General features: G+C 62.5%; 92 protein-coding genes, 1 tRNA gene and 1 pseudogene. 33 read left to right on the top strand and 61 right to left on the bottom strand.

Annotation, left to right across the window (positions count from 1 at the left end; translation table 11 throughout):
- Nucleotides 1-250 precede the first annotated feature (250 nt).
- Nucleotides 251-664, top strand: coding sequence for a hypothetical protein (locus ACHAC9_RS20660; protein WP_435762906.1), 414 nt, complete (start codon nt 251-253; stop codon nt 662-664).
- A 280-nt stretch (nt 665-944) separates the two neighbouring features.
- Here ACHAC9_RS20660 and ACHAC9_RS20655 read toward each other — a convergent pair.
- Nucleotides 945-1,875: pseudogene (locus ACHAC9_RS20655) on the bottom strand (IS5 family transposase).
- A 298-nt stretch (nt 1,876-2,173) separates the two neighbouring features.
- Between ACHAC9_RS20655 and ACHAC9_RS20650 the strand changes: the two are divergent.
- The 6 genes from ACHAC9_RS20650 to ACHAC9_RS20625 all read left to right on the top strand — a co-directional run bounded on the left by ACHAC9_RS20650 (nt 2,174) and on the right by ACHAC9_RS20625 (nt 6,215).
- Nucleotides 2,174-2,593 (top strand): hypothetical protein, encoded by a 420-nt coding sequence (locus ACHAC9_RS20650; RefSeq protein WP_435762903.1) that lies wholly within the window; start codon nt 2,174-2,176, stop codon nt 2,591-2,593.
- 41 nt (nt 2,594-2,634) lie between these two features.
- Nucleotides 2,635-3,198: a C39 family peptidase gene (locus ACHAC9_RS20645; RefSeq protein WP_435762901.1), complete on the top strand. Its 564-nt coding sequence runs from the start codon at nt 2,635-2,637 to the stop codon at nt 3,196-3,198.
- A gap of 2 nt (nt 3,199-3,200) precedes the next feature.
- Nucleotides 3,201-3,782, top strand: coding sequence for a hypothetical protein (locus tag ACHAC9_RS20640; RefSeq protein WP_435762899.1), 582 nt, complete (start codon nt 3,201-3,203; stop codon nt 3,780-3,782).
- A gap of 42 nt (nt 3,783-3,824) precedes the next feature.
- The gene (locus tag ACHAC9_RS20635) at nt 3,825-5,108 is read left to right on the top strand and encodes a hypothetical protein (RefSeq protein WP_435762898.1); all 1,284 of its coding nucleotides are present in this window, start codon (nt 3,825-3,827) and stop codon (nt 5,106-5,108) included.
- A gap of 106 nt (nt 5,109-5,214) precedes the next feature.
- On the top strand, nt 5,215-5,682 hold the full coding sequence (locus tag ACHAC9_RS20630) for a helix-turn-helix domain-containing protein (protein ID WP_435762896.1): 468 nt from the start codon (nt 5,215-5,217) through the stop codon (nt 5,680-5,682).
- Entirely contained in the window at nt 5,679-6,215 is a 537-nt protein-coding gene (locus ACHAC9_RS20625; RefSeq protein ID WP_435762894.1) for an IS630 family transposase, read from the top strand. Before ACHAC9_RS20630 ends, ACHAC9_RS20625 begins: the two co-directional genes overlap by 4 nt.
- Before the next feature lie 352 nt (nt 6,216-6,567).
- Here ACHAC9_RS20625 and ACHAC9_RS20620 read toward each other — a convergent pair whose 3' ends face one another.
- A complete protein-coding gene (locus tag ACHAC9_RS20620; protein WP_435762892.1) occupies nt 6,568-6,972 on the bottom strand; it encodes a DUF1249 domain-containing protein in 405 nt (134 codons plus the stop codon).
- A gap of 1,151 nt (nt 6,973-8,123) precedes the next feature.
- Here ACHAC9_RS20620 and ACHAC9_RS20615 point away from each other — a divergent pair.
- A complete protein-coding gene (locus ACHAC9_RS20615; RefSeq protein ID WP_435762889.1) occupies nt 8,124-9,761 on the top strand; it encodes a peroxidase family protein in 1,638 nt (545 codons plus the stop codon).
- Nucleotides 9,762-10,298: 537 nt separating this feature from the next.
- The gene (locus tag ACHAC9_RS20610; protein ID WP_435762887.1) at nt 10,299-11,393 is read left to right on the top strand and encodes an FRG domain-containing protein; all 1,095 of its coding nucleotides are present in this window, start codon (nt 10,299-10,301) and stop codon (nt 11,391-11,393) included.
- A 292-nt stretch (nt 11,394-11,685) separates the two neighbouring features.
- Here the strand turns inward: ACHAC9_RS20610 and ACHAC9_RS20605 are convergent, their stop codons facing one another.
- On the bottom strand, nt 11,686-12,621 hold the full coding sequence (locus tag ACHAC9_RS20605; RefSeq protein WP_435762885.1) for a nuclease-related domain-containing protein: 936 nt from the start codon (nt 12,619-12,621) through the stop codon (nt 11,686-11,688).
- Between the two features lie 476 nt (nt 12,622-13,097).
- Between ACHAC9_RS20605 and xdp1 the strand changes: the two genes are divergently transcribed.
- Nucleotides 13,098-13,877 carry an exosortase-dependent surface protein XDP1 gene (xdp1, locus tag ACHAC9_RS20600; protein WP_435762883.1) on the top strand — a complete coding sequence of 260 codons (780 nt, stop codon included), beginning with the start codon at nt 13,098-13,100 and terminating at the stop codon, nt 13,875-13,877.
- A gap of 40 nt (nt 13,878-13,917) precedes the next feature.
- Here the strand turns inward: xdp1 and ACHAC9_RS20595 are convergent, their stop codons facing one another.
- Together ACHAC9_RS20595 and ACHAC9_RS20590 are read right to left on the bottom strand one after the other, a co-directional pair.
- Entirely contained in the window at nt 13,918-14,946 is a 1,029-nt protein-coding gene (locus tag ACHAC9_RS20595) for a TraB/GumN family protein (RefSeq protein ID WP_435762881.1), read from the bottom strand.
- Nucleotides 14,947-15,072: 126 nt separating this feature from the next.
- Nucleotides 15,073-16,107, bottom strand: a complete 1,035-nt coding sequence (locus tag ACHAC9_RS20590; protein WP_435762879.1) for a TraB/GumN family protein — start codon at nt 16,105-16,107, stop codon at nt 15,073-15,075.
- Nucleotides 16,108-16,335: 228 nt separating this feature from the next.
- On the opposite strand from ACHAC9_RS20590, the gene ACHAC9_RS20585 reads away from it, so the two are divergent.
- Together ACHAC9_RS20585 and ACHAC9_RS20580 are read left to right on the top strand one after the other, a co-directional pair.
- Nucleotides 16,336-16,872, top strand: a complete 537-nt coding sequence (locus ACHAC9_RS20585) for an LPP20 family lipoprotein (protein WP_435762877.1) — start codon at nt 16,336-16,338, stop codon at nt 16,870-16,872.
- The gene (locus ACHAC9_RS20580) at nt 16,862-18,049 is read left to right on the top strand and encodes a flagella assembly protein FlgT middle domain-containing protein (RefSeq protein ID WP_435762874.1); all 1,188 of its coding nucleotides are present in this window, start codon (nt 16,862-16,864) and stop codon (nt 18,047-18,049) included. Before ACHAC9_RS20585 ends, ACHAC9_RS20580 begins: the two co-directional genes overlap by 11 nt.
- A 13-nt stretch (nt 18,050-18,062) precedes the next feature.
- Here the strand turns inward: ACHAC9_RS20580 and ACHAC9_RS20575 are convergent, their stop codons facing one another.
- From ACHAC9_RS20575 to ACHAC9_RS20495, 17 genes are all read right to left on the bottom strand, one after another.
- Complete coding sequence (locus tag ACHAC9_RS20575) at nt 18,063-19,550, bottom strand: UdgX family uracil-DNA binding protein (RefSeq protein ID WP_435762932.1); 1,488 nt, start codon at nt 19,548-19,550, stop codon at nt 18,063-18,065.
- Nucleotides 19,547-20,779, bottom strand: coding sequence for a putative DNA modification/repair radical SAM protein (locus ACHAC9_RS20570; protein WP_435762871.1), 1,233 nt, complete (start codon nt 20,777-20,779; stop codon nt 19,547-19,549). The genes ACHAC9_RS20575 and ACHAC9_RS20570 overlap by 4 nt, the downstream gene beginning before the upstream one ends.
- A gap of 138 nt (nt 20,780-20,917) precedes the next feature.
- Nucleotides 20,918-23,692, bottom strand: coding sequence for a M16 family metallopeptidase (locus ACHAC9_RS20565; RefSeq protein WP_435762868.1), 2,775 nt, complete (start codon nt 23,690-23,692; stop codon nt 20,918-20,920).
- Nucleotides 23,693-23,771: 79 nt separating this feature from the next.
- A complete protein-coding gene (locus ACHAC9_RS20560; RefSeq protein WP_435762866.1) occupies nt 23,772-25,331 on the bottom strand; it encodes a tetratricopeptide repeat protein in 1,560 nt (519 codons plus the stop codon).
- A 39-nt stretch (nt 25,332-25,370) separates the two neighbouring features.
- Nucleotides 25,371-27,626 carry a putative bifunctional diguanylate cyclase/phosphodiesterase gene (locus ACHAC9_RS20555; RefSeq protein ID WP_435762864.1) on the bottom strand — a complete coding sequence of 752 codons (2,256 nt, stop codon included), beginning with the start codon at nt 27,624-27,626 and terminating at the stop codon, nt 25,371-25,373.
- 4 nt (nt 27,627-27,630) lie between these two features.
- Nucleotides 27,631-29,784 carry an HDOD domain-containing protein gene (locus ACHAC9_RS20550; RefSeq protein ID WP_435762862.1) on the bottom strand — a complete coding sequence of 718 codons (2,154 nt, stop codon included), beginning with the start codon at nt 29,782-29,784 and terminating at the stop codon, nt 27,631-27,633.
- A gap of 260 nt (nt 29,785-30,044) precedes the next feature.
- The gene (locus ACHAC9_RS20545) at nt 30,045-31,325 is read right to left on the bottom strand and encodes a multidrug effflux MFS transporter (RefSeq protein WP_435762859.1); all 1,281 of its coding nucleotides are present in this window, start codon (nt 31,323-31,325) and stop codon (nt 30,045-30,047) included.
- 3 nt (nt 31,326-31,328) lie between these two features.
- Nucleotides 31,329-32,558: a THUMP domain-containing class I SAM-dependent RNA methyltransferase gene (locus tag ACHAC9_RS20540; protein ID WP_435762856.1), complete on the bottom strand. Its 1,230-nt coding sequence runs from the start codon at nt 32,556-32,558 to the stop codon at nt 31,329-31,331.
- Nucleotides 32,559-32,644: 86 nt separating this feature from the next.
- The gene (locus tag ACHAC9_RS20535; protein WP_435762854.1) at nt 32,645-33,058 is read right to left on the bottom strand and encodes a CopD family protein; all 414 of its coding nucleotides are present in this window, start codon (nt 33,056-33,058) and stop codon (nt 32,645-32,647) included.
- 14 nt (nt 33,059-33,072) lie between these two features.
- Entirely contained in the window at nt 33,073-34,338 is a 1,266-nt protein-coding gene (locus ACHAC9_RS20530; RefSeq protein ID WP_435762852.1) for a glutamate-5-semialdehyde dehydrogenase, read from the bottom strand.
- A gap of 94 nt (nt 34,339-34,432) precedes the next feature.
- Nucleotides 34,433-35,446: a DNA polymerase III subunit delta gene (gene holA, locus ACHAC9_RS20525; RefSeq protein WP_435762850.1), complete on the bottom strand. Its 1,014-nt coding sequence runs from the start codon at nt 35,444-35,446 to the stop codon at nt 34,433-34,435.
- 7 nt (nt 35,447-35,453) lie between these two features.
- Nucleotides 35,454-35,996, bottom strand: a complete 543-nt coding sequence (lptE, locus tag ACHAC9_RS20520) for an LPS assembly lipoprotein LptE (RefSeq protein WP_435762848.1) — start codon at nt 35,994-35,996, stop codon at nt 35,454-35,456.
- 3 nt (nt 35,997-35,999) lie between these two features.
- On the bottom strand, nt 36,000-38,642 hold the full coding sequence (leuS, locus tag ACHAC9_RS20515) for a leucine--tRNA ligase (RefSeq protein WP_435762846.1): 2,643 nt from the start codon (nt 38,640-38,642) through the stop codon (nt 36,000-36,002).
- 50 nt (nt 38,643-38,692) lie between these two features.
- On the bottom strand, nt 38,693-39,370 hold the full coding sequence (locus tag ACHAC9_RS20510) for a YdcF family protein (RefSeq protein ID WP_435762844.1): 678 nt from the start codon (nt 39,368-39,370) through the stop codon (nt 38,693-38,695).
- Between the two features lie 110 nt (nt 39,371-39,480).
- Nucleotides 39,481-39,807 carry a barstar family protein gene (locus ACHAC9_RS20505; RefSeq protein WP_435762842.1) on the bottom strand — a complete coding sequence of 109 codons (327 nt, stop codon included), beginning with the start codon at nt 39,805-39,807 and terminating at the stop codon, nt 39,481-39,483.
- A 4-nt stretch (nt 39,808-39,811) separates the two neighbouring features.
- Nucleotides 39,812-40,621, bottom strand: a complete 810-nt coding sequence (dapB, locus tag ACHAC9_RS20500) for a 4-hydroxy-tetrahydrodipicolinate reductase (protein WP_435762840.1) — start codon at nt 40,619-40,621, stop codon at nt 39,812-39,814.
- Nucleotides 40,622-40,628: 7 nt separating this feature from the next.
- Nucleotides 40,629-41,264, bottom strand: a complete 636-nt coding sequence (locus tag ACHAC9_RS20495) for an outer membrane protein assembly factor BamE (RefSeq protein ID WP_435762837.1) — start codon at nt 41,262-41,264, stop codon at nt 40,629-40,631.
- Between the two features lie 79 nt (nt 41,265-41,343).
- On the opposite strand from ACHAC9_RS20495, the gene fur reads away from it, so the two are divergent.
- Nucleotides 41,344-41,778, top strand: a complete 435-nt coding sequence (fur, locus tag ACHAC9_RS20490; RefSeq protein ID WP_435762834.1) for a ferric iron uptake transcriptional regulator — start codon at nt 41,344-41,346, stop codon at nt 41,776-41,778.
- A 72-nt stretch (nt 41,779-41,850) separates the two neighbouring features.
- Here fur and hrcA read toward each other — a convergent pair whose 3' ends face one another.
- Entirely contained in the window at nt 41,851-42,873 is a 1,023-nt protein-coding gene (gene hrcA, locus ACHAC9_RS20485) for a heat-inducible transcriptional repressor HrcA (protein WP_435762832.1), read from the bottom strand.
- 64 nt (nt 42,874-42,937) lie between these two features.
- Nucleotides 42,938-43,654 (bottom strand): HAD family hydrolase, encoded by a 717-nt coding sequence (locus ACHAC9_RS20480; protein WP_435762829.1) that lies wholly within the window; start codon nt 43,652-43,654, stop codon nt 42,938-42,940.
- A 222-nt stretch (nt 43,655-43,876) separates the two neighbouring features.
- Here ACHAC9_RS20480 and ACHAC9_RS20475 point away from each other — a divergent pair, with 222 nt between their 5' ends.
- Complete coding sequence (locus ACHAC9_RS20475) at nt 43,877-44,473, top strand: hypothetical protein (protein ID WP_435762827.1); 597 nt, start codon at nt 43,877-43,879, stop codon at nt 44,471-44,473.
- A gap of 16 nt (nt 44,474-44,489) precedes the next feature.
- On the top strand, nt 44,490-45,167 hold the full coding sequence (locus ACHAC9_RS20470; protein ID WP_435762825.1) for a hypothetical protein: 678 nt from the start codon (nt 44,490-44,492) through the stop codon (nt 45,165-45,167).
- 276 nt (nt 45,168-45,443) lie between these two features.
- On the opposite strand, the gene ACHAC9_RS20465 is transcribed toward ACHAC9_RS20470, so the two are convergent.
- The 5 genes from ACHAC9_RS20465 to ACHAC9_RS20445 form a co-directional block, all read right to left on the bottom strand.
- Nucleotides 45,444-45,635 carry a hypothetical protein gene (locus ACHAC9_RS20465; RefSeq protein WP_435762823.1) on the bottom strand — a complete coding sequence of 64 codons (192 nt, stop codon included), beginning with the start codon at nt 45,633-45,635 and terminating at the stop codon, nt 45,444-45,446.
- A 230-nt stretch (nt 45,636-45,865) separates the two neighbouring features.
- Entirely contained in the window at nt 45,866-46,642 is a 777-nt protein-coding gene (rsmA, locus tag ACHAC9_RS20460; protein ID WP_435762821.1) for a 16S rRNA (adenine(1518)-N(6)/adenine(1519)-N(6))-dimethyltransferase RsmA, read from the bottom strand.
- A gap of 17 nt (nt 46,643-46,659) precedes the next feature.
- The gene (gene pdxA / locus ACHAC9_RS20455; RefSeq protein ID WP_435762819.1) at nt 46,660-47,715 is read right to left on the bottom strand and encodes a 4-hydroxythreonine-4-phosphate dehydrogenase PdxA; all 1,056 of its coding nucleotides are present in this window, start codon (nt 47,713-47,715) and stop codon (nt 46,660-46,662) included.
- Between the two features lie 4 nt (nt 47,716-47,719).
- Nucleotides 47,720-49,153 carry a peptidylprolyl isomerase gene (locus tag ACHAC9_RS20450; protein WP_435762816.1) on the bottom strand — a complete coding sequence of 478 codons (1,434 nt, stop codon included), beginning with the start codon at nt 49,151-49,153 and terminating at the stop codon, nt 47,720-47,722.
- 74 nt (nt 49,154-49,227) lie between these two features.
- Complete coding sequence (locus ACHAC9_RS20445; RefSeq protein WP_435762814.1) at nt 49,228-51,450, bottom strand: LPS-assembly protein LptD; 2,223 nt, start codon at nt 51,448-51,450, stop codon at nt 49,228-49,230.
- Between the two features lie 95 nt (nt 51,451-51,545).
- Between ACHAC9_RS20445 and ACHAC9_RS20440 the strand changes: the two genes are divergently transcribed.
- The 4 genes from ACHAC9_RS20440 to ACHAC9_RS20425 are packed head-to-tail and all read left to right on the top strand — an operon-like array spanning nt 51,546 to nt 55,864.
- Nucleotides 51,546-52,604: an aminoglycoside phosphotransferase family protein gene (locus ACHAC9_RS20440; protein WP_435762811.1), complete on the top strand. Its 1,059-nt coding sequence runs from the start codon at nt 51,546-51,548 to the stop codon at nt 52,602-52,604.
- Between the two features lie 19 nt (nt 52,605-52,623).
- Nucleotides 52,624-53,343 (top strand): N-acetylmuramate alpha-1-phosphate uridylyltransferase MurU, encoded by a 720-nt coding sequence (gene murU / locus ACHAC9_RS20435; RefSeq protein WP_435762809.1) that lies wholly within the window; start codon nt 52,624-52,626, stop codon nt 53,341-53,343.
- On the top strand, nt 53,340-54,671 hold the full coding sequence (locus ACHAC9_RS20430) for an aminopeptidase P N-terminal domain-containing protein (RefSeq protein ID WP_435762806.1): 1,332 nt from the start codon (nt 53,340-53,342) through the stop codon (nt 54,669-54,671). Before murU ends, ACHAC9_RS20430 begins: the two co-directional genes overlap by 4 nt.
- Entirely contained in the window at nt 54,668-55,864 is a 1,197-nt protein-coding gene (locus ACHAC9_RS20425) for an FAD-dependent monooxygenase (protein ID WP_435762803.1), read from the top strand. The genes ACHAC9_RS20430 and ACHAC9_RS20425 overlap by 4 nt, the downstream gene beginning before the upstream one ends.
- Nucleotides 55,865-55,901: 37 nt before the next feature.
- Here ACHAC9_RS20425 and ACHAC9_RS20420 read toward each other — a convergent pair whose 3' ends face one another.
- Genes ACHAC9_RS20420 through ACHAC9_RS20410 form a run of 3 tightly spaced genes read right to left on the bottom strand, consistent with a single transcriptional unit; the run spans nt 55,902 to nt 58,841 of the window.
- Nucleotides 55,902-57,377, bottom strand: coding sequence for an NAD(P)(+) transhydrogenase (Re/Si-specific) subunit beta (locus ACHAC9_RS20420; protein WP_435762801.1), 1,476 nt, complete (start codon nt 57,375-57,377; stop codon nt 55,902-55,904).
- Nucleotides 57,374-57,718, bottom strand: a complete 345-nt coding sequence (locus tag ACHAC9_RS20415; protein WP_435762799.1) for an NAD(P) transhydrogenase subunit alpha — start codon at nt 57,716-57,718, stop codon at nt 57,374-57,376. The genes ACHAC9_RS20420 and ACHAC9_RS20415 overlap by 4 nt, the downstream gene beginning before the upstream one ends.
- Before the next feature lie 10 nt (nt 57,719-57,728).
- A complete protein-coding gene (locus tag ACHAC9_RS20410; RefSeq protein ID WP_435762797.1) occupies nt 57,729-58,841 on the bottom strand; it encodes a Re/Si-specific NAD(P)(+) transhydrogenase subunit alpha in 1,113 nt (370 codons plus the stop codon).
- A 245-nt stretch (nt 58,842-59,086) separates the two neighbouring features.
- On the opposite strand from ACHAC9_RS20410, the gene ACHAC9_RS20405 reads away from it, so the two are divergent.
- The 3 genes from ACHAC9_RS20405 (at nt 59,087) to ACHAC9_RS20395 (ending at nt 62,628) form a co-directional block, all read left to right on the top strand.
- The gene (locus ACHAC9_RS20405; protein ID WP_435762794.1) at nt 59,087-59,584 is read left to right on the top strand and encodes an NUDIX hydrolase; all 498 of its coding nucleotides are present in this window, start codon (nt 59,087-59,089) and stop codon (nt 59,582-59,584) included.
- A gap of 1 nt (nt 59,585) precedes the next feature.
- Entirely contained in the window at nt 59,586-60,698 is a 1,113-nt protein-coding gene (gene mnmA / locus ACHAC9_RS20400; RefSeq protein WP_435762791.1) for a tRNA 2-thiouridine(34) synthase MnmA, read from the top strand.
- A gap of 226 nt (nt 60,699-60,924) precedes the next feature.
- On the top strand, nt 60,925-62,628 hold the full coding sequence (locus tag ACHAC9_RS20395; protein ID WP_435762789.1) for a methyl-accepting chemotaxis protein: 1,704 nt from the start codon (nt 60,925-60,927) through the stop codon (nt 62,626-62,628).
- 108 nt (nt 62,629-62,736) lie between these two features.
- Here the strand turns inward: ACHAC9_RS20395 and ACHAC9_RS20390 are convergent, their stop codons facing one another.
- Nucleotides 62,737-64,551 carry a putative bifunctional diguanylate cyclase/phosphodiesterase gene (locus ACHAC9_RS20390; RefSeq protein ID WP_435762787.1) on the bottom strand — a complete coding sequence of 605 codons (1,815 nt, stop codon included), beginning with the start codon at nt 64,549-64,551 and terminating at the stop codon, nt 62,737-62,739.
- A 232-nt stretch (nt 64,552-64,783) separates the two neighbouring features.
- Between ACHAC9_RS20390 and ACHAC9_RS20385 the strand changes: the two genes are divergently transcribed.
- Nucleotides 64,784-65,509: a helix-turn-helix domain-containing protein gene (locus tag ACHAC9_RS20385; protein WP_435762784.1), complete on the top strand. Its 726-nt coding sequence runs from the start codon at nt 64,784-64,786 to the stop codon at nt 65,507-65,509.
- Here ACHAC9_RS20385 and ACHAC9_RS20380 read toward each other — a convergent pair.
- From ACHAC9_RS20380 to ACHAC9_RS20355, 6 genes are all read right to left on the bottom strand, one after another.
- Complete coding sequence (locus ACHAC9_RS20380) at nt 65,506-65,889, bottom strand: response regulator (RefSeq protein ID WP_435762782.1); 384 nt, start codon at nt 65,887-65,889, stop codon at nt 65,506-65,508. The two genes, ACHAC9_RS20385 and ACHAC9_RS20380, sit on opposite strands and share 4 nt — an antisense overlap.
- Before the next feature lie 26 nt (nt 65,890-65,915).
- Nucleotides 65,916-66,692, bottom strand: coding sequence for a 5'-3' exonuclease (locus ACHAC9_RS20375; protein ID WP_435762780.1), 777 nt, complete (start codon nt 66,690-66,692; stop codon nt 65,916-65,918).
- Between the two features lie 6 nt (nt 66,693-66,698).
- Nucleotides 66,699-67,370, bottom strand: coding sequence for a glutathione S-transferase family protein (locus ACHAC9_RS20370; protein ID WP_435762778.1), 672 nt, complete (start codon nt 67,368-67,370; stop codon nt 66,699-66,701).
- 528 nt (nt 67,371-67,898) lie between these two features.
- Nucleotides 67,899-68,159 carry a DUF6587 family protein gene (locus tag ACHAC9_RS20365; RefSeq protein WP_435762776.1) on the bottom strand — a complete coding sequence of 87 codons (261 nt, stop codon included), beginning with the start codon at nt 68,157-68,159 and terminating at the stop codon, nt 67,899-67,901.
- 1 nt (nt 68,160) lies between these two features.
- Entirely contained in the window at nt 68,161-70,038 is a 1,878-nt protein-coding gene (gene feoB, locus ACHAC9_RS20360; protein WP_435762774.1) for a ferrous iron transporter B, read from the bottom strand.
- A gap of 3 nt (nt 70,039-70,041) precedes the next feature.
- Nucleotides 70,042-70,299: a FeoA family protein gene (locus ACHAC9_RS20355; RefSeq protein ID WP_136221979.1), complete on the bottom strand. Its 258-nt coding sequence runs from the start codon at nt 70,297-70,299 to the stop codon at nt 70,042-70,044.
- A 198-nt stretch (nt 70,300-70,497) separates the two neighbouring features.
- Here ACHAC9_RS20355 and ACHAC9_RS20350 point away from each other — a divergent pair, with 198 nt between their 5' ends.
- Nucleotides 70,498-70,710 carry a (2Fe-2S)-binding protein gene (locus ACHAC9_RS20350; RefSeq protein WP_435762771.1) on the top strand — a complete coding sequence of 71 codons (213 nt, stop codon included), beginning with the start codon at nt 70,498-70,500 and terminating at the stop codon, nt 70,708-70,710.
- Between the two features lie 88 nt (nt 70,711-70,798).
- Nucleotides 70,799-71,269, top strand: a complete 471-nt coding sequence (gene bfr, locus ACHAC9_RS20345; RefSeq protein ID WP_435762769.1) for a bacterioferritin — start codon at nt 70,799-70,801, stop codon at nt 71,267-71,269.
- Nucleotides 71,270-71,302: 33 nt separating this feature from the next.
- Here bfr and ACHAC9_RS20340 read toward each other — a convergent pair whose 3' ends face one another.
- From ACHAC9_RS20340 to ACHAC9_RS20325, 4 genes are all read right to left on the bottom strand, one after another.
- Complete coding sequence (locus ACHAC9_RS20340; RefSeq protein WP_435762767.1) at nt 71,303-72,961, bottom strand: CehA/McbA family metallohydrolase; 1,659 nt, start codon at nt 72,959-72,961, stop codon at nt 71,303-71,305.
- 129 nt (nt 72,962-73,090) lie between these two features.
- The gene (locus ACHAC9_RS20335) at nt 73,091-73,948 is read right to left on the bottom strand and encodes an outer envelope protein (RefSeq protein WP_435762765.1); all 858 of its coding nucleotides are present in this window, start codon (nt 73,946-73,948) and stop codon (nt 73,091-73,093) included.
- Nucleotides 73,945-82,410: a GH36-type glycosyl hydrolase domain-containing protein gene (locus tag ACHAC9_RS20330; RefSeq protein ID WP_435762762.1), complete on the bottom strand. Its 8,466-nt coding sequence runs from the start codon at nt 82,408-82,410 to the stop codon at nt 73,945-73,947. The genes ACHAC9_RS20335 and ACHAC9_RS20330 overlap by 4 nt, the downstream gene beginning before the upstream one ends.
- A 146-nt stretch (nt 82,411-82,556) precedes the next feature.
- On the bottom strand, nt 82,557-84,122 hold the full coding sequence (locus ACHAC9_RS20325; RefSeq protein WP_435762760.1) for an aminotransferase class V-fold PLP-dependent enzyme: 1,566 nt from the start codon (nt 84,120-84,122) through the stop codon (nt 82,557-82,559).
- A gap of 146 nt (nt 84,123-84,268) precedes the next feature.
- Here ACHAC9_RS20325 and ACHAC9_RS20320 point away from each other — a divergent pair, with 146 nt between their 5' ends.
- The 3 genes from ACHAC9_RS20320 to ACHAC9_RS20310 all read left to right on the top strand — a co-directional run bounded on the left by ACHAC9_RS20320 (nt 84,269) and on the right by ACHAC9_RS20310 (nt 87,781).
- Nucleotides 84,269-84,754 carry an Lrp/AsnC family transcriptional regulator gene (locus ACHAC9_RS20320; RefSeq protein ID WP_435762758.1) on the top strand — a complete coding sequence of 162 codons (486 nt, stop codon included), beginning with the start codon at nt 84,269-84,271 and terminating at the stop codon, nt 84,752-84,754.
- Between the two features lie 71 nt (nt 84,755-84,825).
- Nucleotides 84,826-85,959, top strand: coding sequence for a branched-chain amino acid ABC transporter substrate-binding protein (locus tag ACHAC9_RS20315; protein WP_435762755.1), 1,134 nt, complete (start codon nt 84,826-84,828; stop codon nt 85,957-85,959).
- 10 nt (nt 85,960-85,969) lie between these two features.
- Nucleotides 85,970-87,781, top strand: a complete 1,812-nt coding sequence (locus tag ACHAC9_RS20310) for a DUF885 domain-containing protein (protein WP_435762753.1) — start codon at nt 85,970-85,972, stop codon at nt 87,779-87,781.
- A gap of 105 nt (nt 87,782-87,886) precedes the next feature.
- On the opposite strand, the gene ACHAC9_RS20305 is transcribed toward ACHAC9_RS20310, so the two are convergent.
- The gene (locus ACHAC9_RS20305; protein ID WP_435762751.1) at nt 87,887-88,081 is read right to left on the bottom strand and encodes a hypothetical protein; all 195 of its coding nucleotides are present in this window, start codon (nt 88,079-88,081) and stop codon (nt 87,887-87,889) included.
- A 425-nt stretch (nt 88,082-88,506) separates the two neighbouring features.
- Between ACHAC9_RS20305 and ACHAC9_RS20300 the strand changes: the two genes are divergently transcribed.
- Nucleotides 88,507-89,055 carry a fasciclin domain-containing protein gene (locus tag ACHAC9_RS20300; protein ID WP_435762749.1) on the top strand — a complete coding sequence of 183 codons (549 nt, stop codon included), beginning with the start codon at nt 88,507-88,509 and terminating at the stop codon, nt 89,053-89,055.
- Between the two features lie 81 nt (nt 89,056-89,136).
- Here ACHAC9_RS20300 and ACHAC9_RS20295 read toward each other — a convergent pair whose 3' ends face one another.
- From ACHAC9_RS20295 to ACHAC9_RS20275, 5 genes are all read right to left on the bottom strand, one after another.
- Nucleotides 89,137-90,828, bottom strand: a complete 1,692-nt coding sequence (locus ACHAC9_RS20295; RefSeq protein ID WP_435762747.1) for a PQQ-dependent sugar dehydrogenase — start codon at nt 90,826-90,828, stop codon at nt 89,137-89,139.
- Between the two features lie 170 nt (nt 90,829-90,998).
- On the bottom strand, nt 90,999-92,687 hold the full coding sequence (locus ACHAC9_RS20290) for a M14 family zinc carboxypeptidase (RefSeq protein ID WP_435762745.1): 1,689 nt from the start codon (nt 92,685-92,687) through the stop codon (nt 90,999-91,001).
- Between the two features lie 40 nt (nt 92,688-92,727).
- Nucleotides 92,728-94,233 carry a HAMP domain-containing sensor histidine kinase gene (locus ACHAC9_RS20285; protein ID WP_435762743.1) on the bottom strand — a complete coding sequence of 502 codons (1,506 nt, stop codon included), beginning with the start codon at nt 94,231-94,233 and terminating at the stop codon, nt 92,728-92,730.
- Nucleotides 94,230-95,102, bottom strand: coding sequence for a hypothetical protein (locus ACHAC9_RS20280; RefSeq protein WP_435762930.1), 873 nt, complete (start codon nt 95,100-95,102; stop codon nt 94,230-94,232). The genes ACHAC9_RS20285 and ACHAC9_RS20280 overlap by 4 nt, the downstream gene beginning before the upstream one ends.
- Nucleotides 95,102-95,749, bottom strand: a complete 648-nt coding sequence (locus tag ACHAC9_RS20275) for a response regulator (RefSeq protein WP_435762741.1) — start codon at nt 95,747-95,749, stop codon at nt 95,102-95,104. Before ACHAC9_RS20275 ends, ACHAC9_RS20280 begins: the two co-directional genes overlap by 1 nt.
- A gap of 265 nt (nt 95,750-96,014) precedes the next feature.
- On the opposite strand from ACHAC9_RS20275, the gene ACHAC9_RS20270 reads away from it, so the two are divergent.
- The 4 genes from ACHAC9_RS20270 to ACHAC9_RS20255 all read left to right on the top strand — a co-directional run bounded on the left by ACHAC9_RS20270 (nt 96,015) and on the right by ACHAC9_RS20255 (nt 100,806).
- Complete coding sequence (locus ACHAC9_RS20270; protein ID WP_435762739.1) at nt 96,015-96,677, top strand: TonB family protein; 663 nt, start codon at nt 96,015-96,017, stop codon at nt 96,675-96,677.
- 111 nt (nt 96,678-96,788) lie between these two features.
- Entirely contained in the window at nt 96,789-97,706 is a 918-nt protein-coding gene (locus ACHAC9_RS20265; protein ID WP_435762737.1) for a M28 family peptidase, read from the top strand.
- Complete coding sequence (locus ACHAC9_RS20260; RefSeq protein WP_435762734.1) at nt 97,694-99,085, top strand: hypothetical protein; 1,392 nt, start codon at nt 97,694-97,696, stop codon at nt 99,083-99,085. The genes ACHAC9_RS20265 and ACHAC9_RS20260 overlap by 13 nt, the downstream gene beginning before the upstream one ends.
- 80 nt (nt 99,086-99,165) lie before the next feature.
- Nucleotides 99,166-100,806 (top strand): M28 family peptidase, encoded by a 1,641-nt coding sequence (locus ACHAC9_RS20255; protein WP_435762732.1) that lies wholly within the window; start codon nt 99,166-99,168, stop codon nt 100,804-100,806.
- Nucleotides 100,807-100,894: 88 nt separating this feature from the next.
- On the opposite strand, the gene sodC is transcribed toward ACHAC9_RS20255, so the two are convergent.
- The 12 genes from sodC to ACHAC9_RS20195 form a co-directional block, all read right to left on the bottom strand.
- The gene (gene sodC / locus ACHAC9_RS20250) at nt 100,895-101,422 is read right to left on the bottom strand and encodes a superoxide dismutase [Cu-Zn] SodC (RefSeq protein ID WP_435762730.1); all 528 of its coding nucleotides are present in this window, start codon (nt 101,420-101,422) and stop codon (nt 100,895-100,897) included.
- Between the two features lie 146 nt (nt 101,423-101,568).
- On the bottom strand, nt 101,569-102,159 hold the full coding sequence (locus ACHAC9_RS20245; protein WP_435762728.1) for a cysteine hydrolase family protein: 591 nt from the start codon (nt 102,157-102,159) through the stop codon (nt 101,569-101,571).
- On the bottom strand, nt 102,156-102,671 hold the full coding sequence (locus tag ACHAC9_RS20240; protein WP_435762725.1) for an arsinothricin resistance N-acetyltransferase ArsN1 family B: 516 nt from the start codon (nt 102,669-102,671) through the stop codon (nt 102,156-102,158). Before ACHAC9_RS20240 ends, ACHAC9_RS20245 begins: the two co-directional genes overlap by 4 nt.
- Nucleotides 102,672-102,819: 148 nt before the next feature.
- Complete coding sequence (rpoC, locus tag ACHAC9_RS20235) at nt 102,820-107,070, bottom strand: DNA-directed RNA polymerase subunit beta' (RefSeq protein WP_435762723.1); 4,251 nt, start codon at nt 107,068-107,070, stop codon at nt 102,820-102,822.
- 125 nt (nt 107,071-107,195) lie between these two features.
- On the bottom strand, nt 107,196-111,305 hold the full coding sequence (gene rpoB / locus ACHAC9_RS20230) for a DNA-directed RNA polymerase subunit beta (protein ID WP_435762721.1): 4,110 nt from the start codon (nt 111,303-111,305) through the stop codon (nt 107,196-107,198).
- A 286-nt stretch (nt 111,306-111,591) separates the two neighbouring features.
- The gene (gene rplL / locus ACHAC9_RS20225; RefSeq protein ID WP_435762928.1) at nt 111,592-111,966 is read right to left on the bottom strand and encodes a 50S ribosomal protein L7/L12; all 375 of its coding nucleotides are present in this window, start codon (nt 111,964-111,966) and stop codon (nt 111,592-111,594) included.
- Nucleotides 111,967-112,029: 63 nt separating this feature from the next.
- Entirely contained in the window at nt 112,030-112,560 is a 531-nt protein-coding gene (rplJ, locus tag ACHAC9_RS20220) for a 50S ribosomal protein L10 (protein WP_435762719.1), read from the bottom strand.
- Between the two features lie 275 nt (nt 112,561-112,835).
- Nucleotides 112,836-113,531, bottom strand: coding sequence for a 50S ribosomal protein L1 (gene rplA / locus ACHAC9_RS20215; protein WP_435762717.1), 696 nt, complete (start codon nt 113,529-113,531; stop codon nt 112,836-112,838).
- Nucleotides 113,531-113,962, bottom strand: a complete 432-nt coding sequence (rplK, locus tag ACHAC9_RS20210) for a 50S ribosomal protein L11 (RefSeq protein ID WP_435762715.1) — start codon at nt 113,960-113,962, stop codon at nt 113,531-113,533. Before rplK ends, rplA begins: the two co-directional genes overlap by 1 nt.
- A 111-nt stretch (nt 113,963-114,073) precedes the next feature.
- Nucleotides 114,074-114,727 (bottom strand): transcription termination/antitermination protein NusG, encoded by a 654-nt coding sequence (nusG, locus tag ACHAC9_RS20205; protein ID WP_435762713.1) that lies wholly within the window; start codon nt 114,725-114,727, stop codon nt 114,074-114,076.
- Nucleotides 114,727-115,116, bottom strand: a complete 390-nt coding sequence (secE, locus tag ACHAC9_RS20200) for a preprotein translocase subunit SecE (protein WP_435762710.1) — start codon at nt 115,114-115,116, stop codon at nt 114,727-114,729. The genes nusG and secE overlap by 1 nt, the downstream gene beginning before the upstream one ends.
- Nucleotides 115,117-115,152: 36 nt before the next feature.
- Nucleotides 115,153-115,228: transfer RNA gene (locus ACHAC9_RS20195), tRNA-Trp, on the bottom strand.
- Between the last annotated feature and the right edge of the window lie 115 nt (nt 115,229-115,343).

The following is a 115,343-nucleotide window of genomic DNA, read 5'->3' as shown; positions in this document are numbered from 1 at the left end:
GCAGACGGTGTTCCCGATCCGGCAGCCCTTAAAGCTTCTAACGTAGCTTCTCAAACCCTGCATACATGCGGGTTTCACGTCCTTGTTGACGCGGGTGTGATGAGAAATGAGATGGCTGCTCAGGGAAAAGTCGTCTTGTAGCGGTGATCGACGCGGTGAAGTACCCTTATCCTTGACCTACTGACTGGCCGTTGCCTACTCGATAGAGATTGTTGATGGTAAAGACTCCTTAACCACACGAGTACAAATCATGAGCAACGACAAATCTATCGCCAAGACTACTGCAACCGAACCGCAGAGGGCAACGAATGACCAGAAACCGGCAGCACCCGCTGTTGCCACCACGGCGCCTGTCGTTGTCGCGGCTTCGCCAAGCGCAGCTGGACCGATTAAAAACGCCGCTACGCCGATTTCATCGACGCCGACGGCGGATGTGACGGGGGCGGGAGGAAAATCCGTTACTGTCGATTCTCCTGCGGCCAAACCGGAGAAGAAGCCGAAGTCGCCGACGAAGATGGAAATCGCGTCATCCGTCTACCTGCGCATGTCCGCGCAGAAGGATGTAACCCGCAAGCTGATCGTTGAACAGTTCGCAGCTGAAGCCAAGCTGAGCGCAGCCGGCGCAAGCACGTACTACCAACTTATCAAAGCGAAGCTGGGTTGACAAGTGATTTGCACGCCATTCTGCATGTACGGGCGGGCGAAGGTCCACCTTCGACAATCTAAGCAATCTCGCGTGCATGAACCCAAGTATCACCAGGAGCGTCGATCCCTGTCGCAATCTCACCGGGGCCATTAGTGGGCAGCGCGTTGCCGTTCTCGCCAGTCGCCATCCAGTGTGCTTCAACGAAGACTGCTTCCCATAACCCAATTGAGCTGGTGACTCAAACAGGCTTATTTGCATAAATCAGCTGAGCGCGTAACTCCCCAGGCCACAAACGGAATTAGGGCATGGCCACGGTCGTGGGCGTGCCCAACCGTGTAAAGCGGCTGAGGATGGCGGCACGTATCTGCTACTCGGCGACCTGGCGGTCGAAGTCACGCGCCATTACCCGTTCACCGAGTAGTTTGAAGCAGCGCATCTTGGTTACAACGAGGCTGCGTGGATGATAGCCAGTCCACTTCTTCCAGATTCTTCGGCCGAGTCGGCGTGTGGCGTCCAAGATGGCATTGCGAGCTTTGGCGCCGGGTCGATGCTCCTTTCATGGCTTGGCGTTCCTGCGGGTCAGAATGATCGCCTGCGCCCCGCGCTGTGCAATGGCCTTATAACAGCCCTTCGTGTCATAAGCGCCATCGCCGCTAACGCTTGCGATGATCTCGTCATTGGCGCTCTGGCCGAGCAGGCACGGCAGCATCGGCGCATCGCCGGTGGCGTTGTCGGTCACCTCGATGGCCCGGATTTCCAGCGTCGTCGCATCAATACCTAGATGAACCTTTCGCCATTGGCGACGATAGTCGGCGCCATGCTTTGGTCTTGCACTCGCCTTCGCCGAGCATCTTAATGCCCGTGCTGTCGACCAGCAGATACAGCCCCGTCGTCGTCGGCTGCGCGCCGATCGTCACCGCCAGATGCTTCCGGTGCCGGCTGACGGTTCTAAAGTCGGGAACTTGCCAGTCCAGGCCGGCCAGCTTGAGCAGGCTTTGCGCCATACCCATTGCCTGGCGCAGCGCCAGATTAAACAGACCCTTGATAGTCAGGCAGAACTAGATTACCGCCTCGCTATACTTTGGACTACGGCCCCGCTTGCCGCCGGCACGGCAGTGCCAGCGCATGTCCTTGTCCAGCCAGATAATCAGCGAGCCACGCGATTTCGGCGCAGTATTGTAGTTTTTCCAGTTGGTCGTTCGCCACTTCGGTTTTGCTGCGGCACTCATGCCGTCAGTTTACCCCGCGACCCGGATTGGCCGCTATACGGGCCGTTTTGTGCAACAAAGCCGTCTGCATTGGGAAGTTTATTATCTAAACGCAACGAAAAAAAATTGTATGTTTTCCGCAACCCCTGATAAAAATTATTTATATATTTACATTCGTTTGAAATTTGAGCTTAGTCTTATACAGCGATTGAAGCACCAGAGATCGCTGAAGCACGATTTTCGATAATAGTTATGCATGGCAACGCTAAGCGCCTGAAAAGGCCGGTTCGTCTTTTAAGACATTTCTGGGAGATTTGCGATGATTGCGGAACCAACACCAACGAAACTGACACTGATAGCGACTGTCATAGCAGCGTTCGTCGCTGTTGTTTTCCTCGGCATGTCAGTATGGCTCACCTACACTTTCAACGAATGGAGTCAAGTTGCAGTGGTGTACAACGCTGTTTGTGCAGTAGCATTTTCGGCATTTGGAGTCCTTTTAGGGTCGAAGGTGCAGGAGGTTAACGTTACTCGAGCTGTTCAAACTGCGGAGCGTGTATCAACGGAATTGCAGAAGAAGACTGAGGCAATAAAAACTGCGACCAAGGCGTTAACTCCGCACAACGAGGCAGGCGGAGGCGCAGGTGATGGAGCGGGTGGTGGAGCAGGTGGTGGAGCACACGGGACTCGTCATGCTAACCGGGCTGCGTTTGACATTCTTATCAACGCTATGGACTAGTTTCTGATTCCTTTCCAGACCACCACTTTAAGGACGCTAAAATGTCACGTCAAAATAGTGTTGCGCTAATAATGGAGTTGCAGAACGAGAAATATTGGTGTTGGGCAGCGGTCGCTCAAAGTATCAATTCCTTCAGCAACGGGCACTCACCGACTCAAGCAGAGATCGCAACTAATCACACAAAAAAGGATTGCTTAGCGTCGGTGGTGCCTGACTCCTACGTAGGTTGCCCCGTCGAAGGAAAATGCTTTGGTTCTTGCAATAGCCCTCATCGCCTCAGTGCAGTCCTGGCAGATGAAGGCCATGCAGTAGAGGCAATTCCTCTTGAAAACAAAATTGATTTCGAGGAAATTGTCGATGTCATTGATATCGGTAAGCCACTTCCCCTTCGAATCAACTTTGAAGAAGGCGGTCATTTCCTCTGCGTGATAGGCTACGCGGACGACGAAAATGGGAACAAATTCGTTCAACTCCTTGATCCACTATTCCCAAGAATGGGGCATGGCCACGCTACTACGCGAACAATACCCTTTGAACAGCTGGCAGTGAAATATAGCCTGCATCGAGAAACGGGCTCTCCCAACTTCAAATATCAATTGGGCTAATTATGACCATTAACAAACTCGTGCCTCCAGATTCGACAAGTGCTGCGGCAACTAGGCAACTTGCAGCACTCGAGCGTGCCCAAGGGCGAATTCCTAATATGGAAGCCGGGGGAGGCGTCCTTGCGAATCCGGAAAACTGTCTGCCAATTTACCATCTTGATGGCAAGGTTTTATGCCAAATGAACGCGGATGGCGGCGTTCCGCTTTCAGCAGCAACACCTGTCGGTTGGCAGTATCTTATTGGCCAGGATGATCACGCAAAAAGTGTCGAAGTTGTCGGCGACAAGGCTGTGGCAATAGATACCGGTGAAGTAGCTCTTGAAATTGCCCACGCGCTTAAAATTGCCGACCAAGGTCACCCTGACGAGATGTATGAGGCAAGGATGCTGACATTTGGTCGCGCTGAGAATCCAGTTCTTTGGCTTCACCCAGAAGATGGTGTTGACCGTTTTTATAGTCTTGGTCCCGAACCTGCAGAGGTCGAGCCGGCGTTAGTTTTGGATGGAGCAATGAAGGCAGCGGTAGCTCGTCAGGCAATCCAAGCATCACCAAATTTCATTCCAGGCGACGAAGTTGGTGGATGACCGATAATTCCCTCTTATGAAGTTAATAATCAGGAGCATGTCGTGTTAAAAGCAACCCGCACACTATATTTTTTCGCACTTTTAGCATTCAGTGTGCAGTGCCTAGCGGCGCCGACACAAGAGGAAGTTGACGCAGCAACACGGACGAAAGCTGTTGCAGAGGCCTCCCAAGCAACCGCAGATGCCACGAAAGCAACAGCAGATGCCCTGAAAGCAACTGCAGAGTCCAGAAAGGCCGTGGCCGAATTCGAAGTGGCAGAAGCTCGCGCAAAATTGGGGACGCTCGATCTTTCGAAACTCTCTGCAGTGACAGCTGAGGCAAAGACGCTCAACATTGAGGGAAACCTACTTGCATATGCATCAGTTCAGACATTAGCAAAGCAAATTGCAGCGTCCATTGCCCCTCATACCAAATCAAAAGTGGTGGTCCTCTTTACAGAAAATGAGTTGAAATTTATAGAGCAAGTACAACCTGTGTCGTCGAACCTTCAGGCCCTAGATATGGATATTGATAATCTCATTATCCCCAGGCTTGAGATTGATAACCCAAAATGTGCCGCAGACGAGGCCGGAGGCGGACCGGGCCTACTTGGATCGATCGACGTTGCGTCGCAAGTTCTTTCAGTTTTCAAAACTAATACTAAGTCAGAAGGAGTTGATGTCACCACTGACTCCTTCGCGCTCTCTGCTGCGGTAGCTGCCGAACTTAAGCAGGCCAAGGTACGAGTCGTATATCCACCACTATTTTCCCCCGGCTTAGCGTTGGGGGCGTACTCCAAATCAAATGTTGAGCAAGCTCTCGACAATATTGCAATGAAGGCCGGCCAGATTGACAGAATTCTTGCGAACATTGACAAGCAAAAAGACCAGGTCAAAAAACGCAAAGAAGCTATGAAGAAGCCGACCCCGCAATGTAAAAGTGCATTCGATAAGGCTGAGAAAACGCTAGAGCAGACCGAAGGTAAAGCCAATGCGCTTAAGTCAAGAGTGGAAAAGTATCTTACCTTGGCGAATTCTTTTGATGAAAAAACCGGAAAAACAATGCTGCAATCACTGGTCGCGGCGGAGGCACTTAGGAAAGCAGCAGCTGACGGCTATTTGTTGCAGATTAAACCAATTTCGGCCGGGGGAACGACGACAATCAAAACGTCATTCTTCAGGTCGAGTACCCGATTTAGCGGAGGTGCTATTGTTGCCTATATGCTCATAAGTGGTACTGATGGTGCCATTCTAGATAGCGGTGTTGTTGGTGCATATGGTGGCTACGTGAAGGCAGGCGAGCTGTCTTCTGGCATTGTGAATGCTGCTCAGTCACCAGAAAAGTAAGCACTGCAGAGAGCAGCATAACGAAAAGCATCTATTATGCAGCAACTAAGTAGTCGTCCATTTTTTGCTGTCAAAGTCGAATTGGCAATGCAGCAGGAGCTGAGCGATGAAACACTTGGAACTATCCGAGCACGAGCGACGCACACTGCGTGAGATGGGCGTTTTTCACCCGCACCCCAGGACACGGATGCGAGCTCAAGGAATTTTGCGGTTGAGCGAAGGATTGACCCTTCAAAAGACTGCTGACGAGTTCGGCGTGCATTTGAACAGCGTCGAGCAGTGGCGCCAGCGCTGGGGCAGGCTTGGGCTGGCCGGGCTTTACGAAGGGCGTCATACTGGCCGGCCGAGGAAGTGGACGCCCCAGCAGCAACAGGCTCTTGGCGAGCTGGCACAATCCGAAGGAGGAACCGTGGTCGCATTGCTGCGTCAGATCGAGCAAAGCCGAGACCATGCACCGATCAGTGAGAACACGGCCAAGCGGTATCTCAAGGAGATGGATTTCACTTACAAGCGCTATCGGTACAGTTTAAAAAAAAGCGAAATCAAGAGGCGTTCGAGCGCGCCAGCAAAGTGATAGGGGCGCTGGCCGGGCTCGATCAAGAGCAGCAATGCGAACTGCTGTATTTCGACGAATCCGGTTTCAGTCCGAATCCACCAGTGCAGTACGGCTGGAGCAGGATTGGCCAGACGCGCTCAGTCGAACCGTTGGCGCATCGGCAGCGCGTCAACGTGCTTGGGGCCTTGCGCCACGACGGCCAATTAACCTGGGCAACTCAGCAGCGACCGACCACACGCGACGACGTGATCATTTTTTTCGATCAAATTGCAGCCCAGCCGCACTCGGTTCCACGCGTCGTCCTGATCGATAATGCAGGGATTCATAAAGGTAAGCCCATGGAAAAGAAGCGCCGCCAGTGGGCCAGGCACGGGCTGTACTTGTACTATCTACCGCCCTACAGCCCAGAACTCAATCGTATCGAGATTCTGTGGAAGCACGCCAAGCATTTTTGGCGCCGCTTCGTCGCCAAAAACGGGGCGGACCTGCTTGACGAGGTTCAGTCCTTGATGAGCGGTTTCGGAAGCAAGTTCACAATAAATTTTGGATGACTACTTAGTTATAAGCAATGTGCGCGCACATCTTTGGCTTTGGGGGGACTGAGCGCCCATCCGGTAACTGGGGAGTGCCCCCAGCACCATTTTCATACAGCGTGCTGCAACGCCACCAGGAGCTTGTTGGTGCTGTAACGCAGTTCGTTGCCGAAGCCAAGCTGAGCGCAGCCGGCGCAAGCACGTACTATCAGCTGATCAAGGCAAAGCTGGGCCGAGAAATAATTTGCACGCCAGTCTGCTTGTAGGGGCTGGCAATGACGGCAGCCGCGTGACAACGCGTAGCATCTTGCCGCTCACATTCTGCTTCCGTCAACATAACAGCAGCGCTCGAGTATGAGCGTCGCGTCTGTCATCCCACGCATTCAGTATTCGGCTGGCCCCTGCCTTCTGCGATCATCTTGTTCAGCCACTGCTCAAGAAAATTGTTCAGTTCCGCCTTAGCAAGTGGGCTGAAGGCCATCAGTTCAGGACAAAACACCTTCCGCGAACCAAAACAGTCGGAGTAGGTGAGCACACCGACGGTTTCGGCAAGCAAGTACACCTCCACAGTAATGTCAGGGTCAGGTATTGCAGCGCCATGTAGCCGCTGGAGATAGTGGCTCATGCGAAGCACTAATCGATGCGGGTGCCGTTCGATCACGTCGACATAAACGTCGCTATGTCCAAGTGTCGTGAGCTTAACCGACTTGGCCATGCCAAGTAGATCTGGTAGAAGTTGAAGCAATTTCCTGTAATTGTTATGGTAAAGACTCATGAAGACTCGACATTGGTTTCAATTGGGATACCATCCTTGAGAAACGGCGCTTAGACAACGCAGGTTAAAGATATAGGTTGCTGTTTCGGAATCTGCAAAATTGCTGACCTTGGCCAAGATTCGCATAGAAGCAGTGGATGCACCCCACAGACTGAGCCGAATGGCGGAAGTCACGGCCACAGCTTCTTATAAGGCGGGTAAAGATGATCACAACCTGTAGGTTGATTCCGCGTGTTTCCTAAATGCGCGTCCGATTTCTGATAGCAAGTCCCATCTCTCTATCGCATTCATATCTCGTTCATTGCTGCACCGGGCCGAACCAAGTTTTGCTACGAAGCTAATTGGCAAGGTTCCAGTCCGGAATACACGCACGAGCTCCTATTTGCCAAACGGACAGGCCATGACCTAAGTTCGGGGTGCATGTCTCCCTGATGCTTCAAGCTTCGACTGCTAAACTTTTCTGAACAATTGCATCCGGAAAAATTAGCGTTCTTGATGACAAAATAATCCCTAACCAATTTCGTCATTAACCTAGGCAAACAAAAATGTATGATTTTTGCAACGACTCATAATTTTTATCGATAACTAACTTTTAGTGTGGTTTGTAACGTAGGATTAGACTCACAAGGACATCGCACGCAGTCCTAGTCGATGCATTTGCGCGATCCAATTAGTGGCTGAATCATATCGGCCAAATCGCAACAAGCTGAGATGCGTGTTAACGATTTACAACCACATGTGAGCCACGATGAACGTGATAAACGATATCTCCAAGTATGAAATAGTTCTCATGAGCAATGGGTTTGGGTGGATAGAGTTGCAGAACGAGGAGTTTACGGCTGGATACATTTACTTCGAGGACAACGGGGCTGACAGAATTGGCAATAAGTCTCTGCGAGGCGGCAAACCTCCTTATGTAGTGATGCACCAGCCGCTAAGTGCGTTACCAGCCTTACTTCATTTACTAGACAACCAAAAAAATCTACAAGTTTCCTTAGACGATGAATTTGCAGGCGGCGCCTTCCTCATGTCGGCAAATGCCAGCAGACTCTCCGCTGATGCGGAGGATCCACGCTTAATCCGAACTTAGTTCGCTCTTCTCGAACAGAGTAATCCTTCGTAACCGCAGGTTGTCCTGTAGAGGCCCGAAAATGACAAAGCGTCATCAGCGTAACTTTTTTTTCCTTGCCAACTTGAACCAAGTTCGCGGCGATACCGCGCGCCCGGCGACCGAGAGCGAAATCGAACGTGCGTTTCGATTTTCTGAGATTGTCACAACAAGTGCTCTACCAAATACTGATAGCTTGCTTGCGGCTCTCGCTGAAGAAATGATAAGCGGTCAGGAAACCGATGGCGATATTCCTGCCGGTTACACTTACTTGGGGCAATTTATTGATCACGATTTGACAATGGACAATACAGATGTCAAATTCGGAGCGAATGTAAGTGTTACGCAACTTCGGCAGGGTCGCTCACCCGCACTGGACCTAGACAGCTTATACGGGCTTGGACCTGATAAAGAACCCGTCTTCTACGACGATGATCGCGTAAAGTTGAAAGTAGGCCCAACGAAGGAATCAGCACCACCCGATCATCCCGTCGCTTCAATCGCTCTCGATAAGTTTGATCTGCCTCGAAAAGGGAACTCTACAGCAGATCCTGAGGAGGTACGTAAGGCCCAAATTCCAGACCCGCGGAATGACGAAAATCTCATTGTAGCTCAAACGCATTTGGCATTTATACGGTTTCACAACGCAGTTTGCGAAAAACTTGCGCCGTCAACTCCAAGTCTGCTGCTATTTAGTAATGCCAAGGAGGTTGTTGTTAAGCACTATCAATGGATGGTGCGTTTCGACTTCTTGCCCAGAATCGTCGACAACGCCATATTGGACGACGTTTTCACAAATGGCCGGAAAATCTTTGAGGTCGATGCCGTTGCCTCACCAACGATGCCTATTGAGTTCTCCGTTGCAGCGTATCGTCTGGGACATTCTATGATCCGCGACCAATACAATTGGAACGCAATTTTCGGGGTCGGAGGAGCTTTTGGCGACATCGGGACACTCGATAATATCTTTCGATTCTCGGCAACTAGTGGAAATTTATCCCCTGGATCGAATATCGATAACCCTATCGACGGTTCATTCGAAAGACTGCCTACCAATTGGGTAGCAGATTGGCCTCGACTCTTTGATTTTGTCGGCGACGGCATGCCGGATTTGGCACCCGAAGGGGGACTAAATTTTGCTAGAGCAATCAATATCAGACTTACTAATCCGCTTAAGACTCTACCTCTTGGTGCCTTTGGAAGCCGCGCCGCGCAGGTCTCCGATCTAGACCGAAATCTAGCTTTTCGGAACTTAGTGCGTGGCCGTATGGTCGGCTTAGCAACGGGGCAAGAAATGGTCAATCGAATACAGGCTTCCGTGCCGGGGTCGCCGCCTCCACTCTCCGCAGATCAAATTTTGGGAACCGAACTGGCAAATTTGACAGATTCGCTACGTGCAGAATTGGTAGAACGAACTCCATTATGGTTTTATATCCTACGGGAGGCAGAACTAAATAACGGTAGGTTAGGAAGCGTCGGAGGACGAATTGTTGCCGAAACTTTTCACCGTGCTATTGAAGGCAGTTCTATTTCATTTATTAGAGATCCATCATTTAGGCCGTCATTGGGACCAGATAGCGACACGTTCCGAATGACCGACTTACTTCGTGTGGCCTACGACGCAACATTAGGTGAAATGCGGCCTCTATCAATAGGTGCTGGTAGACCCCTTGCACGTTAGACGTATGTGAAAACCTGTGGCGTATAACGAGGTTATTCCACAGGATTTTAATGAACATCGTGCGCGCTGCCCCCTGGGTCACATTACTTTCTAGGGATGTTTGGGCGAGCGAGTTAAATCTTAAGCGCATAGCCCATTTCCGATGCTAATACTGACAATAGATCGCGCTCGTTCGATAAATTCATTGAATTACGGAAGCACGCCAAGTCCGATTTCGATACATTCTACTGTCGCCATCTTGACCGCAGGAAAGTTGTTCTTGACGAATCGGCGCAGAAGAATTCGCGGTTTCGCACGCCAATATTTGACTAGTGGGATGGCATATTCCACTTGCTCCACTTTAAGAATTCGTATCACGCCTATGCCGCATCAGTGGATGCTAATATGTACGTCGATTTTGAACTGCTTATGCAATGTGCGCGTTACGCCTCGGTAAATAGAGACTATTTTAAAAAGCGGTCAAGATGCAGTCTAATTGAGCTAACCTGAAGTCTCTAGAAACCTCGAGTTACTAGGATTCGAGCCAAGGAAAGACATATGGATAAGGACGCAGCAAAAAAATATTTTGAGAACGATCGGGATCGCGCTTCAGGAGTGAAGGAGATTGAAGTTGATTGTTTATGGGAAGCGGATAATCCACAACAAGCTTTGTCATGGTTGCGCTGGCACTTATATTGGCCCGCCACAATAGCGGATGCTACCGAAATCTCTGGCGCGTCCCAACTCCGTATACAACATCGTGCTTTCTTTCGCGGACATGGCGACGCACAATGGCAATTAATGCCATCGCTGCATCGTTTGCAGGGTGCCGAACAGCTCAAAGCGGCAGCAGCTACGCGTTTAGCAACACAAGTCATAAAGGTTGAGTTCGACCTTCTGTGGTCGAGAGACGGCACCCAGGCTTGGCCCCCTTTGGCAAGTCATTCAGCAATCGCTGCAGCGCAGCATTATCAATTTGCGACCACACTTCTAGACTGGAGTGCGAGTCCTGCCGTAGCGGTTCATTTTGCAACTTGTCGAAATGAAGATAAGATTTCACCCCAAGCTTCAGTTCATTGGTTCACGTCCGGAGATGCCGAAGATCTAGGCATAAAGTTTGTGCTGCCTCCTATCTATGTAGAAAGACTCTACAGGCAGCGAGGCATATTCACTGATATGACCCCTGAAATTTCTAAAACGTTGGAATCCAAAGCTAAGAAGATTGTTTTTCCGGGCTGGCCAAAGCTTTCCGTGTTATTTACAGAAAATGGCAGCCAAACTTTTGAAGCAGAGTTGATGCCAAGCGATGCTTGGTTCGAAAACCTGCGCAGATGGTCAATAGAAAATGCGGGTGGCACTATGCAGGATTGGCCCGCAGAGATGTTGAATCTGGACTTTATACGGCAATATGGGCATCACCCTGCCGTACTCGATTTCAGTGAGATCCAAGCAATGTTTGAGGGAGGAATTCAGGCTCTGCCTATGGTTGCATTTATAGATGAATTCGCCCGTCGTATAAATCGCTTTGGTACTTGTTACGATCCTCGCGTCTTGGATCTTATTGAACGAAACAATTCAGAGCTGCTTCATTGGTTTCGCAAAATTGGGGTTACCTTTCCAAAATGCGGAAAAACTGTTCAGCCTCTTCCTTAAGATAAGCGTGCTGTGTAGCTAAACAGTGATGATGATCTACAATCTTTAAAGATATCGAAGAGTAAGGTTTTCTACCGATACGCAGAGACGAGCACATTGTCCCGCTCTCGCGCGCGAGCTGCCAACGGTGCGGATTTATCATGCCAAAACCTTGGACTTACCGGCATATGAAAGCACGGATCGGTAGAAATGCTAACAGAGGCAATGAATAGTACTTCTAGCTTGGAGGCAGTGCAATTACATGCCGCAATGCATTAACACCGCGGTATGATCGAGAACATGTAGTCGCTTCTTACACCTTCGTCTGGCAAGCGCGGCAGTAAGCCTTCCCGCTAAATCTGGATTTATTGTTCCAACAATATTTCGCTACAACACTTGCGATGGAAGTTTTGCAATTCGCACAAAAATATTCAGTTTCAGTTTTTCTTTGTAACGCCTCTAAAGCAATGGCATTTTCCTGCTCAGCATGCACCGGATCAACTGGTTTCTTGCTGAGCAATGCTGGCCTCAGTTCAAACCTTTTAATGTAATCAACACGGCTTGGTTTGTGTAATGAAAGCAGCTTTTCACCAAGATTTTTAACTGTATCACTAGAGCATACCTTAAGAATTCCAACCGTATCTTTCAGCGTCATCGCGTCCATTTTTTTATGATACCAAGAAAAGAACTGATCGAGTTTTATTATTGACGCGTCTAAGTCAGCAAGTTTCTGGCGATTTATAATCGCTTTAGGCGAAACGAGGACTACAGAATTGAATGAAGGCTGTAACGTGATACCAAGCCGCTTCGGCAGTCCGATTTCCTTGAATGCATCCTTCAGTACAGATATGTGTCGTGCATTTTGCTCTACCGGAGAAGGAATACCAACCTCTTTCCCTTCATAGAATGTCGAGAATTCGCCTCTATCATTGATCGACAGCCCGGTGCTAAACGTCTTCGTTTCTATTACAAAAACTTCCAAAGCTCTGTTCATCAAAATATGATCGATCTGAGCCACGCGGCCGCCAATCTCAAGACGAAGATCATGGATGACAAATAGATTTTTACTTGGTACTGCATAGAAATCGATCTCGAATGCGGCCTGTTTTTCGGTTGCAATCCCAATCGAGAGGCTTCGCAGTTCCCTCTCGATTAATTGCCTCTTTTCAGCAGGCACACGCTCGTGAGAAAGCAGGTTCTGAAGGATTGCGATCTGCGACTCTTTGTAGTCTGCGCTTTTGATGAGCATATTTACCTGAGCTAAGTGCTAATACAATATTGCATTGTATCAACGCCAGGTTGCTGTGTGGCTGGTTCAGATGTGTTTGTGGCGGAAAGTCACAGATGGCACCACAACAGCTTTTCGGCGTGGAAGTGGGGTCGAAAATGTGATGGCAACTAACCCCTTGATCTTGTTGGTTTTTTGGTCAAAGAGAGGTTTGCGTCGGCAGAGACGCGCATGAACAGTGGTTGTTCTTGATGTGGCGGGGCTTGGGAAGCTTCTGCTCTACCATTGAGCTACACCCGCGTTGCCTGCATTCTACGCGTGTTTGCGCGCCCTTGCCAACTTGGCAGTCCGTCATCTCGACGGTCTAATCTGTGTACTACACGCAACTATCACCAAAATTATTGAGGAAAAACAAGTTTAATTATCAAACTCGCCTTTTTTGTTGTATCATGTTAATTAACATATCTTAACAGAAACAATAAATCCCGAGGGAAACCATGACACTGAACCATTTCAGCTCGCTCGCATTCACATTCGCCATCGTAGCAGCACACGGCGTGGCACAAGCTGGCGCAATCACTTTTAACGAGTCGACTTGCCTGTCCGGCAGCGCCAGTGCAACCGCATTCAGCTGCACAACGAAAGTCGCCGGAGTCAACCATACCGCATCGGCATCGGCATGGTCTGCACCGACCACCGGAAACTTCGCTGGTGCATCGATGGTCTATTATCCCTATGCTGGTATTGGGGTTGTCGCCAAAGGCGAATCCACGAGCGGCTCGCAGCATGCAACCGACAACAATGGCGGCACCGATGCATTCCTGCTCAACTTCGGTTCCTCCAACTTCGCGTTGAACCAGATTTCGATCGGCTGGCGTGACGGCGACGCTGACGTGAGCATCTTGCGTTATACCGGCAAACAAGCGCCGTCCCTCGGCAACAGCACGGTGGCCAACCTGGACAGCGCGGCAGGCTGGGAGTGGGTCGGGGATTATTCGTCGCTGCAGACAAACAGCACGCTCAATTTCAATAATAATGGCAATGTCAAGACCGCCGCCTGGTGGCTTGTCAGCGCGTACAACTCCGCATATTCGACCGTTCCGGTGTCTGGAACCTTTGGCGACAGCAACGATTACTTCAAGCTCAACGGCTTTGGCGGCAACCTCGTCGCCGTGACGCCGCCGCCGAGCGATGTCCCGGAACCTGGCACCTTCGCCCTGTTTGGCATCGCACTGCTCGGCTTTGCTGCTGCCCGCCGCAAGTTCCAGGCAAAATGATCGACCAAGGCCGGCGCACGCACCTGCGCCGGCCTGCCATTTATTTCGGCGCCTCGACCGTATAGCCTTTCGCCTGCAGCGTTGCAATGACGCCTTTTGGGTGAAGGATTTCCTTGATGTGCAAGACGGTAAAGGTGCTCTGGTTTGTCGCAAGCGCCTTTTCGGCGGCAGCGACCCAACGCGCCAAGGCAGTCTCCTGCGCGGTCTTCAGTTCAGGCTGATTCCTTCCAAGCGAACCCGAACTCAGTGCGTGGATGCAGGCGTTAGCCCGGTCATCGAAATTGAGTGTGCGAATCTCGTCCAGATTGCCGATTGCCCAGGCATTGGCATGGGCACGCATCGCCTCCACGTCGGTGTCGAGGCTTTCAATGGTTTTCAATAGACAAGGTGCATCGTCCATTGCCGACTTCTTGAACTCGCGCGCCGCCTTGCCAGGGTCCTTGATGGCAACGCGATAGCTTGCGTCCGTAAATTTTAGATTGTGCTTCTCTGCAAGCTTTCCGATTTTTACTCGCACCTCGTCGCCTCCCGAGAGCCCGGCCTGCTTCAGCGCGCGGCGGTACAGTTCTCCAGCGACGAAGGTGGGGCGCTCGCGTTCGATGCCGCTGTCGTTGCCGAAATATTTTTCTTTCAAGGGCTGCCAGCGTGCGTAAACCTCCGGCGGCAAAACGTCTTTCAGCTCGGCGCCGTCCGGATTCTTTTTGATTCCGATCAGGAAGGGCACCGCAGCCAGGCCGCTCCAGCCCACCTCCATCGAAAAACCCGGCGGCTTCAGGTACTCCTGGGACGTCGCGATCACCCTCTCGACCTTGCTTGAGCGCCATTCGATCGTTGCCGGGAGCGGCGAGTAGGTGCCGAACACCCACATGACATGGTCGTCCTTCGACACTTTCCACAAACCCGGCCCCGGGCGGCTGCCGGAAACGAGCACGGTTTGCGGGACCGCCTCGCCGTCTTCAAGCGTCGGCATGGCCGCTACCGCTGGTGGCCCGGCAGGGGCCTCGGTCTGTGCCCATGCCGGCAAGCTCAGGAAACACAGGGTGAGGACAGGTAATACGCGCTTGAACATCGTGACATTCCTTGTTTCGGTCAGACAAAGGCAGGCAGTAAATAGTACGCAAGCACGGCTGTGGCCAGGAGAGCGAACCGCCGCATATGCCATCATGGCAGGCGCGTCGGCGTAGCGGCGCCCGTCTTATTTCGGCGGCTCGACCGTATAACCCTTGGCCTGCAGCGTCGCAATTACGCCTTTTGGGTCGAAAATATCCTTGAGCGAAACGACTGCGAAGGTACTGGTGTTCGCAGCCAGCGCTTTTTCCGCAGCGTTGACCCAGGCCGTCGTGGCAGTTTCCTCCAAGGCCTTGAATTCCGGCTGGTTTTTGGCGAGCGAACTGGAGCTCAAGGCTTGGGCGCAGGCAGTACGCTCGCCGTAGTTCAGCTTGCGGATGTCGTCGATGTCGCCGACCGCCCAGGCATTCGCGCGCGCACGCATCACGTCCAGTTCGCCTTCCAGACGTTCGATGGTCTTGATCAGGCAGGGCACGTCGTCCATCGGCGATTTCTTGAATTCGCGTACCGCCTTGGCCGGATCCTTGATCGCGAACTGGACCGAAGCGTTCGTCACCTTGACCTTGTGTTTTTCGGCCATCTGGTCGATGGTCTTGAGAATCGCGCTGCCGCCGGTCAGGTCCGCCTGCTTCAGGGCGCGGCTCCATAACTGGCCGGCGATGAAGGATGGGCGCTCACGCTCCACATCGTCGTCGTTATCGAAATACCGCTGCTTGAGCGGTTGCCAGCGTGCGTACACATCGGGCGGCAGCAGGTTCTTCAACTCGCCATCGGGATTTTTCTTGATGCCGATCAGGAAAGGCAGTGCAGTGATGCCGCTCCAGCCGACACCGAAGCCCGCTCCCGGCGGCTTCAGGTATTCCTGGGAATTCGCGAGGACCTTCTCGACCCCACGCGAGCGCCATTCCATCTTGTTCGGCAGCGGAGAATGCGTGCCGAACACCCACATCACATGGTCGCCTTTCGACACCTTCCACATACCCGGCCCCGGGCGGCTGCCGGACACCAGCACCGTTTGCGGTACCTCTTCCACCCCGTCCGGAATCGTTGCGCCCGCCTCGGCTAAGGGGGCGGCCGGCACGCCGGCCGGGGCGTCGACTTGCGACCAGGCAGGCAAGCTCAGCAAGCACAGGGTCAGCGCGGGTACAAGACGTTTCAACATGAGGGCATCCTTCTGGTTGTTAGCTGAAGGATATTGTGTTGCCACCAAGCGATATAAGCAAGAAACAAGATGTTACAAGAGCCATATGCATGCATGATATCTCATGGGAGACACCCACTCCTTCCCAAGATAAATATTTCCATACGCCCATCAAGATCCGGCCGCAATGGTCGTTATCCAGACTGATAGCGCGTCGTATGCGCGCCTGCACTTACTACCGGATCCATCATGAAACTCGTTGCCGCCTTCGTCTTTGCCGCTGCCTCGCTGCTCTCTGCCTGCGGCACGGTGCGCCTGTCCAAACCGGTCCCCGTGCACCAGCCGGCGATCGTCACCCTGAACGCCATCGGCTATGGCGCCGTCAACCTGGCTGCCTGCGATGGCCAGTGCGCCCGCGTCGCGCCGGCCCAGCGTAAACTGCTGGCCATGCGCGCCGCGCGCCTGGATGCCTACCGCGCCATGGCCGAGCAAGTGTATGGCCTGCGCATCGAAGGCGGCAGCACGGTTGGCTCGCTGGCGCTGAAGGACGACAGTTTCAAGGTGTATATTGACGCCTTCATCCGTGGCGCGCGCGTGACGAATAACGTCCAGCGCGAAGACGGCACCTATGAGACGACCGTGGAGATGGATTTCGACACGAATGCGGCCCAGTCCCAGGCTCCTTCCCCGCGCGCTGCCCCGGCAGTGGCGAAGAACGCCCGCACCCTGGTGGGCAACGCCGCTCCCGGCGCTGCCTACGGCGCGTCGTTCTACCATGCCCAGTAAATTCCGTCCCATCGGCGCCGCCTTGCTGGCGCTGCTGCTCAACGTTTTTTCTTCTCCCGCATTTGCCGCCCCGCTGGAGGCCGAAGGTGTCGCTTCGATCCCCGACGGCGGCCTGGCACGCGCGCGGCAAGTGGCGATTCGCGACGCCCTCGAGCAGCTGGGCCTGCGTAGCGGCGCCCGCGTCGATGTCGCCGCCGGCGCTTCCACCGGCGGCAAGACCTTTGAAAGCAGCCGCGTCCAGCCGACCGCCGACTTCGAGCGCTATACGGTGCTGCGCGAATGGCAGACCGGCGCCCTGCTGCACGTGCGCATCGCCGTGAAAGAAGAGGACGCGCGCCCGCGCGGCAGCGTCCATCTCGGCTACAAGAAAAAAATCGTCGTCACCCCCTTCCACGTGCGCCGCTCGCCCCAACTGGACGACGTCGACGACGTCGCCATCCGCCTGCCGCAGGAACTCCTGCGCCGGATGGCTGCCTCCGGCAAATTCCTGGGCAAGGAAAGCGCGTACGTGATCTCGCCCGGCCTGAGTGGCCCGAGCGCGGACACGGCCGCCGTGCGGCGCTTGGCATCGATGTACGAGAGCCAGTTCGTGGTGTCGGGCGAGATCATTGATGCCGGCAATTTCGAACAGCCTGCCTATTACGGCCTGATCAAGAAAGACGCGCGCCGCATCGAGCTTGCCTTTTATGTGCACGATGGCCTGACCGGGGTGCTGCTCGCACGGCGTACGGCGCTGGTGGAGCAAGTCGGCGAGCGCCGCGTCGGGCGCGACAAGCCTTTCGGCAGCGCCAGCTTTGCCGCCACACTGTTTGGGGGTGCCATCCTGCGCGCGCTCGATGAGGGCATCGCCGCCATCTCGGCCGACATCGGCGCCTTGCCGTTCATGGCGAAGGTGGTGCAGGTGCAAGGCGAGCGGATTTTCATCGATGCCGGCAGCACCGCGTCGGCGGCGCCGGGGGACCAGCTGGTGATTTATCGCCTCGATCCGCGCCAGCAGGTGCACGGGGCCGATCCGCGGGTGCCGCTCGGGACGCTGGAGGCGCCAGTCGGAACCTTGTCGATCGTGCAGGTGCAGCCGGGGTTTGCGATCGGGACGGTGACGCCGCCGGCGGCTGCGAGGCAGGTCAGCGCGGGCGATATGGTGCGGTTCGATGTGGCGGTGATGCCCGGGCGGTGATGATTGGGCAAGCTCAACCGGCCGCAGGCTCTTGCGGGGGCCTTTCTACCAGCTGCTGCGCCAATTTCAGTCCATCCACCATCACATTGAACGCCTGGCGCTTCGTTTCTTCATCAGGCACACGCAGGATGTACGAGGGGTGATAGACAGTCACGACCCAATGGTCCCCGTGCCGGATCGCCTTGCCGATCGACTCGCCCAGCTTCGCACTGCCATTCCCGAGCACGGCCTTCAGCGCCGTCGCGCCCAAGGCCACGATGACCTTCGGTGTCACTGACGCCAGCTCCTTCTCGAGCCAATAGCTGCAGGCCTCCACTTCCTTCTGCGCCGGCGTCTTGTGCAGGCGCCGCTTGCCGCGCGGCTCCCACTTGAAATGTTTTACTGCGTTGGTGAGATAGATCTCGCGCCGCTCCAGGCCCGCCGCCTCGAACACCCGGTCCAGCAGCTTGCCGGCAGGCCCAATAAAAGCCTTGCCGGCCAGGTCTTCCTGGTCGCCCGGCTGCTCGCCCACCAGCATGATCCGGGCCTTCTTCGGTCCTTCGCCGCCGACGGCTTGCGTCGCGTGCTGCCACAGTTCGCAGCGCCGGCATTCGTCGAGCTTTGACGGTTGCTGGCGCTCGGGCTGGGCGTCGGCGGGGGCGATCGGGATCGTGAAGCCGCTTTTTTTCCCTACCGCCTGCGCCTGGCCGGTGCTGCGCGCCCCCAGCTCGGCGTTGCTGACCATGCTCGGGACGATCGCGCCTTCCGGCAGGTTCTTCCAGAAGCGCGATGGAATATGGCTTTGCATCAGCTGGGCGTTGACGCGCGCGGGATTGAAGATGCTGCGGTAGTAGGTCAGCCAGAGCGCCTCGCCGGCGTCGTCCAGGTCGGCCGCGCTCGACATCAGGGGACCGGTGTGGTGCAGCGTGGCGCCATCCCACATGACGCTGGCTTCAGGCGTGCCGATCATCCAGGTGACGCCGCCCATGCGGTTCACAAAATGATCCGCCACTTGCGGCAGCACGTCGTGGCGCGGCTCGAACCAGGCGGCGAAGCGCGGCGGGCCAAGTTCCTGGGGACGCTCGCGGAATCGAATATACGCATGCATGTCGTGCTCCTCGCGGCGCACCGCCTTGACCATCGCAGCCAGTTTGACGCCGTCGACGTCGGCCGGCGACTGCACGTCGTGCTCGCCGCGCTGCCAGCGCCAGATCACGCGGTACAGGAAGGCCCAGCGGTCTGGTACGCGGCAGCAGGCGGCCGACTGCAGCATGTCCATCAGCGCGCGTGGAACATGCGGCGCCTGTTTTACCGGGGCGACCCCGGCAGGCGCATTATCCGTAGGCTCGCCCGCGTCCGGCGCACCCGAGAACAAGTCGGCAGCCAGGGCGCCCGCCTCGTTCCAGGTCACCAGTTCCGGGGCCACGTCGTGCATCAGGAGGTCGCGCGCGGCGCTGCGCCATTCGGAAAAGCTGGACACCACCAGCGGCTGGCCGGCGGCAACGAGGGCCGCGGCGTTCATGCCGCCTGCAGCTCGGGCCACAGGTTCATCTGCTCGGCCGGCGCCCCCAAATGGCGCCGCAGCAGGTCGGAACTGGCCAAGCCCTGGGCCGGCTTGTAGTCGGCGGTGACGACGAAGGGCGCGATCTTCTTCATGCTGCAACGCAGGCGCGACAGATCTTCCCAGCGGATGCGGCGAAGGCGGCGCAGGTCGACGATGCGCTTGGCGTTGCGCAGGCCGATGCCGGGCACGCGCGCGATCATCGTTTCCTCGGCGCGGTTCAGGTCCATTGGAAAATGGTCGCGGTTGGCCAGCGCCCAGGCCAGCTTGGGATCGATGTCGAGCGCCAGGTTGCCGGCCGCCGGCATCAGTTCGCCGGAGGTGAAACCGTAACTGCGCAACAGGAAATCGGCCTGGTACAAGCGGTGCTCGCGCAGCAGCGGCGGCGGCGCGAGCGGCACGCTGTCCGGGCTTTGCGGGATCGGACTGAAGGCCGAGTAATACACGCGCTTGAGTTTATAGCTGCCGTACAGGGTCTCGGCCGTGTTCAGGATGGTCTGGTCGTCGCTGGCGTCGGCGCCGACGATCATCTGCGTGCTTTGCCCGGCGGGGGCGAAGGCCGGCGCCTTCGGCTCCTCTGCCTTTTCGTCGAGCTTGCGCCGGATCGAACCCATCGCCAGTTTAATGGTGCGGACGTTCTTTTCCGGCGCCAGGCGGGTGACGCTGTCGTGCGTGGGCAGCTCGATGTTCACCGACAGGCGGTCGGCATACAGGCCGGCCTCGGCGATGAGCGCGGGGTCGGCATCGGGAATCGTTTTGAGGTGGATGTAGCCCCGAAAATTGTGCACTTCGCGCAGCTCGCGCGCGACGGCGACCATCTGCTCCATCGTGTAGTCGCTCGACTGGATGATGCCGGAGCTCAGGAACAAGCCGTCGATGTAGTTGCGCAGGTAAAAATCGTGCGTCAGCTTGACGACTTCAGCCACCGAAAAGCGCGCGCGCGGCACGTTCGAGGTACGGCGGTTGACGCAGTACTGGCAGTCGTAGACGCAGAAATTGGTGAGCAGGATTTTCAGCAGCGAGACGCAGCGGCCATCCGGCGTATAGCTGTGGCAAATGCCCATGCCCGTGGTGGCGCCGATACCGCCGTCGCTGCCATCGGACGCACGCTTGGGCGCCCCGCTGCTGGCGCAGGAGGCATCGTATTTGGCGGCGTCCGCCAGGATTTCGAGCTTGTCGGAAAGTTTCATCGGGATGGAGAAACTGTATGGATGTACAGTTTATCTCAGCCGGGGCAGGGGCGGCGCGCGCGAACGATTGGCGGCGGGACAAAGGCGGTTCGCGGCCGCAATCCACCACAACAAGGGTAGATAGCGGCCGCGATTGATTTACCTCACCGGCTTGCCGTCCTGATCGAGCACGACGACTTCACCCCAGCCCAGCGAACGGATCCCGGCTTCGACCTTGCGCAAGTCGCCGATCACCATCCAGACGACATTATCCGGCTGGACGAATTTGCCGGCGGCCTGGCCCAGCTGGGGTGGCGTCAAGGCCTTCAGGTTGGCCGAATAAACGCTCCAGTAGTTTTCCGGCAGGTTCAGGTTGACGCTCGCCAGCGCCGCGCTTTCCAGCGCGGCCAGGGTTTCGAAGCGGCCGGCCAGGCGCGAGGTCATGTTGCGCATGATGCTCTCGTATTCAGGACCCACCAGCGGACGCGCACCGGCCACGCCCTTCACTTCCTTCGCCACTTCACGCATCGCCTCGACCGTCTTGTCGGTCTGCACCGGCGCCATCGTGATGAAGCTGCGCTGGCCGCGCACTTCGGAGAGGCGCGCGTTGGTGCCGTAACTCCAGTGCTTGTCCAGACGCAGGTTGCGGTTCAGGCGCGAGGTCGCGATGCCGCCGAAGTTGTGCATCACCGGCTCGATTGCCAGGTCTTCCGGCTGGCCGTACGGCAGCGACAGGTGGGCGGCGACGATGGTCGATTGCGGCGCGTCCGGCTTGTCGATCAGGTACACCTTCTTGCCGGCCGTGTTACCGGCACCGGCCACCACCTTGGCGGGGGCTGTCCCGGTTTTCCATTGTCCGAACGAGGCTTCCAGTGCCGGCAGCAGCTTCTCCATCGTGGTATCGCCGGCGACGATCAGGGTCGCGCTGCCGGGGCGGAACCAGCTGGCATGCCACTGCGCGAGGTCGTCGCGCGTGATGCCTTCGACGCTGCCCGTGGTGCCGCTGGCAGGCTTGCCGTAGGCGTGCTCCTGGCCGTACAGCAGGGCCGGCATGACGCGCATGGCGAGGCTGTTCGGCTGCGCCTTTTCCTGGCCGATCTGGGCCATGCGGCGCGATTTCTGCAGCGCGAACTGGTCTTGCGGGAAGCTCGGGGCCAGCGCGGCGTCGGCCATGATGGCCAGCGACGGCGCCAGATTGGCGGAGGTGGCCTGCAGGCGCACCAGCGACTGGTCGGCGCTCGAGGCGCTCGACAGGCGCGCGCCCAGGTTTTCCAGCGCGTCCGACAGCGCAAAGGCGTCGCGCGACCTGGTGCCCTTGTCGAGCAGGTCGAGCGCGAGCGAGGCGGCGCCGGCCTTGGCGCTGCTGTCCGATGCCGTGCCGGCGTCGACCGCCAGCGTGGCATTCACGATCGGCGCGGTGTGGCGCTCGAGCAGGATCACTTTCAGCCCATTTTTAAGCTGGGCGCGCTGCATCGTGGGGAATTTCACATCCGGCGCTTCGCCCAGGCTTGGCAGCACCTTGCGGTCGATGCTCGATTTGACGCTGGCCAGTTTCGCGAACGGACGCACCGTCATCGTGTAGTGGTTCGAACGCAGCCAGCGGTTGCCGGCGGTTTTCACCTCGAGCGAGGTGGCCTTGGCCAACTGCTCGAGGCGCGTGAGATACGCGTCGGGCGAGCCGCCATAGGTCATGCTCTCGGCCAGCACGTCGGAACGCCCGCCGAGACCGCCCAGGCGTTCCAGGCTGCGCGAAAAGTCGGACAGGGTACGCGTTTTTACGCGCGCAAGTTCTGCCGCGGTGGGGCCTTTCGCCAGCAGCTCGGCGACGATGGCGTCGATCTCGCGTTCCACTTCGAGTGGATCGGCGCCCGGCTTGACGGTAGCGACGATGCTGAACGTGCCGGAGAGTTCCGCGTCGTTGACGGACGCGTTGACGCTGGTCGCCAGGCCCTTGTCGTAGACCAGGCGTTTATCCAGGCGCGCACTCTTCGATCCGGCCAGCACTTCGGCCAGCAGCGCCAAGCGCGGGGTGTCGGCATCCTTCCAGTTCGCCACATGCCAGCTGCGGTAGACGCGCACTTGCGGCACATGGTCTTCCATCTCGTCGCGGATGTTGCGCTCGAGCGTAGGAATCCAGGTGTCGGTGCGCGGCAGCGGTGGACCCGGCGGAATCGCGCCGAAGTATTTGTTGACCAGCTCTAGCGCACGCTCCGGCGTGATGTCGCCGGCCAGCGAGATGACCGCGTTGTTCGGCCCATAATAAGTGCGGTACCACTCGCGGATGTCTTCCAGCGAGGCAGCCGACAAATCCTCCATGCTGCCGATGGTCGACCACGAATACGGGTGCGAGTACGGATACATCTTGGCGCCGATCTCGTTGCGCACGCGGCCATACGGCTGGTTCTCGCCCTGGCGCTTTTCGTTCTGCACCACGCCGCGCTCGCGCTCGAGCATCTCCTTCGAGATGTAATTGCCGAGGAAGCCCATGCGGTCCGATTCGAGGAACAGGGTGCGCTCGAGCGCCGACACCGGCACGTCTTCGAAGAAGTTGGTGCGGTCGGTATTGGTGGTGCCGTTGCGGTTGTTCGCGCCCAGGTCGTCCATCGCTTCGCGGAAACCGTGCGGGTAATTCTCGGAGCCGTTGAAGAAGAAGTGCTCGAACAGGTGCGCGAAACCGGTCTTGCCGCGCTTCTCGTTGCGCGAACCGACGTGGTACCACACGTTCACGCCGACGACCGGCACGCTGTGGTCTTCATGCACGACCAGCGTCAAGCCGTTCGGCAGCACGAATTTCTTGTAGTTGATCGTGTAGGCCTTGCGGTCGAACGTGAATGTGGCAGCGCTTGCGGTAGCGGCGGCGGCGGCGGCGTGTACAGGCAGCGCGGCGGTCGTTGCGAAGGCGAGGGCCAGCGCGGCGAGAAGCGGTTTTTTCATGGGTCTCCGTGGGGCGGTGTGGTTATTGTGGCGGTATTCTACAGCCGGGTCGATCGGGCTCGCCGGGGTTTTTTGACAGCTACGCAGCTTCCTGCCCGCACCCCTGCACCGTCGCCAGCTGCCCCGCATCCATGCGCGCAGTGATCCGCTTCAGATACGGCCCCGCCCCCGCAATCCCGCCACCCGCGGCCCGCGCCAGCCACCCGTACGCCTCGATCAGGTCGCGCCGCGCCCCCTGCCCGGCCGCATACATCACGCCCAGGTTGAACTGCGCGCGCGCATGTCCCTGGCGCGCCGCGCACTGGTACCAGAAGTGCGCTGCCTCGTAATCGCGTTCGACGCCGTGGGCGCTGTCATAGCGCAGCGCGAGCGCGAACTGGGCCAGTGCGTGGCCCCCGTCGGCGGCCTTGCGGTACCAGTGCGCCGCTTCGCGCGGGTCGCTCGTCTCCATGCGCTCGAGCAGCACGCCCACCATGTGCTGGGCCGGCGCATATTCCTGGTCGGCCGCGCGCCGGTACCAACCGAGGGCGCGTGCCGCATCCTGGGCCACGCCGACGCCGGACTCATAGCGCAGGCCGAGGTCGAACTGGGCGCGCAAATGGCCCTGCTCGGCCGCCTGGGTGATCCAGTGCAGCGCCTGCGCCGGATCGTGTTCGACGCCATTGGCGGCATCCATCAGCTGGCCCAGGTGGTATTGCGCGGACGGCAAGCCCTGGACAGCGGCCTGCCGGTACCAGTGCGCGGCGAGCGCCGGCTCGCGCTCCACGCCCTGGCCGTGCTCGCAGCGCAGCCCGAGGTTGTCCTGGGCGGCCGCGTGGCCCTGCTGCGCGGCGCGCCGGTACCAGGCCAGGGCAGCGGCTTCGTCGCGCGGCACGCCATGGCCGCTGTCGTAGATCAGGGCGAGGTTGAACTGGGAACTGGCGTGGCCCTGGTGTGCGGCGCGTTCGTACCAATCGATCGCCTGGACGCTGTCCTGGTCGAGATCCTGGCCCTTGTCGAAGCGCAGCGCGAGGTTGAACTGGGCCGGCGCGTGGCCTCCATCGGCGGCGCGGCGCAGCCAGTCCAGCGCCTGGACCGGGTCGCGCGCGACGCCCTGGCCGCTGTCGTAGCGCAGCGCCAGCGCGAACTGCGAGCGCGCGTAACCCTGTTCAGCGGCGCGCCGGTACCAGCCGATGGCGGCATCGGTGTCCTGAACGACCCCCTTGCCGCCGTCGAACATCATGCCGAGGTTGTGCTGGGCGCCGGGGTCGCCCTGGTCGGCCGCCTGGCTGAACCAGTGCAGTGCCTGGGCCACGTCGGCTGCGGCGCCCTGCCCTTTCGCGCACATCCAGCCCAGGTTGTACTGGGCCGGCGCATAACCCTGCAGAGCCGCGCAGCGATACCAGTACAGCGCCTGCGCATGGTCCTGGGGCAGGCCCTGGCCCTTCTGGTACATGACGCCGAGGTTGTATTGGGCCTGCTCGAGACCCGCGGCGGCCGCCTTGCGGTACCACTCCACGGCCAGCGCGTAGTTGCGCGGTACGGCCTGGCCGTTCACGTACATGAAGCCGAGCTGGTGCTGGGCACTGGTGACGCCGCGCTCGGCGAGCCCTTTCACGCGCAGGAATTCGGCGGTGTGGCGTTCGCCGGCGTCAGGCACGGCCGCGCTGTCCCTCGTGACCGGCTCCATTACCGGGAACTATGCGCGCCGCGCGCACGGTACGGGAAAGACGAGGGGCTGCCCGGCGCCCGGCAGCATGCCCGGCAAGGGCCCCTGGCCGCGCAGGACGCCGATAAAGCTGGACAACGAAATCGGGCGGTGGAACAGGTAGCCCTGCATCGTCTCGCAGCCGTTGGCACGCAGGTAGTCGGCTTGCGTCTCGGTCTCGACGCCTTCGGCCACCAGGTGCAGGTTCAGGCCGCGCGCGATCGAGATGATCGCCAGGATCACCGGATAGTGACCCTGCACGTCATGGATCTCGTGGACGAAGGACTGGTCGATCTTCATCGTGTGGATCGGGAAGCGGTGCAGGTAAGAGAGCGACGAGTAGCCGGTGCCGAAGTCGTCGATCGCGACCGACACGCCGAGCTGGCACAGTTTATGTAGCTGCTCGATCGCGTACTGCGGATTGCGGATGCAGATGTTCTCGGTGATCTCGACCTCGATCTGGGCCGGTGAGATCCCGTAGCGCACCAGCGCGCCGCGCATTTTTTCAAAGAAGTCGCCGCGGTCGAGGTATTGCGGCGACAGGTTCAGCGACAGCCGCACCGCCTGGCCGCTGGCGATATTCCACTGCAGCATATCGCGGCACAGCGCGCCGAGCATCCAGTCCGAGATCGGCAGCATCAGGCCGTTTTCTTCGGCGAACGGTAAAAATTCGCCGGCCGACAGCAGGCCGCGCGTCGGGTGGTTCCAGCGCATCAGCGCCTCGGCGCCGACAATGCGGCCACTGGCCGAATCGATCTGCGGCTGGTAGTACATCTCCAGCTCGTTGTGCTCGAGCGCGCGGCGCAGCGCCTGCTCCAGCGCGATTTTTTGATGCGACACGTCGAGCATCGAGTCGTGATAAAAACTGTGGCCATTCTTGCCCAGGGCTTTTACCTGGTACATCGCGATATCCGCGTGGCGCAGCAGTTCGTCGATCGATTCGCCGTCGCCCGGGTAGATCGCAATGCCGATCGAGGCCGAGATGTGCACTTCATGCCCGTCGAGGTCGAACGGCCGGTGCAGGCTTTCCAGGAATTTGTCGGCAATCGCGCGCGCGTCGTCGCGGTCGCCCAGTTCCGGCAGCACGATCGTGAATTCGTCGCCGCCCTGGCGCGCCAGCGTGTCGCCCTTGCGCAGGCAATCCTTCAAGCGCACCGCCACCTGCTGCAGCAACTCGTCGCCTTTTACGTGGCCGAGCGTGTCGTTCACGAGCTTGAAGCGATCCAGGTCGATGAACATCACGGCCAGTTCCGTTTGCTTGCGCTTGGCCTGGATCACGGCCAGGCCAAGGCGGTCCTTGAACAGGATCCGGTTCGGCAGGTCGGTCAGGATGTCGTGGTAAGCCTGGTACGAGATGACGTCCTCGGCGCGCTTCCTGTCCGTGATGTCGCGCGCCACGCCATAGGTACCGAAGAACTCGAGCTTTTGCACCTCGCTGTCGGGCACGTGCATGCCGATCGAGTTCAGCGAGATCGTCATCAGGGTATTGTTGAAGGTGCGCTCGCCGCTATTGGTCTTGGCGCCGCGGCACTTCAAGCGCAGTTCGACGTTGCGCGAAGCCCGTTCATCGACGCGGCGCTCGTTGAAGACGTAACGCGCGCGCTCCAGGTCTTCGTCGTGGACCAGCAGCGAATAGTGCTTGCCGATCAGCTCATCGCGCGAAAATCCCAATAACTGGTACGCGCGGTCGTTCACGAACGTGAAACGGCCTTCGTGGTTCAGCGTATAGATGATGTCCGGCGAGCTGTCGACCAGGTAGCGGTACATCTTCTCGGAGTTTTCCAGCTGCTGCGCCATGCGGGTGTTGGCGGCGGCCAGGCGGCGCTGCGAGAGCGCATTGCCGACCGTTTTCATCAGCTCTTCGCGGCTGTAGGGCTTGCGCAGGTAATCGTAGGCGCCGCGCTTCAATGCGCCGATGGCCGCGTCGATACCCACTTCGCCGCTCATCACGATCACGTCGGCGTCCACGCCGCGCTCGTTCATGAAGTCCATGATCTCGTGGCCGCCGATGTCGGGCAGGCGCAGGTCGAGCAGGACCAGATCGAAACGGCTGCGCGACAAGTGGGCGATGGCCTCGGTGCCGGAGCTGGCGGTGGTCAGGTCGAAGCCGCGCCCCTTCAGCAGTTCGTGGAGCGAGGCGAGCAAACGCGGCTCGTCGTCGACCAGCAGCAGTCTGGGCTGGCTTTCCGTGTCGGCATGCCCGGCAAACGCGGCTTGGTCGCCGCTGGCGCGATACTCGTTCATCATGACCTTAAACAGAACCTAGTGCGCGCGCCGTCAACACCGGCGCTGCGCTGGCGCCGGACCATGCCGGCAGCAGGATTTCGAATGCGGTGCCGCCCCTGCCGCTGCGGCAGGCGATCTGGCCGTTCAGTTTTTTCACCAGGCCGTGCACGATCGACAGGCCCAGGCCCCGGTGCGCGCCGTCCTTGGTGCTGCGCACGGGCGAGAACAGGTTCGCCATCACTTCCGGCGACAGGCCCGGGCCGGTGTCGGTCACGGCCAGTTCGACATACAGCTGGTGCTCGCGGTGCACATGGCCGCGGTTGACGATCTCGATGCGCCCGCCGCCACTGTCGGCCAGCGCCTCGACCGCGTTCTTGACCAGGTTGACCAGGATCTGCTTGAGCAGGTCGGCGTCGCCCTCGACCAGGCGCGCGTCCCCGCCCACGGCGCAGGCGATCTGCACGCTGCCCGGGAGGAACTGGCCGGCGCGGAACAGGCGCACCACGTCGTCGACGACCTTCGCCACGTCGAGCGGACGCGGGCCGGCTTCCTGGGGTTTCAGCTCGGCCAGGCTACCGATCAGCTGGCCGACGCGGTCGATCTCTTCGTTCAGCACCGACATCTCGGTGGCGACCGGTTCCTGGCGCGCCAGTTTGCTGTCGAGGACACTCAAATAGTTCTTGATGATCGACAGCGGGTTGTTTACTTCGTGCACCACGCGGCGCGAGGCTTCGCGGTATTCCTCGGCCACGCTGGCGATCTGGCGCCGCGCCTTGCCGCGCTCGAGCAGCGCCGTCTCCAGCGCGGTCGCGGCCTGGGCGCCGAAGGAGTGCAGGAAGCGCTCGCGTTTCTGGCACAGCGCGACCTGCCAGGCGGCCACACCGCCCACCATCACGCCCAGACAGCGGTTGCCGGCCACCAGCGGCAGGCAGACCATGCTCTCGGTGCCGAGCATGCGAAACAGCTGTTCTTCGGCCAGATTGAGGGGCTGGCCCTCGCGCTGGAGATACGCGGTCCGGCGTTGCAGGGCTGCGCCCGCAACCGCGCCGCCTTTATTCAACGGGATCGCGAATTCGGCGATGCGGTGAGTGGCGCCACCCGGTGCGCCGATCAGCATCTGGCCGGTCGGGTTCTCGAGCAGGATCACCGTGTTGTCGAAGTCGAACAGGATGCGCGCCGAGCGCGTCATCGATTCGAGCAGGTCGGATTCGCCCTGCTGGCGTGCGAAGGTTTGCCCTACTTCCGACACCAGCACCAGGTTGCGCACTTCTTCCGAGAGGCGCTGCTGGATCGGGTCGAGCACGGGCGGCGCATACGCGGGCGGGGCCGGGATGTCGTCGGCGCCGGCGAGGTCGATGCCGAGGTGAGCGGCGGCCTGGTCGACCTGGCGCGCACCGCTGATGAGCATGGAGGGCAGTTCGCCCGCGTCCAGGCCGCACAGGGCGGCGCCGTCCGCCAGGGCTGCGGCGTCGCCGGGATGGCTCGACATCAGGTGCGCCAGGCGCAGGATGCGGATCAAAGGATGGGCCGACTCGAGGCGTTCGCTCGGCTCATGGTGGTAGAGGATCGCGTCGGCCAGGAAGGAATCGAGCTGCCAGCGCTCGACCAGCCAGGCGCCGGCTTCGGCGTGGGTAATCTGCAGCGTGCGCTGCTCGACGGCGCACAGGTCATCGTCGTCGAGCGCGGTGAAATTAAAGGCATATTCCTTCGGCGCGGTGGCGAGCAGGGCCAGGCGCCCGACGTTGTGCAGGAGGCCTGCCAGATAGGCTTCTTCCAGGTGTGGGTAATCGATGCGGCGCGCGATGTCGCGCGCCATCACGGCCGCGCCGAGCGAGCGCTTCCAGAAGGCGCGCAGGTCGGTGCTGCCCGAATGGGGAAAACTGCTGAAGGTCTGGAATACCGAATCGCTGATCACCAGCGTCTTGATCATGTCGGTGCCGAGGGCAACGAGCGACTGCTCGAGGCTCACGCCGCGATGCTTGCGGTGGTAGGCCGAACTGTTGGCCACGGCCAGCAGCTTGCCGGTCATGCCCGCATCGTTGGCGATCAGGGCGGCCAATTCAGGCATGCCGAGGTCGTCGGCCTGCAGATGCCCGAGCAGCTTGATGAGTATCTGCGGCATCGCCGGCAGCCTGGCAATCAACAGACGATTGCGGATATCCTGGTCTGGTTGGTGCATTGTCTCAAGCGACGCCACGTTACGAAGGTTTCGGGGTGGCATTCCGGGATAGGGCTACCACAAGATGACATTCATGCATCTCTGGATAAGAAGGCCATTCTTGGTATTGATCCAGATCAAAAAGCCGTCTTAGCATATATACATTTCTGTTTGGGAACAATACTTACTGTTAAAAGTATGAAATTTCGACGGAAGAGTGATGTGCCAGCGGTACGTTTTGTTGAGATAGATACAATTTTTGTAATATCGACTTGCTTTCCTTACACACCCGCGCGCGCCAGCATGCGCCGGTAATGGCGCGATGTCATCCAGAATCCCAACGCGAGCACGGTGAACCCGGCCTGGCCAAGTGCCAGCGCCAGCACCGAGTGCGACAGTGCCGGCGCAATCATGCCCGCGACGATCGCTCCCAGCAGTGTGACGATGAACGACTGGCAGGAAGCGGCCGTGCCGCGGATATGCGGGAACAGGTCAAGCGCAAGCAGCGTAGCGCCGGGTGAAATGAGCGCGCTGCCGAACGTGAAGAAGAACATCGGCAGCACGGTCCACGGCAGCGCCGGCGGCAGGAACAGGTGATAGCCGACATTGAAGCTGACGGCGCCGAGCATGAAGGCGAAGCCGACCCCGATCTGGCGCGCGAAACTGGTCTTGCCGGCCAGGCGGTTGGCCGCCATCGAACCGAGGAAAATCCCGCCCACGGTCGGCACGAACAGCCAGGCGAAGTCCGACGGGCCAAGACCCAGGTGCACCGGCAGCAGCACCGGCGAGGCCGTAATGTAGAGGAACAGGCCGGCGAAGTTCAGCGCCGTGACGCCCGCCTTCATCTGGAACAGGAAGGAACTGAAGATCGCGCCATAGCTCTGCGCCAGGAAGCGCGGATTGAAGGGCTGGCGCTGCGCCTGCGGGACCGTTTCCGGCAGGTGCTTCCAGCACACCCAGCCCAGCAGCACCGTGTAGGCCGACAAGGCCAGGAAAATCGCGCGCCAGTCGAACCAGGTGACGATCCAGCCGCCCATCACCGGCGCGAGGGCCGGCGCGATCGAGAAGATCATCGTCACCATCGACAGCAGGCGCGCCGCCGGCGCGCCTGCATACAGGTCGCGGATGATGGCCCGTCCGACCACGACGCCCGCACCGGCCGAGACCCCCTGCATGATGCGGAACACCCACAGGTAGTGAACCGTGGACGCCGCCGCGCAGCCGAAGGTGCCGATCGCGAACACCACCAGGGCCACGAGAATCACGTTGCGCCGCCCGAAAGCGTCCGACAGCGCGCCATGCCACAGCACCATGCCGGCAAACGCCAGCATGTAGGCCGTCAGCGTCTGCTGCACCTCGATCGACGAGGCATGCAGGTTCGCCATGATCTGCGGGAAGGCCGGCAGATAAGCATCGATCGAGAACGGCCCCAGCATCGACAGCCCGGCCAGCAGGGTCGCCAGGCCGCCGGCCGACAGCATCACGATCTTGTGCGGCGCCGGCAGCGGCACCGGAATCACCGGGTCTTTCGGCAGCTGGTCGGGGTCGGTCGGCGGCAGCATCGCTTATTCCTGGACGGGGTCCTGCGGCAAACCGGACTTCGGCTTGGCTTCCTCGCGGCGGTTGTAACCGGCCACCATGTCGAAGCGGAACAGGCGGCATTCCAGGGCGCCGTTGAAGAACGGCGTCTTGCGCGCTTCCTTCAGACGCAAGAGTTTGGGAAGCGACAGGTCGGCCGTGAACAGGAACACGGTCCAGCCGGCGAAGCGCTGCTTGAGCGTGGTGCCGAGCGCCGAATAGAAGGACACCGCCATCTCGTCGGCCGGCACCGTGGAGTCGCCGCGCACGCCGATCCGCTCGCCGTACGGCGGATTGGTCAGCAGGATGCCGGGCCCTTCGACGGGCGGAGAGACGTGCTGGGCCTCGATCTGTTTCAGCGGCACGTCGAACAGGATGCCGGCGATGTTCAGGTTGTGCCGGGTCATTGCGACCATGTCGCCCGAGATGTCGGAGCCGAAAATCGTGGGTTCTGTCGGCAGCGGATTGGCCTTGATCGCGGCCTTCATTTCCTGCCAGGCGGCGCGATCGAAGTCGGCGAATTTTTCGAATGCGAAGCGGCGGCGGCTGCCTGCCGGAATGCCCTGCACGATTTGCGCGGCTTCGATCAGGATCGTGCCCGAGCCGCACATCGGGTCGAACAGCGGCGTGCCCGGCTTCCAGCCCGCCACGCGCAGCATCCCGGCAGCGAGATTCTCACGCAGTGGCGCGTCGCCGGTCTCTTCGCGCCAGCCGCGCTTGAACAGTGCTTCGCCCGAGGTGTCGAGGTAGATGATGAAGTTACGCTGGTCGAGGAAACCGACGATGCGCATGTCCGGCTCGCGCGTGTCGACCGAGGGGCGCTTGTTGAACTGGTCGCGGAAGCGGTCGCAGATCGCGTCCTTGATCTTGAGGGTCGTGAATTCGAGGCTCCTCAAAGGCGATTTCACTGCCGTGACGTCGACGCGGATCGTGTGGTCGACGCCGAACCAGTCTTCCCATGGCTGCTCGAGCACGAGGTCATAGATGTCGTTTTCGTTGTCGTAGCTGCGCTGGGCCATGCGCATCAGGACGCGCGAGGCAATCCGCGAGTGCAGGTTGACGAGGTAGGAGTCGACCAGCGTGCCGGAGCAGTGCACGCCGCCGGGGACCTGGTTGTGGACTTTTAATGTACTGCTGTGCGCCTGGGCGATCTCGAGGAGTTCTTCGGCGAGCGCCACTTCCATACCGCGCGGGCAGGGGCAAAAATAGGAGGTCATGGGGGTACCCTTTGTCCGTTAGTGAAAAAATATTGTGGCCGGGAGCGCCTCCGCATCCGGCCGGTCATTGCGTTTGTTGGGGTGTCTTAAAAGGGCTTGACGACCACCAGGATCACGATCAGCGCCAGCAGCACGACCGGCACTTCGTTAAACCAGCGGAACCAGGTGTGGCTGCGCCCGTTAACACCGGCCTCGAACTTCTTCAGGATCGAACCGCAGGCATGATGGTAGCCGATCGCCAGCAGCACCAGCGCCAGTTTCGCGTGCAGCCAGCCGCCCTTGATATCGAAGCCCAGCCATAACCAGAGACCCAGCAGCAGCGCCGGAATCGCCAATATCGAGGTAAACCGGTACAGCCGGCGTGCCATGCCGAGCAGGCGCGTGGTCGCCGCGCTCTCACGTTCCTGCGCCAGGTTGACGTAGATGCGCGGCAGGTAGAACAGGCCGGCGAACCAGGAGGCGATGAAGATGATGTGGAAAGCTTTGATCCAGAGGTACATGCGGTTCCTTGTTATTAATTACGTACTTCGCCGTGACCAAACACGACGTACTTGAGTGAAGTCAGGCCTTCCAGCCCTACGGGGCCGCGTGCGTGCAGCTTGTCGTTCGAGATGCCGATCTCCGCGCCCAGGCCGTACTCGAAGCCGTCGGCAAAGCGCGTCGAGGCGTTGACCATGACCGACGCCGAATCGACTTCGCGCAGGAAGCGCAGCGCCGCGCTGTAGTCTTCGGTAATGATGGCTTCCGTGTGTTTCGACGAATAGCGGTCGATGTGGTCCATCGCCTCCTCGATCCCGTCCACGATTTTCACGGCCAGGATCGGCGCCAGGTACTCAAGGCTCCAGTCTTCCTCGGCGGCCGCAACGAGAAACGGATAGCCGGCCAGGATCGTGCGCGCTTTCTCGTCGGCGCGCAGCTCGACTTCCTTTGTCTTGTACAGCTCGGCGAGCTGCGTCAGCACCGTTGGCGCCACCGAGCGCGCAACCAGCAGCGTCTCCATCGTGTTGCAGGTGCCGTAGCGGTGGCATTTGGCATTGAAGGCGACGGCCACCGCTTTTGCGAGATCGGCCTTGTCGTCGATGTAGACGTGGCAAATGCCGTCCAGGTGCTTGATCATCGGGACCGTGGCTTCCTCGATCAGGCGCGCAATGAGCCCCTTGCCGCCGCGCGGGACGATGACGTCGACATACTGCGGCATCGTGATCAGGGCGCCGACGGCGGCGCGGTCGACGGTGTCGACCACCTGCACCGCGTCTAGCGGCAGGCCAGCCTTGCTGACACCTTCGCTGACGAGTTTCGCCAGCGCGCGGTTGCAGTGGATCGCTTCCGAGCCGCCGCGCAGGATCGCCGCGTTGCCGCTCTTGATGCACAGGCCCGCCGCATCGACCGTCACGTTCGGGCGCGCCTCGTAGATAATGCCGATGACGCCCAGCGGCACGCGCATCTGGCCAACCTGGATGCCGCTCGGACGCGATTTCATGTTTGAGATCTCGCCGATCGGGTCCGGCAAGGTCGCGATCTGGCGCAGGCCTTCGACCATGGTCGCGATCGCGGCAGGCGAGAGGGCCAGGCGGTCGAGCAGCGCCGGGGCCAGGCCGGCGGCGCGCGCGGCGTCGAGGTCGCGTTCGTTCGCGGCGGACAGAGACGTTGCGTCGCGTTCGATGGCCTCGGCAATCAGGAGCAGCGCGCGGTTGCGCGTCGCGCCATCGGCGCGCGCCATCGCCCGCGCCGCGGCCCGGGCATTGCGGCCCAGCGTGTGCATGTAGTCGGTGATGTCCATGGTTCGATTCCAGTGTGCGTCAAGCAGTAGTGGGAGGCGTTCAGCGGCGTTTCGATAGGCGGGTGTGCGTTGAACGCGTGACGACGAACCCGGGTTAGCGCGCCACCTTCAAGGCCAGCTGCAACATCGCATCCCACGCATCCCCCGCGAACGCCTTTGCGCGCAATCCCTTGACCATCTTGTCGACCTGCGCCGCCTGCTGCAGCGCGGCCTCCAGCGTGGCCAGCGAAATGCGTCGCAATGCCGGATCCATCATCCGTTCGCGCGGACCCCAGATGCGGTATTCCTTCAACAGCGCCCCGAGCGGGCGCCCCTGCGCCATCCCGGATTTCAATTTTAACAGCGTGCGGATTTCTTCGGAGACGGCCCACAACACCAGCGGCAGCGCCTCCCCTTCCCCTTTCAGCCCCTCGAGCATGCGCGCCAGGCGCGCCGGGTCCCCAAGCAGCATCGCTTCCGACAACTTGAACACGTCGTAGCGCGCCACGTTCAGCACGGCGTCCTGCACCTGTTCAACACTGAGTTTGCCCGGCTCGTGCAGCAGGCCCAGTTTCTGGATTTCCTGGTGCGCCGCCAGCAGGTTGCCCTCGACCCGGTCGGCAATAAAATCGAGCGCCGTACGGTCCGCGCTCTGCCCTTGCGCAGCCAGGCGCTGGCCGATCCAGCCGGGCAGCTGCGCACGTTCGATGTTCGGAATCTCGATGTAGACCGCGGCTTGCTGCAGCGCGGCCACCCACGACGCCTTCGCCGTCTGCCAGTCGAGCTTCGGCAGCGTGATCAGGGTCAGGTTGTCGGGACTGAGATCCTTGGCATACGCCTGCAGCGCGGCGCTGCCGTCCTTGCCGGGCTTGCCGGTCGGGATACGCAGCTCGATCAGCTTCTTGTCGCCGAACAGGGACAGCGCCTGGTTCGCCGCCAGCAGCTCGCCCCATTTGAAGGTGCGCTCGACGGTGAGCACGTCGCGTTCGGTGTGCCCAGCCGCGCGCGCGGCACGCCGGATTTTATCCGCCGCTTCCAGCGCCAGCAGGTGCTCGTCGCTGGTAATCACGTACAGCGGCGCCAGCGCCTTCGCCAGATGGGGCTCGAGCGCCTCGGGCCTTAATTGCATTACTGTCTCACCGCGCTGGTTGCGCTGGTTGCGCTGCTTGCGTCTTGACGGCTGCCAGGCGGCGCATGACCTGCTGCACCAGGTCGGACTGCATGTCGCGGTACAGCAGCGCTTCTTCGCCTTCCTTGGCCAGCACGATTTCTTCGCTGAAGGCGAGGTTGCGGCGCAGCGTGATCTCGGTAGGCCCCAGCAGCAGGTTGCCGCCGGCGTCGCGCACCTGGAACACCAGCGTGTAGCTGAGCAGGTACTCGCGCACGCGGCCCAGGTTGTTCAAGGAAAGGATCGCCTTGTTGCGCGCCTCGGAGATGACTTCGAAGCGCGCCTGCGCCTCCTGTGGCGTGGTCGCGATGACGACCCGGTCGCCGGCGCGCAGGTTGCGCTTGAGCTCATTGCCGAGCGGCGAAGTGTCCGGGAAGGCCAGGTAGATGCTGGTGAACGGCATGTCGTAGGCGCCGTTCGAGCCGCGCAGGTGGAAACCGCAAGCGGTCAGCGTGGTGGCCAGCAGCAGCGCCGCACAGGCGCGCGCAAAGAGAGGGGATTGAGCGCGCATGTCTTACACCACGATGTTAACGAGTTTGCCGGGCACGACGATGATTTTCTTCGGCGTGCCTTCGATGAACTTCTGGACCGCCTCCGAGCCAAGCGCCGCCGCCTCGATCGACGCCTTGTCGGCATCTTTGGCCACTTTGACGGAGCCGCGCAGCTTGCCGTTCACCTGGATCATCATCTCGATCTCGGCCTGCTCCAGCGCTTGCGGATCGACTTCAGGCCACTGCACGTCGAGGATGTCGCCGTAGACGCCGGCAAAGCCGAGTTCCTGCCACAGCGCGTGGGTGATGTGCGGCGCGACCGGGTTCAGCATGCGCAGGAAGATCGACAGGCCTTCGGTGATCACCCCATCGCCCGCCACCCCCTCGGGCAGCTTGGCCGACTCCAACGTGTTGAGCATCTTCATGCAGGCCGAAACCACCGTGTTGTACTGGATGCGTTTGAGGTCGTAATCGGCCTGCTGCAGCACCTTGTGCACTTCGCGGCGCAGGGTTTTATGGGCGTCTTCCAAACCACCTTGCTGCTGGCCGGCGAGGGCCGCGGCGATACGCTCGCGCTGCGCATAGCCATAGGCCCAGACGCGGCGCAGGAAGCGGCTTGCGCCTTCGACGCCGCTGTCCGACCACTCCAGGGTCTGCTCAGGCGGCGAGGCGAACATCGTGAACAGGCGCGCGGTGTCGGCGCCGTACTGCTCGATTTGCGCTTGCGGGTCGATGCCGTTGTTCTTCGACTTCGACATCTTCTCGGTGCCGCCGATGTCGACCGGCTGGCCGTCGCTTTTCAGGGTCGCGCTTTGCGGACGGCCCTTGTCGTCGAACACGAGTTCGACGTCCGCCGGGTTGAACCAGGTTTTTTTACTCGACGCGTCTTCGCGGTAATAGGTCTCGTTCAGGACCATGCCTTGCGTGAGCAGGTTGACGAACGGCTCGTCGAATTTCACCAGGCCGAAGTCGCGCATGACCTTGGTCCAGAAGCGCGCGTACAGCAGGTGCATGACGGCGTGCTCGATGCCGCCGATGTACTGGTCCATCGGCATCCAGTAATCGTTGCGCGCGTCGACCATCGCATCGTTCGCACCCGGCGAGGTATAGCGCATGTAATACCAGGACGAGTCGATGAAGGTGTCCATCGTGTCGGTCTCGCGGCGCGCCGGCTTGCCGCATGTCGGGCAATCGCAGGCCAGGAAAGCCTCATCCTTGTTCAGCGGGTTGCCGGTGCCGTCCGGGACCAGGTGCTCGGGCAGCACGACCGGCAGGTCGCTTTCCGGCACCGGGACCACGCCGCACTCGGCGCAGTGGATCATCGGGATCGGGGTGCCCCAGTAGCGCTGGCGCGAGATGCCCCAGTCGCGCAGGCGGAAGGTCACCTTCTTGTCGCCCAGGTCCTGCGCGGCCAGGTCGCCCGAGACCGCGTTCACGGCCGAGGTGTAATCGAGGTCGTCGTACTTGCCCGAGTTGATCGTGCGGCCGTTTTCCTTGTCGCCATACCACGCCTGCCAGGCCTCCAGCGAAAACGCCTGGCCTTCGACTTCAATCACCTGCTTGATCGGCAGGTCGTATTTTTTGGCGAACTCGAAATCGCGCTCGTCGTGGCCCGGCACGCCCATCACGGCGCCGTCGCCATAGGTGATCAGGACGTAGTTGCCGACCCAGACCGGGATTTGCTCGCCGGTGACCGGGTGCGTCACGAACAGGCCGGTCGGCATGCCCTTCTTTTCCATCGTCGCCATGTCGGCTTCGATGACGGAACCGAGTTTGCACTCGGCGATGAAGGCGCCGAGTTCCGGATTGTTCTTTGCGGCGTGCTGGGCCAGCGGATGTTCGGCGGCCACGGCGCAGAAGGTCACGCCCATGATGGTGTCGGCGCGGGTGGTGAAGACGTACAGTTTGCCTTCGTTGATCAGCTCACCGGCGTCGTCCATCACCACGTGCGGGAAGGCGAAGCGCACGCCGACCGACTTGCCGATCCAGTTGGTCTGCATCGTGCGCACGCGCTCCGGCCAGCCCGGCAGTTTGTTGTCGACGTAGTCGAGCAGTTCGTCGGCGTAGTCGGTGATGCGCACGTAGTACATCGGGATCTCGCGCTTTTCGATCGGCGCGCCCGAACGCCAGCCGCGGCCGTCGACGACCTGCTCGTTGGCGAGCACCGTCTGGTCGACCGGGTCCCAGTTCACGGTACCGGTCTTCTGGTAGATGATCCCCTTCTCCAGCATCTTGAGGAACATCCACTGGTTCCACTTGTAGTACTCCGGCTTGCAGGCGGTCATCTCGCGCGACCAGTCGATGGCGAGCCCCATCGACTCCATCTGCCCGCGCATGTGGGCGATGTTTGAATAAGTCCACTCGGCCGGCGGCACGTTGTTCGCCATCGCCGCGTTCTCGGCCGGCATGCCGAAGGCGTCCCAGCCCATCGGCATGAGCACGTTGTAGCCGTTCATCCGCAGGTAGCGGTACATCACGTCGTTGATCGTATAGTTGCGCACATGGCCCATGTGCAGCTTGCCGGATGGGTAAGGCAGCATCGAGCAGGCGTAGTACTTACCCTTCGGGAAACGTGGGTCGTGCTCGACGGCCTTATAGGCATCGATCGACTTCCAGTACGCCTGCGCGGCCTGTTCAACTTCGGCGGGACTATATTTATCTTGCATGATCTTCTGCGGACGGAATGTGGGAGGGTGGAGCAGAACATTATACTGGTTCATCTGGGAAGAGCTGGGGTCAGCCTGACCCCAGCCGTCCCAGCCGTTACGGCGAGCACCGGATATGGCGCATGCCCCTCCAGCTCGCGCAGAAAGTCCTGCTCCAGGTAATGTGGAATCTTGTGGAACTCGGCCAGCACACGTGCACGAAATTCGGCGTGCTCGTGCCAGCGTTCGGCCGGCAGGCCGAAGTAGTTGACGGCGCAGGCCGATACGGTAATGCCGGGCCAGTGCCGGGCCAGTGTCATCAGGTAGCGCCGCATGGCGCAGACCTTGCCGATCGCGAGCACGCTGTCGACCTCGGCCAGGTCCATGCTTTGCGCCACTTGACGGCGGCCGAGGATGACGTTTTCGCCGGTGTTGGTGGCTTCAAGCTCGAGGATCAGGATGGAGGGCGGCATGCCGAGTTCAATGAGCCGCTCGGCGATGACGTCTGCTTCCGGGCGTGACTGCCCTGCCGTGGCGCCCCCGGAGACCAGCAGCCGCTCGAACATGCCGCGCTGCCAGAGTGCGTGCGTCGCACGGCAGAATTCGTCGACGCCGTGGCGCGTACCGAACAGGAAGCCGAGTCGCGCGGGACGTAGCGGCAAGGCCGGCATCACATAACGCGAGATGGAAAGAAGATCGTCTGCGGTCATGGCCAGGTCGATGCAGTGCTCATCACCTTGGGAACGCATGGGGTGGTGGGGCTGCTGCTGTGCGCTGACTGGCCGCCATGATCCGCGCGGACACAAGCGCACCTTTATGGTCGAGGTAGTGTCCGAATGTCAGACCCCAGCCTGTTCGTTTAACGCAGCACCAGTTCCAGGGCCGGCTTCTCGCCGTAGTCTTCGTAACGCTCGTTGATGCCGCCGACGCAAAACACGATCTCGTCGATCAGGTCCGGCAAGCGGGCGCGCAGGGCGGCGCTGTCGGTGATGACGATTTCCAGCACCTCGTTCGGCTGCAGCCGGAACTTGGTCATGTTCTCTTCGTCGCGCAGGTAGCTCAGGCAATCGACCCAGGCGTCGATGGTGTCGCCCGACACCGTATGAAAGCCGAAAGCGCTGCGGCTCTCGGCGAGAAAAGTCGCCTCGTTGACGATTGCCGCGCCGTTCAGTTCTGCCACTGCCATTGCATCATCCTTTCAGGGACAGTACGTCCTGCATGTCGTACAGGCCATTCGCCTGGTCGGCGATGAAGCGCGCGCCGCGCAGGGCGCCGTGCGCGTACGTCACGCGGCTGCTCGATTTATGCGTGATTTCGATGCGTTCGCCCGTGCCGGCAAAGAGTACCGTATGGTCGCCGACGATGTCGCCACCGCGCACGGTGGCAAAGCCGATGGTCGAGGGATCGCGTTCGCCGGTGACGCCTTCGCGCCCGTACACCGCGCACTCCTTCAGGTCGCGACCCAGCGCATCGGCGATGACTTCGCCCATTTTGAGGGCGGTGCCGGAGGGCGCGTCGACCTTGTGGCGGTGGTGCGCCTCGATGATCTCGATGTCATAGCCTTCGGCGAAGCTTTTCGCGGCCATTTCCAGCAGTTTGAGCGTCACGTTCACGCCCACGCTCATGTTCGGCGCGAACACCACGGCGATTTTTTCGGCAGCGGCAGCAATGACCGCCTTGCCGGCGTCGTCAAAACCGGTGGTGCCGATCACGATTTTGACGCCGTGATCGGCGCAGTACGCCAGGTGCTGCAAGGTCCCTTCCGGGCGCGTGAAATCGATCAGGCAGTCGGCATTGGCCAGTGCATGCGCGAGATCGGATTCGATCGTCACACCGGTGGGCTGGCCCGAGAAAGCACCGGCGTCATGGCCGATGAACGGGGAACCCGCGACGTCGAGGGCGCCGGCGAGCACGGCATCGGGTGCGGCGGCGATTGCCTCGATCAGCATGCGGCCCATGCGCCCGCTGGCGCCGGCGACCGCGATTTTCAGTGGCGTCATGACGGTTTTATGGGGTGTTCGAGGAAGTGGCGGGCGTGGCGGCCGTCGAGGGATCGACCGGACGGGCAGCGGTTGCTGCCTCGGCTTTTTTCGCCTCCTTGACAACGTTCTTCGCCGGGCCGGCGATGCGGGCGATGTACTCGCGCTCGGTCGGCAGGTTGCCGCCTTCGAAACGTTCGACCACGTCATCCTTGAAGAAGATGGTAACGCGGCTGGTGGTCAGCTCGCCATTGCCGCGCGCGAGATAGAACGGGAAGTCCCAGCGGTCGGCGTGGAACATGTCCGTCAACAGCGGCGTGCCGAGCAGGAAGCGCACCTGTTCGCGGGTTTGCCCCACTTTCAGCTGGGTCAGCATTTCTTGCGAGACGAAGTTGCCTTGCTGGATGTCCGGGCGGTAAGGCGAGAAGATCCACAGGAATTTCTGCAGCTTCGTGCCTTGCGTCGTTTGCGCACCGGCATTGGCCAGCGACGCCGACTTGCCGGCATCGGATGCCAAGGCGGCTTCGGACGTATTCACCGGTGCGGCCGGTTGAGTCTGGTTGCGCCACGACGCGCAGCCGGACAGTACGAGCGTGCAGGCAAGGCCGGCGGCAAGCGCAGCGCGGGTCTTGGAGCGATGAACAACGGCATCAAAGAGACGCATAAGTAACCTCAAAACGTTTAAGCGGGAGCTTCCAAAACGCTATATCATAAAGCACTCCGCCCATCTACGAGTAACAAACATGAGTAACAGTCCCACCGACCTGAAGGCGAGCGGCCTGAAGGCGACCTTGCCGCGCCTGAAGATCCTCGAAATTTTCCAGAACAGCGAAGTGCGCCACCTGACGGCGGAAGACGTCTACAAAATCCTGCTGGCCGAGAACATGGACGTCGGCCTGGCGACCGTCTACCGGGTGCTGACCCAGTTCGAGCAGGCGGGCCTCTTGAACCGCAACCACTTTGAAACCGGCAAGGCGATCTACGAACTGAACGCCGGTTCGCACCACGACCACCTGGTCTGCCTCGATTGCGGCCATGTCGAGGAATTCTTCGACGAAGAAATCGAATCGCGCCAGAACAAGATCGCCGCCGAACGCGGCTTCAAAATCGCCGAGCACGCATTGGCGATCTACGGACATTGCATCAAGCCGGCGTGTCCGCATCGCGGCGGCCGGTGATCCCGGGTTGCACCCGCAATGAAAGACGGCGCCGATGGCGCCGTTTTTTGTTGCTACCTTACGTATAGTGCCCTATGAATGACTCAACGCATTCGACAACAACTTGGCCGTGATATCGACAATCGGAATCACGCGCTCATACGCCATGCGCGTCGGGCCGATGACCCCCAGGGTGCCGACGATCTTGCCGTTCACCTCGTAGGGCGCGGTGACCACGCTCATCTCGTCCATGGGCACCAGCTTCGATTCGCCGCCGATAAAAATCTGCACGCCGCCGGCCTTGCTCGACATGTCGAGCAGTTGCATGAGACCGGTTTTTTGCTCGAACATCTCGAACATCTGGCGCAGCGAACTCATGTTCGACGACAGGTCCGACACCGACAGCAAATTGCGCTCGCCCGAAATGACCATCTCTTCGCTGCCTTCGGCCATCGCCTCGCTGCCGGCTTGCACGGCCGTTTGCATCAGGCCACCGATGTCCTCTTGCAGCTGGCGCAATTCGCCCGTCAGGCGCCTGCGCACTTCATCGAACGTGAGACCGGCGAAGTTCTGGTTCAGGTAGTTGGCCGAGTGTACCAGCTGGGACGGCGTGTAATCGACCTCGGTGAGCAGCAGGCGGTTCTGCACGTCGCCGCGCGGGTCGACGATGACGAGCAGGATGCGCTTTTCGGACAGGCGCAGGAATTCGATTTGCTGGAATACCGACTCGCGGCGCGGGCTTTGCACGACGCCGGCGAATTGCGTCAGCGACGACAGCATTTGCGCCGCGTTGGCGATGAGTTTTTGCGGCTGCTGGGCCGGCAGGTGCATGCGCCCGGCGTCGACACCGTGCTGGCCGTCCAGGTGCTGCACCGTCAGCAAGGTGTCGACGAACAGGCGGTAGCCGCGCGGCGTCGGCACCCGTCCGGCCGAGGTGTGGGGACTGGCGACATAGCCCATCTCCTCGAGGTCGGCCATGATGTTGCGGATCGTGGCCGGAGACAGGTCGAGGCCGGAAATTTTCGAGAGCGCGCGCGACCCGACCGGCTGGCCGTCGGCAATATAACGCTCGACGAGGGCTTTCAGCAGGGTTTGGGCTCGGGTTTCAAGTTGCATGGGGAGTGGTCGCGCGCAGAATGGTTGCGCACCTATTATGCACCTTCAGCCCTACCCTGTGGGCTCAGACGTGTTCGCGCTTGAGCCAGTCCAGCAATCCATCGAAGTTCGCCACAATCGCATCCGGTTGCACGCCCTCTTCCAGGTGGCGCCGGCTGGCGGTGCGATTCATCCAGACCGCGCGCAAGCCGGCGCGCTGGGCGCCCTGCACGTCGAGCAGCAAGTCGTCGCCGACATACACCGCCTCGAATGGCGCCACGCCCAGCGCGGCGCAGGCGGCGTGGAAAATCGCCGCATCCGGTTTCGCGCGGCCGAAACTGGGCGCCGCCACCGAGGCATGAAAATGGTGGGCCAGGCCGATCGTCTGCAGGTCGGCGTTGCCGTTCGTTACCGAGCCGACCAGCACGCGCCCCTTCAAGCGCAGCAGGCCGGGCAGCACATCGTCGTAGGGAATCACGGCGTTGCGCGCGGCAAAGAATTCAGTCATCGCCAGGGCGACCTTGCCGACATCCTCGCCGGCCTGCTCGAACGCGGCGGTCAAGCCGGCGCGGCGCAGCGCGCCCAGGTCGAGCTGGAATTCGGGACGCCGCGCCAGCAGCTCGAGACGCGCCTGGCGCAGGCTGTCGATGGTAAACCGTTCGGCCACGCGCGGCGCGTTGTCGGCAAGCCACGCGAACAGGGTCTGCTCGGCCTGCACGATAACCGGCGCGATCGGCCACAGCGTATCGTCGAGGTCGAACAGGATGGCTCTGGGCCAGGGACGGCGGTGGGAAGGTTTCATCGGCGGCGGTCGTATCGGTGGGTCCAGCATAGCGAGGCCAGCGGCGAAATGCAAACGGGCCGCGGCTGCAGGAGCGCCCGCCCTGCGCTTCGTTACACCGTGATACAAAGCCTAATGAGCCCGGGCCTTGTCAAATGCTCTAAAATGATGGGCAAACTTCTACCATGCGGCCCGGCGCCTCTCATTTGCGCGCCTTGCCCCTTCCCATTTTTTGGAGAAATTATGATTCGTTCCCCCCTGCGTGCCGGCCTCGCGCTGGCATGCGCGCTCAGCCTGTCCGCCTGCGGCGGCGGCGACGGTGATGTCTTCATCGGCGGCAATGTGTCCGGTGTGACCAAGGCCGGCCTGGTGTTGACGAACAACGACGGCGACGACCTCGCTGTCGAGCCGAACAGCACCTCCTTCTTCTTCGCGACCCGCGTCGAAACCGATGCCGGTTATAACGTCAAGGTCAAGAGCGTGCCGCCGAATGTCGACGGCATCGGCAACTGCGTCGTCAGCGGCGGCTCGGGCAAGGCGGTCTTCAATATCACCACCGTCCAGGTGTTCTGCAACATCCGCACGCATAAGCTCAGTGGCAACATCATCGGCCTCGGCAGCGCTACCGGCCTGGAGCTGGTGAATGGCAGCGACCGCCAGACGATCGCGCCGACCGGTGCCGATCCGCAAACCTTCAACATGGCCCCGGTGACGGAAGACCTGGCTTACGGCGTTACCATCCTGCGCCAGCCGGCAGGCCGTAACTGCGCGGTCGAGAACGGTACCGGCAACATGCGGGAAGCCGACATCGGTAACGTCGTCGTGCGTTGCACCCAATAATTCTGTGGAGGCTAATTTGAAGAAATCGATCCTGGCGCTGTGCGCGCTGACCCTGGCAGCCGGTCTCTCGGCCTGCGGCGCCGGCTCCTCGGACTATACGATTGGCGGAACGGTCGTCAACCTGCAGTTCGGCCCCCTGGTCCTGGTCACGAATGGCATGGAAGTCGCCATCCAGCCGCAAACGGATGCCAACGGCAAAATTGCATCATCGACGAGCTATTCATTCCCGAATCAGTTGAAATACGGCGAAACCTACAACATCACCATGAAGCCGATCGGCACGGACGCGGGTGGCGCAACGATCTATCAGCAGCCGCCGCACCAGATCTGCGGGCCCTCGACCGCGGCGGGCAACGTCACGGCTGATACGGCAGGACGCCTGTCCGTCATCAATGCGGTATTCATCTGCACCCTGGCCAGCCACACGATCGGCGGCACGATCACCGGCCTGGCGGCGGACGGCCTGACTTTGAATAACGGCGGCAGCAAGCTTCCGGTGGTCAAGGATGCAACAACCGGCGCCTATCCGACCAGCTTCACCTTCCCTACGGCCGTGACTTACAAGCAGACCTACGGCGTGACGGTCCTGGATCAGCCAACTGGCCAGACTTGCAGGGTTGCCAATGGCGCCGGCGAGATGGGCGACGAGAACATCACATCCATCAGCATTACCTGCACCACGAACCCCACCTGAGCGAACGGGAGCAGACATTCACAACGCCTATGTCGATCATTTCGAAAGAAAATTAGACGTATATGTTGTAGTGCACCATAATTGCACCTGTCTCCTCCAACTCTCCTCAGAAAAGAATTGGATTTAGCCCGCCCGCAACGGCGGGCTTTTTTTTGCCTGCATTTTCGGGGGAACTAGAGCGCCTAACAAAAGCTCCAGGGCAAGGCGCATCGCCGAAGACAGTACCCTTTGTACGGCGAGACGATGCAACGCCGCCATGGGGATTTTGTTGGGCGCTCAGCCGAATTTAGTGGCGGCGGGGAGGCGCTTGCCGACCACCTTCACCACTGCCATTTTCTCGCTGCCGACCGAGACCATCGCATCGGCGCGTACTTGCGCCTTGTAGCTCTCGGCGCTGGCGTAGGTGCTGACGCCGACGACGAGGGCGGCGACCAGGAACAACGATTCCATGTGTTTGAGGACGTTCATTTCAGACTCCCTGTGGTGAAGTGACATGCCGTTGCGGCTTTCGATGGGAGGACTTTAGCAAGCGCCCTTCTCTCTTTCCATCGGACTGCGACGGACTGCATAAAGCGCAGGATGAAGCGCGCAAAGCGGGGATATGAGGGGTTTGTGCGCTGCGGCACGGATGAGGCGGGGAAGGCAGGACGCGGCGCTGGGGCCGCGTTCGTGGTGGCTGGCGCCGGGACGCCGCCGGCTTACAGGGGCTTGAGGATGTTCGACAACGCGACGTACTGCTCCAGGCTGACGTTTTCAGGCCGCACGCCCGGATCGATGCCCGCTTCCAGCAGCTGGGCTTCGGTAAACATGCCGGCCACGCAATTGCGAATGACCTTGCGCCGCTGCGAGAACGCCTTTTGCACCACGGCCGACAGGGTCAAGCCGTCGACGGCGAGTTTATTCCGGGTCGGCACCATGCGTACGATGGCCGACTCGACCTGGGGCGGCGGATCGAAGGCGGTCGGCGGCACGATGAACATCAGCGACATGTCGTAGCGCCATTGCAGCATCACCGACAGGCGGCCATAGGCCTTGGTGCCGGGCTCGGCCACCATGCGCTCAACCACTTCCTTTTGCAGCATGAAATGCTGGTCCTCGACCAGGTGCGCAAAATCGGCCAGGTGGAACAGCAGCGGGCTCGAGATGTTGTACGGCAGGTTGCCGACAATGCGCAGCTTCTGCCCTTCCGGCACCGGGATGGACGCGTAATCGAATTTCAGGGCGTCGCCCGAGTGGATCGTGAGCTTTTCGCGCGGGTAGGCTTTTTCCAGGCGCGCCACCAGGTCGCGGTCGAGTTCGACCACGTGCATGTGGTCGAGTTGCTTGAGCAGCAGCGCGGTCATCGCCGCCAGGCCCGGTCCGATCTCGACCATCGCTTCGCCGCATTGCGGGTCGATCGCGTCGATGATGCTGTTCAAAACCAGCTTGTCGGTCAGGAAGTTCTGGCCGAAGCGCTTGCGTGCTACGTGTTTCATGCGTGCTTTCGTTGAATTTAGTTGGCGCGGCCGGCTTGACTGGCCATCACCATGCCCATGGCGGCGCGGATCGCCTCTTCCATGCTGCCGCAGTCGGCCAGCCCCAGGCCCTGCTCCGCCAAGTCGAGCGCGGTACCGTGGTCGACCGACGTCCGGATCAGGGGCAAGCCGAGCGTGACGTTGATGCCGCGCCCAAAAGTAGCGTGCTTGAGGACCGGCAGGCCCTGGTCGTGGTACATGGCGAGCACGCAGTCCGCGTCCTTCAGGTATTTCGGCTGGAACAGCGTATCGGCCGGATACGGCCCGCGTGCGTCGATGCCGCGCGCCTGCGCTGCCGCCAGGGCGGGCGCGATGACCTCGATTTCCTCGCGCCCCAGGTAGCCGTTTTCGCCGGCATGCGGGTTCAGGCCGGTGACCAGGATGCGCGGCGACGCGATGCCGAATTTGCCGCGCAGGTCGGCCTGCAGGATATCGAGCACCTGCCCCAGTCCGTCCTGCGTGATCGCGGCCGGCACGTCTTTCAAGGGTAAATGGGTGGTGGCCAGCGCGACCCGCAGGTAGGACTGGCCGGCCGCGGGCTGGCCGGCAAGCATCATGACGACCTTGGGCGTGCCGGTCTTTTCGGCCAGGTATTCGGTGTGTCCGGAAAAAGCGATGCCGGCCTCGTTGATCGTGCTCTTTTGCAGGGGCGCGGTGACGATGGCGTCGAACCAGCCGGCTCGGATACCCTCGAGCGCGAGGTCGAGCGTGGCAAGCACGGCGCGGCCGTTTTCCTTGTCCAGTTTGCCCGGCACGACGTGGGCGGCGAGCGGCACGTCGATCACAGCGATGCGCTCCGGGCCAAAATGCGGCAGGCCGCTATTTCTCAGCGCCTGGATCGACAGCGCCGCCAGGCGGATGTTCGGGTCGATCAGGCTGGCGGTGAGGGCCAGGAAGGCGGCGTCGCCGACCAGCACGCAGTTGGCCTGTTCGCGCAGCGCCCAGGCTGCGCGGATCGAGATTTCGGGCCCGATGCCGGCCGGCTCGCCGACGGTGAGCGCCAGCGTCGGGCGCACTGTCTGCGGCGCGGCCACGGTGTTACGCCTCCTCGCGGTACTCGACGTAGGCGCGGTCGCGCACTTCGCGCGCCCAGTCCTCGAAGGCTTCGCCGAGTTTGCGCTCGCGGATCACCTGGCGTGCGCGCAGGCGTTCTTTCTCCTTGCTCTGGTCTTCGGTCTTGCGCTCGAGGACTTCGATCAGGTGGAAACCGAAGGGCGACTCGACGATGTCGGACAGCTGGCCCGGTTTCAACGCATCCATCGCGCTGGCAAATTCCGGCACCACGTCTTCCGGGATGATCCAGCCCAGGTCGCCGCCCTTGACGGCCGTACCATCCTGGCCGTTCTGGCGTGCCATGTCCTCGAAACTCGCGGCCTTGCTCTCGATTTTTGCCCTGATCTCGGCCAGCTTGGCCTTCACTTGCGCTGCCGGCATCGCCGGCGTGGCCTTCATCAGGATCTGGCGTACGCGGGTCTGCTGGACCAATGCTGCCTGCGCGGCGGTCTGCTCCTGCGCCAGGCTGCGCTTGTCGACCATCTTGATGATGTAGAAGCCGGTACTGCTCTTGATGACCGGCGTGACCTGGCCCGGGCTGAGTTTGCGCAGCTGGTCGCCGATCAGCGGCGGCAGGCGGTCCGGATCGCGCCAGCCGATGGCGCCGCCCTTGAGCGCGTCGGGCGCGTCGGAATAGGTGGCGGCAATCTTGGCGAAATCGGCGCCGGTGCGCAGCTGGCGCATGACTTCGTCGGCGCGGGCGCGGCGGGCGGCGATCTGCTCGGGCGTGGCGTTGACCGGGATGCCGACCAGGATCTGGGCGATGTCCATCTCGACCTTCTCGGCCGCGGCGGCTTTTTCGCCGGCGAGATAAGTGTCGATTTCGGCGTCCGAGACCTGGATCTTGCTGTCGACCTCGTTCTCGCGCAGGCGCTGCAGCATGATCTCGTTGCGGATCTCTTCGCGGAACTGGGCGAAGGTCAGCCCCTCTTTTTCCATCTGGTTGCGCATGTCCTGCACCGACAACTTCTGGCCTTCGGCGATGCGGCCGATGGCGGCGTCGAGCTCGCGGTCGGCGACGCGCACGCCCATCTCCTTGGCCATCTGCAGCTGGGCGCGCTCGACGATCATCGATTCGACTACCTGGCGCTCGAGGTCGGCCTGCGGCGGCAGCTGGGCATTCTGGGAACGCAGGCGCTGCCCGATCTGGGCAACGCGGCCGCGCACTTCGTTGCGGGTGATGACCTCGTCGTTGACGACGACGCGGATCGAATCGATGACGTTGGCGCTGCTCGAGGCCGGCGGCAGGAAGCCACCGCCCGCAGTAGCAGGCGTACTGGCTGCGGCAGTGCCGGTGGCACTACCTGTGCTCGCCCCGGCCGGAGCAGGCTTCGCCCCTTGCGCAAGGGCGGCGTTGGCGGTGAGCGCGCACAGCAGCGCCGCTGCGAGCTTAAGGTGATGCAAACGGGTAGTACGCATAGTCTGGGAGGCACTCATTCAGGTCAAAAATCATCCATGGTTCTGGTCATGGGGCGCCCGGCGAGGGCGCCCGACTAGGGGCGGCCGACGTTGCTGTTGAGCCGCGTATAGCCGGGAATACTCTTGTAAAACGACTCCAGCGGGTTACCGAACCCGAGGCGCGACAGGCCGCTCAGCTCGAGCTGGAGGAACGCCGACGTCGAAGTCGCCTGGGCCGCCGTCACGAAGCGCTGCGCGCCCGCGCGGAAGATCCAGCAATCGGCCTTGTATTCGAGACCGACCAGGCTCTCGAGCACCTTGTGGTCGCGCAGGGAATAGCTCACGCGCCCCACACCATACCAACGCATCGACAAGGGCCACTGAGCCGACACGTCGGCATTGCGGAAGCTGTCGCGCACGTAGCGGTACTCGGCATTGAGCAACTTCATCGGCCCCGGCGTCCAGCGCACGCCATGGTTCTGGGCATACACGCTGCTGTTGGTCGCATCGTATTGTACGCTGCTGTCGAAGTTCCAGTTATTGATGATGCGGCCCGATGCCGCCAGCAGCAGGTCGGAGCGGCCCGTCCGGGGGCCGCCCGCCACGCGGCCCACGCGCGGTTCGTCGAAATAAAAGCGCTGGGCGATGGCCATGCGCAGGCGCTCGGCGCCGTCGGGCTCGATGTAGCGCGACACCAGGGCAGCGGTCAGCTGGTTCGCGTCGGAGACACGGTCGCCGCCGACGTAGCGGTTTTCGCTGAACAGCTGGGCATAGCTGAAGCCGGTTTCGGCCGTATCGAATATCGGGAAATCGTCCTGGTTCTTGTACGGCGTGCGCACGTAGAACAGGCGCGGCTCCAGGGTCTGGGTCGTGGCGCTGCCGAACAATTTTGTGTCGCGTTCGAACACCATGCCGCTGTCGACCGACAGGATCGGCAGCGTGCGCGACAGGTCGGTAGGACGCCCGGCATTGCTCTCCAGGCTGTACTTGGTCGCATGCAGCATCAGCTTGGGCGTGACGTAATAGCCCGGACGCACGAACGGATAGCTGACCTGGGACACGGCCAGCAGGCGGTTGCCGCTGTCGAAAGTCGGGTGCGCGAAGCGGGTCGCCTCGGCATCGATCGCCCAGTCGAAACCCTTGACGTCATAGCGGCCCGTATGGAAGCTCACTTGCGGCAGGCGGTCGTAGGGACGCGGGATCGCCAGCGCCGGATTGGCCACGGCCGCCGGTTCCTGCAGCACCTGGACGTTCTGCGCGCGCGCGGTCAGGCTCCAGTAGGGAGCGCTGTAGCTGGTGTACACATCGCGCATCAGCTGGCGCTCGGCACTCGTGGCCACGGTGGGCGAAAAGTCGCTCGGGTATTCGTCGTCCGACGCGCCGTGCAGGTTCCAGCCGTAGTTCCAGCCCGGCGCGAGCGTCTGGTTGTGGATCGAATCGAAACGCCAGCGGTTGGTCTTGGTGATGCGGTCGTGGAGCAAGCCTTCGACGTGGGTCTCGCCGGCATACGGGCCGCGCGCCGTTTCGCCGATGTAGCGGGCAGTCGCGCCCAGCTGCAGCCCGCGGTCGAACAGCATGCGCGGGTAGACCGTCAGGTCGCGGTTCGGTGCGATGTTGAAGTAGTACGGCACCATGATCCCGTACTTGCCCTTCGAGCCGGATTCGACGGTGGCCGGCAGCCAGCCCGAGCGGCGTGCGCCCGAGAGCGAGAACGACATCGCCGGCGTGCCGAGGATCGGCACGTCCTTGAAATAGATGATCGTCTTGCCGCCGGTGCCGACGTCGCGCCCCGAATCGAGGCGCAGCGTGCTCGCCTTCAGGTACCAGTCGGGGTTCGGCCCTTCGCAGGTGCTGTAGGTGCCGTCCTGGACCAGCGCTTCGGTCTCGCTGAGGAAGTCGATGCGGTCGGCACGGCCTTGCGCATTGTTCATCTGCAGCTTGTACTGCGGATTGAGCACCCAGCCGCGGCCGGTCGACATGTTCAGCTGCAGGGCATCGCCCTGGTAGCGGTCGCCGAAGCGCCACATGTTGACGTTGCCGTTGGCCGTGACTTCGTCCTCCACCAGCCGGTAGCAGGCAGTGTCGGCGGTCAGCTTCGACTGGCCGCGCGTGATATCGACGTTGCGCGCGAGATTGATCTCGCGGTCCGGACGGCCGCCGATCTCTTCGGCGCGCACGGTAACGGGAAGGTCTTGTTCGTTGGCAGGGGGCGTGGCCGGCGCAACTTGCGCATGCAAGGGCCCCGAGGCCACGGTGACGAGGGCGGACAAGGCAAATGCCCGCCGCCGTGGGAATGGTAGGGCCGTAAACCAGCTCATGGAATCTGTGGCTGCACCATAAAGGGCGATTTTTTGGGTTGAATCCCTTATTATATGGGAATTGCCCTCCTCAACCGGTTTTACCTGGACGCTTCATGTCTTCTCTGTATCAAAACTCCCCCACTTCCGCCGAGCAAGACGCGCGCCTCGCGCTCCTTACCGAATGGCTGAGCTCGCTTGACCTGGTGGAAACCGGTTCGCGCCGTCCGGCTTCGTCCGATGCGAGCTTCCGCCGTTACTTCCGCCTCGATGTGGTGCCGGCGCTACGCGCCAAGCTCGGCGACACCCTGATCGCGATGGACGCCCCGCCCGAACGCGAAAACGTGCCCGCCTTTATCCACGTGGCCGGCCTGCTGCTCGATGCCGGCGTCAGCGTGCCGGCGATCGTCGCGCGCGATGTCGAACGCGGCTTCCTGCTGCTGTCGGACCTCGGCACGACCACCTATCTGGCCCGCCTCGATGCCGACAACGCCGCCTTCATGTATTCGGATGCGGTCGACGCCCTGATCAAGTTCCAGCTGCACAGCCAGCCCGGCGTGCTGCCCGAGTTCGACCGCGCCTTTGTGCTGCGCGAGATGAACCTGTTCCCGGAATGGTTCGTCAGCCGCCACCTGGGCGTGACGCTGACCGATGCCCAGCAGGCCCAGTTGGACAAGGTCTTCGAGACGATCACCACTACCGTACTGGCGCAGCAGCAGGTATTCATGCACCGCGATTTCCACTCGCGTAACCTGATGTTCCTCGACCAGGGCAACCCGGGCGTGCTCGATTTCCAGGACGCAGTGTATGGCCCCATCACCTACGACCTCGGCTCGCTCCTGCGCGACGCCTATATTCAGTGGGACGAAGAGATCGTGCTGGACTGGGTGGTACGGTACTGGCAAAGCGCGAAGAAGGTCGGCCTGCCGGTCAATCCGGACATCGACGCCTTCTACCGCGACTTCGAATTCACGGCCCTGCAGCGTCACCTGAAAATCCTCGGCATCTTCTGCCGCCTGAACTACCGCGATGGCAAGGCCATCTACATGGGCGACCTGCCGACCGTGATGGATTACGTGCGCAAGACCGCCAACCGGTACACCGAACTCAAGCCCCTGATCCGCCTGCTCGACGCGTTCGAGGACAAGGCGCCGCAGGTCGGCTACACCTTCTGAGCGCATTGTCGAGAAGCCCATGAAAGCCATGATCCTCGCCGCCGGCCGCGGCGAACGCATGCGTCCGCTGACCGACGCCTGCCCGAAACCCCTGCTCAAGGTGCGCGGCCGTCCGCTCATCGCCTGGCACATCCTGAACCTGGTGCGTGCCGGGATTACGGAGATTGTCATCAACCATTCGCACCTCGGCCACATGCTCGAGGAAGCGCTGGACGACGGCAGCCAGTTTGGCGCGCGCATCGTGTATTCGCACGAGCCGACGCCGCTGGAAACGGCGGGCGGCATCGCCAACGCCCTGCACCTGCTGGGCGATGCGCCTTTCGTCGCGCTGTCGGGCGATATCTACGCGCCCTACTTCGACTTCACCCAGGTGTTCGACGCGCTGCCGGACAAGGACGCGATCGGGCAGCCGCTCGCGCTTGACCAACGCGACATCGCCTGGCTGTACCTGACGCCGAACCCGTGGCACAACATCGAGGGCGACTTCGGCCTGAACATGTACACACTGTCGAACGAGGGCGATCCAAAATGGAACTTCGGGAACATCGGTGTCTACCGCCCCGAGATGTTCGACGGCATCCAACCCGGCGAGTTCGTCAAGTTCGGTCCCCTGATGCGCAAATTCATCGCGCAAGGACACGTCGGCGGCGAAATCTACAACGGTCCCTGGGTCAATGTCGGGACCGTCGCCCAGCTCGAGGAACTGAACGCGCCGATGGCAAAAAGGATGGGGGCGTGAACCCGTACGCCGCCCGCCGCGCACGCCTGGCAGCAAGCATGGAACCGGGCGCGGTGGCGGTGCTGGCGACGGCGCCTGAAGTGGCGCGCAACAGCGACAGCGACTACCCCTATCGCCACGACAGCTATTTTTACTATCTGACCGGTTTCATGGAGCCGGAAAGCGTGCTCGTGATCGCCGCCGCCCACGGCGACACCCCGAGCCGTTCGGTGTTGTTCTGCCGCGAGAAAAACGTCGAGCGCGAGACCTGGGATGGTTTTCGCTATGGCCCACCGGCCGCGCGCGAGGCCTTCGGTGTCGACGAGGCTTACCCGATTGGCGAACTCGACGCGCAGATGGCGCGCCTGCTGGCCGATGTCCCCGCTCTTTACTATGCGCTCGCCCACAACGCTTCGTTCGACGCCCGGGTCGCGGGATGGATCAAGGCCGTGCGGGCCCAGTCGCGCAGCGGCGTGACGGCGCCTGCGCGCACCCATCACCTGCTGGCGCTGCTCGACGAGATGCGCCTGTTAAAAGACGAGACCGAGCAAGGCCTGATGCTGCGCGCCGCCACGGTCTCGGGCGGCGCCCACGTGCGCGCCATGCGCGCCGCCCGGCCCGGCATGTTCGAGTACGAGCTCGAGGCCGAGCTGCTCTACGCCTTCCGCAAGAGCGGCGCCCAGTTCCCGGCCTATTCGCCGATCGTCGCCGGCGGCGCGAATGCCTGCATCCTGCACTACAGCGCCAACAATGCACAGCTGCTTGAGGGTGACCTGGTCCTGATCGACGCCGGCTGCGAATTCGACAGCTACGCCGCCGACATCACGCGCACCTTCCCGGTCAATGGCCGATTTTCCGAACCACAGAAGCTGTTGTATGAACTGGTGCTGCGCGCGCAAGGCGCGGCCTTGGCGGCGATCGTGCCGGGCCGTCCGTACAGCGAGGTGCACGCGGCGGCCCTGAACGTGCTGGCCGAAGGCATGCTCGAGCTCAAGCTGCTCGACAAAGCCAAATATGGCAGCGTCGACAACGTGCTGGCCGAGCGCGCCTATACGCCCTTCTACATGCACGGCACCGGCCACTGGCTGGGACTCGACGTGCACGACACCGGCAGCTACCGCGACATCAACGCCGAGGGCAAGCCGTCGCGTCCCCTGGTGCCGGGCATGGCGCTCACGGTCGAACCTGGCATCTATGTCCGGCCCGGTCCAGGTGTGCCGGAACACTTCTGGAACATCGGCATCCGGATCGAGGACGATGTCATCGTGGGAGAGCGTGGCGCGCGCGTGCTCTCGGGAGCGGCACCGAAGACGGTGCAGGAGATCGAAACTTTGATGGCGAAGCGATGATGGAACAGCGAAGGGACAGTGAGCAGGATAATGTCGACGTGGCGATTTGCGGCGCCGGCCCGGTGGGACTGGCACTGGCTGCCCTGCTGGTGCGGCGCGGTATCGCCCCTTCGCGCATCGCGCTGATCGATGCGCGCGCGCTCGGTCAATCGATCTCGGATCCACGCTCGATCGCGCTGGCCTGGGGCAGCCGCATGCTGCTCGAGGAAGTGGGCGCCTGGCCGCTCCCTGCCACGCCGATCCATACCATCCACGTCTCGCGCCGCGGCGCCTTTGGCCGCAGCCTGCTCGATCGCGCCGAACACAAGCTCGATGCGCTCGGCTACGTGACGCGCTACGGCGACGTCGTCGATGCGCTGGCGCGCGTGGTCGAGCGCGCAGGCGTGCAGGTGATCCGCCCGGCGCGCGTGGCCACGCTCGATGAATCGTCAGACCATGTGGCCCTCATGCTCGACGACGGCCGCACGATCACGGCGCAGGTCGCGGTCGGCGCTGAAGGCGGCGTGTTCGGCCAGCAGGAAGACAAGCGGCAAACGCGCGATTACGGTCAAAGCGCCGTGATCGCGCGCGTGTCCGCCAGCACGCCGATTGCGCACCGCGCCTTCGAGCGTTTCACCGACGAAGGACCGCTCGCCTTGTTGCCGCAGGATGGCGCCGACGGATTTCAATATGCGCTGGTCTGGTGTGTGAAACCCGAACGTGCCGAAGCGCTGCAGGCGATGGAAGAACAACGGTTCCTGCATGAACTGGGCGAGGCCTTCGGCGGCCGGCTGGGAAGATTCGTCAAGGTGTCGGCGCGCCTGGCCTATCCGCTTGGCCTGAATGCGCAGCCGCACGCCACCACGCGCACAGTCGCCATCGGGAATGCGGCGCAAACGCTGCACCCGGTAGCCGGACAAGGCCTGAATCTCGGCCTGCGCGACGCCGCCGTACTGGCGCGCTTGCTGGCGCGCTGCCCGGGACCGGAAGGCGTCAGTCGCTTCCTCGGCGAACGTGCCCAGGACCGGCAGCTGACGATCGCCCTGACCGACGCCATGGCGCGCGCCTTTGTCGGAGGCGGGCCCTTGCAATCGGTACTCGGACTGGGACTGGCGGCGCTGGACGCGGTCAAGCCGGCGCGCACGCTGCTGGGAGAAATGATGATGTACGGGCGGCGCGGCGGATCGGCGCTGCTGCCGCATCGGCAGGAATAACCCGCGGCGGCCGTGCGCCGCGGGCCGATGCCATTCCTTAATCGACCGCCTTCACCATCGACTCGATCACCTTCTTCGCGTCGCCGAACACCATCATCGTGTTCGGCATGTAGAACAAATCGTTGTCCAGGCCCGCATAGCCCGAGGCCATCGAGCGCTTGTTGACGATGACGCTTTTCGCCTTGTACGCTTCCAGGATCGGCATGCCGGCGATCGCCGACTTCGGATCCTTGGCCGCCGGGTTCACCACGTCGTTCGCGCCGAGCACCAGCACGACGTCGGTCTGGCCGAATTCGCCGTTGATGTCTTCCATCTCGGCCACCTGGTCGTAGGGTACTTCGGCTTCGGCCAGCAGCACGTTCATGTGGCCCGGCATGCGCCCCGCCACCGGGTGGATCGCATAGCGCACGTGCACGCCATGGGCGGTCAGCTTGTCGACCAGCTCTTTTACGGAGTGCTGGGCACGCGCCACGGCCAGGCCGTAGCCGGGCACGATGATGACCGATTCGGCATTCTGCAGGATGAAGGCGGCGTCTTCGGCCGAGCCGGATTTGACCGGGCGCTGTTCCTGGGTGCCGCTTGCGGCGGCGACTGCTTCGCCGCCGAAGCCGCCCAGGATCACGTTGAAGAACGAGCGGTTCATCGCCTTGCACATGATGTACGAGAGGATGGCGCCGGAAGAACCGACGAGCGAACCGGCGATGATCAGCATCGAATTGTTCAGCGAGAAGCCGATGCCGGCCGCGGCCCAGCCCGAATACGAGTTGAGCATCGACACCACCACCGGCATGTCGGCGCCGCCGATCGGGATAATGATGAGTACCCCGAGAATGAAGGCCAGTGCGGTCATGATGACGAACGGCGTCCAGGCCGGCTCGACCGCATCCGAGAAGCAGAATACGAGGCCCAGCGCGATGAGCGCGATCGCGATGATCAGGTTCAGGATGTGCTGGCCGGCGAAGCGCACCGGCGCGCCCTGGAACAGGCGGAATTTATATTTGCCCGAGAGTTTGCCGAACGCGATCACGGAACCGGAGAAGGTCACCGCGCCTACAAAAGTACCGATGAACAGTTCCAGCCGGTTCCCGAAGGGCAGCGCGCCGCCGCGCTCGGCGATATTGAAGGCCCAGGGTTCGGACACGGCCGCCACCGCGATGCAGACCGCAGCCAAACCAATGAGCGAGTGCATGGCCGCGACCAGTTCCGGCATCTTGGTCATCTCGACCTTCTTTGCCGCATAGGTGCCGATCGCCCCGCCGACGACCACGCCGAGCAGCACCAGCGGGAAGCCCATGCCTCCGCTGTCGCCGCTGCGGGCAGCCTCCGCGAACTCGGCCTGCATTTTAAAGATCAAGGCGATGGTGGTGACGACCGCGATCGCCATGCCGGCCATCCCGAAAGTATTGCCCATGCGCGCCGACGACGGCGACGACAGCCCTTTCAACGCCTGGATGAAGCAGACCGACGCCACCAGATAGAGCAGCGTGACCACGTTCATGCTGATGTAATTCATGCAGCCTCCTTGTTCGCAGCCGCTTTCGACGCCGCCGCATCGGCGGCCCGTTTCGGCTCCTTCTTCTTGAACATCTCGAGCATGCGCTGGGTGACCAGGAAGCCGCCGAACACATTCACGGCGGCCAGCGCGACGGCGACTGTACCCATGGTCTGGCCGAGTACCCCTTCGGTGAGGCCGGCGGCAAGCATGGCGCCGACGATGATGATCGCGGAAATGGCGTTGGTGACCGCCATCAGCGGCGTGTGCAGCGCCGGGGTGACGGTCCAGACGACGTGGTAGCCGACGTAGATGGCCAGCACGAAGATGATCAGGTTGATGATGGTGTGGCTGATTTCCATGCCGGTCTCCTTATGTGCGCAACGTTTCGCCGTCATGGCAGAGCAGCGTGGCGCGCACGATCTCGTCCTCGCGGTCGATGGTGAACTTGTCGTCCTTGTCGAAGACGAGTTTTAAAAAGTCGAGCACGTTGCGCGCGTACAGCGCCGAGGCGTCGGCCGCGACCAGCGCGGCCAGGTTCGGTTCGCCGATGATATACACGCCATGCTTGACGACCGTCTTGCCCAGTTCCGTGAGCGGGCAGTTGCCGCCCTGCTCGATCGCCATGTCGACGATCACGGAACCCGGTTTCATGGCCATCACCGTCTCCTCGCGGATCAGGATCGGCGCCGCGCGTCCGGGGATCAGGGCGGTGGTGATGATGATGTCGGCCAGCTTCGCCCGTTCGTGCACCAGTTCTCCCTGGCGCCGCATCCAGTCGGCCGGCATCGAACGCGCATAGCCGCCCGCTCCCACCGCGATCTCGCGCTCTTCATCGGTAATGAAGGGGACGTCGATGAACTTGGCGCCGAGCGACTCGACCTGCTCTTTCACGGGCGGACGCACGTCGGACGCCTCGATCACCGCGCCCAGGCGTTTCGCCGTGGCGATCGCCTGCAGGCCGGCCACGCCGACGCCCATGATCAGGACGCGCGCGGCTTTTACCGTGCCGGCGGCGGTCATCAGCATCGGCATGAAGCGCTGGTAGGTGTTCGCAGCGAGCATCACGGCTTTGTAGCCGGCGATGTTCGCCTGCGAGGACAGCACGTCCATCGACTGCGCACGGCTGATGCGTGGCGCCGCTTCCAGCGCGAAGGCCGTCAGCCTGCTCGCTGCCATCGCGGCGATGGTGTCGTTATCAAAAGGGTTCAGCATGCCGACCACGACCGTGCCGGGGCGCATGCGCGAGCGTTCAAGCTCGTTCGGGGCGCGCACTTTGAGGACCATGTCGGCGCCAAAGGCGTCGTCCGCGCTGCCAAGGGTGGCGCCGGCGGCGGCATAGGCCTCGTCGGTGACGGCGGCATGCAGGCCGGCCCCGGACTGCACCACGACCTGGTGTTTGGAAGCCAGTTTTTTCACTGTTTCCGGAGTTGCCGCTACGCGGGTCTCGCCCGGCCGTGTTTCGGCCGGAATGCCGATTCTCATGCATCCTCCTTCATGTTGTGTTCTGTTCGCAATCTACCACGGAAACATGGCTCTTTTGTCATTCCTCGCACCAAGCTCTGCCAAGGGTATGCTTTACGGGCGAATACGATACAGCCCAGGCACGATGCCCCGTTTTTTTGTATCAAATCGCCGCAATCGAGGCTTTTTTGTTGCACTGCACAGGTACTTGCAAGCAACCCTTTGCGCACCGCTGTAGAATATCGGCTCATTTGTCGAGGAAGCGCATGACCCATACCTTCAGACCGTCAGTCACCGTTGCCGCCATCATCGAACGGGATGGCCGTTTCCTCCTGATCGAGGAAGAGACGAGCGAAGGCATCAAGCTGAACCAGCCGGCCGGCCACCTGGACCCGGGCGAGTCGCTCGAGCAAGCGGTCATGCGCGAATCGATCGAAGAGACGGCGCACGAATTCATCCCGACAGGGCTGGTCGGCATGTACATGTCGCGTTATTACTCGCGCTCGCGCAATGCCGACATCACGTATTTGCGCTTCACCTTCTGCGGCATGGCCGGCAAGCAGTTCGATCAACCGCTCGACGACGGCATCCTGCGCACCCTCTGGATGACGCGCGACGAGATCGCCGCATCGAGCGAGCGCCATCGCAGCCCGATCGTGCTGCAGTGTGTGGACGATTACCTGGCTGGCCGGCGCACCGACCTGGGCCTGCTGTACACCCACCCGTCGGTGTTCGAAGACAATCTGACAACGGACCGGACGTAACATGAGCAAGAAAAAAGTCGTGATCGGGATGTCGGGCGGCGTCGACTCCTCGGTCGCGGCCTGGATGCTGAAGGAACAAGGCTACGACGTGGTCGGCCTGTTCATGAAGAACTGGGAAGACGACGACGATTCCGAATACTGCTCGACGCGCCAGGACTGGATCGACGCGGCCAGCGTGGCCGACGTGGTCGGGGTCGACATCGAAGCGGTGAACTTCGCCGCCGAATACAAGGACCGCGTGTTCGCCGACTTCCTGCGCGAATACCAGGCCGGCCGCACGCCGAACCCGGACGTCCTCTGTAATGCCGAGATCAAGTTCAAGGCCTTCCTGGATCACGCGATGAAGCTCGGCGCCGACCTGATCGCCACCGGCCACTACGCGCGCGTGCGCGAAAATGGCGCCGGCAAGTTTGAGTTATTAAAGGCGTTCGACCACACCAAGGACCAGAGCTATTTCCTGCACCGCCTGAACCAGGCGCAGCTGTCGAAATCGCTGTTCCCCCTCGGCGAGATTCCAAAGACCGAGGTGCGCCAGATCGCCGAAAAATTACAACTGCCGAACGCGGCGAAGAAGGATTCGACCGGCATCTGTTTTATCGGCGAGCGCCCGTTTCGCGATTTTTTGAACCGTTACCTGTCGCACCAGCCGGGCCCGATGAAGCTCGATAACGGGCAGACCGTGGGCGAACACATCGGCCTGTCGTTCTACACGCTGGGCCAACGTAAAGGCATCGGCATCGGCGGTTTGAAATCGCACCGCAATAGCGACGGCACGAGCGAGCCCTGGTTCGTGGCGCGCAAGGATATCGCGAACAACACGCTCTACATCGTGCAGGGCCACGACCATCCGTGGCTCTTGTCGGCCCGGCTCGAAGCGGGTCAGGCCAGCTGGGTCGCGGGCGAGCCGCCAGCCCCCGGCCCGCTCTCGGCCAAGACGCGCTACCGCCAGCTTGATGTCGGCTGCACGGTCGCCGCCGATGGGCCCGAACGCTTCGCACTCGATTTTCTGGAGCCGCAATGGGCGGTCACGCCCGGCCAGTCGGCCGTGCTGTACGACGGCGACATCTGCCTCGGTGGCGGCATCATCGATGGCGCCAGCGCGGTGCCCGGCTAGTCGCAAGCGCGCACGAAACAAAGGGTCGGCACTGCCGGCCCTTTTTTTATGGCCAGCGTGCACCGTTGGCGCGTGCGCAACACACATCATTAAAATCGGCAAATTTTTAGGCGCATCTGTTGAGTTTCTACAAAGAATTACGTTAATCTAGTTGCCTTGAGGAAAAATACGAACGGGGCGACCTTTCCTGCTCCTGCCCCAATATAACCACTAGAAAATGTCAATCATGAACATCTCGAATCTGCGCGTCAGGACCCGGCTCTTCGCCGGCTTCGGTATCCTGTGTACCCTCCTGCTCGTCGTTGTGCTGTTCGGCACCACCATGCTGGCCCGGATCAATGCCGGCACGGACGTCATCGTGAACAACTACATGCCAAAGATCGAGGCGTCGAACGAGACGCTCATGCAGGTCAATGCGATCTCGATCGCGCTGCGCAACATGATGCTGAGCAGCGATGCGGCCGACCGCAAGGCGCAGGCAGCCGACATCAAACAAGCCCGCGCGGCGATTGCGCAGATCACGGCGAAGCTCCAGCAGGCCATCGTCAGCGCAGAAGGCAAGGCACTGCTGCGCCAGAGCCAGGAATACAATGTCAAAGCCATCGCCGCACAGGACGAACTGCTGCGCCGTATCGGCGCGGACGACATCGCCGGAGCCTCGGGCTATCTGACTGCCCAATATCGCCCGCTGCTGAGCGACTACCGCAAGGTACTCGGCGCCCAGAGCAAGCTGCAGCACGACCTTGCCGACAAGGCCGTGGTCAATTCCAGGCAGACCTACGACAACACGGTCAGGTCGATGATTGGTCTTTCCGCCGCGATCCTGGCGCTGGCAGCCTTCATCGCCTGGCGCATCACGGCCTCGATCACGGTGCCTGTCGCGCGTGCCCTGGCGATTGCCGAGACGGTGGCCGCCGGCGACCTGACCAGCCGGATCGATGTGACCACGACCGACGAGCTGGGCCAGCTGCTGGGCGCGCTCAGGAAAATGAACGACAGCCTGGCGACGACCGTATCGACGGTGCGCAACGGCACCGACCTGATCGCTTCAGCCTCGTCCCAGGTGGCGGCGGGCAGTCTCGACCTCTCGAGCCGCACCGAAGAGCAAGCCAGTGCCCTCGAGGAAACCGCGTCGTCGATGGAAGAACTGACCTCGACCGTGAAGCAGAATGCGGAAAACGCACGCCAGGCCACCACGCTGGCAGCGACCGCATCGACGGTCGCCGAGCGCGGCGGTGACGTGGTCAGGCAGGTGGTCGGCACGATGGAAGCGATCAACGCGTCGTCCAGCCGCATCGCCGACATCATCGGTGTCATCGACAGCATCGCCTTCCAGACCAATATCCTCGCGCTGAACGCGGCCGTGGAAGCGGCGCGCGCCGGCGAACAGGGACGCGGCTTTGCCGTCGTCGCCAGCGAAGTGCGCAACCTGGCACAGCGCTCGGCGGCCGCGGCGAAAGACATCAAGGGTCTGATCATCGACTCGAACAGCAAGGTCGGCGACGGCAGCCGCTTGGTCGGCGAAGCCGGTCAGACGATGACGGAAATCGTCACCAGCATCCGCCGCGTCACCGACATCATGGGCGAGATCAGTGCCGCCAGCCGCGAGCAGAGCGCCGGTATCGAGCAGATCAACCAGGCCGTCACCCAGATGGACCAGGGGACCCAGCAGAACGCCGCCCTGGTCGAGGAAACCTCGGCCGCGGCCGACGCCATGCGCAGCCAGGCGGCGGCGCTGGCCGCCACGGTTGCCGTATTCCGCATCGGCGCCGAGGCCCGGCCGGCAGCGCTTGCGGCTGTAACCGGCGCGCCGCGCCTGGCGACACCGGCGCCCGCGCGCGCTGCCGTGAAGGCAAAGGCGAAGCTGGAGACTGCGCCGCGCAAGGCGCAGCTGGCAGGCGCCGGAGCCGATAGCTGGGAAGAGTTCTGATACGCTGAAGCCGGTGCCGCTCCATGCGGCACCGATCCGGCAGAAATCCGGATGAAAAACGGCGCAGCGGTTTCCCGATGCGCCGCCTTCACTCAACCGGCCCGCCCCTCAGGCATAGGCCGACTGCGCCTCCTGGCGCGCCATGCGCGGACGCGCCAGCGTCCATTCGGCGCAGATCCACTCCTCGAACTGCTCAGGTGCCATCGGGCGCGCGTACAGGTAGCCCTGCACCTGGTCGCAGCCGGCACTGGCGAGAAAACGGGCCACCGGCGCCGTTTCGACGCCCTCGGCCACGACCAGCTGGCCGAGCTCGTGCGAGAGCTTGATCATGGTCGCCACCAGGGAGCGCTTGCGCTCATCGAGGTCGAGGTCGCGCATGAAACTCTGGTCGATCTTGACCACTTTGGCCGGCACGCTCTGCAAGTAAGCCAGGCTGCTGTAGCCGGTGCCGAAATCGTCGATCGCCAACTGCACGCCGGCGGCAGCCAGGGCCTCGAGCGTAGTGGCAGCCAGCGTGCGGTTCGACATCAGCGCGCTCTCCGTGATTTCGATGGCCAGCGCGCCCGGCGCCAGGCCGTACGCACGCAGGCGCGCCAGCACGTGGGCGCAGAAATCCGGTTCCAGCAGATTCACCGCCGACACATTGACTGCCAGCTGCGTCACCAGGCCGGCCTGCTGCCAGCTGGCGAGTTGACCCAGCGCGCGCTCGAGTACCCAGCGCGTGGTCGGGCGCGCCAGCGAGGTCTGTTCGATCACGGGGATGAATTCGCCGGGCGCGATGTCGCCCAGGGTCGGATGGCGCCAGCGCAGGAGCGCCTCGGCGCCGACGCAGCGGCCGGTTCCCATTTCGATCTTCGGTTGGAACACCAGGCGCAGCTGGCTGTCGTCCTCGAGCGCGGCGCCGAAGTCGTTGGCGACCCGGAAACGGCGCATAAAGACGGCGTTCTGCTCGGCCGAAAAAACACGCACGCGGTGCGCGCCTTCGATGGCGTCATGCGCGGCGCTGTACATGTCGCGCAGCAGGTCGAACGGGTCGGCCTGGCCGGTCGCGAACGGGGCTACCCCGACCGTGGCGGTAGTGACGAAACGCGCGGTGGTGGTACCGGCGCGCAGCGCGACCCAGGCACCGAGCCAGTCGCAAAAGCGCGCCGCGTCCGCGCCTGGCTCGGCCAGGAAGGCGAACTGGAACGGCGCCACGTGGTACAGCTTGCGCGCGGGGCCGAGCGCGCCGCGCAGCATGCGCGCCGCCTCGCAGACGATGTCGTCGACGAAGCCGGCGCCCATCGCGCGCACCGCGCTGTCCATCTGCTCGGGGGTGGCCAGGTTCACCAGCGCGGCCAGGCGTGCTTCGCCACCCGGACGGTCGAGGGCAAGGTCACGCAGGTCGTCGACGAACTGGTGGCGGTTCGGGACGCCGCTGAGCGGATCGATGCGGCCGATCGCGTGCTGCAGTTCGATCTGGGCCATGACCATCGCAGCCAGGTCGGTCAGGCCGGTCCGTTCGGTGGCGCTGATCGTGCGTGCTTCGGTGCCGAGCACGCACATCGCGCCCAGGCAGTGGCCGTCGCGCGTGAGCAGCGGCGCGCCGGCATAGAAGCGCACACCACGCGCGGCAAGATGGCTGTCGCGGTAAAACTCGTCGGCCAGCAGGTCGGGAATGACCAGCATGCTGCGCGTATCGGCCACTTGCCCGCAAGGCGCCTTCTCGCGCGGGATCGAACGATGGTCGACGCCGACACGCGACTTGAACCACTGGCGGTCGATATCGGTGAGCGACACCGCCGCCACCGGCAGGCCGAACAACTGGGCAGCCATCCGCGTGATGCGGTCGAATGCCTCGTTGGGAGGCGTGTCGAGCAGGTCCAGCTTGCGCAGGGCGTCGAGACGGGCTGCTTCGCGCTGGGCCGGCGGGTGTTGACTCATGGTGTGGTGGTCCTCGCCGGCAGCTGCCGCCGATATGACGAAAATAATGATTTATTCATTGTGATCGTCATATTTCCGTGCGTCAACTAAATTCGCGCGTTTCCCTCTGTAAGTACGGCCTTTTGTGGTGAAGAAATCAAATTTATGTTGTATCAAGTCGTCAATTTCGGCATTTTATTCGACGGCTACAGTAGAATGCCGATCAGTTATTGCTTAAATGGAATAAATAATCATGATGTCAACTGCCCTTGCCGATGAAGACGATCCGATTCTCACGACACGCGAGGCAGCCAGGCTGCTTGGCATTGCCGTGAGCACGGCACAGCAATGGATCGAGAATGGGGTGCTGCCTGCCTGGAAGACGCCGGGTGGCCACCGGCGCGTGCGCCTTTCCGACGTCAGCGCCTTGCTGCGGGAACGATCGAGCATGGGGGCGGGGGCTGCCGGCGCCGACCCGGACGATTTCCTGCCCGATGCCGCTTGCGCCCTGCCCGGCCAGGAACATGCGCGTCTGCTGGCGCTGCGCGCGACGGGTCTGGTCGACAGCGAAACGGAAGCCGTGTTCGATCGCCTGACCTGGCTCGCCACCCAGGTCACCGATTGTCCGATCGCGCTGCTCTCCCTGGTGACGGGGCGCCGCCTGTGGCTCAAGTCGCGCATCGGCATCAGCGTGCCGCAGGCCCCACGCGAGGATGCCTTTTGCAGCCATACGATCGGCCAGGACGGGCCGCTGGTCGTGCCCGACGCCCTGCTCGACACGCGCTTTCGGCACAACCCGCTGGTACTGGGCGAACCGCATTTGCGTTTTTATGCGGGCTTTCCGCTGATCGACGACCAAGGTTTCAAGCTCGGCGCCCTGTGCGTGATGGACAGCGAGCCGCGCCGCTTGCGCGAGCGCGAAATGCGGGCCCTGGGCGAGTTGACGGCAATCGCGGCCGAGGAGATCAGGCGCCGTTAGCCGGCTTGCTGCTTGCGCACCACCGCGATGACGGTATTCCGGATGGTTTTCAGGACCGCGTCGGCCTTGAACGGTTTGACGATGAAGCCGTGCACGCCGCGTGCCAGCGCAGCTTCGATGGTGGGTGCGTCGAGCGTGCCCGAGACCATGAAGACCAGCGTTTTCGGCAGGTTCGCGCGCAGCTGTTCGACAATCCCGCTGCCATCCTCGACCTGCTCGCGCGCGATGCACATGATCTGCGGCCGGAATTTATTCGCCAGCACCAGCGCGCCCTGGCCGGTATGGGTTTGCCCGAGCACCTCGTAGCCGCCATCGGTGAGCACGGTATTCAATAAACCGCGCGCGACGGCGTTCGAATCGACTAGTACTGCTTTGAGCATCGTCCGGTCCTTTAATTGGTAGAGCGTCAATGTGCGTCGTAAGCCAGCATCTTCCAGGTGACGCCGAGGCGCACGTCGGTTTTCAGCTGCACCAGCTGGCGCGACAAATACAGGATATCGCGCTCGGCGCGCAGGCGTTCGCCGAGGGGCGTCTTGAGGATGCCGGCGCCGGCCATGACCGCGTCCAGGCTGCCGTAGGCACCCAGCAGGCGCGCCGCCGTCTTCATGCCGATCTTCGAGACGCCCGGGACGCCGTCGGTGGCGTCGCCCATCAGCGCCAATAAATCGTGCAGCAGTTCCGGCGCCACGCCGAACTTGTTGCGCACCCAGGCATCGTCATGCCACTCGCCCTTGAAATGATCCCATACCAGAGCGCCGTGCGCGATCAGGACATGTAAATCCTTGTCGGTGGTGGCGACGATTGCTTCTCCCCGGTTTTCATTCAGCCAGCGCATGACGCAGGTGGCGACGACGTCATCGGCTTCGACTTCCGGCAGCATCGCCACCGGCACCCCGGCCGCGCGCAGGCGTTCCTGGAATTCCGGCAGCGCTTCCCTCAGCACCGGCGGCATCGGGGCGCGGTGCTCGCGGTAGCGCGGATACAGCGCATGGCGCCAGGTCTGGCCGCCGTGGTCGAAGGCGGCCAGCACGTGCGTGGGCGCGTGCGCTTCGAGCAGCTTGCGAAACGAGGAAAACGCGTGACGCAGGGCGATGCCGGCCTTCAAGTCGGAGTCGGGCTCCGGGCTGGCTTCGTAGACGCGGCGCACGATGTTCAGTCCGTCGATCGCGAGCAGCTTGGCCATCGGGTTTTACCTTGCGAAGTCGTACTTGCCGCCGCGCACCAAAGCGCGCGCGTAGGCCGGACGCGCGTGGATGCGCTGCAGGAAGCTTGACAGGCGCGGGTATTGCGCATCCAGGCCCGCGCGTGAGGCCGCCGCTTCCAGTGGAAAACTCATCTGGATGTCGGCGGCTGAAAATTCGCTCCCGGCGAACCAGTCGCGCGCGGCCAGTTCGGACTCGAGGTAGTCGAGCTGGTTCTTGATGTTCGGGTTGACGAAGGTCTCCTTGACCTTGCGTGCGATCGAGCGCGCGATCGGCTTGGCGAAGAACGGCATCGGTCCGGTCTCGATGCGGTCGAACACGAGTTTCATGAGCAGCGGCGACATGGCCGAGCCTTCGGCGAAGTGCAGGTAAAAGCTGTACTTCAGTTTTTCCGGCGTGCCGGCCGCGGGCACGAAGCGGCCATTGCCGTAACGCTCGACCAGGTACTCGACGATCGCGCCCGACTCGGCCACGACGGTGTCGCCATCGGTGATCACCGGCGACTTGCCGAGCGGGTGCACGGCCTTCAGTTCGGCGGGCGCCAGCATCGTCTTCGGGTCGCGCTGATACTTCTTGATTTCGTACGGCAGGCCCAGCTCTTCGAGCAGCCAGAGGATGCGCTGCGAGCGCGAATTGTTCAGGTGATGGACGATGATCATGGGGCGCCGGCGAAGAAGAAGGAGCGCTAGCTTAGCACTGTTGCGTCGTTACAAAAAGACAGGCCCGTGTTTGATCGGATGCTGCCTGCGACGGACTGGTTCGGCAACGCACCGAACCGGTCCGGATGGCTCCCTATGATGGGCGCATGGGCACGATTCACATTGGTGCACGCGCCGTATGATGCCCAGCGGTTGAGGGCAACATTTCGGCGAGCTCCACAGGACCCATGCGTCGATGACGAACGGCCGGATGTCTTGAACAAAGCGGATCGCTCGTCGCAGGTTCGCGCGAATGGCCGGGTTGCAGAATATGGGACGCCGGCGATGCGCGACGACCGTGAAGAAGCAGGTGGAACCAGTGAGAAGGCGGCGGTAGCGTGACATGGTGCGGCATCGTAGTGCCGGGTCACGCGCTTGGGGATGTGTCAGGTCAATCGAAGCGTGGACGGTGTCGGATTTCAGGAAGCGGTGCGGTTTGCATGAGGTGAAACAGCGTGGGCACAAGTGCCTTTCGCGGCCCGGCCCACCCTAGTTTTCATGCAATTTGATTACCCGATGATTGCTGCCTTCAGGCGCCGTCGGCTCCACCGGCGTCTCGCAGGTGTTACAACTCTTGCACCCGCCCCCGCAGCTGCCGCCCGTATCGAGCCAACGCACCAGCCTCGAATCGGGCCCGCCGCGCGAGAGCCGGTTGACGATGCGGATGCGCCACGCCGCCGGCAGGTACTTCGCGCCGATATACAGGGCGGCAAGCACGACAACCAGCGCGACGACCAGTTCCTGCCACATGTCAGCCTCCGCCGAGCGCCAGGGCAACCCGGTAGGTGATGAAGGACGCGAAATAGGCCAGCGCGAACATGTAGCCGGCCATCATCCACGCGTACTTGGCGCTGCCGGTTTCACGGCGCACGACCGACAGGGTCGCGATGCACTGCGGCGCGTACACATACCAGGCCAGCAGCGACAAGGCGGTCGCCATCGACCACGAGCCGGCAATCAGCGGCCCAAGCGTGTTGGCGACCTCGTCGCCGGAACCGGCCAGCGCGTACACGGTGCCGAGCGCCCCGACCGCCACTTCGCGCGCGGCCATGCCGGGGACCAGGGCGATGCAGATCTGCCAGCCGAAGCCGATTGGTTCAAAAATCACGGCCAGGGCACGCCCGAGCATGCCGGCCACGCTGTAATAAATCGGCGGCTGGGTGGCGCCTTCGGGCGCGCCCGGGAAGCTCGACAGGAACCAGAGCAGCACCATCAAGGTGAGAATCAAGGTACCGACGCGCATCAGGAAAATCTTGGCGCGCTCCCACAGGCCCAGCGCCAGCGTCGGCAGGTGCGGCCAGTGGTAGGCGGGCAGTTCGAGCAGCAGCGGATGCTGGCCCGCGCCGCTGCGGCGTTTCATGTACCAGGCCACGCCCATTGCACTGACGATGCCAATCGCGTACAGCGCGAACAGCACCAGGCCCTGCAAGTTAAAAATGCCGACTTCGCGTTCGGGAATGAAGGCGGCAATGATCAGGGCGTACACGGGAAGGCGCGCGGAACAGGTCATCAAGGGCGCGATCATGATCGTCACCAGGCGGTCGCGCGGGTTCTGGATCGTGCGCGCAGCCATCACGCCGGGAATCGCGCAGGCGAACGAGGACAGCAACGGGATGAAGGCGCGCCCGGACAGGCCCACGCCGCCCATCATGCGATCGAGCAGAAAAGCCGCGCGCGGCAGGTAGCCGATGTCTTCCAGGATCAGGATAAAAAAGAACAGGATCAGGATCTGCGGCAGGAACACCAGCACGCCGCCGACGCCGGCGATGATGCCGTCCACGATCAGGCTGCGCAGCGGACCGTCCGACATGGCGCCGCCGATCCACGCGCCGATGCTTTCGACGCTGCCGGTGATGAACTCCATCGGCGCTTCGGCCCAGCTGAACACAGCCTGGAAGATGATGAACATCAGCGCGGCCAGCAGGATCGGGCCGGCCACGGGGTGCAGCACCACGTGGTCGATTTTTTCCGACAGGTTGCCCGTGTCGTGCGCATAGCTGACGCTGGCCTCCAGGATGCGGCGCACTTCGCGTTGGGTCTGTTCGACCGGCACAGCGTCGATGGCGGACAGCGGATTCGCTTGCGCGCGGTCCAGGGGCATGCGGTCGAGGGCCTCCAACAGGGCCTGTTCGCCGCCGGCCTGGATCGCGACCGTTTCGACCACCGGCATGCCCAGTTCCTGCGCCAGTTTGTCCGTATCGATCTCGATGCCGCGCTTTTCGGCGACGTCGACCATGTTCAGGGCGAGCAGCATCGGCAGCCCGAGGCGCTGGATTTCCAGCACCAGGCGCAGGTTCAGGCGCAGGTTCGTGGCGTTGACGACACAGACGATGGCATCGGGCGCCGATTCTCCCGCGCGCAGGCCGGCGACAACGTCGCGCGTGATGGCTTCGTCCGGCGTTTGCGCGGACAGGCTATAGGCACCCGGCAGGTCGAGCACGCGCAATGCGCGCCCGCCTGGGGAGGTAAAACTGCCCTCTTTGCGTTCGATGGTGACGCCGGCGTAGTTCGCGACCTTCTGGCGCGCGCCGGTGAGGCGGTTGAACAGCGCCGTCTTGCCGCAGTTCGGATTGCCCAGCAATGCGATCAGGGGCGACCGCGTCGCCACCTGCTGTTCCATGACACCCATTGATTATTCCGGCTGGATCGAGACGAGTGCGGCCTCGAACTTGCGCAGGGCAAAAGTCGACTCGCCGACCTTCACCGCGACCGGGCCGCCCGGCAAGCCGCGTTTCAGCATGCGGATGCGTTCGCCAGGCACGAAGCCCAGCTCCATCAGGCGGCGTGCCACGTCCTGGCCGCCGAGTGCGTGTGGCGCAAGGTGGATCACGGTCGCACTCTGCCCGGCCTTGAGGGCGTCGAGTGTGGTCAAAGTGGGGACTAGGGTCATGGCGGCGTTCCGGTGGTGTAGCGCTGATGAGACAGATACTAGCATCATAAACCTAAATGCGAATTATTTCCATTTGGCGGAATGATCACATAACAAAATCACTTGCGTTCATCGAAAAATTTCCTCAGAATAGAACACGAATGAGAACGATTCTCATTATTTGAGTGACAACTCAGTGACAACTCAGGGACTGCTTCGATGATCGTTTGTGTCTGCAACAACATCTCCGACCGTGAAATCCGCCAGGCTGTCGACCTCGGCATCACCTCGATCGCCGACCTGCGCGAAGAGCTGGGCCTGGGCACCTGCTGCGGCAAGTGCATCAGCTACGCCCGTGAAGTGCTGCACGAAGCGATCGACAGCAAGACTGTTGTGACTGAACTGAGCTTCCGCGCCTCGCAGCCGGCATAAGCGTCTCTTCCACGCTGCCGGTTTTCGGCGCGCGTTCGCCCACTTTGCTATAGTTGTGGCAACGCATACCACAACTACAAGGCATATCATGAAGGGCGATCCCAACGTCATCCGGCTGCTCAACGCGCAGCTGACCAACGAGCTCACCGCCGTCAACCAGTACTTCCTGCACGCGCGGATGTACCGCCACTGGGGCTTCTTCAAGCTCGGCAAGAAAGAATACGACGAATCGATCGGCGAAATGAAGCACGCCGACAAGCTGATCGATCGCATCCTGATGCTCGACGGCCTGCCGAACCTGCAGGCGCTGCACAAAGTGCTGATCGGCGAAAACACCGAGGAAATGCTCGCGGCCGACTTGAAACTCGAGCGCGCCGCCCAGATCACGGTCAAGCAAGGCATTGCCGCCGCTGAAGCGGCCGCCGATTACGTCTCGCGCGACTTGCTGCTGATGATCCTGGAAGACACCGAAGAACATATCGAGTGGCTCGAGACCCAGCTTGACCTGATCGTGAAGGTCGGGATCCAGAATTATTTGCAGAGCCAGATGGTGGAATAAGCTTGTTGCAGGGTGGCGCCAGCCACCCTGCGTTCATTCCTGCGTCACCCACACCGGCGCCGACCACAGGATATTCCCGTCCGCCTGGGTTACCTTCGCATAATAAAAATGCGCACCAAGCGCTGGCGTGAAGCTCGTCGTCGCCGTGTCGGACAACTGCGTCACCATCCCGCCGCGCCCCGGCACCCCTTTCATGATCGCCACCGAGGCCACCGCCTTGCCCGCCGTGCTGGCGAAATTCGCCAGCAGCGTCAAGGGCCCGGTATTCGTGAAGCGCTCGCCCATCATGCGGCCGTTCGCAGTCAGGACCAGCTGCGAGCCCTTGTCCATGGTCGCGAACACGCGCCGCGCCTTCAACGCGTCAACAAAACTGGCCTGACTCAGGGGCACGCCGTTCGGGACCAGGACACCGGTGCGGTTCGTGTACGCCGTGCCCCAGTTCGCGCAGTGGTTGTCCTGGTTGGTGCTGAAGGCCACGTGAAAGCCGGCTTCCAGCACCTGGTTGCAGGCCGCCTCGAAATTGCTGCGCCGCGTCTCGCCCTCCTTGTCGTTGGTCGAGAACGCGGTGCTGTTGACCACCTCGCACAAGGCCATCGCTTCGTCGCCGTCCTTTGAATAACCGAGCGCCACGCCGTTTACGGTGAACTGGCCGCTCGTGGCTGGATGATTGAACTGACCGACCCAGCCGCGTTCGCGCATCAACGTGTAGAGCGCCGCATAATCGCTGCGCGGCGTGGCGACGTCGGCCAGCAGCTCGCCCTGCGCATTTTTTTCCCAGCCCAGCAACTGCTCGCTATTGAAAATATTCACATGGCCGCCCTTGTTGATGACGCCCCACTCCATGCCGTACACGGCCAGGAAATCCGGGTGCGCGGCGTTGAAGCCGGCGGCCATCTCCCGGCCCTTGCGGTACAGCGCTTTGGCGGTGGCCGGGTCGGCGTCCGGCCGGGTGCTGTCCGAGCCGTCGTACATGTGGTTGTGTTCGGAGGCGACGAGAATGTCGAGACCGTGCGTACGGGCATAGGCGAAAGCCGCATCCGGACCGTATTTCGCAGTTGAAGGCTCCTGCGCGCCTTTGCAGTCGGACAGCTCGGCGCCGCCGTCGCTGTGATTCGTCTGGCTGTGCAGGTTGCCCAGATAAACAGTGAACGGCAACGCCGCGAGCGCCGGTGCGGCGCCCGGCTGGGCGATGCGACCAATCGGGAGCGGGGCGAAGCGCGGCAGCGCGGGCGCTTGCGGCGCCCCGATCTCGATCTGCCAGGCCTGCTCGTGCACCTCGAGCGAGGCTGCGTTTGACAGCGCATCGCGGCTGGCCGCGCGCAGGCGCACCTGGTAAATGCCGGCGGCCAGCTTGCCGGCGTCCACGCCCGACCAGGGCACGGCGACCGACACCGGGCGTGCGGCCAGCGGCGTGCTGTCCTGCCAGCGGCGTACGACAAGGCCGCGCGGGGAGATCAGTTCCAGCTGCCAGTCGACGACTTGCGCCTGGCGCGCATTCGGATAATCGAAGGCCAGGGTGAAGGTACGCGCCTCGCCTTTCAGGGGGTCGAGCGCGCGATAGGGTGCGTGCAGGGTGGCTTCGAATTCGCTGTGTTCGTCGATGGCTGCAAACGCGCCGGGTGACAAGCAGCACAGCAGAAAAAGGAGCAGGCGCGGGGCGAGCCGGGAGGAGGTAAAGAGAATGGTTTTCATGATGCAATTGTTGCAATTGCATCATGATTACCGCTTGCGCCAGGCCGGGATTTTGTTGCTACTAATTATATATTTTTTGACAAAAGGACAGCCGCGTTCGATGGCTCGCAGCCGTCCCCGGGTATCAGATCAGAAGTGGTATTCGGCGCGCACCATCGGCGTACTGGCGCGCTGGCCGCGTCCGCCGGTGGTGCTGCGGGTATTGCCGAACTTGTTGTTCCAGAACTGGTATTCGAGGCCGAGACGCAGGCGGTTCTTCGGCTGCCCGAAGTGGGAACTGATGTCGACCATGAGCGCCATGTCGACGTTCGTCTCGGCGCCGGTGCCGTTGCCCACTTCATCGCGCCCCTTGGCGCCGATGAACAGGCCATAACCCTCGAACGAGACCCGCTCGGCCACGGGAATGGCCCAGTTCACCGACAGGGCGGCGTGGGTGTCGTAGGTGTAGCGCCCGTCGACGTTCGAGATCGGGGCAAACGCGCCGCTCGGCGCATTCGATTCGCGCAGCACCAAGAGGCTCGTATTCAGGAAGCCCGGCACGTCCCACATCAGCGTCGGGCCGGCCACCAGCATGCGCTTCCTCGAGTTGTAGCCGACGTCGTTCTTGGTGTTCCAGTCGAAGCCGAGGGTCAAGCCGACGCCCTTCACCGGGCCGTAGCGCATCTCGGTGCCGCGCAGCGCGCCGATGTCGAGCGTGTGGCGGTAGACGACATACGCTTCCTGCGCGCCTTCGTTTTGCCCGAGCGAGCCCGGGTCGGTTTCGTCCGATTGCAGCAGGTCGACGTTGAAAAAATTGCTGCCGTATTTGTAGCCGCTGGCGTGGGTCAGCGCGAAGATGTGCTTCTTGATGTGCCCAGGGTTGAACGGCTCGGCGAAGCGGGTGCCGTAGCGCCAGCTGATCGAGGTGTCGCTCCAGTCGGCCGCGCCCGCGGCGGCGCAGGACAGCAGCAAGGTGGCGCCAACGGACAACAGGATTTTCTTGGTCATGTAATGGTCTTCGAGTGAGGTTCTGTGCTTGCCGCCAGCGTGGCGGCCTCCTGCCTGGGCGCGACATGCAGTTCGACGCGGTGCGCCTGGCCGTCGTCGACCAGCTGCACCGTATCGCCGCCGACGTCGACGCCATCGACCAGCAGCGCGGGGGTGTCCAACGCACGCACTTCGATCGCATAGGTGCTAGAGCGGTAGCGGTACTGCAGGCGAAAGCCCGGCCAGCCGCGCGGGAGCTGCGGCGCCAGCACCAGCCGCTCGCCGACGCGCTCGATGCCGAGCAGCGATTCGACGACCAGCCGGTACATCCATCCGGCCGAGCCAGTGTACCAGCTCCAGCCGCCGCGCCCAACATGGGGCGCGGCGGCAATCACGTCACCGGCCACGACATACGGCTCGAGCCGGTAACGCTCGCAATCGGCCGGCGTGGCGCTCAGTCGCACCGGGTTGAGCATGTCGAACAACTCCCAGGCGCGCTCTCCTTCTCCCATGCGCGCAAAGGCCATCGCACCCCACAGCGCCGCGTGGGTGGCCTGGCCGCCGTTCTCGCGCACGCCCGGCGCATAGCCGCGCAGGCTGCCCGGATTCAGGCTGCCGGCCTCGAACGGCGGGTCGAGCAGCTGGATCAATCTCGCTTCGCGCCGCACCAGGCGCGCTTCGACCGCGGCCATGGCCTGTTTCGCGCGCTCGCGACCGGCCGCGCCGGAGAGCACGCTCCAGCTCTGCGAGACCAGGTCGATGCGGCATTCGTCGTTGTCTTTCGAGCCGAGCGGCGTGCCGTCGTCGAACCAGGCGCGCCGGTACCATTCGCCGTCCCAGGCGTGGTCCTCGAGCTGGGTCGTGAGGGCTTGCGCGGCCGCGCGGCAGGTGGTGGCAAACCCGTAGTCGGCGCGGCGGTCGGCCAGTTCGGCGAAGCGCTGTAACACCTCGATCATGAAGAAACCGAGCCAGACGCTCTCGCCGCGCCCTTGCGCGCCGACGCGGTCGAGGCCATCGTTCCAGTCGCCGCTGCCGATCAGCGGCAAGCCATGTTCGCCGAAGCGCAGGCTGTGGCGGATCGCGCGCACGCAATGGTCATACAGGTCGCCACGCTGAGCGGACGCGCGCGGCGCATCGAAATACGATTCTTCGCCGTCTTCCAGGATGCGGCCCTCGAGATAAGATACGGATTCGCCCAGCACGCCGATATCTCCGGTGGCCCGGATGTAGCGGCAAGTCGCCAGCGGCAGCCATAACAGGTCGTCGGAGCAGCGCGTGCGCACGCCCTTGTTCGACGGCGCATGCCACCAGTGCTGCACATCGCCCTCGACGAACTGGTGCGCGGCGCACAGCAGCAGGTGAGCGCGCAGCAGGTGCGCTCGCGTATGCACCAGCGCCATCGCATCCTGCAACTGGTCGCGGAAGCCAAAGGCGCCGCCCGACTGGTAGTAGCTGCTCCTCGCCCACATGCGGCAGGCGATGGTCTGGTACAGCAGCCAGCCGTTGGCGAGCACGTCGAGGCTCGGGTCGGGCGTCTCGATGCGCACCGCGCCGAGTGTCTCTTCCCAGTACGCGTGCACCTGTTCGAGGGCCGCCCGCGCCGCCACGCCCCCCGTATGGCGCTGCACCAGCGCAGCAGAGTCGCCCTTGGCGGCACCGAGCATGAATACCAGTTCCTTCTGCTCGCCCGGCGCCAGTTCGAAAGCCACCTGCAGCGCCGCGCACGGGTCGAGTGCTGCGCCCTGGCTGCCCGACAAGACGGTACGCCCGAGCGCCTGCGGCTGTTTCAAACTGCCGCCGCGGCCGATGAATTCGGCGCGGTCGCAGGTAAAACTGGTCGCCCCGGCATCGACATGGAAGAAGGCGACGCGGTCGGCATAGTCGCTGTTCCAGGCAGTGCGCGCGCACAGCGCGCCGCTGGCCGCGTCAAGCCCAGTGACCACATGCAGCGCGGATGCCGCGCGCAGTTCGCCCAATACCCATTCGACGTAACCGGTGGCCGACAGGCGCCGCGAACCATTGCTGTCGTTACGAACGCGCAGCACCGCATACTTCAGCGGCGCGTCGAGCGCGACAAAACTCGTCAGCTCGGAATGGATGGCGTGCGCCGTGTGTTCGAAGACGCTGTAGCCGAAGCCGTGGCGTGTCAGGTACTCGCCGCCGGAAGGCTTCGGAAGCGCAGTCGGCGACCAGGACATGCCGCTCGCTTCGTCGCGCAGATAGAACACCTCGCCACCGCGGTCGCTTACCGGATCGTTCTCCCAGGGCGTCAGGCGCAGTTCGCGGGCGTTCTCGCTCCAGGTATAGGCCTGGCCGCTTTCGGAGACGACCGAGCCGAAAGTCGGGTTGGCCAGTACATTCGACCACGGCGCCGGCGTCGGGCGGCCGGGGCTGGTGCGGATGAGGTATTCGCGGCCATCGAGGCTGAAGCCGCCGATGCCGTTATCGAGCAGCAGTTCAGGCGGCGCCGTCTGCGCTGTGGCGGCAGGCGCAGAATCGAACTGCGGCGAGCGCGTGCGCAGGGCCGGCAGGAGCGGCGCCGCTGCCGCCTGCGCGCGCCGCAGCTGCTCGGCCAGGCTGCCGCGTTCGCCCAACAGCAGCACGCGCGCCACCGCCTGCATCAGCACCCGGTCCTCTTCCGGCACATGCTCGAACACCTGCAGATACACGCCACCCGGACGGTCGATCAGGCCCGGGTCAAGCATCTTCATGACTTGCGCGTGGGGCGACCGTTCGGCGCTGCCACCCTCGCCGCACCAGATCACCAGGTCGACAGTCAAGCCGCGCGCACGCCACCAGGCCTGCGCCTGCAGCAGCTGGCGTACCAGCGCCAGGCCGGCGGCGCCATCGACCCGCAGCAGCACGATCGGCAAGTCGCCAGAGATCGCATAAGGCCACAGACTGGACTGGCCGCGGCTGTTGCGTGCGATGAGGTCCGGCTGCGCGCGCAGCGCACGCTGCGGATAGATCACGGCGCCGGCCAGGCGCGCGTAGAGCTGGGCATCGGCTTCCAGCATGTTCGACTCCTGCAGCAGCGCCTGGGCGCAGGCCCCGGCCAGCCCGAAGGCGCGGTCGGTGGCGCTGCGCTGCGCATACTTGCCGGCCAGGTCCAGCGCATCCGCGCGGTTCGCGGCGACGCCGAGCACCAGGTCGAGCGTGACCTCCTCGTCGGGCGCGAGGGTGATCGTGCGCCGGATCGCCAGCGCCGGGTCGAGCACCGCACCGGCGGCGCCGTTCAGCGGCGTGGTCTCGACCAGTGCCGCAGGCAGTGCATTGCCGTGGCCGCGCCTGAGCAAATCGGCGCGGCTGGTTTCGAACGCGGCCTCGCCGATGTCTGCGCCGTGAACAGCCATCGCGTTGACCAGCCAGGGCGTCAGTTCGCCCTCCTCGCGTGGCCGGCGCGTGCAAAGGATCGCATTGCGCTCGGCTGCGATCTCGCTGTGCACGAAGAGTTTACTGAAGGCGGGGTGAGCGTCATCAAAGGCGTTCGGTGCCAGCACCGGCTCGGTGTAGCTCGTCACTTCGATGCGGCGTGCACGTCCCGAACCATTCCTGATGCGCGTGCGGCGCAGCTCGACATCGTCGCCCGGCGGCACCACGATCTCGGTGAACAATTCGATGCCGTCGTCGCGCCGCAGCCATTGCGCGCGCCCTTCCGGGAATACGGCCTCGTAGTGCTCGGGCTGGGCCAGGGTCGGCTGCCAGGTGCTCGACCAGACTGCGCCGCTGTCGAGGTCGCGCAGGTAGCAGAACACGCCCCAGTCGTCGCTCGTCGCGTCCATGCGCCAGCGGGTCAGCGCCAGATCGCCCCAGCGGCTGTAGCCAGTGCCGTCGCTCGTCACCATCACGTGATAGCGGCCGTTCGACAGCAACTGCACCTGCGGCTGCGGCGGGCCGACCCGGGTGACTGAACGGATTGGCAGCTGCGCTACGGGTGAGGCGCCACCTTGCGCGTCGAGCTCGAATTGCGGGGCCTTGAAAGCGCCTGCCGTCGGCACGCGCTCCTGCAGCAGGAGCAGTGCCGCCCGTAGGTCCGGATCGGCCTCGAAACGGTGCTGCATCGGGCGTTCGTGCAGCAGGCAAGACAGCGCCAGCAGCCCCATGCCCTGATGATCGGAGCGCCAGGCGCGCACGAGCGCATGGCGCTCGCCGCGCGCCAGGCGCGTGCCGGTGTAGTCGATCGCTTCGTAAAAACCACAGGCGCCTGCAAAGCCCTGCGCCGCCATCCGCTCCAGGTTGGCGCAAGCCGCTTGCGGCGCGACCATCAGGGCCAGCATCGAGGCATACGGCGCGACCACGAAGTCGTTGCCGAGACCGCGCATCACACCGGTACCAGGTACGCCGAAGGCACGGCGTTCATACTGCAGCGCGGCGTCGAGACTGTTGTAGCCGGACTCGGACATGCCCCACGGGATGTCATGGCGCGCCGCATGGCTGATCTGGACGCGCACGATGGCGCGGCCGGTGCGCTCGAACAGCGTGCCGCGGTAACTGGGCATGACCAGCTGCGGCATCAGGTAGTCGCTCATCGCGCCACTGCTTGACAACAGCAGCAGCTCGTCGCCGACCAGGCACAGCTGGCGCTCCAGCGCGAACCAGTGCGCCTGCGGCAGCTGGCCGCGCGCAAGGCCGATGAAACTGGCCAGGCGCGCGCTGGACGCGAGCGTGTCGATGGTGCCGGGCTCGCGCCGGTTCGCCGTGAGGTCATACCCGGTCGCCAGCAAATTGACGTCGGGTTGGAGCAGCACACCGAAATCCATGTCGGCGAACTCGCGTGCGCATGCGCCCAGGACGTCGATTTCGGCCAGGCGCGCGCGGGCCGTGGCGGCGCCCTCTTCCACCATCTGCGCCAGCGCCTGTTGCGCATCCGTCCCGGCGGGCGCGGGCACCGCAAAACCGGCCAGTTCGCGCAGCGTCGGAATACGCGTCAGGCTGGCCTCGAACACATACTCCTGCACTGCGCGCATCCACGGCGCCTGGGCCAGCAGCTCGTCCTGGGCGGCGCGGCAATCTTCGTCAAGGCGCGTGACCCAGTCGCGCAGCTGGGCATCGGCGTCCTCCGGCAGCGTGGCGCTGAGCATCGAGGCCGCGCGCACCGCTGTCTCCAGGCATTCGGCCAATCCAGGCAGGGTGTCGCCGTTGCGGCAGCGCTTGGGCGCCAAGGCCTCGCGGCAGGTGCCAAGCGCCTTGCGCACCGCCGGCGCCGCTCCCTGCGCATGTTCATCGACCACATGCAGCGTCGCGCGCAGTCCTTCCAGGGCGCGCGTGCTGGCGATCGGCGCGTCGGCGAGTGCTTCCAGTCCGGTTGCCAGGCTCAGCAAGTGACCGGCGAGATTGCCGCTGTCAACGGTTGATATGCGGGCCGGCAGCAGCGGCGCCAGGGTGCGCGTGTCGTAACCCGCATGAAAATGGCCGCGATGGCGCTCGAGCAGCGCCATGCTGGAGAAGGCGGCGCGTACACGCGCCAGCACGGTCGATTGCGGAGCAAACCCGAAATCCCAGGCCGCCAGGTTGGCCAGCAGCGACAGGCCGATGTCGGTCGGCGAGGTTGACTGCGCCACCAGCGGCTGCGGGTGTTCCTGGACGCCGGCCGGGGGCAGCCAGTTGGTGGCCGGCGTGACGACATCCTCGAAATAGCGCCAGGTGCGGCGCGCCAGGGTCGCCAGGAACCGGTGCTGTTGGCGCGAGAGATCGGCGGCCGCGCGCTCGAACGGCAGGCTGACCCACCAGGCCAGCAGCGGAGAGAGGAACCACAGCAGCAGCAAGGGCGCGGCCGCGAACAGCGCGAACGGATGCAGGAAAGTCAGCAACACGGCCACCACCACGGCCAGCAGCGGCGCGCACCACATGCTGCGCAAGACCGATTCGACATCGGTGCTCGAACGCAGCGGGCTAGTGGCCTTCCATTGCAGCAGGTGCTTGCGCGAGACCAGCATGCGCCAGCCGCTGCGCGCGATCGCGTGCAGGCTGTACCAGGCTTCGTGCGGCAGGAAGGCGGTGCACAGCACGGCGTGTCCGAGGCTGTTCGCCGCGCCGTGCGCCCAGTTGGCGGCATGCTGGCGCCACAGCATGGCGCGCGGCTTGTCGACCAGGGTCAAGAGGATCTTGAAAAAGGCGGGGAGGAAGAACACGGATAGCGCGGCGGCGCTCCAGAAGGCCGGCCCCCGCAACATCGACCAGCACAGCACCAGCATCGCGGTCAACGTCGGCGCCACCAGGCTGCGGCGCAGCTTGTCGAACAGCTTCCAGCGCGCCAGCGGCGTCAAGGGATTGGGCTCGCGCTCGCCACTGTGCGCCGGCACGTGCGCACGCAGCCAGCCGGCCAGCTGCCAGTCGCCGCGGATCCAGCGGTGACGCCGGGCGATGTCGTCGCTGTAGCGCGCCGGCCAGGCTTGCACCAGCTGGACGTCGCTCAGGACGCCGCTCCTCAGGTAGCAGCCTTCGAGCAGGTCGTGCGACAGCACCGTGTTGTCGGGCAGGCGATCGGCCAGCACGCGCGTCACCGTGTCGACGTCGTAGATGCCCTCCCCGAGGAAGGACCCTTCGCCGAACAGGTCCTGGTAGACGTTCGAGGCGGTGCGCGTGCTCACGTCAATGCCCGGCCCGCCGCCGCACAGGCGCTCGTAGCGCGAGGCCGCTTCGCGTGACAGCGAGGTCGTCACGCGCGGCTGCAGCACGGCGTGGCCGTCGATAACGCGGCGCCCGCTGGCGTCGAGCAGCGGCTGGTTCAGCGGATGCGCCATAGCCGCCACCATCTGGCGCGCACTGCTCAAAGGCAGCTGGGTGCCGGCGTCGAGCGTGATGACATAGCGTACACCTGTGAGTCTCTCGGTACTGCCCTCGACCAGCAGGAAGCGCTCGCGCGCGCCGCCGCGCAGGAAGGCGTTCAGGTCGGCGAGTTTGCCGTGCTTGCGTTCGCGCCCGATCCAGGCCTGCTCTCCCGCACTCCAGACGCGCGGGCGGTGCAGCAGCAGGAAGACTTGTCCGTCATGGCGTGCGTTCAGCGCCGCGATGCCCGCGCGTGCTTCTTCGAGCAGCTCGGCGTCGCCCGACACCGTTTCTTGCGGCGCGTCCGTAAAATCGGTCAGCAGGCAAAAGCGCAGCTGGGGGTCGCGGTTGGCCAGGTAGCGCAACGCCAGCCCTTCGCACAGCGCCTTCACCTGCGCGCTGTCGTGCAGGAGCGCGGGCACCGCGACCAGGGTGCGCGCGTCGTCGGGAATGCCGGCGCCAACATCCATGCGCGGCAGCGGGCGCGGCTTCACCAGGCGCGCCGCCATCAGGTCCGTGAGCGCCGATCCCAGCTGGCTGGCGCCAAAGGCGGCCAGCATACCGAGTGCGATCAGGAGGGGCGTGCCGGCGCCGCCGTGGTAGGCGTGGACCAGCAGCGCCGCCGTGAACAGCAGCGTGAAGGCGCCGATCGCGCCGACATAGGCCAGCAGTGGCCTCCTGCGCGCAGCGCGCCGCAGCGCGGGCAGTGTTCCCGGCGCGGGTTTGAGTGTCGCGCGCAGCGCCGGCAGGCCGGCGCCGATCAGGTAGTGGCCGACGTGGCGGGTGCGCACGTCCAGGCCGCCGTCCGCCGCCGGACGCGGTGCGCCGGCCAGCGCCAGGGCAAGGGCGACGACCTCGTCTTCGCCCTGCCCGCACTGGCGCGCCAGGCGCTCGACGGCTTGGCGGTAATAGTCGCGCGTAGCGGCATCCATGCGCGCATAGACGCCGGCCGGATCGCCCCGCAGCGCCTGCTCGACCGTACTTGCCGCCTCGACGAAGGCATGCCAGTCGATACGCTTGATCAGGCGCAGGCTGGCCAGGCAGTTGGCGAGCGAGATTGCATCGAGGGTTTGCGCTTCGCTGTCGTGCCGCACCTGCATGTCGACCGTCAGGTCGTCGTCGCGGCCGCCCTGCAGCAGGCGAGCGTCCAGGCGCACGGCGAGGCGGCGCAGGTTCTCGACCAGCGCCAGGCGCAGCATGATCGGAATCGCCCACAGCTCGCCGAGCCTCAAAGGCGCGCCTTCCTGCCAGGCGGCGATGCAGCGAGCAAGGGTTTCTTCCTCGACCAGGCTGTCGCCATGCGTGACCAGTAGCACAGCCAGCCCGTAGACGCGTGGCCGGCCCGCAGCGTCGTTCGGCACGATCAAGCGCGGCAGGTGGTGGCGTGCGCTGCGGATCTGCTCGTCGATCAGGTGGTAGTGGTTGAGCAGGAGCCCGGCGGCCGGATCCTGACGGCCGCTCCTCTCGATGCGCGTCAGCGAGGCGCATGCCGCGGCGATGACCGACGCATTCTCTGCGAGGCGCTCGCGCAGGCGTTTCGATCCATCACCCGGCGCGAGCCCATGGCGCTGGGCGAGCCGGCGCGCGTGGTCGGCCAGTTGCGCGGCGTCGAGGCAGACGGCGCGCAGCGGTACACCGTCCGCGGCGCTGGCGTCGCGAACGGGCGCATGCCCCGCGCGCGGCGCGTCGGCCTTGGTGTGCAATTCTTCGTTCAACAGGAGCCTCGATGATGAGCGTGCGCGGAACACGTCGCACGGCTGAACCATGCTAGAACCTCATCGGGGAAACGACTGTGCGTTGACGAACGCAGTAGCGGGATGCTTGCAAACGGGCTGGGGGCGCGTTCCGGATCGCGCTCGAATCAGAACGTCAGCAGCGCCAGGCCGCCGGCCAGGTGACCTACCGTGTCGTGACCGAGTTCCTGGGCGAAGCGCGCCGCCTGGGCGCTGCGCTTGCCGCTGCGGCAGAAGAAGACCAGCGGGCGCGTTTCCCTGCACAGCCAGGCGGCGTGCTCCGGCAGGCGCGACAGGGGCAGGCTGTAGGCGGCGCGTCCGTGCAAGCTGGGTGTACCGAGCGCGTGCTCGCAGGCTTCGCGCACGTCGATCAGGAGCGCATCCGGATGCGTGTCGAGGAAACGTGCGAGTCCCTTCGCATCCAGGTCGCATGGAACAGGCTCGCCTGCCGCGGGAGCTGGCGCCGGCCTTGCAGATACGGCGCCCGATCCCGTCACCGGACACGCTGCGGGCGGTGGCGCCAGCAAGGCCTGGGCGCAGCGCGCGATGCGGATACAGGCCTCGTCGATGAACGCATCGTCGACCAGCGGCCCGAAGGACATGCGCACCGCGTTCGCGCAACGTGCCTGCGGCAGTCCCATCGCCAGCAGCACATGGCTCGGCGCCGCCTGCGCCGCCGCACAGGCGGAACCCGCGCTGACGCGCACGCAGGCGGCGTCGAACAGGTCGAGCAGCGCCTTGCCCGATCTGCCCGGCAGCGTGAAGTTGAGCGTGGTCGGCAGCGCGTACTCGAAAGGCGCGTTGAATTCGATGCCGGGGAATGCCGCGCGCAGGCTTGCCGCCAGCCGCTCGCGCATGGCCGACAATTGCGTATGGGTGCGGAAGGTGCGCCCTTCTTCCAGCAGGCGCAGCACCGCGCCGAGGGCGGCGATGCCGGCCATGTTCTCGGTGCCCGAGCGCTGGCCCCCTTCCTGGCCGCCGCCGCACATCAGCGGCGTGTACGGGGCGCCTTCACGCACATACAGCATCCCGATGCCTTTGGGCGCATACAGCTTGTGGCCGGAGAACGGCGCGTAATCGATGCGGGTGCTGGTCAAGGCCAGGGGCAGCTTGCCGAGCGCCTGCACGCAGTCGACCATCCACAGCGCGTCGCTTCCGGCGTCTGCCAGCACGGCTGCGATACCGTCCAGATCGGAGACGACGCCGCTCTCGTTGTTCGCTGCCATCGTGCACAGGAAGGCGGTGCGCGGCGCGAGCGTGCGCAGTTCATCGAGCCGATGGCGCCCATTGCGGTCGACCGGCAAGGCCTGCAGGGTGAGGCCAGTGCCGAGCAGCGCGTTCCAGTGCGCCAGGCTTTCCGGCACCGCCTTGTGTTCGGTCGCGCCATACAGCAGCAGGTCGCCGCAAGGCAGCCCGGCCGCGCGCCGTTCCCGCACGGCGCACAGCGCCGACAGGACCGCCGTCCCGATGCCTTCGGTGGCGCCGCTGGTGAACGTCAGGCGTCCGGTCGGCGCGCCCAGCACCCGGCGGGCGCGGCTGCGCGTAGCTTCCAGCAGCGCACGGGCGCGCAGGCCGGCCGCATGGCTGCTGCTCGGGTTGCCGAAGCAGTCGGCCATGGCCGACTGCGCAGCCTCGTTTGCCGCCGGCAGTACCGGTGAGGTCGCGTTCGCATCGAGGTAGATTTCGGTATTCATAAAAATTGCAAAAATTGTAAAGGGGTCGGAAGATCGTGTTATTGTTAAGCAATATGTTACGAAGATGTAGTGAAAAGCACGTTCTAAATAAGCTACTAAAAGCAGATTTTTAAGCATGTTTGTTCTATTAGTTAAGAAAAACTAAAATGAATTCACTGGACAAGTTTGATTGTGCAATCCTTGCCGCACTCCAGGCCGATGCGACGCTGTCGATCTCGGGCCTCTCGGACAAGGTCGGCCTCTCCAGCACCCCCTGCTGGAAGCGCGTCAAGCGCCTCGAGGAAGAGGGCTATATCGAAAGCCGCGTCACCATCGTCAACCGCCAGAAGGTCGGCTTGCCGGTCACTGTGTTCGTGAGCGTGCGCACCGCCGAGCACGACGAAAAATGGCTGGAGCGCTTTGCCGCCGCCGTCGTCGCCCTGCCCGAAGTGCTGGAATTTCACCGCATGAGCGGCGACATCGACTACCTGCTGAAGGTCGCCACGACCGACATCGCGGGCTACGACCGCTTCTACAAAAAGCTGATCAAGACCGCGCAACTGAGCGGTGTCTCCTCGGCCTTTTCGATGGAGCAGATCAAGTGCACGACTGCCCTGCCGCTCGAGCTGATTGCGCACGGCTTGCCTGCCTGACCCGACTGCACTGGCGCGCTGATTCATGGCATGATGGCGCCCGTTCGTCATAGATAAACGGAGACAGGCTGATGCCATCGAAATTCACCATCGCGCCGCTGGCGCTGGCCGCGCTGCTGTGCGCGCCCTTCGCCGCGCTGGCGCAGGAACAAAGCGTCAAAATCGGCGTGACCGGTCCCCTCTCGGGCGCCAACGCCTTTGCCGGCAAGGACAACGAAAACGGCGTGCGCCTCGCGATCGAGGAACTCAACACCCAGAAAATCAAGGTGGCCGGCAAACTGCTGCGCTTCGAATTGCAATCCGAAGACGACGCGGGCGACCCGAAGCAGGGCGTGACGGTGGCGCAAAAGCTGGTCGACGGCGGCGTCAAGTTCGTGCTCGGTCCCTACAACTCTGGCGTCGCGATTCCCGCCTCGCGCGTCTACAACGATGCCGGCGCGCTGATGTCGACGGTCGGCACCAACCCGAAGATCACGCAGAGCGGCTACAAGGGCGTGTTTCGCATCGTCGCCAGCGATTCGCAGGTCGGCGGCGCGATGGCCAATTACGCAGCACGTGACCTGAAACTGAAAAACGTCGGCGTCATCGACGACCGCACCGCCTTCGGCACGGGGATTGCGACCGAGTTCAAGCGCCAGGCACAAACCGCCGGCCTGAAGGTCGCCGGCCACGAATTCACCAACGACAAGGCGAGCGACTTCGCCGCCATCCTCACCGCGCTGCGCGCGAAAAAGGTCGACGCCATCTTCTTCGGCGGCTATGCGCCGCAAGCGGCCCCCATGGTGCGCCAGATGAAGGCGCTCGGCCTGAACGTGCCGCTGCTGGGCGGCGACACGCTGTGCAGCCCGGAGATGGCGAAACTCGGCGGCGCGGCCGTGGGCGAGAACGTTCGCTGCGCCCAGGCCGGCGCGATCATCGCGAAGCAGCCGGCTGGTCCCGCCTTCCTCGTGAAATACAAGGAGCGCTTCAAGCGCGAACCGGACGTCTACGCGCCGTCGTTCTATGACCAGACGATGTTCGTCGCGCAGGCGATGAAGGCGGCGAACAGCCTCGATCCGGCAAAAGTAGCGCAGCAGCTGCGCCTTCTGAGCCACCAGGGCGTGGTCGGCACCTACGGCTACGACGACAAGGGCAATCTCAAAAAGACCGCCGTCACCGTCTACACATTCAAGAACGGCGCCCTGGCGCCACTGGCAAGCTACTAAGGTCTCCATCATGATTCGCAACTTCAAGCCTGGCGCACTCGCTGCCGCCGCCCTCATCGCCTGCACACCGGCGTTTGCTGCCGAACAGGCCGCAGCGCCTGTCACGAAACAAGTCGTCGCCAGTCCGCAAGCCGGTAAAAAACTCAATGCCATCGCCGACGAGTACTACGACGCGCTGGCGCGCTTTGACCCTATCTCGGCCAGCGAGAGCGGCGACAACCGCTTCATCGACCAGATCGGCATGACGATCGCACCAAAGGAACGGGCCAAACAGTTTGCGCGTTACAAAGCTTTCCAGAAGCGCCTGCATGCGCTCAAGCGCGACCAGTTGAATGCCCGCGACCAGACCAGCTACGACATCCTCGACTACGAGCTGGGCATGGCGCTGCGCTTCGAGCCCTTCCCCGAACACCTGCTGCCACTGAACCAGATGGACAGCATGCCGGTCACGCTGGCGAACTACGCCAGCGGCCAGGGCGCCCAGCCACTCACCACCTTGCAGGATTACCGCGCCTACGCGAGCCGCCTGGCCCAGCTGGGGCCGTGGGTCGACCAGGCGATTGCCAACATGCGCGAAGGGATCAAGCGCGGCGTCGTGCATCCGCGTCCTGTGATGATGTCGGCCCTGCCCCAGTTCAAGCAGCTCGTCGCGGCCAGTCCTGAGGCGAGTATCTACTACACGCCCGTCAAAAACTTCCCGGCCGGTTTTTCGGATGCCGACAAGCGCGCGCTCACCAAATTGTATGACGAGGCGATCGGCACTAAACTCAATCCGGCCCTGGCCCGCCTGGCGACCTTCATCGAGAAGGACTACCTGCCGGCCACGCGCACCAGCACCGGCTGGAACGCGCTGCCGAACGGCGCCGCCTGGTACCAGGTACGTGTCGCCAGCCAGACCACGACCGATTTGAAGCCGGAAGCGATCCACGAGATCGGCCTGAAGGAAGTGGCGCGCATCCAGGGAGAGTACGGCCGCATCGGCCCGAAGATGGGTTATACGGGTCCGGCAGCGGGTCTTCCGGCCTGGGTCTCGCAGCAAGCGAAATTCAAGCCGTTCAAGACGGAACAGGAAGTCATCGACGTCTACCGCAAACTCGATGCGCAGCTGCGCACCAAGCTGCCGTCGATGTTCAACCTGATGCCGAAATCACCGCTGGATTTGCGCCTCGAGCCTGAACTGAGCCGCGCCACGGCCTCGGACCACTACACCCCGCCGGCAGTCGACGGCACCCGTCCCGGCGTGTTCTGGTCGGTCGTGAACGATCCGACCCAGTACGGCAGCACCGGCATGGTCACCTTGTATTTGCACGAGGGCCAGCCGGGCCACCACTTCCATATCGCGCTGGTACAGGAACTGGGCTTGCCGAACTTCCGCAAATTCGGCGGCAACAACGCGTTTACCGAAGGCTGGGCGCTGTACGCCGAGACGCTGGGCAAGGACATGGGGCTGTTCGACAAGCCGGAAGATTATTTCGGCCACTTGAACGACGAAATGCTGCGCGCCGCGCGTTTAGTCGTCGACACCGGCATCCACACCAAGGGCTGGACGCGCGAGCAGTCGATCAGCTATTTCAGCGATACGCTCGGCTACAGCGAGGCCGATTCGCGTGCGCAGATCGAGCGCTACATGATCTGGCCAGGCCAGGCGCTGGGCTACAAGATCGGTTCCTTGAAGATCATGGAACTGCGCCGCCGCGCCGAAGCTGCGCTGGGGTCGAAGTTCAATTTGCCGGCCTTCCATGACGTCGTTCTCGGCGAAGGAACGCTGCCCTTGGCGCTGCTGGAGAAAAAGGTGGATCGCTGGATTGCGAGCCGCAAATAATCAGAGACCCCAGCCTTTGGTGGGCGACCATCGGACTATGAAAAACCGCCCAATGTGGGCGGCGTGCGCAACCTGGCCGGACAGTGCCGGACAATTGTCAGCTGCTCAGATGCCGCAACGACTGTAGCAGTCGAGCCGGTCCATGTCGCATTGCAGTGCATCTTCACCGCTCTTCATGCAGGCGTCGTATGCCAACTTGCAGTTCCACTGGCAGGAACCGACGGCCATTGCAGAGCTCGCCGAAACACCCAAACCGATTGCAAACAACAGCGTTGCCAATTTCTTGTTCATCTTGCTCATACAGTCTCCATGAAAAATCAATCGCAATTGAATGGCCGAACGTGTTTATAGCAGGCCCGGTCAAGAAAGCATTACCCGCGCTTTTTGGGAGTGCGGCATTCAGCAAATACCGCTGTTGATACTCAACAGCAAATGCAACATCGCATTGTTAAATTGGCTTGTCAAGCACTACGCTTCCTGCATAAATTGAATATCGCCGGGTTCGTGAGAGCGTCTCATCAGGTCGGCGTTATGACCATGCGTCTTCGGGTTGCGGACCGCGATATGCGTATGTGGCTGAGGTCGTGTCCGAATGTCAGACCTGACCCCAGCCTGGTCTTGCAGCGTAGTAAAAATGCGCATGGCTAAAGAATCTGAATCCATTTGGAGTGGCGGAACGTATATGGATAGGTAAGACAACCTAGCCAATACTAAAAGGAACCGCCATGCGCACATTAAAATCCACATTGATCATCGCCGCTATTTTCGCCACCAGCACCTTTGCCCACGCTGATGTCACGGTTGGTGGCCAGAGCATGCTCGCCAGTAAGGATATCGTCGACAATGCGGTGAATTCGGCGGATCACACGACACTGGTCGCAGCAGTCAAAGCAGCAGGCCTGGTCGACACCCTGAAGGGTAAAGGGCCATTCACCGTGTTCGCGCCGACCAACGCCGCCTTCGGCAAATTGCCTGCCGGGACAGTCGAGACGCTGGTGAAACCGGAAAGCAAGACGGCGCTGACCAACATCCTGACCTATCATGTCGTCGCCGGCAAATATGACTTCAAGGCACTGAGCGCCGCGATCAAGAAGCAAAAGGGCACCGCGGAACTCGCCACGGTGAACGGTGGCAAATTGAAGTTCATGATGAACGGCATGCACAATATCGCCGTCATGGACGAAAAAGGGCAAACGGCGAACATCAGCACCTATGACGTCTATCAGTCGAACGGCGTCATCAACGTCGTCGATAGCGTATTGATGCCGAAGTAAAGTCGTCACCAACGGCAGTGCGCGCGTTCGGCGCGCCGAATACAGCGCTGCCAAGGGAGGGTGCCAGGCCCTCCCTGTTACTCACTTCTCCGGCGTAATCCGCCACACCACACCACCGCCATCGTCAACCACCAGCAGCGCCCCATCGGCCGCCACTTCCACCGCCGCCGGACGCCCCCACACATCGCGGTCGCTCAGCACCATGCCGGTCATGAAGTCCTGGTACTGCCCAGTCGGCACGCCCTTCTTCATCATCACGCGCACCACCTTGTAGCCGGTGCGCATGCCCCGGTTCCAGGAGCCGTGCAGGGCCAGGAAGATGTCGCCCTCGTACTCTTTCGGGAAGGCGAACTTCGCGCCCTTCGGCGCCTGGTACACGATCATGCCGAGCGGCGCCGAGTGCGACTGGATCAGCGTGTCGGGCACGATCACCTTGTTTTTGAGGTCGGGACGGATGCCTTTCAACCGCGGCTCCTCATTGGCGCCGATGTAGTACCACGGCCAGCCGTAGAAGCCGTCCTTCTTGACGCGCGTGATGTAGTCGGGCGGCAGGTTGTCGCCCAGTTCGTCGCGCTCGTTCACGCTGCAGAACAAGTCGCCCGTGGTCGGGTGCACGATCATGCCGACGCAGTTGCGCAGGCCGTTGGCGAAGGGACGGCGGTTGCGGCCATCCACGTCGAAGGCCAGCACGGCCGCGCGCTCGGTCTCTTCGCCCCAGGCGGCGCCTACGCCATATTTCGCTTCCCACTGCGCCAGCGGTTGCGGTGGCGTCGCGCCGATTTTTGTGGCGACGTTGGTGGCCGATCCCACCGACAGCAGCATCGTCTTGCCGTCCTTCGAGAAGGCGATCGTGCGCGTGACATGGCCGCCGCTGGTGTCGCTGATCTTGTCGATCACGACTTCCGGCTCGCCCTTCGCTTGTAAAGCCCCCGCGCTGTACGGGAAGCGCACTACCGAATTGACATTGGCGACGTACAGGTATTGCGGATTCGCGCCCGCCGGCCAGAAGGCCATGCCGTAAGGGCGCGACAGGCCGCTGGCAAAGACGCCCGTCGTGTCGACCTTGTCGCCGCCGTTCGAACGCAGGACCGTGATCTGGCCTTTCGCCGCTTCCGACAGGAAGATGTCGCCGTTCGGTGCGCGCAGCGGCATGCGCGGTTTGCCGAGCTTGTCGGCAAAGATGCTGACCTTGAAGCCCTTTGGGACGGCCGGCATGGCGCCGTCGGGACGAGCTGCCAGCTTGGGGCCGTTGCCGGCGCTTTCGCTGGCGAAGGGGGCGACCAGGTCGGTCGCTTTGATGTGGTGCAGGTCGCCGGGTTTGTCGACGGTCCAGGCGGCGCTGTCGTCGGTGGCGGTTTTTTCGCCGGCTGCGGCAGCGGCGGGCGCAGCGGCCTTGCCGCTTTGGGTGGCCAGGTAGTCGATCACGGCGGCGCGCGCCTTTGCGTCGGCGACGCCGATCGGCATCGCGGTACCGGGGACATCCTTGTTTGGGTCGCGCAGGAAGACGTCGAGTTCTTCGCGGGTCCAGGTTTTGCCCGAGGCGCCGGCTTTACTCAGCGCGTCGGTGTAGTTGAAGTTGGGGACGCCGGCGGCTTTGCGGCCGAGGACGTTGAACAGGCCGGGGCCGGCGCGCGAAGACAGGCCGGGGTCGACTGTGTGGCAGCTGGCGCAGTTTTGTTCGAAGTAGGTTTGGCCAGCGGGCGGCGCGGCATTGGCGGTGCTGGCCCACGTGAGGCAGGCGGCGGCAATGACGGCGCGGAGGTGGGGTTTCATGTTTTTGCTTTCTGTTGTTATGTCGCAGACGGGGCAGCGCGGTAAGGGATGCATGCGTGGGTGGGGCTGTTGCCTGCTCCGGTATTGGTGTGTTTGATCCGCGTGGGCACGAGTGCCCCGCCCTACGGGATACGTAAGGTATCCGGTAGGTAGGTGCATTGCCCCTGCTTTTACTCGACCATGAAGACTGGATAGCGGCGCCATTCAGGTTCGCGGTATTTGTCGCAGTGGGCGAAGATGAAGTCGAGGACGGCTTCCTGGTTCGTCAGCAGCGTGGGATTGGCGGCTTTCCATTCGGCGAAGTTCGCGGCCAATGCCGGCTCCTGGAGCAGCAACTGTTCGGCTTCGTCCTCGAACACGTAATCCGAATACGCTTCCTTCTTTTCCAGCACGCTGTTGAAGAAGCCCCAGCGGAAGAAGCTGTCGTGCGCGAGCGGCTCGAGGGTTTCGACGATGTAGCGCGCCTTGTCCTGATCCAGGGAGACGATGACGTCGCCAGCGCGCAGGTGAACGCTGGCACGGCGCCGGTCCAGCTGGAGCTCGTCGTGGAACATGTGGCCCTCGTAGGCGTTCGGACGCGAGGACACGGACACGACATGGTAGAAGGCCACGTCCTGCACGCGGTCTGCATCGACGCGTTCGAGCTGCACGCCATTCAGTTCCAGGCGTTCGATCGCCTCAACCCAGGCTTGCGGGATGATGTAGGCTTTCGGCGCGGCTACCGTCACGTCGGCATTGAAACGGTTGTAGTAGCTGATGTCGCGCTCCCACGGACTCGAGCGGTCGTAGTACAGGCGCGTGTAGTCGCCCAGCACGCTCGGCTTGTATTTGGCCTCATAGCCTTTAAAGCGGAAGGTCGCGGTGTTCTGGTCGTCCATTACCCAGTGGATCGGCCACTCGGCGCGCGTGCGGCCGGCATCCCTGGCGGCGCGCCGCAACTGCTGGATCTGCGCCCCATGCTTCACCGTGAACGCGAGCGCCGACTCGACCAGGGCGCGCATCGACTCATAGCGCTCCTTGAAGGGTTTGAGCATATGCGTCTCGGGCATGAAGCCGATCGTGTGGTGCAGCGCCGCGTAGCCGGTCGAGAAGCGCGCCGTCTCCAGGAATTCGGCGATGCCGTGGTCCGGGCTGTCCTGCACCGGATTCACATACGGGCAGGTCGGCCAGCCGCGCGCTTCCATATCGGCGTAGAGCGCCGGCAGCATGCTGCCGGTCAGGAAGGCACCCAGTTCGCCACCCAGCTTGTCGGCCTGGGTATGAATCAGCGTCATCGTGTACGTATAGTCGGCGCCGTTCGAGGTATGGGTGTCGACCATCACGTCCGGGTCCCACGTGGTGAACAGTTTATTGAACACCTGCGCCGTCAGGGTGTCGCACTTGACGAAGTCGCGGTTCAGGTCGAGGTGGCGGCTGTTGCCGCGAAAGCCGAACTGCTCCGGGCCGTCCTGGTTGACACGGGACGTATTCGCGCGATTCAGGCTGCCGTCGACGTTGTACAGCGGGACGAACAGGAACACCGTTTTGCCCAGTGCCGCCAGGCGCTCCGGCTGGGTGCAGAAGTCGCGCACCAGCGCCATGCAGCCGTCGACGCCTTCCGGCTCGCCCGGGTGGATCCCGTTGTTGTTGAAGAAGACCGGTCGGCCCGATGCCTTGATCGCGTCGCGCTCGAACACGCCATCGCTGCTCACCACGCCCGCATGAATCGGCACACCCGCGTCCGACTTGCCGACCACGCCGAAGCGCAGCACGTTCGGATACGCACGGGCGAGCGCCTCGTACCAGGCGATGCAGTCGCCCAGGGTGGTGGTCTGGTTCTGGTTGCCCAATTCGTAGGGCGTCTTCAATACGTTCGACATCGTGGTAGCAGAGTGATGGAGGAGTAAATAAGTCAGGGCGCTACGATACCGCAGAAGCGCCCGACAAGGGCAGCGAGATCGCCAGCGTCGTGCCGCGCTGCGGCGCCGAACGGACGGCGATCGTGCCGCGCAGCGCATACACGCGCTCGCGCATGCCGATGATGCCGATCCCCTCGCCACTGGAGGTCGGATCGAAGCCCTGGCCGTTGTCTTCGACCTCGATGCGCAAGGTGTCGTTGGCGGCGTCCAGCACCAGCGTCACCTCGGCCGCGGTGGCACCCGCGTGCTTCATGATGTTCGACAGCGCTTCCTGCACGATGCGGTAGGCGGAAATCGCCAGCTCGTTGCCGAGCTTTGAGAAGTCCCCTTCCGAGTGGAAGGCAAAGCGGCAATTGGCGCTGTCGTAATGGCGCAGCATCTCCTCGACCGCGCCGTGCAGGCCGAGCATGTCGAGCACTTCCGGACGCAGGCGCCGCACCAGGCGCCGGCCGTTGGCATACAGGTCGAGCGCCAGTTTTGTGATCGCCTGGGCTTTGCCGCGGATTTCCTCGACTTCGGGCCCCGGCTGCGCTTTCGAGGCCAGCATGCCGATGCTCTGCGCTTCCAGGCGCACTGCAATCAATGAGGCATTGAGTTCGTCGTGGATCTCGACGGCGATGGTTTTTCGTTCATCCTCGATGATGCTGTTCACCTTCTGGATGAGCTTACGCTTGTCGGCATCGGCGCGCAGTGCTTCGTTGCGCGATGCGAGCAGGTCGCGCGTGCGTTCGGCCACCTTGTTTTCCAGGTCCTGGGTCGACCGGTCGAGCGCGATCGACATCTCGCCGATCGATGCCTGCAGCTCGCCCACTTCACCGCCGGTGGTCACGGGCAACTCGACCCGGTAGGTGCCGCCGCGGATCGAACGCAGCGCGCCGATCGCTTCCTTCAAGGGCAGGATCAGGGAACGCGCCAGCACCCAGGCCAGGATGCCGCTGGCAAGCAAGGCGAGGGCCGCCATCGCCAGCTCGATGCGAAAGCGTTTGGCCTGTTTGGCCAGCATGTTCGAGGGCGACATCCGCACCTGCACCGCGCCGACGATCTCGGTGGTCAGTGTCGGCGGGCGTGCGTCGCTCGAGGCCGAAACGTGCGGCGTACCGTTGTCGGTGAACAGGTTGATCCACACAACCTGCTTGCGGATCGGCGCTTCGTAGTAATGCGGCTCGGCGTCCTGCGCCGTGTCGGACGTCACGCGCACCGCGCGCTTGCCGCTCGCATCGAGCACGTCGACGCGGTAGATGCTGCTATCGGACTGGACCAGGCCATTGATCGTCAGGCGCAGGTCGGTGAGGTTGCCCGAGATGACGTTGTATTCGCTCGTTTCGGCCAGCGCGCGCGCCAGGATGCGGCCACGCTCGGCCAGCTCCTCGGCCACCTGCGCGCGGTGCGCGTACCAGGAGTACCAGACGAAGGCGGTGAACAGGAACACGACCGGCAGCATGGTGATGAACGCCATGCGCAGGCCGATGCTCCAGCTGCGCCAGAATTGCCAACCCGGCAGTGTCATGGCCGCGCACGCGCGAAGCTGCGCGCCTCAATGCTGACGGCGATGTCGAGCGAACGGGCGACGCCTTCGTTGATCGTGGTGCGAAAGTAACGGGGAAACTGCGGCGCCGGCAGCTCGCCGGTGGCAACAAAACTGGCCGCCATTTCGGCCACCTGGGCGTTGATGTCCTCGATCTCCGAATAGGTCGAGGCCAGCGCCCCCACCTTCACCATGTCGGCGGAAAAACCGATCACGGCCTGCTTGCGGCGGTAGGTCGAGAGCAGGATGTTGCGGATGTTTTCGGGGTTATAGATGGCGCTGTCGGGCAGCGCCAGCAGCACCTCGCTGCGTTTTACACGCGCGAGAATATCGCCCAGGTCGTCGCCACGCGCCGCCTGCAGCACCTCGGCCTGCCCGGTCAGCGCGGGCAGCAGGAAGCCGGTATCGGGCCCGAGGATGGCCGCCACGCGCACCGGGCGCCGGTACAGCAGCGTGGCGAGGCGTACCTGATCGAAGGGGGCCGGCTCGGCGTACACCGCCGTCATCGCTTTTGCGCGCGCGGCGGGCAGCTCGTCCACCACGGAGCGCCAGACCTGGCTTGACGTAAACGCCGCGATCACGACGCAATCGCAGCGCTGCGCGGCCGCCTCGCGCAGCGCGACCGGGCCGATCGCGACGAGTACCAGACGCCGGCGCTGGGCCAGTTCGGTGCGAAAGGCGGCGAAGGTCGGCACCAGGCGTTTATACAGGTCTTCGGCGATGCGCACCGTGAGGCCGCTAGCGTCGCCGGTGACGATCTGGAAGCGGTAGCCGGGCGCGGGCTGCGCCGGTTCGGCGACGGCTGCACTGCTGGCCAGCACCAGGCTTGCCACCAGCGCGCGCAGGCGCATCAAGGTTCGATCAGGCCATATTTCACGGCCAGCTTGGTGATGTGGGCCTGGCGCTCGACGCCCAGTTTCTCCTTGATCGACTGGCTGGTATTGCTGATGGTCTTGGTCGACAGGTTCAGCTTCTCGGCGATCTCGGCGTTGGTCAGCCCTTCGGCCATCAGCTTGAAAATTTCGAGGCCGCGCTCGTCGAGCTGCGACTGCGGCGAGACGTCGCCGCGCACCGCGATGCTGGCCAGCCGCTCTGCGATCTGCGGAGGAAAATACAATTTACCCGCTTTGGCCTGGCGCACGGCCGCGGCCAGGTCGGCCGGGTCGCAATCCTTGGTGACGAAAGCGTGGGCACCGATGCGGTAGGTTTCCTTGATCAGGCTATCCTGGTCGAACTGGCTCAGGAAAACGACCTTCGCATGGGGGTCGGCGCGCAGGATGTTCTGCGCCGCGTCCAGGCCCGTGAGTTCGGTGCCGAAGCGGATGTCGAGCACGACGACGTCGGGCTTCTGCTCGGCGTACAAGGCCACCGCCTCGCTCGGGGTGCGCGCCTGCGCGACGACGTCCATGCCTTCGGCCGCGAGCGACATCGCAAAGCCCGTCATCACGATCGGGTGGTCGTCGGCCAGCATGACGCGGATTGCTTTCGGATTGCTCACTCTCTTCTCCATTCGTTACGTCCTTACCCGCCTCTGGCAGCGATGTGTGCCATCGGGCAGAACCGGCATCGGTACGAGGGGATTATTCCATACAACGGGTAAGGAAGCGAGTAGCGGCCTTACTACCCACGATTGCGGAGAAAACGCTTTACTTATTGCTACTACATTGCATATATTATTTCTACTTATTGGAAGCATGTAGCACTTACAAAAAGCAAAATCCCCGCCTGCCGTTCGTTTGAGGCATAACCACAAGGAGATCGCCATGCATTTCTCGTCGATGCACCAGGACAGCGGCAGCAAAGCCGGCAAATTTGCCCTCGTCGCCTGCCTGCACGCGCTGATCGCGGTCGGCGTCGTCAACATGATGAACAATAAAGTCATCTCGCTGCCCTCGCTGCCGGACGACCTTACCGTATTCATGACGCCGGAACCGGTGCCGCCAACGCCGCCCGAGCCGCCAAGCGTGACACCGAAGCTCGCCCCGCCCCAGATCGTGGTGCCGAAAGTGGAACTCGAGGTGCCGCCGCCAGCAATCGACAATCCGGTGCAGGCCACGACCGACGTCCAGCCGATGCCGGAACCGGCGCAGCCGACGCAGCCCGACGTCCCCGCCCAGCCGACCACGCCGTCGGCGACCAGTGGCGCGATGCGCAGCGCCGTGCTGGCCGACGCCAACGGCTGCGCCAAGCCGAACTATCCGGCGAACGCCGCCCGCAATGGCGAGACGGGTACGGTGACGCTGGCGCTGCTGGTCGGGCTTGATGGCCGCGTGACGGGCTCCCGGATCCAGAAGTCGAGCGGCTCGCGTGACCTCGACCGCGCCGCCGTGAATGCCCTGAGCCTGTGCCAGTTCAAGCCGGCGCTGCACAACGGCGTGCGCCAAGCTGGCTGGGCGCAGATCGCCTACGTCTGGTCGCTCGAGTAAATCCTCTCTGTTCCGTTTTGCCCGCCATCCCTCAGCCTGGCGGGTTTTCTTGTGCCTGCGATCGCGTGGCAGGCCCCCGTTCGACCCTTTATCACGACAAGGATGCGGTTCATGCGCTCTGATTCAGCCACCCCTGCCCCAGCCTGCCTCGCCGCCCTGCTCCTCATCGCCGCCCTGTCCTGGCTGGCGCTGCGGCCGGCGCAGCCGGCGCTCCTGCCAGCCGCAGCGGCGGGCGCCCCGGCGACGCAGTTCTCGGCAGCGCGCGCGAATACGGACTTCGCCGCGCTGGCACGCACGCCGCGCCCGATCGCCAGCAAGGCCAACGCCGAGGCGCGCACCTGGCTGGTCGAGCGCCTGCGTACGCTCGGCCTCGAACCGCAGGTGCAGCGCGCGCTCGTGCAGAAAAACTATGTCGACTACAACGCGAATTACGAGGCGACCCTGGGCGTGGTGCACAACGTGCTGGTGCGCCTGCCGGGTAGCGCGCCCGACCGGCTGCGCCGTTCCAGCCTGCTCCTGGTGTCGCACTTCGACAGCGATGCGGCGAACCTTGGCGCCAGCGGAGCGGCGCCGGTGGCGGCCCTGATCGAAACCCTGCGCGCGCTGCGTGCGGACGCTCCGTTGGAGAACGACGTACTGGTGCTGTTCGCCGACGGCGAGCGTGTCGGCAGCCTCGGCATGCAGGCCTTCACCGAGCAGCATCCGTGGGCGCGCGAGGTCGGACTGGCGCTGCGCTTCGATGGCGGCGGCAGCGGCGGGCCACTCCAGTTGTACAACACACACGGCGCGAACACGGCGGCGATCGACGGCTGGCTGCGCGCGGCGCCCGCCGTGGCGGGTTCCTCGCTGATGCACGAGATCCACCAGCTGGTGCTCGGGGGCCCGCGCATTGGCGCATTGATCCGGCTCGGGGTGCCGGTGCTGCAGTTCGCGCATACGGGCCGCCCGTTCGGGCGCGATCGCGTGCTCGACACGCCACAACGCTTCGCGCCACCCTGCAGCAGATGGGAGACACGATGCTGCGCCTGACGCGTGAATTCGGCGGCGCGCGCATCGATCCGCGGCCTTCAAACGGACAGGTGTATTTCGCGCTGCCGTTCGCCGGCATGGTGCACTACAGCGGCGCCCTGGTCTGGCCTTTAACAAGCCTGACCTGCCTGCTGCTGGCCGCTACGGTCTGCATCGCGATGCACCGATCAAGCGTGCGCTATCCGGCCCTGCTGCAGGCGCTGTTCATCGTGCCGTCGATCGCGGTGGCGCTCGGCATCGGCGCCTGGCAGCTGTGGGTACACGTGCCCGCGCTGCACAGCGCCTGGAATCCGGCCGCGCCCGAGCATGCGCGCCATGCCCTGCTCTACCTGGCTGGCGTGTGCGCGCTGTGCGCGGCATTCTTCATCGCCACTCAGCGGCAGCTGGCACGACGCACCGGCACGGCGGCCGCGATGCTCTCCAGCCTGGCCTGCCTGGTGCTGGTGCTGCTGCTGGCGAGCTGGCTGGCGCCCGGCACCAGTTATCTGCTCGTGTGGCCAGTGCTGGCCGCCCTCGCCGCCTTCGCCGGACTGCATGTGCGCCGTGTCGCCGCCTGGCCGCCAGCGGCGCGCTGCGCCGTGCTGCTGGCCGGCGTACTGCCGGCCGTGGTGCTGGTGCTGCCGGTCCTGCGCGACAGTTATCTGGTGCTGTCTCCGCAGCGCATGAACATCCCGGTGGCGATGCTGGCGCTCCTGCTTGCCGTGTCGACGCCGCTGCTGGCGCATGCGCGGCGCTATGTCGCGCGCACGCTGCTCGCGGCTGGCCTGGGCGGGCTGGCGCTGGCCGGCAGCGCCGGGCCATTCACGGAGGAGCCGCCGCTGCAGGCGAATGCGCTGGTGTATTACAAGGACATGCCGAGCTGGGACGCCTACTGGCTGCATCCTGCCGCGGACCTCGATCCTTGGCAGAAAACACTGTTCGCCAACCTGAAGGAACCCCATATATTCGTGAACGTCTTCGGCTGGCAGAGTCCGCGCCAGTGGTATGCCTGGGCGCCGCGCGACGGCCTGGCATTCCCATTAGTCCGGATTCTGCGCAACGGCAAGGCGCCCGGCCGCCACGCCGACTTCACCTTGGTGTCGCAGAACCGCGCGCCGCAGATTCGCCTGCAGGTGACGGGGGCGCGGCCGACGCGCGTGACGATGAACGGCCGCGTGCTGCTCGACCTCGAGGCCAAATCGCTGACGATAATCCTGTACGGGATGGAGGACGCGCCCCTGCAGTTCAGGATCGAGGTGCTGTCCGATCCGATCTTCGCTGTGCGCATCGAGGAAGTGGTACCGGGGCTACCGGAACATCTGCTGCCGCCACGGCCGGCAGCCCCGCTGGTTCCCCTGAGCGGACAATCGATCGCGGCCGATACGCTGTGGTTCTATTAGGGCAGGTTGCACTACACGCTTGCACTACAATATGGCGCGCGCCTCATTGCGCGTCCAATTAACCACTGCAGCAGGATTCCATGCACAAGATCGTCTCCTCCGTCGTTCTCTCCGCCCTTGCCAGCAGCCTGGCCCTGGCCTATCCAGCCCACGCCGCTCCGAACCAAGCACAAGCCGCCACCGTGAAGGAAGCGCCACTGCGCGGCCACCTCGCCTTCCTCGCCTCGGACGCCCTGGAGGGCCGCGGCACCGGCCAGCGCGGCGGAGAATTGACCGTCACCTACCTGGAGTCGCAGGCCCTGGCCGCCGGCCTGCAACCCGCGAACGGCACCAGCTTCCGCCAGGAGGTCAAGATCGCCGGCGTGCGTCCGCTGCCCGAGAAAAGCAATGTGGCGATTCTCGCCGGCGGCAAGGCGCTGCCCCTGAGTTTTGGGGCCGACTGGGTCTGGGCGCCGGGCGACGCCAAGCCGGAGCACAGCATGGATGCGGAACTGGTCTTCGTCGGTTACGGCATCACCGCACCGGAAGAAGGCTGGGACGATTTCAAGGGCCTGGACGCCAAGGGCAAGGTGCTGGTCATGATGGTCAATGACCCCGCACCGACCGCATCGGAACCGAACCGTTTCAACGGCGCCGGTCTCACTTTCTACGGACGCTGGACGTATAAATTGCAGGAAGCGGCGCGCCAGGGCGCGGCCGGCGTCCTGCTGATCCACACCGATGCGTCGGCGTCGTACGGCTGGAGCGTGGTGCAGAACAGCTGGGCCGCGGCCGAGCGTTTTCAACTGGCTGACGCCGATCTTGGTTCGGGCATGCAGGGCTGGATGACCGACGCCGCCGCCCGCAAACTGTTCGCGGCCGCCGGCCAGGACCTGGATACACTGCGGCTTGCTGCGGAAGACAAGGCCTTCAAACCCGTCACCTTGAACGCGCGCGTAAAAGGCGAGACGCGCGCTGCGATTCGTACGCTGAGCGAATACAACGTGGCCGGCGTCGTGCCGGGTACCGATCCAAAGCTGAAGGACGAAGTCGTCATCTACAGCGCCCACTGGGACCACATGGGCAAGCAGGGAACCGAGGGCGACACCATCTTCAACGGCGCCGTTGATAACGCGTCGGGCACGGCGGGCCTGCTGGCGATGGCGCAGGAAGCGGCACGGGCCCCAAGCAAGCGGTCGCAAATGTTCCTGTGGGTGGCAGCCGAAGAGCAAGGCCTGCTGGGCAGCGCCGCCTACGCCGCGCGTCCGCTGTGGCCGGCCGCGAAAACGGCCGCCAACCTGAACCTGGACAGCCTGAACTTCGTGGGCCAGGCGAAGGACATCGGCGTGCAAGGCAGCGAGCGCACGGAGCTGGGCGCGATGGCGGCAGCGACGGCGAAAGCCATGGGTCTCACGGTGGCGCAAGCCAAACCGGACCTCGCCGGCGGCTACTTCCGCAGCGACCATTTCAGTTTTGCGAAAGCCGGCATCCCGGCCTTCTCGGTCGGCGGTGGCAGCGCCTGGGTCAAGGATGTCGAGGCGAACAACGCCAAGGCGAAGGCGTATCGGGCGCGCTATCACCAGGTAAACGATGAATACGATCCGAACTGGGATTTGACGGGTATGGTGCAGCAGGCGCAGTTCACGCTGAACCTGGGCCGCATGGTGGCTGATTCGCCGAAGATGCCGGCCTGGAAAGCGGGCGACGCCTTCGGCAAGATCCGCGCCGCCGCAGCGAAGTAATCCGCACGCTTTACATTAAAACGCCCGGCCACTGATGAACTGACCGGGCGTTTTTGTTTTCTGCGGTTCGGCTCCGTGAAATATTATTTCACTCAATAATCCCGCACATAATCCTCGCCCCACCCCCACCCAGCGGCGCCGGGTGATCCGCATGATTATCGCCACCCGCATGCACCATCAAGGCCTTGCCCTTCACATCGGCCATTTTCAAACGCGGCGCGAGCACCGGATTATTCGCCGCCCCCGCGCTCTCGACATACAAGGCCGGCAAATCGCCGACATGCCCATCGCCCCACGGCAACCCGTGCTTCTTGCTCTTGTTGGTATCCAGGTGCCCGCCCGCCGCACCCGCCGGCACCGGCTTGCCATCCTTCTGGTTTGTCGCGCAGCTGCCGTTCTCGTGCACGTGGAAGCCATGCACGCCGGCCGGCAAACCAGTCAGCGCCGGCGTGAATACGAGACCATATTTCGATTCGCTGATCGTCACCGTGCCGCTTGAGGCGCCGACGCCGGTGTCAGACACCGTATTCATCGTCGCGCGCAGTTCGGCCGCATGTGCGGTTGCTACCGCCCAGGTCGAACTCAGCACCAGCGCGCAGATCCATTGAGCTTTCATGTCACTTCCTTTCAGTCATCCGGTAATTGAAACGAGATAGTCCGACGCGCACGAGTGTAGTCGATTCGAGACGATGCCGGAGCCCGGCTGAAGAAACCCGACCGGCATGGTCTCGTGGAGAGCCTGATTCGCGAGGAAGCTGTACGCTAGCCGATCGTGCGGCTGGACTGATCGAACGAGTGCGCGCGTTCTTCGAGCACCCTGCGCGTGTCCTGAATCATCGCGTATTCTCCGCTCAGGTTAGAGAGCGACATCGCATGCACCTCGTCCGCGCTGCGCATCCTGCCGGCGTAGTCCGTCATCGCAAACGCAAACGTCGCGTCATGGACGACAACGGTATCGAAACCGAGGTTGCCCGCCGTACGGGCGCTGGATTCCACCGAATTGTTGGTGCTGACGCCGACCAGGACCACTTGATTCAATCCGCGCACCCGCAGCCAGCGTTCCAGCGCGGTATTGATGAAGGCATCCGGCACGTTTTTCTCGACCACGTGCTCGTGCGGCAGCGGCTGCAGCGCTTGCTGGAACTCGACACCGGACTGTCCCGGCGCGAAGGGGGAATTTGGCAAGCGCGAGATATGGCGCACATGGACGATGTGGGCAGCCGCCGCGCGCCAGGCCTGCAGCAGCTGCGCGATGTTCTCTTCCGCTTGAGGGTTGTTGCGGCTGGCGGCAGCCGTATTCGCCATGCCCTTTTGCATGTCGATGATGATGAGGCATGGAAGGGGTTTGTTCATACTGAAGAACCGGTGAGTTTGAGCTGCCAGTACCCGACATCGATCCAGCACCCGAACTTCAGCCCCACTTCGCTGAAGTGCGCCACTTTTATAAAACCCAGCCGCTCGTGCAGGCGCACGCTCGCTTCGTTCGGCTGCGCGATGCCGCCGATGGCCAGGTGCAGCCCGCGCTGGCGCAGCTCGGCCAGCAATGCTTTATACAATTCCGTGCCGGCGCCTTTTCCCGCGTATTCCGGATCGAAATAGACCGAGCTTTCGACCGCAAAGCGATAGGCGGCCCGGGCGCGCCACTTGGTGGCGTAGGCGTAGCCGATCAACTTGTCGCCTTCGAGCATGACAAGCCAAAGCAGATTGGCCGCACCGACGTCGGCGATGCGCTGGGCCATGTCGGTGGCTTGCACCGGCTCTTCTTCGAATGAGATGGTGGTGGTCGCTACGTAGTGGTTATAGATCGTGCAGATGCGTTCAGCATCATCGACGGTGGCTGGACGAATCGTTCTCGTGGAGGTCATTGCGGTGCAGGCTCGTCAAATGAGTGTTCATTAAGCAACTATTCACCATAGTAGCGCGCATCTGGTGACGTGGCTATCGATATGGAACAGACGAAAAAAAAAACGGCACCCGAAGGTGCCGTCTCATTCAGCTGACTAGCTAGGACGATTACTCACCATCCCCATGCTGCTCCACCGGAGCCGCCGCATTCTGCTGGTCTTCCATCGCCTGCAGTTCGGCAGCCATGTTGGCTTTCTCTTGCTGCAGCAGTGCCTGGCGCTCTTCCGCCTCCCACACTTCCTTCTCTTTGCGAGCGCGGTGGAATGCCAGACCGGTACCGCCAGGAATCAGGCGGCCGACGATGACGTTTTCCTTCAGGCCGCGCAGACCGTCGCGCTTGCCCATGATCGCCGCTTCCGTCAGCACGCGGGTGGTTTCCTGGAACGATGCGGCCGAGATGAACGAATCAGTCGACAGCGATGCCTTGGTAATACCCAGCAGCACGTTTTCGTAGGTCGCTTGCAGTTTGCCTGCCGCTTCCATGCGGTCGTTCTCTTCCAGCAGCTCCGAACGTTCGACCTGCTCGCCGATGATGTAGTCGGTGTCGCCGGCTTCGACGATCGCCACACGGCGCAGCATCTGACGAACAATCACTTCGATGTGCTTGTCGTTGATCTTCACGCCCTGCAGACGGTAGACGTCCTGCACTTCGTCGACGATGTAACGGGCCAGCGCTTCGATACCCAGCAGGCGCAGGATGTCCTGCGGATCGGCTGGACCATCGACGATCATCTCGCCCTTGTTCACCACTTGACCATCGTGCACCAGCACTTGCTTGTCCTTGGTAATCAGGAACTCGTGCTTGTTGCCGTCCATGTCCGTGATTTCCAGACGCTGCTTGCCCTTCGTTTCCTTACCGAAGGCAACCGTACCGGTGACTTCCGCCAGCATGCCAGCGTCTTTCGGCGAACGTGCTTCGAACAGTTCGGCAACGCGTGGCAGACCACCGGTAATGTCGCGGGTCTTCTGCGATTCGGTCGGAATACGTGCCAGCACTTCACCCACCGACACCGATTGACCGTCTTTCACCATGATCAGCGCGCCAACCTGGAAACCGATTGCCACGGCGTGTTCGGTGCCGGCAATCTTGACTTCCTGGTTCTCTTCGTTCAGCAGTTTCACTTGCGGACGCAGCACTTTACCGGCCGAACCACGGCGCTTCGGATCGATCGCGACCAGGGTCGACAGACCGGTCACGTCATCGACCTGGCGAGCGACGGTGACGCCCTCTTCCACGTTCTCGAAACGGATCGTACCGGCGTACTCGGTAATGATCGGACGGGTCAGCGGATCCCAGGTTGCCAGGGCGATGCCGGCTTTCACCGTCAGGCCGTCATGGACACTCAGGGTCGCACCGTACGGCACCTTGTGGCGCTCGCGCTCGCGGCCATGGTCGTCCGTGATCAGGACTTCGCCCGAACGCGAGATGACGATCTGCGCACCCTTGCCGTTGGTGACGTAACGCATGGTGGCCGTGAAGCGCACCGTGCCGTTCGACTTGGCTTCGACCGACGAGGCCACTGCCGCACGCGATGCCGCACCACCGATGTGGAAGGTACGCATGGTCAGCTGGGTACCCGGCTCACCGATCGACTGTGCCGCCACGACGCCGACTGCTTCGCCGCTGTTAACCATCGAACCGCGGCCGAGGTCACGGCCGTAGCACATGGCGCACAGGCCGTAGCGCGTGTCGCAGTTCAGCGGCGTACGCACCTTGACTTCGTCGATGCCGAGGCGCTCGATGTCTTCGACCATGTCTTCGTCCAGCAGCGTGCCGGCTGGGTACACGGTTTCCTGGGTTTCAGGATTGATGACATCGTTGCCCGTCACGCGGCCGAGGATACGGTCGCGCAGCGCTTCGATGACTTCACCACCTTCGACCATCGCCTTCATGTGCGTGCCGTTGTTGGTGCCGCAATCGTCCTCGATCACAACCAGATCCTGGGTCACGTCGACCAGGCGGCGCGTCAGGTAACCCGAGTTTGCGGTCTTCAGCGCGGTGTCGGCCAGACCCTTACGGGCGCCGTGCGTCGAGATGAAGTACTGCAACACGTTCAGGCCTTCGCGGAAGTTCGCGGTAATCGGCGTTTCGATAATCGAACCGTCCGGCTTGGCCATCAGGCCTCGCATACCAGCCAACTGGCGAATCTGGGCTGCCGAACCACGGGCGCCCGAGTCGGCCATCATGTAAATCGCGTTGAACGATTCCTGGGTGCCTTGCGTACCGTCGCGCTTGGTGACCGGCTCGATTTTCAGCTGGTCCATCATCGCCTTGCCGACTTCATCGGAGGTCTTGCCCCAGATGTCGACGACCTTGTTGTAACGCTCGCCGGCGGTGACCAGACCCGAGGAATACTGCTGCTCGATCTGCTTCACTTCCGCTTCGGCGGCCGCGATCATGCCCTTCTTGACGTCCGGGATCATCATGTCGTCGACGGCGATCGAGATACCGGCGCGCGTTGCCAGGCGGAAGCCCGACTGCATCAGCTTGTCGGCAAACACGACGGTCGCACGCAGGCCGCACTTGCGGAACGACGTGTTGATCAGCTTCGAGATTTCCTTCTTCTTCAGCGAGCGGTTCAGCACGCTGAACGGCAGGCCTTTCGGCAGGATCTCGGACAGGATCGCACGGCCGACGGTGGTCTCGTAACGCGTGACGGTGCGCTCGAACTCCTCGGTACCGGCGACACGCGGGAATTCGACGATACGCACGGTGATGCGCGTAGCCAGTTCGACTTCCTTGTTGTCGTAGGCGCGGATGACTTCCGAGACGTCCGGGAACATCATGCCCTCGCCCTTGGCGTTGATCGCCTCGCGGCTCGCGTAGTACAGACCCAGCACGATATCCTGGGACGGCACGATCGACGGCTCGCCGTTCGATGGGAACAGGATGTTGTTCGACGCCAGCATCAGCGTACGCGCTTCCATCTGCGCTTCGATCGACAGCGGGACGTGGACAGCCATCTGGTCACCGTCGAAGTCGGCGTTGAACGCCGCGCAGACGAGTGGGTGCAGCTGGATCGCTTTACCTTCGATCAGGACCGGCTCGAACGCCTGGATACCAAGACGGTGCAGGGTTGGTGCACGGTTCAGCATCACCGGGTGTTCTTTGATCACGTCTTCCAGGATGTCCCAGACCACAGGTTCCTGGATTTCGACCAGCTTCTTCGCCGCCTTGATGGTCGTTGCCAGACCCATCAGTTCGAGCTTGTTGAAGATGAACGGCTTGAACAGTTCCAGGGCCATCAGCTTCGGCAGGCCGCACTGGTGCAGTTTCAGCTGCGGGCCGACCACGATGACCGAACGGCCCGAATAGTCGACGCGTTTACCGAGCAAGTTCTGACGGAAACGACCGCCCTTACCTTTAATCATCTCGGCCAGCGACTTCAGCGGACGCTTGTTGGCACCGGTCATCGCTTTACCGCGACGGCCGTTGTCCAGCAGCGAGTCGACTGCTTCCTGCAGCATGCGCTTTTCGTTACGCGTAATGATTTCCGGAGCGCGCAATTCCATCAGGCGCTTCAGGCGGTTATTCCGGTTGATGACGCGGCGATACAGGTCGTTCAGGTCGGAGGTCGCGAAACGGCCACCATCGAGCGGGACGAGCGGACGCAGCTCCGGCGGCAGGACCGGGAGCACTTCCATGATCATCCAGTCCGGCTTGATGCCCGAACGCTGGAATGCCTCGAGCACTTTCAGGCGCTTGGCGTATTTCTTGATCTTCGCTTCGGACTTCGATTCCTTCAGTTCCACGCGCAGGGCTTCGGCATCGCGGTGGATGTCGATCGAGCGCAGCAGTTCACGGATACCTTCGGCGCCCATGTAGGCGGTGAAGTCGTCGCCGTACTCTTCGTACTTGGCGGCGTAATCGTCTTCCGACATGATCTGGCACTTCTTCAGCGGAGTCATGCCGGGATCGGTCACGACATATGCTTCGAAGTACAAGACGCGTTCGATATCCCGCAGCGTCATGTCCAGGACCATGCCCAGACGCGACGGCAGCGACTTCAGGAACCAGATGTGCGCGGTTGGCGAGGCGAGCTCGATGTGGCCCATGCGCTCACGGCGCACCTTGGCCAGCGTGACTTCGACGCCGCACTTTTCGCAGATGACGCCGCGGTGCTTCAGGCGCTTGTACTTGCCGCACAGGCATTCGTAATCCTTGATCGGGCCAAAGATCTTGGCGCAGAACAGGCCGTCACGCTCAGGCTTGAAGGTACGGTAGTTGATGGTCTCGGGCTTCTTGACTTCACCGAACGACCACGAACGAATTTTTTCGGGCGACGCCAAGCCAATCTTGATGGCGTCGAAGCTCTCGTTTTGCTGTACTTGCTTGAATAGATCGAGCAGTGCTTTCATGTATCACTCCAGAGGTGACTAAATTTCTATTTCGGGACGCGGAGCATCCCAAACCAATCGGCATTTCAGGAGGGAACTCCGGGCCGGGTTCCCCGTACCGGTGTTCCTTTTCCTCGATAAGCTTCTTAGTTACGCTCGAGGTCGATATCGATACCCAGCGAGCGGATTTCCTTGACCAGCACGTTGAACGATTCAGGCATGCCGGCTTCGATCACGTGGTCACCTTTGACCAGGTTCTCGTAGACCTTGGTACGGCCATTCACGTCATCCGACTTCACAGTCAGCATTTCCTGCAGCACGTACGATGCGCCGTACGCTTCCAGTGCCCACACCTCCATCTCACCGAAGCGCTGGCCACCGAACTGGGCTTTACCGCCCAGCGGCTGCTGCGTCACCAGCGAGTACGGACCGGTCGAACGCGCGTGCATCTTGTCGTCGACCAGGTGATGCAGTTTCAGCATGTGCATGTAGCCGACGGTGACCTTGCGCTCGAATGCTTCGCCGGTGCGGCCGTCGTACATCGTGACCTGGTTCTTCGAAGGCGTCATGCCGAGATGCTTGGCGATGTGGTCCGGGTAAGCCAGGTCCAGCATGCGGAGGATCTCGGTTTCGTGCGCGCCATCGAAGACCGGTGTTGCAAACGGCACACCCTTTTTGAGGTTGCCGGCCAAGCCCATGATTTCTTCATCGTTGAAGCTGTCGAGGTCTTCCTTCTTGCCGGTCTCGTTGTAGATCTGGGCCAGGAAACCACGGACTTCTTCGATCGCTGCCTGCTTCTGCAGCATTTCACCGATACGCAGGCCCAGGCCCTTTGCCGCCCAACCGAGGTGGGTTTCAAGGATCTGACCGACGTTCATTCGCGAAGGAACGCCCAGCGGGTTCAGCACGACGTCGGCCGGGGTGCCGTCCGCCATGAACGGCATGTCTTCCACCGGCACGATGCGCGACACCACACCCTTGTTACCGTGACGACCCGCCATCTTGTCGCCCGACTGCAGGCGGCGCTTGACGGCCAGGTACACCTTGACCATCTTTTGCACGCCTGGCTGCAGCTCGTCGCCTTGCGTCAGCTTCTTGCGCTTTTCTTCGAAGGCCAGGTCGTACTGGTGACGCTTCTCGTTGATCGATTCCTTGATCGCTTCGAGTGCGTTGGCCGATTCGTCATCAGCCGGACGGATGTCGAACCAGTGGAACTTGTCCAGGTCCGCCAGGTATTCCGACGTGATGACCGCACCCTTTGCCATCTTCTTCGGGCCGCCGTTGACGACTTTGCCCACCAGCATACGCTCCAGACGCTGGAAGGCGTCGCCCTCCACGATACGCATCTGGTCGTTCAGGTCGAGGCGGAAGCGTTTCAGCTCATCATCGATGATCTGCTGGGCGCGCTTGTCGCGCACGATCCCTTCGCGGGTAAACACTTGCACGTCGATGACGGTGCCGACCATGCCCGAAGGCACGCGCAGCGAGGTGTCTTTCACGTCCGACGCTTTTTCGCCGAAGATCGCGCGCAGCAGCTTTTCTTCCGGCGTCAATTGGGTCTCGCCCTTCGGCGTGACTTTACCGACCAGCACGTCGCCGGCGGTGACTTCGGCGCCGATGTAGACGATGCCCGATTCATCCAGGCGCGCCAGCTGGTTTTCAGCCAGGTTCGAGATGTCGCGGGTGATTTCTTCCGCGCCGAGCTTGGTGTCGCGCGCGACAACCGACAGCTCTTCGATGTGGATCGAGGTGTAACGGTCGTCCTTGACGACGTTTTCCGAGATCAGGATCGAATCCTCGAAGTTCAGACCATTCCATGGCATGAAGGCCACGAGCATGTTCTGACCCAGGGCCAATTCGCCCAGGTCGGTCGATGCGCCGTCGGCAATCACGTCGCCACGGGCAACGCGGTCGCCAACCTGCACGATCGGACGCTGGTTGATGTTCGTGTTCTGGTTCGAACGGGTGTACTTGATCAGGTTGTAAATGTCGACACCGACTTCGCCAGCCAGCGCTTCGTCGTCGTTGACACGAATAACCACACGGCCCGCATCGATGTAGTCGACGACGCCGCCACGCACGGCCTGCACGGTGGTACCCGAGTCGACCGCGACGGTGCGCTCGATACCGGTACCGACCAGCGCCTTTTCAGGACGCAGGCAGGGAACGGCCTGACGCTGCATGTTCGCGCCCATCAGTGCACGGTTCGCATCATCGTGCTCGAGGAACGGAATCAGCGAGGCTGCGACCGAGACGATCTGGCCAGGCGCGACGTCCATGTACTGGATGCGCTCCGGCGAGACCAGGATCGTTTCGCCGGCTTCACGTGCGGAAACCAGTTCGTCGTCCAGCTGGCCTTCGGCGTTGATGGTCGCGTTCGCCTGGGCGATGATGTAGCGGCCTTCTTCGATGGCGGACAGGTAGTCGATCTTGTCGGTGACCTTCGAATTCTCGACCTTGCGGTACGGGGTTTCGAGGAAGCCGTATTCGTTCAGGCGGGCGTACAGTGCCAGCGAGTTGATCAGGCCGATGTTCGGGCCTTCAGGCGTCTCGATCGGGCAAACGCGGCCGTAGTGGGTCGGGTGCACGTCGCGCACCTCGAAGCCGGCGCGTTCGCGCGTCAGGCCGCCAGGTCCGAGGGCGGAAACACGACGCTTGTGCGTGATTTCCGACAGCGGGTTGGTCTGGTCCATGAACTGCGACAGCTGGGACGAACCGAAGAATTCACGGATCGCGGCCGAGATCGGCTTGCTGTTGATCAGGTCGTGCGGCATCAGGTTGTCCGCTTCGGCCTGGCCGAGACGTTCTTTCACGGCTCGCTCAACGCGCACGAGGCCGGCGCGGAACTGGTTTTCGGCCAGTTCGCCCACGCAACGCACGCGGCGGTTACCCAGGTGATCGATATCGTCGACTTCGCCGCGGCCATTGCGCAGCTCGACCAGGATCTTGATCACGGCCAGGATGTCGTCGTTCGACAGCGTCATCGCGCCGGTCAGCTCGTCGCGACCGATGCGGCGGTTGAACTTCATGCGGCCGACAGCCGACAGGTCGTAGCGCTCAGGGCTGTAGAACAGGCCGTTGAACAGGGCTTCGACCGACTCTTCGGTTGGCGGTTCGCCAGGACGCATCATGCGGTAGATCGCCACGCGTGCGGCCATCTGGTCGGCGGTGTCGTCGGTGCGCAGGGTTTGCGAGATGTAGCCGCCCTGGTCCAGGTCGTTCGTGTAGAGGGTCTGGATCGTGTCGACGTCGGCGTCGCGCAACTTGCCCAGCAGCTCGTCGGTCAGCTCGTCGTTGGCGGACGCGATGATCTCGCCGGTGTCGGCGTCGACGATGTTGCGGGCCAGGATACGGCCGATCAGGTAGTCTTCAGGAACCGAGATGGCCTTGATGCCGGCCGCTTCGATGTCGCGCACATGCTTGGCATTGATGCGCTTGTCCTTCGTCACGAGGGTCTTGCCCGACTTCGGATCGACGATGTCGAAACGCGCCACTTCGCCGCGCAGGCGCTCGGACACGAATTCAATTTCTCCGCCTTCGGAACGCAGGGTGAAATTGTCGAACACGAAGAAGTTCGCCAGGATCTGTTCCGGCGACATACCGATGGCCTTCAGCAGGATCGTCACCGGCATCTTGCGGCGGCGGTCGACGCGGAAGAACAGGATGTCCTTCGGGTCGAACTCGTAGTCCAGCCACGAGCCGCGGTAAGGAATGATACGTGCCGAGAACAGCAACTTGCCCGACGAGTGCGTCTTGCCGCGGTCGTGCTCGAAGAACACGCCCGGGGAGCGGTGCAGCTGGGAGACGATCACGCGCTCGGTGCCGTTGATGACGAACGAACCGTTAGCGGTCATGAGCGGCAATTCGCCCATGTACACTTCCTGCTCTTTCATTTCCTTGACGACCGGCTTGGTCGGCGATTCCTTGTCCAGGATCACCAGGCGCACTTTGGCGCGCAGTGGCGAGGCAAAGGTCAGGCCACGCTGTTGGCATTCCTTGACGTCAAACGCGGGGTCACCCAGCACGTAGGACAGGAATTCGAGGCGAGCGAAGCCGTTATGCGACACGATCGGGAAGATCGAGCTGAAAGCCGACTGCAGGCCTTCATTCTTGCGTACGGAGGGACCTGCGTCCGCTTGCAGGAAATTCTCGTAGGATTCAAGCTGGGTAGCCAGAAGATATGGAACGTTGTGAACGTTGGCGCGCTTCGCGAACGACTTGCGAATGCGTTTCTTCTCAGTAAATGAGTAGTGCATGGACACTCCGTGAGTGACAGAAAGGATGAGAATTCAGGGATTGCCAGTGGTGGGGCGACCACATACAAGGCCTCAAGTCTCTTACTGTTCCGCCAGATGAAAAGGGACTAGCGTGCTGCTGCTGCTGTGCTACGATTCTTTCGGTAATGCGATGTTGCGGCACTACCAAGGGTATTGCGTTTGTCGCAGGGACGACAAAAGAGCCAAAGCCGCAGCACCGCCTTCCGACGGGGCTTGCAAGCTTTGACTCCGGCTTTGGGCACCCGAGGATGCCCATCGCTTTTTATTACTTCAGTTCTGCCTTGGCGCCAGCATCTTCCAGCTTTTTCTTGGCTGCTTCAGCATCAGCTTTAGGCATGGCTTCCTTGACGGTCTTTGGTGCACCGTCAACCACGTCCTTGGCTTCTTTCAGGCCCAGACCGGTGATTTCGCGGACGGCCTTGATGACGCCGACCTTGTTCGCGCCGATTTCGGTCAGAACAACGTTGAACTCGGTCTGCTCTTCGACAGCAGCAGCAGCACCGGCGCCGCCAGCTGCAGGAGCCGACATTGCAGCTGCCGACACGCCGAACTTCTCTTCGAATGCCTTGACCAGGTCGTTCAGGTCCATGACGGACATTTCGCTCACTGCGTTCAGGATATCGTCTTTGCTAATTGCCATTTGAAACTCCAAATATGTTGTGTTTGTAGTACAGATCAGTTACTTGAGAAAAAAGGGCTGCGCTTACGCTGCAGCGGTTTCTTCGGCTGCAGGAGCAGCTTCCGAACCTTCGCCTTTTTTCGCTGCCAGGGCAGCCAAGCCACGTGCAAAGCCCGACACTGGAGCCAGCATCACGCCCAACAGCTGCGAGATGAGGACTTCACGCGAAGGAATGCTTGCCAACGCGGTAACACCAGCTACGTCGAGCTGTTTACCAGCGAAGTTACCAGCTTTCACGACCAGCTTGTCGTTGGTTTTAGCGAAGTCATTGATGACTTTCGCTGCTGCAACGGCGTCGTCCGAGATCGAGTAGATCAGCGGACCGGTCATGGCGTCAGCCAGTGGGGCAAACTGCGTGCCTTCGACAGAGCGACGTGCCAGCGTGTTCTTCAGAACACGCAGGTACACACCCTGCGAACGCGCGGCTGCACGGAGTTTCGTCAAGTGACTAACCTGGATGCCACGGTACTCGGCCACGACGATCGTTTGCGCAGATGCTACTTTTGCGGAAACTTCTTCGACGACGGCCTTTTTGTCATTCAGATTAAGACCCACGGTCAATCTCCTTAATTAATGCAAGCAAAATCGCCTGCATCGGTTCGAACACGGCGTCCGAAGTTAAGAAGTCAAACTAACGCGGATGAGTTCACGCAGCATGGACTACAAAACTTGTTCGGGTACACCATCTGCGTTGGGTGAGGTATTAACCGGTTGCCCAACCACTGCGACCGGCCCAACGGTCTTTGATTGCCTGCCGGGATTTATGCAAGCCCGACAGCCCAAAGATGCGCCCCGCTGATGTTTTGCAGGGACTTGATTCTTGTGAAAGCTTAAGCGGCGATCGAAGCGTGATCGACACGGACGCCCGCGCCCATCGTCGACGAGATCGCGACCTTGCGCAGGTACACGCCCTTCGAGGTGGCCGGCTTGGCCTTGTTCAGCGCTTCGATCAGGGCAGCCAGGTTGGCCTTCAGATCGGCGTCAGCGAACGACTTGCGGCCGATCGTTGCGTGGATAATGCCGCCTTTGTCGGTACGGTACTGGACCTGACCGGCTTTGGCGTTCTTCACCGCGGTGGCGACGTCAGGGGTGACGGTGCCGACCTTCGGGTTAGGCATCAGGCCACGTGGGCCCAGGATCTGGCCCAGGGTACCGACGATACGCATGGTGTCTGGCGAGGCAATGACGACGTCGAACGGCATGTCGCCGGCCTTGACGCGCTCAGCCAGGTCTTCCATACCGACGATGTCGGCGCCGGCTGCACGTGCAGCATCAGCCTTCTCGCCCGAAGCGAAGACAGCAACGCGCACGGTCTTGCCGGTGCCTGCTGGCAGGACGACCGAACCACGAACGACCTGGTCCGACTTCTTTGGATCGACGCCCAGTTGAACGGCGACGTCGATCGACTCGTTGAACTTGGCGGTTGCGAATTCCTTGACCAGCGACAGTGCATTGTCGAAGGCGTAGACCTTGTTACGGTCGACTTTCGCTTTCATTTCTTTAACGCGCTTGGACAGCTTAGCCATTACAGACCCTCCACCGTGATGCCCATCGAACGTGCCGAGCCAGCGATGATACGCACTGCGGCGTCCATGTCTGCTGCGGTCAGGTCCGGCTGCTTGGTTTTTGCGATTTCTTCAGCCTGCGCACGGGTCAGCGAGCCAACCTTATCGGTATGTGGCTTCGGCGAACCTTTGGTGATGCCGGCGGCTTTCTTGATCAGGTAGGTTGCCGGAGGCGTCTTCATCACGAAGGTGAAGGACTTGTCGGCGAACGCGGTGATCACGACCGGGATCGGCATGCCTGGCTCGAGACCCTGGGTCTGGGCGTTGAACGCCTTGCAGAATTCCATGATGTTCAGGCCGCGCTGACCCAGTGCTGGGCCGATCGGTGGGGATGGGTTTGCTTTACCAGCTGCAACTTGCAGCTTGATAAAACCAATAATCTTCTTTGCCATGGATGACTCCTAAGTTGGCTTTGAGTAGTAGCGCCCCACCGCGACTACTCGCTTGGCGGGGCTCCTCTTACCGGATTCCGCCTTGCTGCTGCGACGCTCCGATTATTGCGTTTAAACTTTTTCTACCTGCCCGAACTCGAGTTCCACCGGAGTTGCGCGGCCAAAGATGGTGACAGTCACACGCACCTTCGATTTTTCGTAATTGACTTCCTCGACGTTGCCATTGAAGTCGGTGAACGGGCCTTCCTTGATCCGGACCTGCTCGCCCACTTCGTACAGCACTTTCGGCCGTGGCTTCTCGACGCCTTCCTGGACCTGCTGCATGATCTTGTCGATCTCGCGCGTTGGAATCGGGGTTGGCTTGTTCGATTTGCCGCCGATGAAGCCGGTAACCTTGCTGGTGTTTTTCACCAGGTGCCAGGTCTCGTCGGTCATTTCCATCTCGACCAGCACGTAGCCAGGGAAGAAGCGGCGCTCGGTGACCGTTTTGCTGCCGTTCTTGACTTCCACGACTTCTTCGGTCGGGACCAGGATCTGGCCGAACTGCTCGCTCATGCCGGCGCGCTCGATGCGCTCGGTCAGGGCGCGCATGACGCTCTTTTCCATGCCGGAGTAGACGTGAACGACGTACCAGCGCTTGTTACTGACCGGAACACTCACCGGAGCAGCAGCAGCCTCAGGAACGCCGGCCGCCGGAACGCCGGCCGCCGGAACTTCATCCGGCAGCGGTTCGTCGGCTGCATTGTCTTGCACGTTATCGTTCATTATTGCTTCCACCCCAGGACCAGGTCGTACAACAGGAATTCCAGCAGCTTATCCGTGCCCCAGAGGAAGATCGCCATGACGACGACAAACGCGAACACGATCATGGTGATCGTGGTAGCTTCCTTGCGGGTCGGCCAGACAACTTTCTTGGTCTCGCGGACGGACTCTTTGGCGAAGTTCAGGAATTCGCGTCCGGAGGTGGAGGTCCACAAAAGCAGGACAGCAAAAACTAAACCAGCCACGAGGGCGCCGGCGGCGACCAAGGCTGGTTTGTTTTGGCCTTTCAGGTAAAAGAACCCGATTACGCCTGCAATCGCGGCAACCACCGCCAGGGCCACCTTAAACTTGTCATTCGAGGTGCTAACGGTTTGCACGGATTGATTAGACATTCTTCTTTACTTTCGGTGCTGCGCACCAGAATTCGGTGGCAGGGGCGGAGGGAATCGAACCCGCGACCTTCGGTTTTGGAGACCGACGCTCTGCCAATTGAGCTACACCCCTACGAAGACTTCAGCTGAATCGCGCATTCTACAGCATACGCGCGTATGCCGGAGAATGTTTTTGAAGGGGCAAAACAACCCACCCCTTCAGGTACTGCTTACTACTTATTGCTTAG

The sequence above is a fragment of the Massilia sp. CMS3.1 genome, assembly GCF_051262535.1.
Taxonomy (GTDB): Bacteria; Pseudomonadota; Gammaproteobacteria; order Burkholderiales; family Burkholderiaceae_D; genus Telluria.
Note: the sequence above shows the minus strand (reverse complement) of the source record. Positions and strands in the feature narration are given on the sequence as shown.

Excerpts from the sequence above, each read along its gene's own strand:
- rpoC (WP_435762723.1), bottom strand. The coding sequence starts at position 107,070 with ATGAAAGCACTGCTCGATCTATTCAAGCAAGTACAGCAAAACGAGAGC.
- sodC (WP_435762730.1), bottom strand. The coding sequence starts at position 101,422 with ATGAAAGCTCAATGGATCTGCGCGCTGGTGCTGAGTTCGACCTGGGCG.
- ACHAC9_RS20495 (WP_435762837.1), bottom strand. The coding sequence starts at position 41,264 with ATGCGTCTCTTTGATGCCGTTGTTCATCGCTCCAAGACCCGCGCTGCG.
- ACHAC9_RS20420 (WP_435762801.1), bottom strand. The coding sequence starts at position 57,377 with ATGAATTACATCAGCATGAACGTGGTCACGCTGCTCTATCTGGTGGCG.
- ACHAC9_RS20575 (WP_435762932.1), bottom strand. The coding sequence starts at position 19,550 with ATGAACGCCGCGGCCCTCGTTGCCGCCGGCCAGCCGCTGGTGGTGTCC.
- ACHAC9_RS20440 (WP_435762811.1), top strand. The coding sequence starts at position 51,546 with ATGTCTTCTCTGTATCAAAACTCCCCCACTTCCGCCGAGCAAGACGCG.
- ACHAC9_RS20355 (WP_136221979.1), bottom strand. The coding sequence starts at position 70,299 with ATGACCCTAGTCCCCACTTTGACCACACTCGACGCCCTCAAGGCCGGG.
- ACHAC9_RS20425 (WP_435762803.1), top strand. The coding sequence starts at position 54,668 with ATGATGGAACAGCGAAGGGACAGTGAGCAGGATAATGTCGACGTGGCG.
- leuS (WP_435762846.1), bottom strand. The coding sequence starts at position 38,642 with ATGCAAGATAAATATAGTCCCGCCGAAGTTGAACAGGCCGCGCAGGCG.
- ACHAC9_RS20370 (WP_435762778.1), bottom strand. The coding sequence starts at position 67,370 with ATGATCATCGTCCATCACCTGAACAATTCGCGCTCGCAGCGCATCCTC.
- ACHAC9_RS20335 (WP_435762765.1), bottom strand. The coding sequence starts at position 73,948 with ATGACCAAGAAAATCCTGTTGTCCGTTGGCGCCACCTTGCTGCTGTCC.
- ACHAC9_RS20340 (WP_435762767.1), bottom strand. The coding sequence starts at position 72,961 with ATGAAAACCATTCTCTTTACCTCCTCCCGGCTCGCCCCGCGCCTGCTC.
- ACHAC9_RS20375 (WP_435762780.1), bottom strand. The coding sequence starts at position 66,692 with ATGGCCAAGCTGCTCGCGATCGACGGACTGAACATCGTGCGCCGCGTC.
- ACHAC9_RS20615 (WP_435762889.1), top strand. The coding sequence starts at position 8,124 with ATGACAAAGCGTCATCAGCGTAACTTTTTTTTCCTTGCCAACTTGAAC.
- ACHAC9_RS20660 (WP_435762906.1), top strand. The coding sequence starts at position 251 with ATGAGCAACGACAAATCTATCGCCAAGACTACTGCAACCGAACCGCAG.
- ACHAC9_RS20650 (WP_435762903.1), top strand. The coding sequence starts at position 2,174 with ATGATTGCGGAACCAACACCAACGAAACTGACACTGATAGCGACTGTC.
- ACHAC9_RS20290 (WP_435762745.1), bottom strand. The coding sequence starts at position 92,687 with ATGTCGAACGTATTGAAGACGCCCTACGAATTGGGCAACCAGAACCAG.
- ACHAC9_RS20255 (WP_435762732.1), top strand. The coding sequence starts at position 99,166 with ATGCACAAGATCGTCTCCTCCGTCGTTCTCTCCGCCCTTGCCAGCAGC.
- ACHAC9_RS20320 (WP_435762758.1), top strand. The coding sequence starts at position 84,269 with ATGAATTCACTGGACAAGTTTGATTGTGCAATCCTTGCCGCACTCCAG.
- feoB (WP_435762774.1), bottom strand. The coding sequence starts at position 70,038 with ATGGGTGTCATGGAACAGCAGGTGGCGACGCGGTCGCCCCTGATCGCA.
- ACHAC9_RS20535 (WP_435762854.1), bottom strand. The coding sequence starts at position 33,058 with ATGTACCTCTGGATCAAAGCTTTCCACATCATCTTCATCGCCTCCTGG.
- ACHAC9_RS20570 (WP_435762871.1), bottom strand. The coding sequence starts at position 20,779 with ATGAAACTTTCCGACAAGCTCGAAATCCTGGCGGACGCCGCCAAATAC.
- ACHAC9_RS20465 (WP_435762823.1), bottom strand. The coding sequence starts at position 45,635 with ATGAACGTCCTCAAACACATGGAATCGTTGTTCCTGGTCGCCGCCCTC.
- ACHAC9_RS20315 (WP_435762755.1), top strand. The coding sequence starts at position 84,826 with ATGCCATCGAAATTCACCATCGCGCCGCTGGCGCTGGCCGCGCTGCTG.
- fur (WP_435762834.1), top strand. The coding sequence starts at position 41,344 with ATGAGTAACAGTCCCACCGACCTGAAGGCGAGCGGCCTGAAGGCGACC.
- ACHAC9_RS20645 (WP_435762901.1), top strand. The coding sequence starts at position 2,635 with ATGTCACGTCAAAATAGTGTTGCGCTAATAATGGAGTTGCAGAACGAG.
- ACHAC9_RS20550 (WP_435762862.1), bottom strand. The coding sequence starts at position 29,784 with ATGCACCAACCAGACCAGGATATCCGCAATCGTCTGTTGATTGCCAGG.
- ACHAC9_RS20630 (WP_435762896.1), top strand. The coding sequence starts at position 5,215 with ATGAAACACTTGGAACTATCCGAGCACGAGCGACGCACACTGCGTGAG.
- ACHAC9_RS20545 (WP_435762859.1), bottom strand. The coding sequence starts at position 31,325 with ATGCTGCCGCCGACCGACCCCGACCAGCTGCCGAAAGACCCGGTGATT.
- ACHAC9_RS20555 (WP_435762864.1), bottom strand. The coding sequence starts at position 27,626 with ATGATGAACGAGTATCGCGCCAGCGGCGACCAAGCCGCGTTTGCCGGG.
- ACHAC9_RS20245 (WP_435762728.1), bottom strand. The coding sequence starts at position 102,159 with ATGAACAAACCCCTTCCATGCCTCATCATCATCGACATGCAAAAGGGC.
- secE (WP_435762710.1), bottom strand. The coding sequence starts at position 115,116 with ATGTCTAATCAATCCGTGCAAACCGTTAGCACCTCGAATGACAAGTTT.
- ACHAC9_RS20415 (WP_435762799.1), bottom strand. The coding sequence starts at position 57,718 with ATGGAAATCAGCCACACCATCATCAACCTGATCATCTTCGTGCTGGCC.
- ACHAC9_RS20510 (WP_435762844.1), bottom strand. The coding sequence starts at position 39,370 with ATGCGTTCCCAAGGTGATGAGCACTGCATCGACCTGGCCATGACCGCA.
- ACHAC9_RS20325 (WP_435762760.1), bottom strand. The coding sequence starts at position 84,122 with ATGAATACCGAAATCTACCTCGATGCGAACGCGACCTCACCGGTACTG.
- dapB (WP_435762840.1), bottom strand. The coding sequence starts at position 40,621 with ATGACGCCACTGAAAATCGCGGTCGCCGGCGCCAGCGGGCGCATGGGC.
- ACHAC9_RS20590 (WP_435762879.1), bottom strand. The coding sequence starts at position 16,107 with ATGTTGAAACGTCTTGTACCCGCGCTGACCCTGTGCTTGCTGAGCTTG.
- bfr (WP_435762769.1), top strand. The coding sequence starts at position 70,799 with ATGAAGGGCGATCCCAACGTCATCCGGCTGCTCAACGCGCAGCTGACC.
- ACHAC9_RS20475 (WP_435762827.1), top strand. The coding sequence starts at position 43,877 with ATGATTCGTTCCCCCCTGCGTGCCGGCCTCGCGCTGGCATGCGCGCTC.
- ACHAC9_RS20295 (WP_435762747.1), bottom strand. The coding sequence starts at position 90,828 with ATGAAACCCCACCTCCGCGCCGTCATTGCCGCCGCCTGCCTCACGTGG.
- xdp1 (WP_435762883.1), top strand. The coding sequence starts at position 13,098 with ATGACACTGAACCATTTCAGCTCGCTCGCATTCACATTCGCCATCGTA.
- ACHAC9_RS20580 (WP_435762874.1), top strand. The coding sequence starts at position 16,862 with ATGCCCAGTAAATTCCGTCCCATCGGCGCCGCCTTGCTGGCGCTGCTG.
- ACHAC9_RS20405 (WP_435762794.1), top strand. The coding sequence starts at position 59,087 with ATGACCCATACCTTCAGACCGTCAGTCACCGTTGCCGCCATCATCGAA.
- ACHAC9_RS20365 (WP_435762776.1), bottom strand. The coding sequence starts at position 68,159 with ATGTGGCAGGAACTGGTCGTCGCGCTGGTTGTCGTGCTTGCCGCCCTG.
- ACHAC9_RS20565 (WP_435762868.1), bottom strand. The coding sequence starts at position 23,692 with ATGAAAAAACCGCTTCTCGCCGCGCTGGCCCTCGCCTTCGCAACGACC.
- nusG (WP_435762713.1), bottom strand. The coding sequence starts at position 114,727 with ATGAACGATAACGTGCAAGACAATGCAGCCGACGAACCGCTGCCGGAT.
- ACHAC9_RS20595 (WP_435762881.1), bottom strand. The coding sequence starts at position 14,946 with ATGTTCAAGCGCGTATTACCTGTCCTCACCCTGTGTTTCCTGAGCTTG.
- ACHAC9_RS20395 (WP_435762789.1), top strand. The coding sequence starts at position 60,925 with ATGAACATCTCGAATCTGCGCGTCAGGACCCGGCTCTTCGCCGGCTTC.
- ACHAC9_RS20450 (WP_435762816.1), bottom strand. The coding sequence starts at position 49,153 with ATGCGTACTACCCGTTTGCATCACCTTAAGCTCGCAGCGGCGCTGCTG.
- ACHAC9_RS20445 (WP_435762814.1), bottom strand. The coding sequence starts at position 51,450 with ATGAGCTGGTTTACGGCCCTACCATTCCCACGGCGGCGGGCATTTGCC.
- ACHAC9_RS20605 (WP_435762885.1), bottom strand. The coding sequence starts at position 12,621 with ATGCTCATCAAAAGCGCAGACTACAAAGAGTCGCAGATCGCAATCCTT.
- ACHAC9_RS20305 (WP_435762751.1), bottom strand. The coding sequence starts at position 88,081 with ATGAGCAAGATGAACAAGAAATTGGCAACGCTGTTGTTTGCAATCGGT.
- ACHAC9_RS20300 (WP_435762749.1), top strand. The coding sequence starts at position 88,507 with ATGCGCACATTAAAATCCACATTGATCATCGCCGCTATTTTCGCCACC.
- hrcA (WP_435762832.1), bottom strand. The coding sequence starts at position 42,873 with ATGCAACTTGAAACCCGAGCCCAAACCCTGCTGAAAGCCCTCGTCGAG.
- ACHAC9_RS20640 (WP_435762899.1), top strand. The coding sequence starts at position 3,201 with ATGACCATTAACAAACTCGTGCCTCCAGATTCGACAAGTGCTGCGGCA.
- ACHAC9_RS20285 (WP_435762743.1), bottom strand. The coding sequence starts at position 94,233 with ATGACACTGCCGGGTTGGCAATTCTGGCGCAGCTGGAGCATCGGCCTG.
- ACHAC9_RS20610 (WP_435762887.1), top strand. The coding sequence starts at position 10,299 with ATGGATAAGGACGCAGCAAAAAAATATTTTGAGAACGATCGGGATCGC.
- ACHAC9_RS20390 (WP_435762787.1), bottom strand. The coding sequence starts at position 64,551 with ATGAGTCAACACCCGCCGGCCCAGCGCGAAGCAGCCCGTCTCGACGCC.
- ACHAC9_RS20540 (WP_435762856.1), bottom strand. The coding sequence starts at position 32,558 with ATGACCTCCTATTTTTGCCCCTGCCCGCGCGGTATGGAAGTGGCGCTC.
- rpoB (WP_435762721.1), bottom strand. The coding sequence starts at position 111,305 with ATGCACTACTCATTTACTGAGAAGAAACGCATTCGCAAGTCGTTCGCG.
- rplA (WP_435762717.1), bottom strand. The coding sequence starts at position 113,531 with ATGGCTAAGCTGTCCAAGCGCGTTAAAGAAATGAAAGCGAAAGTCGAC.
- mnmA (WP_435762791.1), top strand. The coding sequence starts at position 59,586 with ATGAGCAAGAAAAAAGTCGTGATCGGGATGTCGGGCGGCGTCGACTCC.
- ACHAC9_RS20240 (WP_435762725.1), bottom strand. The coding sequence starts at position 102,671 with ATGACCTCCACGAGAACGATTCGTCCAGCCACCGTCGATGATGCTGAA.
- ACHAC9_RS20380 (WP_435762782.1), bottom strand. The coding sequence starts at position 65,889 with ATGCTCAAAGCAGTACTAGTCGATTCGAACGCCGTCGCGCGCGGTTTA.
- ACHAC9_RS20530 (WP_435762852.1), bottom strand. The coding sequence starts at position 34,338 with ATGGACATCACCGACTACATGCACACGCTGGGCCGCAATGCCCGGGCC.
- ACHAC9_RS20505 (WP_435762842.1), bottom strand. The coding sequence starts at position 39,807 with ATGGCAGTGGCAGAACTGAACGGCGCGGCAATCGTCAACGAGGCGACT.
- ACHAC9_RS20280 (WP_435762930.1), bottom strand. The coding sequence starts at position 95,102 with ATGCGCCTGCGCGCGCTGGTGGCAAGCCTGGTGCTGGCCAGCAGTGCA.
- rplK (WP_435762715.1), bottom strand. The coding sequence starts at position 113,962 with ATGGCAAAGAAGATTATTGGTTTTATCAAGCTGCAAGTTGCAGCTGGT.
- rsmA (WP_435762821.1), bottom strand. The coding sequence starts at position 46,642 with ATGAAACACGTAGCACGCAAGCGCTTCGGCCAGAACTTCCTGACCGAC.
- ACHAC9_RS20585 (WP_435762877.1), top strand. The coding sequence starts at position 16,336 with ATGAAACTCGTTGCCGCCTTCGTCTTTGCCGCTGCCTCGCTGCTCTCT.
- murU (WP_435762809.1), top strand. The coding sequence starts at position 52,624 with ATGAAAGCCATGATCCTCGCCGCCGGCCGCGGCGAACGCATGCGTCCG.
- ACHAC9_RS20350 (WP_435762771.1), top strand. The coding sequence starts at position 70,498 with ATGATCGTTTGTGTCTGCAACAACATCTCCGACCGTGAAATCCGCCAG.
- ACHAC9_RS20385 (WP_435762784.1), top strand. The coding sequence starts at position 64,784 with ATGATGTCAACTGCCCTTGCCGATGAAGACGATCCGATTCTCACGACA.
- ACHAC9_RS20260 (WP_435762734.1), top strand. The coding sequence starts at position 97,694 with ATGCTGCGCCTGACGCGTGAATTCGGCGGCGCGCGCATCGATCCGCGG.
- ACHAC9_RS20310 (WP_435762753.1), top strand. The coding sequence starts at position 85,970 with ATGATTCGCAACTTCAAGCCTGGCGCACTCGCTGCCGCCGCCCTCATC.
- ACHAC9_RS20480 (WP_435762829.1), bottom strand. The coding sequence starts at position 43,654 with ATGAAACCTTCCCACCGCCGTCCCTGGCCCAGAGCCATCCTGTTCGAC.
- rplL (WP_435762928.1), bottom strand. The coding sequence starts at position 111,966 with ATGGCAATTAGCAAAGACGATATCCTGAACGCAGTGAGCGAAATGTCC.
- holA (WP_435762850.1), bottom strand. The coding sequence starts at position 35,446 with ATGCAATTAAGGCCCGAGGCGCTCGAGCCCCATCTGGCGAAGGCGCTG.
- ACHAC9_RS20265 (WP_435762737.1), top strand. The coding sequence starts at position 96,789 with ATGCGCTCTGATTCAGCCACCCCTGCCCCAGCCTGCCTCGCCGCCCTG.
- ACHAC9_RS20620 (WP_435762892.1), bottom strand. The coding sequence starts at position 6,972 with ATGAGTCTTTACCATAACAATTACAGGAAATTGCTTCAACTTCTACCA.
- lptE (WP_435762848.1), bottom strand. The coding sequence starts at position 35,996 with ATGCGCGCTCAATCCCCTCTCTTTGCGCGCGCCTGTGCGGCGCTGCTG.
- ACHAC9_RS20410 (WP_435762797.1), bottom strand. The coding sequence starts at position 58,841 with ATGAGAATCGGCATTCCGGCCGAAACACGGCCGGGCGAGACCCGCGTA.
- ACHAC9_RS20270 (WP_435762739.1), top strand. The coding sequence starts at position 96,015 with ATGCATTTCTCGTCGATGCACCAGGACAGCGGCAGCAAAGCCGGCAAA.